General features: G+C 41.0%; 87 protein-coding genes and 5 tRNA genes. 54 read left to right on the top strand and 38 right to left on the bottom strand.

Annotated elements, in window-relative coordinates; genetic code table 11:
* Positions 1–248 precede the first annotated feature (248 nt).
* A complete protein-coding gene (locus tag EDC51_RS09715; protein WP_125134243.1) occupies positions 249–1,043 on the top strand; it encodes a formate/nitrite transporter family protein in 795 nt (264 codons plus the stop codon).
* 51 nt (positions 1,044–1,094) lie between these two features.
* Here EDC51_RS09715 and murJ read toward each other — a convergent pair whose 3' ends face one another.
* Positions 1,095–2,663: a murein biosynthesis integral membrane protein MurJ gene (murJ, locus tag EDC51_RS09710; protein ID WP_131928829.1), complete on the bottom strand. Its 1,569-nt coding sequence runs from the start codon at positions 2,661–2,663 to the stop codon at positions 1,095–1,097.
* Positions 2,664–2,888: 225 nt separating this feature from the next.
* Between murJ and rpsT the strand changes: the two genes are divergently transcribed.
* The 3 genes from rpsT to EDC51_RS09695 all read left to right on the top strand — a co-directional run bounded on the left by rpsT (position 2,889) and on the right by EDC51_RS09695 (position 4,787).
* The gene (gene rpsT / locus EDC51_RS09705) at positions 2,889–3,152 is read left to right on the top strand and encodes a 30S ribosomal protein S20 (RefSeq protein WP_015431702.1); all 264 of its coding nucleotides are present in this window, start codon (positions 2,889–2,891) and stop codon (positions 3,150–3,152) included.
* Between the two features lie 108 nt (positions 3,153–3,260).
* A complete protein-coding gene (locus tag EDC51_RS09700; protein ID WP_025267411.1) occupies positions 3,261–3,572 on the top strand; it encodes an ArsR/SmtB family transcription factor in 312 nt (103 codons plus the stop codon).
* A 75-nt stretch (positions 3,573–3,647) separates the two neighbouring features.
* On the top strand, positions 3,648–4,787 hold the full coding sequence (locus tag EDC51_RS09695) for an NADH-dependent flavin oxidoreductase (protein ID WP_025267410.1): 1,140 nt from the start codon (positions 3,648–3,650) through the stop codon (positions 4,785–4,787).
* Between the two features lie 28 nt (positions 4,788–4,815).
* Here EDC51_RS09695 and tilS read toward each other — a convergent pair whose 3' ends face one another.
* The 8 genes from tilS to EDC51_RS09655 all read right to left on the bottom strand — a co-directional run bounded on the left by tilS (position 4,816) and on the right by EDC51_RS09655 (position 10,643).
* Entirely contained in the window at positions 4,816–6,087 is a 1,272-nt protein-coding gene (tilS, locus tag EDC51_RS09690) for a tRNA lysidine(34) synthetase TilS (RefSeq protein ID WP_131928828.1), read from the bottom strand.
* Positions 6,087–6,521: a D-aminoacyl-tRNA deacylase gene (dtd, locus tag EDC51_RS09685; RefSeq protein ID WP_131928827.1), complete on the bottom strand. Its 435-nt coding sequence runs from the start codon at positions 6,519–6,521 to the stop codon at positions 6,087–6,089. Before dtd ends, tilS begins: the two co-directional genes overlap by 1 nt.
* A 45-nt stretch (positions 6,522–6,566) precedes the next feature.
* The gene (locus EDC51_RS09680) at positions 6,567–7,403 is read right to left on the bottom strand and encodes a virulence factor BrkB family protein (protein ID WP_131928826.1); all 837 of its coding nucleotides are present in this window, start codon (positions 7,401–7,403) and stop codon (positions 6,567–6,569) included.
* An 11-nt stretch (positions 7,404–7,414) separates the two neighbouring features.
* Complete coding sequence (gene proA / locus EDC51_RS09675) at positions 7,415–8,659, bottom strand: glutamate-5-semialdehyde dehydrogenase (protein WP_131928825.1); 1,245 nt, start codon at positions 8,657–8,659, stop codon at positions 7,415–7,417.
* Positions 8,660–8,759: 100 nt separating this feature from the next.
* A tRNA-Ser gene (locus EDC51_RS09670) sits at positions 8,760–8,850 on the bottom strand.
* Between the two features lie 93 nt (positions 8,851–8,943).
* Positions 8,944–9,034 (bottom strand) — tRNA-Ser (locus tag EDC51_RS09665).
* Between the two features lie 123 nt (positions 9,035–9,157).
* Entirely contained in the window at positions 9,158–10,249 is a 1,092-nt protein-coding gene (trmA, locus tag EDC51_RS09660; RefSeq protein WP_131928824.1) for a tRNA (uridine(54)-C5)-methyltransferase TrmA, read from the bottom strand.
* A gap of 64 nt (positions 10,250–10,313) precedes the next feature.
* Entirely contained in the window at positions 10,314–10,643 is a 330-nt protein-coding gene (locus EDC51_RS09655) for a MaoP family protein (protein WP_015431710.1), read from the bottom strand.
* Positions 10,644–10,935: 292 nt separating this feature from the next.
* Here EDC51_RS09655 and EDC51_RS09650 point away from each other — a divergent pair, with 292 nt between their 5' ends.
* From EDC51_RS09650 to EDC51_RS09640, 3 genes are all read left to right on the top strand, one after another.
* The gene (locus EDC51_RS09650; RefSeq protein WP_015431711.1) at positions 10,936–12,792 is read left to right on the top strand and encodes a PTS mannitol transporter subunit IICBA; all 1,857 of its coding nucleotides are present in this window, start codon (positions 10,936–10,938) and stop codon (positions 12,790–12,792) included.
* An 89-nt stretch (positions 12,793–12,881) separates the two neighbouring features.
* Entirely contained in the window at positions 12,882–14,018 is a 1,137-nt protein-coding gene (locus EDC51_RS09645; RefSeq protein ID WP_131928823.1) for a mannitol-1-phosphate 5-dehydrogenase, read from the top strand.
* Between the two features lie 5 nt (positions 14,019–14,023).
* Entirely contained in the window at positions 14,024–14,545 is a 522-nt protein-coding gene (locus tag EDC51_RS09640; RefSeq protein WP_015431713.1) for an MltR family transcriptional regulator, read from the top strand.
* On the opposite strand, the gene mobA is transcribed toward EDC51_RS09640, so the two are convergent.
* Positions 14,522–15,640 (bottom strand): molybdenum cofactor guanylyltransferase MobA, encoded by a 1,119-nt coding sequence (mobA, locus tag EDC51_RS09635; protein WP_131928822.1) that lies wholly within the window; start codon positions 15,638–15,640, stop codon positions 14,522–14,524. The two genes, EDC51_RS09640 and mobA, sit on opposite strands and share 24 nt — an antisense overlap.
* 81 nt (positions 15,641–15,721) lie before the next feature.
* On the opposite strand from mobA, the gene EDC51_RS09630 reads away from it, so the two are divergent.
* The 6 genes from EDC51_RS09630 to EDC51_RS09605 all read left to right on the top strand — a co-directional run bounded on the left by EDC51_RS09630 (position 15,722) and on the right by EDC51_RS09605 (position 20,599).
* On the top strand, positions 15,722–15,991 hold the full coding sequence (locus tag EDC51_RS09630; RefSeq protein WP_015431715.1) for a YihD family protein: 270 nt from the start codon (positions 15,722–15,724) through the stop codon (positions 15,989–15,991).
* 63 nt (positions 15,992–16,054) lie between these two features.
* Positions 16,055–16,693 (top strand): thiol:disulfide interchange protein DsbA, encoded by a 639-nt coding sequence (gene dsbA / locus EDC51_RS09625; protein ID WP_131928821.1) that lies wholly within the window; start codon positions 16,055–16,057, stop codon positions 16,691–16,693.
* Position 16,694: 1 nt separating this feature from the next.
* Complete coding sequence (gene rpoH, locus EDC51_RS09620; RefSeq protein WP_131928820.1) at positions 16,695–17,666, top strand: RNA polymerase sigma factor RpoH; 972 nt, start codon at positions 16,695–16,697, stop codon at positions 17,664–17,666.
* Positions 17,667–17,776: 110 nt separating this feature from the next.
* Positions 17,777–18,409 carry a glucose-6-phosphate 1-dehydrogenase family protein gene (locus EDC51_RS09615; RefSeq protein ID WP_025267407.1) on the top strand — a complete coding sequence of 211 codons (633 nt, stop codon included), beginning with the start codon at positions 17,777–17,779 and terminating at the stop codon, positions 18,407–18,409.
* Positions 18,410–18,469: 60 nt separating this feature from the next.
* Positions 18,470–18,910, top strand: a complete 441-nt coding sequence (mioC, locus tag EDC51_RS09610) for an FMN-binding protein MioC (protein ID WP_015431719.1) — start codon at positions 18,470–18,472, stop codon at positions 18,908–18,910.
* Positions 18,911–18,937: 27 nt separating this feature from the next.
* Complete coding sequence (locus tag EDC51_RS09605) at positions 18,938–20,599, top strand: bifunctional metallophosphatase/5'-nucleotidase (RefSeq protein WP_131928819.1); 1,662 nt, start codon at positions 18,938–18,940, stop codon at positions 20,597–20,599.
* Between the two features lie 95 nt (positions 20,600–20,694).
* On the opposite strand, the gene proS is transcribed toward EDC51_RS09605, so the two are convergent.
* Complete coding sequence (proS, locus tag EDC51_RS09600; protein WP_131928818.1) at positions 20,695–22,410, bottom strand: proline--tRNA ligase; 1,716 nt, start codon at positions 22,408–22,410, stop codon at positions 20,695–20,697.
* A 201-nt stretch (positions 22,411–22,611) separates the two neighbouring features.
* On the opposite strand from proS, the gene EDC51_RS09595 reads away from it, so the two are divergent.
* The 4 genes from EDC51_RS09595 to EDC51_RS09580 all read left to right on the top strand — a co-directional run bounded on the left by EDC51_RS09595 (position 22,612) and on the right by EDC51_RS09580 (position 24,464).
* On the top strand, positions 22,612–23,010 hold the full coding sequence (locus EDC51_RS09595) for a hypothetical protein (protein WP_131928817.1): 399 nt from the start codon (positions 22,612–22,614) through the stop codon (positions 23,008–23,010).
* 190 nt (positions 23,011–23,200) lie between these two features.
* Entirely contained in the window at positions 23,201–23,560 is a 360-nt protein-coding gene (locus EDC51_RS09590; protein WP_131928816.1) for a hypothetical protein, read from the top strand.
* 10 nt (positions 23,561–23,570) lie between these two features.
* Positions 23,571–23,939 (top strand): hypothetical protein, encoded by a 369-nt coding sequence (locus EDC51_RS09585; RefSeq protein WP_131928815.1) that lies wholly within the window; start codon positions 23,571–23,573, stop codon positions 23,937–23,939.
* Between the two features lie 12 nt (positions 23,940–23,951).
* Positions 23,952–24,464 carry a hypothetical protein gene (locus EDC51_RS09580; protein WP_131928814.1) on the top strand — a complete coding sequence of 171 codons (513 nt, stop codon included), beginning with the start codon at positions 23,952–23,954 and terminating at the stop codon, positions 24,462–24,464.
* Positions 24,465–24,527: 63 nt separating this feature from the next.
* Here the strand turns inward: EDC51_RS09580 and EDC51_RS09575 are convergent, their stop codons facing one another.
* The 3 genes from EDC51_RS09575 to EDC51_RS09565 all read right to left on the bottom strand — a co-directional run bounded on the left by EDC51_RS09575 (position 24,528) and on the right by EDC51_RS09565 (position 28,267).
* On the bottom strand, positions 24,528–25,658 hold the full coding sequence (locus tag EDC51_RS09575; protein WP_131928813.1) for a glycerate kinase: 1,131 nt from the start codon (positions 25,656–25,658) through the stop codon (positions 24,528–24,530).
* A gap of 11 nt (positions 25,659–25,669) precedes the next feature.
* Entirely contained in the window at positions 25,670–27,049 is a 1,380-nt protein-coding gene (locus EDC51_RS09570; protein ID WP_131928812.1) for a GntP family permease, read from the bottom strand.
* Positions 27,050–27,160: 111 nt separating this feature from the next.
* Positions 27,161–28,267: a CdaR family transcriptional regulator gene (locus EDC51_RS09565; protein ID WP_131928811.1), complete on the bottom strand. Its 1,107-nt coding sequence runs from the start codon at positions 28,265–28,267 to the stop codon at positions 27,161–27,163.
* A gap of 95 nt (positions 28,268–28,362) precedes the next feature.
* On the opposite strand from EDC51_RS09565, the gene EDC51_RS09560 reads away from it, so the two are divergent.
* From EDC51_RS09560 to acpP, 3 genes are all read left to right on the top strand, one after another.
* Complete coding sequence (locus tag EDC51_RS09560; protein WP_025267405.1) at positions 28,363–28,887, top strand: nuclear transport factor 2 family protein; 525 nt, start codon at positions 28,363–28,365, stop codon at positions 28,885–28,887.
* A 29-nt stretch (positions 28,888–28,916) separates the two neighbouring features.
* Complete coding sequence (locus tag EDC51_RS09555) at positions 28,917–29,987, top strand: MFS transporter (protein ID WP_025288870.1); 1,071 nt, start codon at positions 28,917–28,919, stop codon at positions 29,985–29,987.
* Positions 29,988–30,267: 280 nt separating this feature from the next.
* Positions 30,268–30,498 carry an acyl carrier protein gene (acpP, locus tag EDC51_RS09550; RefSeq protein WP_015431729.1) on the top strand — a complete coding sequence of 77 codons (231 nt, stop codon included), beginning with the start codon at positions 30,268–30,270 and terminating at the stop codon, positions 30,496–30,498.
* Positions 30,499–30,621: 123 nt separating this feature from the next.
* Here acpP and nhaA read toward each other — a convergent pair whose 3' ends face one another.
* A complete protein-coding gene (nhaA, locus tag EDC51_RS09545) occupies positions 30,622–31,848 on the bottom strand; it encodes a Na+/H+ antiporter NhaA (protein ID WP_015431730.1) in 1,227 nt (408 codons plus the stop codon).
* 125 nt (positions 31,849–31,973) lie between these two features.
* On the opposite strand from nhaA, the gene EDC51_RS09540 reads away from it, so the two are divergent.
* The 4 genes from EDC51_RS09540 to yidD all read left to right on the top strand — a co-directional run bounded on the left by EDC51_RS09540 (position 31,974) and on the right by yidD (position 33,284).
* Positions 31,974–32,402 carry an EamA family transporter gene (locus tag EDC51_RS09540; protein ID WP_015431731.1) on the top strand — a complete coding sequence of 143 codons (429 nt, stop codon included), beginning with the start codon at positions 31,974–31,976 and terminating at the stop codon, positions 32,400–32,402.
* A 99-nt stretch (positions 32,403–32,501) separates the two neighbouring features.
* The gene (gene rpmH, locus EDC51_RS09535; RefSeq protein ID WP_005599701.1) at positions 32,502–32,636 is read left to right on the top strand and encodes a 50S ribosomal protein L34; all 135 of its coding nucleotides are present in this window, start codon (positions 32,502–32,504) and stop codon (positions 32,634–32,636) included.
* A gap of 31 nt (positions 32,637–32,667) precedes the next feature.
* Positions 32,668–33,039 carry a ribonuclease P protein component gene (rnpA, locus tag EDC51_RS09530; protein ID WP_081601330.1) on the top strand — a complete coding sequence of 124 codons (372 nt, stop codon included), beginning with the start codon at positions 32,668–32,670 and terminating at the stop codon, positions 33,037–33,039.
* Positions 32,991–33,284, top strand: a complete 294-nt coding sequence (yidD, locus tag EDC51_RS09525; protein WP_025267403.1) for a membrane protein insertion efficiency factor YidD — start codon at positions 32,991–32,993, stop codon at positions 33,282–33,284. Before rnpA ends, yidD begins: the two co-directional genes overlap by 49 nt.
* On the opposite strand, the gene EDC51_RS09520 is transcribed toward yidD, so the two are convergent.
* The 4 genes from EDC51_RS09520 to EDC51_RS09505 all read right to left on the bottom strand — a co-directional run bounded on the left by EDC51_RS09520 (position 33,281) and on the right by EDC51_RS09505 (position 38,173).
* The gene (locus EDC51_RS09520) at positions 33,281–34,036 is read right to left on the bottom strand and encodes a class I SAM-dependent methyltransferase (protein WP_015431733.1); all 756 of its coding nucleotides are present in this window, start codon (positions 34,034–34,036) and stop codon (positions 33,281–33,283) included. The genes yidD and EDC51_RS09520 overlap by 4 nt on opposite strands.
* Positions 34,036–34,722 carry a M15 family metallopeptidase gene (locus tag EDC51_RS09515; RefSeq protein ID WP_131928810.1) on the bottom strand — a complete coding sequence of 229 codons (687 nt, stop codon included), beginning with the start codon at positions 34,720–34,722 and terminating at the stop codon, positions 34,036–34,038. The genes EDC51_RS09520 and EDC51_RS09515 overlap by 1 nt, the downstream gene beginning before the upstream one ends.
* Before the next feature lie 93 nt (positions 34,723–34,815).
* Entirely contained in the window at positions 34,816–36,207 is a 1,392-nt protein-coding gene (locus EDC51_RS09510) for a cytochrome-c peroxidase (RefSeq protein ID WP_015431735.1), read from the bottom strand.
* Between the two features lie 118 nt (positions 36,208–36,325).
* Complete coding sequence (locus EDC51_RS09505; protein WP_131928832.1) at positions 36,326–38,173, bottom strand: SLC13 family permease; 1,848 nt, start codon at positions 38,171–38,173, stop codon at positions 36,326–36,328.
* Positions 38,174–38,343: 170 nt separating this feature from the next.
* Here EDC51_RS09505 and purL point away from each other — a divergent pair, with 170 nt between their 5' ends.
* The 5 genes from purL to EDC51_RS09480 all read left to right on the top strand — a co-directional run bounded on the left by purL (position 38,344) and on the right by EDC51_RS09480 (position 45,858).
* A complete protein-coding gene (gene purL, locus EDC51_RS09500; RefSeq protein WP_131928809.1) occupies positions 38,344–42,306 on the top strand; it encodes a phosphoribosylformylglycinamidine synthase in 3,963 nt (1,320 codons plus the stop codon).
* Between the two features lie 188 nt (positions 42,307–42,494).
* Complete coding sequence (locus tag EDC51_RS09495; RefSeq protein WP_131928808.1) at positions 42,495–43,814, top strand: AAA family ATPase; 1,320 nt, start codon at positions 42,495–42,497, stop codon at positions 43,812–43,814.
* 2 nt (positions 43,815–43,816) lie between these two features.
* On the top strand, positions 43,817–44,716 hold the full coding sequence (locus EDC51_RS09490) for a DUF4435 domain-containing protein (protein WP_131928807.1): 900 nt from the start codon (positions 43,817–43,819) through the stop codon (positions 44,714–44,716).
* Between the two features lie 230 nt (positions 44,717–44,946).
* On the top strand, positions 44,947–45,495 hold the full coding sequence (locus EDC51_RS09485) for a transposase (RefSeq protein WP_131928806.1): 549 nt from the start codon (positions 44,947–44,949) through the stop codon (positions 45,493–45,495).
* A gap of 78 nt (positions 45,496–45,573) precedes the next feature.
* Complete coding sequence (locus EDC51_RS09480) at positions 45,574–45,858, top strand: hypothetical protein (RefSeq protein WP_015431741.1); 285 nt, start codon at positions 45,574–45,576, stop codon at positions 45,856–45,858.
* Between the two features lie 148 nt (positions 45,859–46,006).
* Here EDC51_RS09480 and EDC51_RS09475 read toward each other — a convergent pair whose 3' ends face one another.
* Positions 46,007–46,237 carry a hypothetical protein gene (locus EDC51_RS09475; RefSeq protein WP_131928805.1) on the bottom strand — a complete coding sequence of 77 codons (231 nt, stop codon included), beginning with the start codon at positions 46,235–46,237 and terminating at the stop codon, positions 46,007–46,009.
* 234 nt (positions 46,238–46,471) lie between these two features.
* Entirely contained in the window at positions 46,472–54,871 is an 8,400-nt protein-coding gene (locus tag EDC51_RS09470; protein WP_131928804.1) for an ESPR-type extended signal peptide-containing protein, read from the bottom strand.
* Between the two features lie 265 nt (positions 54,872–55,136).
* Here EDC51_RS09470 and EDC51_RS09465 point away from each other — a divergent pair, with 265 nt between their 5' ends.
* On the top strand, positions 55,137–55,553 hold the full coding sequence (locus tag EDC51_RS09465; RefSeq protein ID WP_131928803.1) for a hypothetical protein: 417 nt from the start codon (positions 55,137–55,139) through the stop codon (positions 55,551–55,553).
* A gap of 54 nt (positions 55,554–55,607) precedes the next feature.
* On the opposite strand, the gene EDC51_RS09460 is transcribed toward EDC51_RS09465, so the two are convergent.
* Entirely contained in the window at positions 55,608–57,095 is a 1,488-nt protein-coding gene (locus EDC51_RS09460) for a TrkH family potassium uptake protein (RefSeq protein WP_131928802.1), read from the bottom strand.
* A 108-nt stretch (positions 57,096–57,203) separates the two neighbouring features.
* On the opposite strand from EDC51_RS09460, the gene epmA reads away from it, so the two are divergent.
* The 3 genes from epmA (at position 57,204) to EDC51_RS09445 (ending at position 59,633) form a co-directional block, all read left to right on the top strand.
* Positions 57,204–58,187, top strand: a complete 984-nt coding sequence (gene epmA, locus EDC51_RS09455) for an elongation factor P--(R)-beta-lysine ligase (RefSeq protein WP_015431746.1) — start codon at positions 57,204–57,206, stop codon at positions 58,185–58,187.
* A 96-nt stretch (positions 58,188–58,283) separates the two neighbouring features.
* Positions 58,284–59,081: a TatD family hydrolase gene (locus EDC51_RS09450; RefSeq protein ID WP_131928801.1), complete on the top strand. Its 798-nt coding sequence runs from the start codon at positions 58,284–58,286 to the stop codon at positions 59,079–59,081.
* An 18-nt stretch (positions 59,082–59,099) separates the two neighbouring features.
* The gene (locus tag EDC51_RS09445; protein ID WP_131928831.1) at positions 59,100–59,633 is read left to right on the top strand and encodes a DUF1523 family protein; all 534 of its coding nucleotides are present in this window, start codon (positions 59,100–59,102) and stop codon (positions 59,631–59,633) included.
* Between the two features lie 39 nt (positions 59,634–59,672).
* Here the strand turns inward: EDC51_RS09445 and EDC51_RS09440 are convergent, their stop codons facing one another.
* Together EDC51_RS09440 and EDC51_RS09435 are read right to left on the bottom strand one after the other, a co-directional pair.
* Positions 59,673–60,887 carry a ribosomal protein uL16 3-hydroxylase gene (locus EDC51_RS09440; protein WP_131928800.1) on the bottom strand — a complete coding sequence of 405 codons (1,215 nt, stop codon included), beginning with the start codon at positions 60,885–60,887 and terminating at the stop codon, positions 59,673–59,675.
* Between the two features lie 30 nt (positions 60,888–60,917).
* A complete protein-coding gene (locus EDC51_RS09435; RefSeq protein WP_131928799.1) occupies positions 60,918–61,664 on the bottom strand; it encodes a BPL-N domain-containing protein in 747 nt (248 codons plus the stop codon).
* An 83-nt stretch (positions 61,665–61,747) separates the two neighbouring features.
* Between EDC51_RS09435 and EDC51_RS09430 the strand changes: the two genes are divergently transcribed.
* The 11 genes from EDC51_RS09430 to EDC51_RS09380 all read left to right on the top strand — a co-directional run bounded on the left by EDC51_RS09430 (position 61,748) and on the right by EDC51_RS09380 (position 70,747).
* Positions 61,748–62,314 (top strand): biotin transporter BioY, encoded by a 567-nt coding sequence (locus EDC51_RS09430; protein ID WP_131928798.1) that lies wholly within the window; start codon positions 61,748–61,750, stop codon positions 62,312–62,314.
* Positions 62,315–62,433: 119 nt separating this feature from the next.
* Entirely contained in the window at positions 62,434–63,339 is a 906-nt protein-coding gene (gene glyQ, locus EDC51_RS09425) for a glycine--tRNA ligase subunit alpha (RefSeq protein ID WP_064318384.1), read from the top strand.
* A 54-nt stretch (positions 63,340–63,393) separates the two neighbouring features.
* The gene (locus EDC51_RS09420) at positions 63,394–63,657 is read left to right on the top strand and encodes a hypothetical protein (protein WP_131928797.1); all 264 of its coding nucleotides are present in this window, start codon (positions 63,394–63,396) and stop codon (positions 63,655–63,657) included.
* A gap of 42 nt (positions 63,658–63,699) precedes the next feature.
* Entirely contained in the window at positions 63,700–64,734 is a 1,035-nt protein-coding gene (locus EDC51_RS09415) for a PDDEXK nuclease domain-containing protein (protein ID WP_131928796.1), read from the top strand.
* Positions 64,735–64,766: 32 nt separating this feature from the next.
* Complete coding sequence (locus EDC51_RS09410; RefSeq protein WP_131928795.1) at positions 64,767–65,126, top strand: endonuclease domain-containing protein; 360 nt, start codon at positions 64,767–64,769, stop codon at positions 65,124–65,126.
* 296 nt (positions 65,127–65,422) lie between these two features.
* Positions 65,423–66,430: an FRG domain-containing protein gene (locus EDC51_RS09405; RefSeq protein WP_131928794.1), complete on the top strand. Its 1,008-nt coding sequence runs from the start codon at positions 65,423–65,425 to the stop codon at positions 66,428–66,430.
* Between the two features lie 8 nt (positions 66,431–66,438).
* Positions 66,439–68,505, top strand: a complete 2,067-nt coding sequence (glyS, locus tag EDC51_RS09400) for a glycine--tRNA ligase subunit beta (RefSeq protein ID WP_131928793.1) — start codon at positions 66,439–66,441, stop codon at positions 68,503–68,505.
* A gap of 141 nt (positions 68,506–68,646) precedes the next feature.
* Positions 68,647–69,174, top strand: coding sequence for an isoprenylcysteine carboxyl methyltransferase family protein (locus EDC51_RS09395; protein WP_015431756.1), 528 nt, complete (start codon positions 68,647–68,649; stop codon positions 69,172–69,174).
* 21 nt (positions 69,175–69,195) lie between these two features.
* The gene (locus tag EDC51_RS09390; protein WP_015431757.1) at positions 69,196–69,486 is read left to right on the top strand and encodes a DUF5377 domain-containing protein; all 291 of its coding nucleotides are present in this window, start codon (positions 69,196–69,198) and stop codon (positions 69,484–69,486) included.
* On the top strand, positions 69,486–70,394 hold the full coding sequence (gene xerC, locus EDC51_RS09385) for a tyrosine recombinase XerC (RefSeq protein WP_015431758.1): 909 nt from the start codon (positions 69,486–69,488) through the stop codon (positions 70,392–70,394). Before EDC51_RS09390 ends, xerC begins: the two co-directional genes overlap by 1 nt.
* A gap of 2 nt (positions 70,395–70,396) precedes the next feature.
* Positions 70,397–70,747, top strand: a complete 351-nt coding sequence (locus EDC51_RS09380; protein WP_131928792.1) for a DUF4870 family protein — start codon at positions 70,397–70,399, stop codon at positions 70,745–70,747.
* Positions 70,748–70,811: 64 nt separating this feature from the next.
* On the opposite strand, the gene asnA is transcribed toward EDC51_RS09380, so the two are convergent.
* A complete protein-coding gene (asnA, locus tag EDC51_RS09375) occupies positions 70,812–71,804 on the bottom strand; it encodes an aspartate--ammonia ligase (RefSeq protein ID WP_131928791.1) in 993 nt (330 codons plus the stop codon).
* A gap of 179 nt (positions 71,805–71,983) precedes the next feature.
* On the opposite strand from asnA, the gene asnC reads away from it, so the two are divergent.
* A complete protein-coding gene (asnC, locus tag EDC51_RS09370; RefSeq protein ID WP_015431761.1) occupies positions 71,984–72,445 on the top strand; it encodes a transcriptional regulator AsnC in 462 nt (153 codons plus the stop codon).
* Positions 72,446–72,562: 117 nt separating this feature from the next.
* Positions 72,563–73,279, top strand: a complete 717-nt coding sequence (gene aphA, locus EDC51_RS09365) for an acid phosphatase AphA (RefSeq protein ID WP_015431762.1) — start codon at positions 72,563–72,565, stop codon at positions 73,277–73,279.
* 92 nt (positions 73,280–73,371) lie between these two features.
* On the opposite strand, the gene EDC51_RS09360 is transcribed toward aphA, so the two are convergent.
* From EDC51_RS09360 to EDC51_RS09300, 13 genes are all read right to left on the bottom strand, one after another.
* Positions 73,372–73,734: an MmcQ/YjbR family DNA-binding protein gene (locus EDC51_RS09360; protein ID WP_131928790.1), complete on the bottom strand. Its 363-nt coding sequence runs from the start codon at positions 73,732–73,734 to the stop codon at positions 73,372–73,374.
* Between the two features lie 9 nt (positions 73,735–73,743).
* Positions 73,744–74,667, bottom strand: a complete 924-nt coding sequence (locus EDC51_RS09355; protein WP_131928789.1) for a DMT family transporter — start codon at positions 74,665–74,667, stop codon at positions 73,744–73,746.
* A gap of 93 nt (positions 74,668–74,760) precedes the next feature.
* Positions 74,761–75,366 carry a ComEA family DNA-binding protein gene (locus EDC51_RS09350; protein WP_131928788.1) on the bottom strand — a complete coding sequence of 202 codons (606 nt, stop codon included), beginning with the start codon at positions 75,364–75,366 and terminating at the stop codon, positions 74,761–74,763.
* A gap of 115 nt (positions 75,367–75,481) precedes the next feature.
* A complete protein-coding gene (gene frdD, locus EDC51_RS09345) occupies positions 75,482–75,826 on the bottom strand; it encodes a fumarate reductase subunit FrdD (RefSeq protein WP_015431766.1) in 345 nt (114 codons plus the stop codon).
* Positions 75,827–75,836: 10 nt separating this feature from the next.
* Positions 75,837–76,226 (bottom strand): fumarate reductase subunit FrdC, encoded by a 390-nt coding sequence (gene frdC / locus EDC51_RS09340; protein ID WP_015431767.1) that lies wholly within the window; start codon positions 76,224–76,226, stop codon positions 75,837–75,839.
* 10 nt (positions 76,227–76,236) lie between these two features.
* On the bottom strand, positions 76,237–77,004 hold the full coding sequence (locus EDC51_RS09335; RefSeq protein ID WP_015431768.1) for a succinate dehydrogenase/fumarate reductase iron-sulfur subunit: 768 nt from the start codon (positions 77,002–77,004) through the stop codon (positions 76,237–76,239).
* 3 nt (positions 77,005–77,007) lie between these two features.
* The gene (gene frdA / locus EDC51_RS09330; protein ID WP_015431769.1) at positions 77,008–78,798 is read right to left on the bottom strand and encodes a fumarate reductase (quinol) flavoprotein subunit; all 1,791 of its coding nucleotides are present in this window, start codon (positions 78,796–78,798) and stop codon (positions 77,008–77,010) included.
* Positions 78,799–79,109: 311 nt separating this feature from the next.
* Positions 79,110–81,311 (bottom strand): TonB-dependent receptor domain-containing protein, encoded by a 2,202-nt coding sequence (locus tag EDC51_RS09325; protein WP_131928787.1) that lies wholly within the window; start codon positions 81,309–81,311, stop codon positions 79,110–79,112.
* On the bottom strand, positions 81,311–82,612 hold the full coding sequence (locus EDC51_RS09320; RefSeq protein ID WP_131928786.1) for a HupA family protein: 1,302 nt from the start codon (positions 82,610–82,612) through the stop codon (positions 81,311–81,313). The genes EDC51_RS09325 and EDC51_RS09320 overlap by 1 nt, the downstream gene beginning before the upstream one ends.
* Before the next feature lie 36 nt (positions 82,613–82,648).
* Positions 82,649–83,347, bottom strand: coding sequence for a ChaN family lipoprotein (locus EDC51_RS09315; protein ID WP_231882700.1), 699 nt, complete (start codon positions 83,345–83,347; stop codon positions 82,649–82,651).
* A 198-nt stretch (positions 83,348–83,545) separates the two neighbouring features.
* Positions 83,546–84,349 carry a heme ABC transporter ATP-binding protein gene (locus EDC51_RS09310; protein WP_131928785.1) on the bottom strand — a complete coding sequence of 268 codons (804 nt, stop codon included), beginning with the start codon at positions 84,347–84,349 and terminating at the stop codon, positions 83,546–83,548.
* Entirely contained in the window at positions 84,346–85,332 is a 987-nt protein-coding gene (locus EDC51_RS09305) for a FecCD family ABC transporter permease (RefSeq protein WP_025267378.1), read from the bottom strand. Before EDC51_RS09305 ends, EDC51_RS09310 begins: the two co-directional genes overlap by 4 nt.
* On the bottom strand, positions 85,332–86,177 hold the full coding sequence (locus EDC51_RS09300; protein WP_131928784.1) for a heme/hemin ABC transporter substrate-binding protein: 846 nt from the start codon (positions 86,175–86,177) through the stop codon (positions 85,332–85,334). Before EDC51_RS09300 ends, EDC51_RS09305 begins: the two co-directional genes overlap by 1 nt.
* Positions 86,178–86,325: 148 nt before the next feature.
* Between EDC51_RS09300 and rffA the strand changes: the two genes are divergently transcribed.
* The 8 genes from rffA (at position 86,326) to EDC51_RS09260 (ending at position 91,380) form a co-directional block, all read left to right on the top strand.
* The gene (rffA, locus tag EDC51_RS09295; RefSeq protein ID WP_131928783.1) at positions 86,326–87,465 is read left to right on the top strand and encodes a dTDP-4-amino-4,6-dideoxygalactose transaminase; all 1,140 of its coding nucleotides are present in this window, start codon (positions 86,326–86,328) and stop codon (positions 87,463–87,465) included.
* A complete protein-coding gene (locus EDC51_RS09290; protein ID WP_131928782.1) occupies positions 87,465–88,520 on the top strand; it encodes a TDP-N-acetylfucosamine:lipid II N-acetylfucosaminyltransferase in 1,056 nt (351 codons plus the stop codon). Before rffA ends, EDC51_RS09290 begins: the two co-directional genes overlap by 1 nt.
* A 36-nt stretch (positions 88,521–88,556) precedes the next feature.
* Positions 88,557–88,988 (top strand): hypothetical protein, encoded by a 432-nt coding sequence (locus EDC51_RS09285; protein ID WP_131928781.1) that lies wholly within the window; start codon positions 88,557–88,559, stop codon positions 88,986–88,988.
* Positions 88,989–89,032: 44 nt separating this feature from the next.
* Positions 89,033–90,289 carry a WzyE family oligosaccharide polymerase gene (locus tag EDC51_RS09280; RefSeq protein WP_131928780.1) on the top strand — a complete coding sequence of 419 codons (1,257 nt, stop codon included), beginning with the start codon at positions 89,033–89,035 and terminating at the stop codon, positions 90,287–90,289.
* The gene (gene wecG, locus EDC51_RS09275; RefSeq protein ID WP_015431780.1) at positions 90,277–90,978 is read left to right on the top strand and encodes a lipopolysaccharide N-acetylmannosaminouronosyltransferase; all 702 of its coding nucleotides are present in this window, start codon (positions 90,277–90,279) and stop codon (positions 90,976–90,978) included. Before EDC51_RS09280 ends, wecG begins: the two co-directional genes overlap by 13 nt.
* A gap of 137 nt (positions 90,979–91,115) precedes the next feature.
* Positions 91,116–91,192: transfer RNA gene (locus EDC51_RS09270), tRNA-Arg, on the top strand.
* Between the two features lie 29 nt (positions 91,193–91,221).
* Positions 91,222–91,297 (top strand) — tRNA-His (locus tag EDC51_RS09265).
* A 6-nt stretch (positions 91,298–91,303) separates the two neighbouring features.
* A tRNA-Pro gene (locus EDC51_RS09260) sits at positions 91,304–91,380 on the top strand.
* Positions 91,381–91,475: the final 95 nt, after the last annotated feature.

The following is a 91,475-nucleotide window of genomic DNA, read 5'->3' as shown; positions in this document are numbered from 1 at the left end:
AGGCTGAAAGGTCTGCCTTTTGTTTTTCTTGCCGTGATTAAGCATTTGCCCGCAAAAGGAATGCAAGCGGTCAAATTCTGATAATCTTTTGCAAGAACCATCAATGATATTACGAATTCTTATCTCAACTCTTTTTTATTTCTTTTTTGTTCTAAAAAAATCTTCTAAATCATAACTAAGCATTATTTTTCTTTTTGAGACTGAGTTGTTAGATTCTTTACATCACTTATTTTTGAAAAGGAATGTTTATGCATAACCGAGATCTTTATCCTTATGAAATTCTGCAAGATATTATTGATAAAAGCCAAGCGAAATCAAACGCCAGCTTAAAAATGTTAGCTATCCTAAGCTTTCTGGGGGGCGGCTATGTAGGCTTTGGGTTTCTCGCTTATTTAAGAGTCGTTAGTGGCATTCCACCAGAATGGGGCGGGCTAGCTAACTTACTGGGGGCTGCGGTATTTCCAATTTGCTTGATTTGTATTCTATTAGGTGGTGGGGAGCTTGCCACTGGTAATATGATGCTGATGGCACTCGGTAAGTTTAGCAAAAAAGTAAGTATGTCTAAATTAGCACGCAACTGGATTATTGTCAGTCTAGGCAACTTGGCTGGTGCAGTGACTGTAGCCTACTTTTTAGGACATTATGTTGGATTAAGTGAAGGTATCGCATTATCAAAAACCGTTGCTATTGCTGAATCTAAAGTGCATATGGATTTTGGGCGAGCTTTTATTTCGGCAATTGCCTGTAACTGGATGGTTTGTATGGGGATTTGGTTCTATTTCGGCTCAAAATACAATTCAGGGCGAATTTTAGGTATGTGGTTTCCTGTGATGATCTTTGTCTTGATTGGTTTACAACATTTTGTTGCGAATATGTTTATCATTCCTGCTGGAATCTGGGCTGGAGCAAATGTCACTTGGAGTGAGTTTTTCTTAAATATGATCCCTGTCTTTTTAGGTAATGTGACGGGCGGAATTATTTTTGTAAGCGCTTCTTATCTCTTTGCATATAAACATCTATTAAAAGACGATTATTCCATTTAAGTATTAAGCGGTCGATTTTGTATAAAATATTGCAAAATCGACCGCTTGAGTTTAGGCTTTCAAATCTTTTGGGCGAATGCCTAAGCCAATTAATGTGCCAAAATAGCCAATCACGGCAAGCCCAATCAGCCAACCTAACCAGTGAATTTTTCCCCAGAAGGAAAGGCTATTCCAACCAGCCAAATCGGGCGAGAAATAGTGAATAGATACTCCCATAACACAGCCTGCAATCAATAATTTCAACGCAAATAGTGCTGTTTTACGGCTAATTTGATAAATGTTACGTTGCCATAAGCCACGATAGAGTAAACTCATATTCACAAAGGCAGAAAGGGCTGATGCCATTGCTAGGCCAAGATAGCCAAACGGAATTGCCAACACACCGAAGCAGATATTACTGATAGTTGCAATAATACCGATTTTGACCGGTGTTTTCGTGTTTTGGTTAGCGTAGAAACCGTTGGCGAGAATGCTGATCATCATATAGCTGATTAAGCCAAAACACATTACAAATAATGCATTAGAAGAGGCAATGACATCTTCCAAACCAAATTTTCCACGCATAAACATGGTCATCATTAATGGTTTTGCCAAAATTGCAATGCCAATCATTGCAGGAATACCGAGTAATAGAACCATTCGCACCCCCCAATCCATCGTTTGTTTAAATTGTTGAATACGCTGTTCATCACTTAGCGTTTTCTGTTTAGCGATGCGAGAGAGTGCTGGCAAAATCACAGTGGAAATCGCAATGCCAAACAAGCCAAGTGGAAATTCAATTAAGCGATCGGCATAATAGAGCCAGCTAATTGAGCCAGTAATAAGAAAACTGGCGATCACTTGGTTAATCAGTAAATTGATTTGTGTTACCGATACCCCAAAAAGTGCAGGGATCATTAAATTGCGAACCTTTTTGACCCCTTCATCATGCCACGCCCATTTAGGTTTAACCAATAAACCTTCTTTTTTCATAAACGGAATCTGGAAGAGAAATTGTAACAAACCGCCTAAGAAAATCCCCCAAGCCAGTGCCGTATCGGGTGAATCAAAATAATCTGCTCCCCAGAGTGCCATTGCAATCATTGCAACATTGAGAAGCACTGGCGAGAATGCCATGACACCAAATTTACCGACCGTATTTAGGACTGCACCTGAAAGGGCAACAAAGGTAATAAACCAGAGATAAGGAAAGGTAATTTTGAGTAGCACGGAGGCTTGCTCATATTTGTGAGCATCTGCCCCACCATTAAGCCAATCCATAAACCAGCCAGTACCGAATAAGGCAGCAACGACAGGTGAACCAATCATTGCAACAAGGGTAACAATCGTGACTAGACCGCCGAGAGTCCCCGATACCTTAGCGATAAATTCACGGGTTTTGTTGGGATCATTTTCGGCATTGTATTCTGCGAGTACAGGCACAAATGCCTTAGAAAATGCCCCTTCCGCAAATAGCCGCCGCAGAAAGTTAGGAATACGGTTAGCAAATAAAAAGACATCGGCAACCACGCCAGCTCCTAATAAATTTGCTACCACCACATCACGAATTAATCCCAGAATACGGGAAAGCAGGGTCATACTGCTGACAATAAGCCCTGATTTAAGCAATTTTTTACTCACAATCATCCAACCTTTAAGAAAAATTGTGCGGAATTTTAGCAGTTTTGAGTAGGAAAATCTGAAAAAAACTGCTAAAATCCGCCCCTATCTTTTTCACAAGATGTTTTCTTGCGAGAATGATGCTATTTTCAAGCCCGTGTCTCGTTGAAAATATAAACTAGCTAGTCCGCATAAACATTGTTTATGCTTTTATTTTTTACACAGATAATTCTTAGGAGTTTGACCTTGGCTAATATCAAGTCAGCAAAAAAACGTGCGATTCAATCTGAAAAACGCCGTCAACATAACGCAAGCCAACGCTCTATGATGCGTACTTACATCAAAAAAGTTTATGCTCAAGTAGTAGCAGGCGATAAAGCAGCAGCTGAAGCTGCATTCGTTGAAATGCAAAAAGTCGTAGACCGTATGGCGTCTAAAGGCTTAATCCACGCTAATAAAGCAGCAAATCACAAATCTAAATTAGCTGCTCAAATCAAAAAATTAGCGTAATTTTAAGCTGAAATTTGCAAATTTTTAGAGAAAACCGACCGCTTGTAGGTCGGTTTTTTTCCATCTAATAAATTGACATATCTATAATCATAGATACAATGCCGTCCTATGGAATTAATTGAAATTTTTAAAACACTGGGTAATGAATACCGCTGGCAAATGCTGTTATGGCTAAAAGAGCCGGAAAAGTATTTTGAGCCAGAACATATTAAAGCTGATGATAGCGAATTTGCTGGTGGTGTTTGCGTTGGGCGTTTGACGGAAAAGGCAGGCTTAGCACAATCGGTAGTCTCCAATTATTTAAATGCATTGCGTGATGCGGGTTTGGTGGAATCCCTCAGAGTCGGGAAATGGACTTATTACCGTTATAATCCGCAAGCCGCTACCCAGTTTTTACAGTTATTAAATCAGCAGTTATAAAATGCCTTCGGGCATTTTTTATGTGCAAGATGAATCTAGATTTTTAGATATTAGGATTTAAATAAGGACGTTTATATGAACCCAAAACATGCCGATCTTTTCCAATCTTTCACGTTAAATAATGGTGTAGAGATTTCAAATCGTTTAGTTGTTGCCCCAATGACCCATTTTGGCTCAAATGCGGATGGCACATTAGGTGAACAAGAAGCGCGTTTTATTTCAAATCGCGCGGGCGATATTGGTTTATTTATCCATGCTGCAACCCTTGTTGCAGATGGAGGCAAAGCGTTTCACGGGCAGCCGGAGGCCATTCATGCCAGTCAGCTAAATAGTCTGCGTGAAACAGCACAGCTAGCTCAACAACAAGGGGCAAAAGCAATTTTGCAAATCCACCACGGCGGCAATAAAGCGGTTGCTGAGTTGCTTAATGGTAAAGATCTCATCACTGCAAGTGATGATCCTGCAACTGGTGCAAGAGCAGTAACGCTAGAAGAAATTTATTCACTGATTGCAGCTTATGCTCATGCGACAGATTTAGCGATTCAAGCTGGTTTTGATGGCGTAGAAATTCATGGTGCAAATGGTTATTTAATCCAACAATTCTATTCAGCGCAAACAAATCAACGCACCGATGAATGGGGCGGAAGTCGTGAAAATCGAATGCGTTTTCCTTTGGCGGTGGTTGATGCGGTAACGGCAGTGCGTGAAAAACATCAGAAAGCCGATTTCATTATCGGCTATCGTTTCTCACCAGAGGAAGCAGGCGAAAATGGCTTAACGATGGAAGATACTTTTGCTTTACTTGATGCATTAGTAGAAAAACCATTGCAATATCTGCATATTTCGCTTCATGAGTTTTACAAAAAAGCACGCCGTGGCGCAGATACCAACTTAACCCGTATGCAATTAGTCCACGAACGCATTAACGGTAAACTGCCATTGATTGGTGTGGGTAGCCTATTCACTGCGGATCAAATTTCAGATGCATTTAACACAGGTTGGGCAGAGTTTATCGCACTAGGTAAAACAGTGATGATAAACCCTGCGATTGCGACCTTAATTAAAGAAGGCAGAGAAAACGAAATCGTAACTGAATTAGATCCAAACCGTGCAGATCAATATGGCATACCTGATATTCTCTGGGGCTTATGCAAACAAGGTGGTGCTTGGTTACCACCGTTGAAAGGACAGGAATGGTCGCCTGTTGATATTTAAAAATATTGCCACCGAAAGGTGGCATTTTTTATGAGTATAAAACGGCGACTAATTTATCTTGAAAAAATAACAGTGGTGTGGTGGAGCGAGCCCAAACAGGCACATTGTGGGCTTTCCAGATTTTTTTCAGCTCTTCTCGATGTGGTTTTCCATACTGCTGTATTTTGCCTGTTTGACCTGTTTTGAGTATAAGGGGCTGATTTTGCAATTCAATGGGTATAGGAAAGCGGTGAGTTTTGCCTGAAATTGTGCAAATTAGTTCTGTTGCTGAGCGAGTAATCGCAATGTTTTGTAGGGGCGAGCCGATGTGTTCGCCCGATGATGGTTCGGGAATTTCAATATAAATCGGCTCTTGCTTCTCAATTTGTTCGGTAACAAAAATCGTTTTCTGATACCGTCTAATCAGCTTATCTCCTAATTTCATTTCGGGGTTACGATCTTGTTTTGCAAAAATTAGCGCTGAAATCACCGCTTGTAGTTGTGTTTGGCTTGGCATGACAACATTGTTTTTCTTGAGCCATAAACGAATAAGTTGTTGCTGTTTTAATGCAGAAAAGTGTTCAAAACCGCGAATATCGAACTGATTTTGTTCACCGATTCGCTGGCTTAATTCCGCATTTAATAACTCTTCAATTAATGCCTGTTGTGCAGCACAATGCTGTGCAGAACGTGCCACCATTTGGTTAAATTGGGTAAAACGTTGGTTTAGTGCGGGCAAAATTTGATTACGCAGAAAATTACGATCAAAGCGGTTATCTGCGTTACTTTCGTCCGTAATCCACGCCAAATTTTGGCTTTCGGCATAGCGTAAAATCTCTGCCTTGCTCACATTTAACAGCGGTCTAAAAATCGCAAAATTTTGCCAATTTCCCACCGCTTGCATTGCGGATAATCCTTGTAATCCACTGCCCCGTTTTAGTGCTAAGAGAAAGGTTTCGGCTTGATCATCTAAATGGTGGGCGGTAACAAATACTTCTGTTGGGCGGATTGTTTCGCTAATTGCTTGATAGCGAGCGGCTCTTGCATTGGCTTCTAGCCCTTGATGCCCCTTTACTACCACTTTACGCAGTTCAAAGGGAATGTTGAGTTGTTGGCAAAGGGTTTCGCAGAAATCAGCCCAATGATCTGCATTTGGGCTTAAGCCGTGATGGATATGTACTGCACGCAGATTGAGATTTGGGTATTGAGCAAAAAGATGGAGCAGTACAACAGAATCAACGCCACCGCTTAGCCCGATTAAAAAATCGTGCTGTTGGGGGAAATGTTGGTGGAGTTGAGTGGTGAGCGTATGTGCTAGCATTAGACTTGTAGCCAAAAAGTAACAGGGCCATCATTTTGCAGGCTCACTTGCATATCGGAGCCAAATCGCCCTGTTTGGGTGTGAATTTTTTGAGCGGCTTGCTGGTGAAAATAGTCGTATAAACGCTCGGCATCAGCAGGTGCTGCCCCACGAGAAAAACTTGGACGCAAGCCTTTTTGCGTATCGGCAGCAAGGGTAAATTGCGACACGACCAGTAAACTCCCGCCAGCCTGTTGGACATTTAAATTCATTTTGTCGTTTTCATCAGGAAAAACTCGGTAATTGAGTACTTTCTCAAGCAGTTTATCGGCTTTCGCTTGGTTATCTTCTTTTTCCACACCAAGCAGCACTAGTAAACCGCGAGCAATCTCGCCCACCGTTTGATTTTCGACTTCGACTTTTGCCCATTTTACTCTTTGGATCAGTGCGATCATTTTTTGTCCTTAATAAAGAGAGAGTTTAAATTTAGAGGCTGATGCTTATCCCTGCCCATTTTCGATTTTATTTTGCTCCACTTCTTTGAGTACAGAGGCAAATTGTCCGCCAAGTAGCACGACTTTCCAGCTCAACTGCACCCAAACAAACATGATCGGAATAGTGGCAAGTGCACCGTAAATAGCTTGGTAAGAAGGGAAGGTAGTGATATACCAAATAAAAAGTTGTTTGCCGAGTGTAAAGAAGGCCCCCGCAAATAAAGCGCCGAGCGCAGCGTGTTTAAATTTTACTGTAGTATTTGGCACCAGCTTATAAATCATTGTAAACATTAGCCAAGTTAGCAGAAAAGGGACAAATTTCAGTAGATAGATTTTCAATGAGATAATCTCTTCTATACCCTGCAAATCAAACATTTGCAATGAGAGCAGGTAAGTGCTCACTGCAATACTTGCTCCTGCCATTAACGGCGCAAAAATCAAAATGCCCAAATAGACAAGAAAAGAACGAACTGGTGGACGTTTAGGGGTATTTTGCCACATTTCGTTAAAGGCTTTATCAATATTGGAGATCAGCATCACCGCCACGACAACTAAACCTAGAATGCTCACTATGCCCATTTTTTTTGAATTGCTGACAAATAATTCAAGGTAAGTTTGTACCATCGCCCCTGCATTGGGGGCGAAATTGTCGTAAACGTACTCTTTAAGTTGGCTTGCCGCATCATCAAAAATAGGAGAAAGCGCAAACACCGAAAATGCCACCATAATTAATGGCACAATCGAAAGTAGCGTACTATAAGTTAAATAACCTGCATAAATGCCGACTCTATTTTCTTGCATGCGGCGAGCAAATAATTTTGCAAAATTTATCCAATTTTTCATCGCTTGTATTACTATTTACGGCTTAAATAATCCCCTTCGCACACCCATTTGTAAGTAGTGAGTGCTTCTAATCCCATTGGGCCTCGTGCGTGTAATTTTTGCGTACTCACGGCGACTTCCGCCCCTAAACCAAATTGAGCACCATCGGTAAAACGAGTGCTGGCATTGATATATACTGCTGCTGCATCGACCTGCTGCACAAATTGACGAGCAAGGGTGTGGTTTTCAGTCAAAATACTTTCGGAATGTTGGCTACCATAAGTGCGGATATGTTCAATCGCTTGCTCAATATCATCCACCACAACCAGATTAAGATCATAAGAGAGCCATTCTTGGTTGAGTTTGGCGGGATCAAGCGGCTGAATTTGCGGCGTTTTTTGCAAATCGGCAGGGAAATCATCACTATGGAAGGTAACATTCGGTAAGCCTGTGAGCAATTTCGGTAAAAATTCCGCCGCAATACTACGTTGTACCAAGAGGGTCTCCAGCGTATTACAGGTGCTTGGTCGCTGGGTTTTTGCATTGCGAATTACCTCAATGGCACGTGCCTGATTGGCAGATTGCTCGACAAATAGATGGCACACCCCAATCCCCCCCACAATGACCGGAATAGTTGAATTTTCTTTGCAGAATTGGTGTAAACCCGCACCGCCACGAGGGATCAGCATATCAATATAGCGATCAAGTTTGAGCAATTCGAGCAGTAAGGAACGATCAGGATCGGTCACTGCCTGTACGGCTAATTTAGGTAAGCCTGCTTGTGCTAGAGCATTTTGCACCACTTCAACCAACACGGCATTGGTAAATTTAGTTTCTTTACCGCCTCGTAAGATCACGGCATTACCCGTTTTCAAACAGAGAGAAGCCACATCAATAGTCACATTTGGGCGTGCTTCGTAGATGGTTAAAATCACCCCGAGTGGCACACGCTGGCGCTGGATTTTAAGCCCACTATCAAGCACTCCGCCATCAATAATTTGCCCCACGGGGTCGGCAAGACTTGCAACATTACGCACATCATCTGCAATAGCTTTAATGCGTTCAGGGGTGAGTAGTAAGCGGTCAATAATCGCCTCAGAAATCCCCTGTGATTGGGCAAATGTAATATCTTTCGCATTAGCTGAAAGAATTTCATTAACACGTTGTTCCAACGCATCGGCAATAGCAATTAACGCACGATTTTTATCTAGATTACCAAATTGAGCAAGTTCAATGCTGGCTTGCTTGGCTTGTTGTGCAATTTTGAGCATAGTCATGGGTTTGTTTCCGATTAAAAATTTTAGCGAAAGTGTAGCATGACAAACAGCAAATTTCAGCCAATAAAAAACCCCATCAGCAAGCTGACGGGGTTAAAGATGGCGGAGGAAGTGAGATTCGAACTCACGGAGGGCTATTAACCCTCGCCGGTTTTCAAGACCGGTGCATTCAACCGCTCTGCCATTCCTCCAAGTTGAATACGCTTTTTTATTTTTAAAGCATAACTTCAAAAATAAAACCTGCTGACTTTTACAATAAATATCAACAGGCTAATCAAATTAAGTGGCGGAGGAAGTGAGATTCGAACTCACGGAGGGCTATTAACCCTCGCCGGTTTTCAAGACCGGTGCATTCAACCGCTCTGCCATTCCTCCGCTGTTGAAAACAGGCGGAATAATAGAGATAAACCGCCATGTGGTCAAGCGATAATTTCATTGAGTGAAATGAACGCTTTATTTTTAAGCGATAACGACACGCCATTTAAACATCAAGCCGCCCTATTTTCGAATAAGCCAAACACCACTTTCAATATGATCGGTATAAGGGAATTGATCAAACAATGCGGCACGTTCAATTTGGTGAGTTTGGCTGAGTTGTTTAAGATTATCTGCCAAGGTATGTGGGTTACACGAAATATATAGAATTCGCTCATAGCTTTGCACCATATCTAAGGTAGCTTGATCAAGCCCTGCACGTGGTGGATCAACAAAAATTGTATTGCAGTCGTAGGATTTTAAATCAATATCGCGTAAGCGATAAAAAGCACGTACCCCATTCATTGCTTGGGTAAATTCTTCGGCAGACATTCGGATAATATTGAGATTATTCACGCCGTTTTTCTCAATGTTATATTGAGCAGAATTGACTGATGAAGTTGAAATTTCGGTAGCAAGTACTTTACGGAAATTATTGGCTAAAGCGATGGAGAAATTGCCATTTCCGCAGTAAAGCTCAAGTAAATCACCTTGACTATTTGCTGTGCAGCTTCTTGCCCATTGCAACATTTGAATATTCATTTTGGCATTGGGTTGCGTGAAACTGTTTTCTACTTGGCGATAGTGATAATCCTGACCATCAACATTCAGTATTTCTTCTACGTAGTCGTGATCGAAAGCAATTTTCTGTTTAGTTGCTCGTCCAATAAGTTGCAGGTTGAAGCCGATGCCTTCCAAACGCTTTTTCAGCATCTCTGCTTGTCTTTCCCATTCGCTATCTAGTTTTTTATGATAGAGCATTGAAACAGCAATTTGTCCGCTTAACGTAGAAAGATAGTCGATCTGAAATAGCTTGCGAGTGAGTATTTCATTGCCTTTAATTTCGGCGAGTATTGCCTTCATCATACGGTTGATCAGCTGTGAAGCAATAGGAAATTCATCGACACGGTAACGCTGCTTAGTCTCTTGGTCGAACATAATATGATACAGATCGCCATTATCGTGCCAAACACGAAATTCCGCACGCATTCTAAAATGGCTTGTTTCAGAAGCAAAAACCTCTAATGCGGGTGAGGAAAATGGGGCAAGTAAAGCGGTCAGTTTTTCGGTTTTTTTTGCAAGTAAATCAGGGTATTGGGAGATAGGTAGGATCATCGCAGTTCTCAGAAATAATGAGGGGCGAATATTTATTCGCCCCTATAGGGGAAGATTGTATAAATTACTCAGAATCGTCGCCAGTACCCACATCGCCACTTACATCACCGGACAGCGTATAGATACGTTTACTTTTGCTGGTTAGAGTACGGTATTTAATCCAAACTTTTTCTAGCGCAGTTTCAGCAACACGTTCGCCTTTTACAACAGCAACAAATTGTTCTTCTTCAGCCGTTGCGGGTTGGCGTTCACCACTCTCTAATGCTAAGCAAGCTTGACCAAATTGTTCTAAATTTTGTGATTCTCGGATAGTGTAGTCACCGTGACGAGCAAAACCACGAGGGTAATTTTTATCATCGAAAAAACGACGAGTAACGCTAAAACTTTCTGCCATAATTGCCTCTTTTTTATACTAAAAATAACGAAATCAAAAATCGGGCAAGCATTAAAGCCAAAAGTGAGCAATAAATCAATGTTTTAATGTAAAAAGCCATAAGATTTCTGCAAATTAGTAGGATTTTTTTGAATAAGTGAATTTTTGAGAGGTAGATCACATTTTTTTAAAAATGCCACCAATGTGAGTGTGATCTACTTCACATTTTTGACCAAATCAAATTGGTGACTTTCCCAAAGGGTGCTATTTTGGCTATGTTTTATTCACTTAATCTCTCTTTTTCGAGGTTTTTATGTCTTCTAATTTAAAAGTTAAAGTCCAAGGTTTTGGGCGTTTTTTATCCAATATGGTGATGCCGAATATCGGCGCATTTATTGCGTGGGGATTCATCACTGCACTCTTTATTCCAACAGGTTGGTTGCCAAATGAGTCGCTAGGCGAATTAGTCGGACCGATGATCAAATACTTGTTGCCCCTCTTAATTGGTTATACAGGTGGTAAATTAGCCGGCGGTGAACGTGGCGCGGTTGTGGGAGCGATTACTACAATGGGTATCATTGTAGGTTCTGAAATCCCGATGTTCCTAGGTGCGATGATTGTTGGCCCTCTTGGTGGCTGGGCAATCAAAACCTTTGATAAAGCCATTGAAGGCAAAGTAAAAAGTGGCTTTGAGATGCTGGTAAATAATTTCTCTGCCGGTATCATTGGTATGCTACTTGCTCTACTTTCTTATGCAGTTATCGGGGGATTAGTTACTCAGCTTTCTGATTTACTTGCAGCAGGGGTAAATGCGCTAGTTGCAGCAAATTTATTGCCTCTCACATCAATTATTGTTGAGCCAGCAAAAATTCTCTTCTTAAATAACGCGATTAACCACGGTATTTTCTCGCCTCTGGGTATTCAACAATCGGCAGAGTTGGGTAAATCCATATTTTTCTTAATTGAAGCAAACCCAGGCCCTGGTTTTGGGATCTTACTTGCCTATATGTTTTTTGGTAAAGGTTCAGCAAAACAGAGTGCAGGTAGTGCATCAATCATCCATTTCTTAGGTGGTATTCACGAAATTTACTTCCCATATGTGTTAATGAATCCTCGTCTAATTCTTGCGGTTATTGCTGGTGGAGCAACTGGGGTATTAACTAATTCATTATTAGGCGGTGGCTTAGTTTCTCCGGCTTCTCCAGGTTCGATTATTGCAGTATTAGCGATGACTCCTGCAGGTGCGCATTTTGCAGTGATCCTTTCGGTGATTTTATCTTGCGCGGTAACTTTTGCGATTGCCTCAGTACTGCTTAAAATGCAAAAAGGTGAGGGTTCGCTGGAAGATGCCCAATCTCAAATGCAATCAATGAAAGCACAAAGCAAGGGGGGTGCTGTGGCAAATGGCAATATCAGCAAAATCTATGTTGCTTGTGATGCAGGTATGGGGTCAAGTGCGATGGGCGCAAGTATGTTGCGTAAGAAAGTGCAAAATGCCGGTTTAAACATTGAAGTACAAAATCTTGCAATCAATGATTTACCGAGTAATGCGGAGTTGGTGATTACTCATCAAGATTTAACCGCTCGAGCAACAAAACAAGTGCCCAATGCACAGCATTTATCACTTTCTAACTTCTTAGATGGGGCATTTTATGACAGCCTAGTTACTGATTTAAGCCAAAAGCAAGGTGGGCAAGCGGTGCAAAATAGCGAAAGTTCTGCAAAAATTGAGGGCGAAAACTTAACCTTGCAAGCAGAACAAATTTTCTTAGGCTTACAAGCCGCAAATAAAGCGGAAGCTATCCGTTTTGCTGGTGAGCAGTTGGTGAAAGCAGGCTTTGTTACGCCGGCATATGTGGACGCAATGTTTGCCCGTGAAGAGCAGGTTTCCACCTATCTTGGTGAAGGCTTAGCGGTTCCACATGGCACATTAGAAGCAAAAGACAGCGTGCTAAAAACAGGGATCGTGGTATGCCAATATCCAAATGGTGTACGTTTTACCGATGAAGAAGATGGCGTAGCTAGATTGGTGATCGGTATTGCGGCAAGAGGCAATGAGCATATCCAAATTTTAAGTAGTTTGACCAATGCGCTTGATGATGAGCAAGCAATGCAAACCCTAACATCAACAAATGATGTTGAGGAAGTGTTAAAATTACTGGGTAAATAAAATCGTAGGGGCGAGCAAGTGTGTTCGCCCATGTTTTTCGGGCAGGCAATAGGTCTGCCACCACTAAATAGACAATAGGAAAAATGACAATGAATGCACTTCATTTCGGCGCAGGTAATATTGGGCGCGGCTTTATCGGTAAATTATTAGCAGATGCAGGTATCCACGTGATTTTTGCCGACATCAATCAAGCGCAAATTGATCAAATCAACCAAAATCAGCAATACGGTGTGAAAATTGTCGGTGATGATAGTCGTGTTGAAATTGTCCGCAATATTGAAGCGATTAACTCCAAAGATGAACAAGCGGTAATGGAGAAAGTAAAAAGTGTTGAGCTGATTACCACCGCGGTTGGCCCAAATGTGCTCGGTTTTATTGCACCACTATTTGCTAAAGCATTAGCGGCTCGTGTTGAAAGCGGTAATACTCAACCATTGAACATTATTGCATGTGAGAATATGGTACGAGGCACTTCGTTTTTTAAGCGTAAAATTTTTGAAAATTTAACTGCAGAACAGCAAACAGAAGTGGAAAAATATGTAGGCTTTGTGGATTCTGCCGTAGACAGAATTGTACCGCCTGCGGAAAGTAATCCAAATGATCCGTTGGAGGTGACGGTTGAGGAATTTAGTGAATGGATTGTGGATCAAACCCAATTTAAAGGCGAAATTCCCATCATTAAAGGAATGGAATTAACCGACAATTTAATGGCATTTGTAGAACGTAAGTTGTTTACATTAAATACAGGACATCTGATCTGTGCTTACTTAGGTAAACAAGCGGGTGTACAGTGGATTAAACAAGCGATAGCCATTGAAGAAATTAAAGCTCAAGTGAAAGCGACAATGGAAGAAAGCGGAGCCGTGCTAATTAAACGTTACGCTTTTGATGCACAAGCCCATGCCGCTTATATTGAGAAAATTCTCAAACGCTTTGCAAATCCATATTTGAATGATGATGTAAACCGCGTTGGGCGTGAACCAATTCGTAAATTAAGTGAAAATGACCGCTTAATCAAGCCGTTAAGAGGTACGTTAGAATATGGCTTACCGCATACAAATTTAGTGAAAGGTGCGGTAATGGCATTGCATTATCGTAATGAAGAAGACCCACAAGCGGTCGAATTAACCGAATTTATTGCAAAAAATGGGGTAGAACAAGCGGTGCGTCATTACACTGGTTTGAGCGATGAAACGGTGATTGCTGAGATTGTGGCAGCTTATTAAGCGGAATGACTGAACATAACGACTTTATTGAACAATTAAGCGAGAAAGACAATATTCACGCCTTTCTCGCTTTGTGTTGCCAGAAAATTGCCGATCAGATTGATTGCTTAATTGAGCGAGTGTTTCGGAAGCAAGACTTCGCATTGAAATCGGTGGTAGATAGCTTATTTGAGCATCAAGGGCCACTTGCTGATCTGAGTGTGCGTTTAAAAGTGCTGCTTGGGCTTGGCGTAATTTCTGTAGAGTGCTATCAAGATCTCTCGCTCTTATTGCGTGCAGAGCAAATAGTTAAAAAGGAACACTCGCTAACTTTTGCCAGCCCTCAAGTATTAAAGTTTGCTGAGCGGTTAAATTTAGCGGATGTGCAGCAGATCAACGGGTTGATACAAAGCTTCCCGACATTAAACGATCCGAATTCACTCCAGTATCAAATGCAGCAAATGCGAATTGAAAAAATGGTGCGTTCGTGCCTTATTCTTACTGTTGTCGAATTGCTCGAAGCTTTAGATGTGGATAGTCCCCTTTAAATAACCTTGAATAAAATCAGCAATCTGCTCAATATTATTAATATCTAGTAAATTCTCACATGCGAGTGGATAATCCGTTGCCGTGGCAAGGGTAAATTGATCTTGCTTTGGCAATGGCTTTTCCATCGCTTTACGGTGTAGTTGAATTTTAGGCAACTGCTCATGTTTAAATCCTTCTAGCAAAATTAAATCAACGTTTTCCTGTGCCATTTTGGCTACAAGCTGTTCAAATGGAACGAGTTGTTCTGTTTCCACCATTAATGCCCAGCGCTGTTCGCAAACAACCATGGTTGGGTTAGCGCCAGCAGCACGTAAGCGGTGGCTATCTTTGCCAGCCTTATCCACATCCACATTATGATGTGAGTGCTTAATTAGCCCTACATGGATTTGCCGTTGCCTGAGTATAGGAATAAGTTTTTCGAGGAGCGTGGTTTTACCAGTGCCACTATAACCGGTAATCGCAAGTAATTTGGGGTTGCTGATTTTTTGTGAGTTTTGACCGCTTGTGATAGGCGAATTGGCAAATTCGGCAGGCGTATTGAAATTCTGAAATGCCGATGGCTTAGTTGAAAAATCAACAGCAATACTTTTCTGGGTTTGGAAAAATGCGAATAATCGACGCTCACCGTTTGCTAAATAGGCTTGTAATGCGGGCAACGTAGAGCGATGAATAAGAGCAAAAGTGGGGTGGGGGCGTTCACCATCATGAGCATAAGCAATCTGGGCTTGATTAATGCGTAAAGCCTGCGTTAATTTCTGAACGAGATTGCTTGGTAGATATGGGCTATCGCAGGGGACAAAGAGCAGATAGTCCGCATCAATATGATGAAAACCCGAAAGCATGCCACTGAGTGCCCCTTGAAAATCGGCTAGTTCATCATGATAGCTTGGGATAGTTGGGAATAGCGCTTGATACTGTGCAAATGAACGGTTGATATTTAACCAAATGTCATCGATTTGTGGTGCAAGACGTTCAAGAATATGACCGACGAGTGGTTTGCCCTGAAAGAGTTGTAAACCCTTATCCACGCCGCCTAAACGGCTTGCTTTTCCACCAGCAAGAATAACTGCGCTTATTTGCAAATTTTTTGCCATTTTTGCCCCCTTGTTTTTGCAAATTGAGTGTGAAACCGCTATGATTTCGCCTATTTCCAGCAAAATTTTAAGGATTGTACGATGAAATGTAAACGTTTAGACGAAGTGCTTGAATTATTGGGCGAACATTGGCGCAAAGAGCCTGATTTGCACCTCATCGAGCTGTTGCATAAATTGGCAGAAGAGGTTGGAAAACCGAATGATTTAGATGCCCTGCGTGATGAAGTGTTGATTTATCAGTTAAAAATGCGTGGTGAAAGCAAAGATGCTGTTATTCCAGGGATTAAAAAAGATTACGAAGAAGATTTTAAAACCGCTTTATTACGCGCACGTGGAATTTTGAGCGAGTAAGCTGGTCAAAGCAACTCCATTAGCCATTGGCTGAACCCAATTGAATTTTTAAGAGGAATCTCAATGAAAAAATTTGCATTAAAAACAGTATTTATTGCATTTTCCGCACTTTTTGCCTTCAACGTAACGGCAAATACCACAAATCTAACGGCAGGGAAAGAATATACTGAAATTCGCCAAGTTCCTTCGGCACAAAAAGAAGTGTTAGAATTTTTCTCATTCTACTGCCCGCATTGCTATGATTTTGAACTTGGCTATAAGATCCCAAGTAGAATTAAAGCAGGCTTGCCGGAAGGTGCTGTATTAAAACAGTATCACGTAGATTTTTTAGGCAGACAGTCAGAAGAACTAACCCGAGCTTGGGCGCTGGCAATGGCGTTAGGTGTGGAGGAACAGGTAAAAACCCCATTGTTTGAAAATGCACAAAAAAATGCGATCAAATCTATGGACGATATTCGTGCGATTTTCCTAGCTAATGGCATTAGTGCCGAGCAATTTGATGGTGGCATCAATAGTTTTGCGGTAAATGGCTTGGTAAATAAACAGCGACAAGCGGCTGAAGCATTTAATATTCGTGGCGTACCAGCATTTTTTGTGAATGAACAATATCAAGTTAATGCAGAAGGTTTTTCTGATGTGAATAGCATGGGCGAATTTATTGAGCGTTATGTTGATGCTGTCTTATATTTAATTAAAAAATAGCATGATTAAAAAAGCCGAATTAAAGCTGTTTGATGATGAGATTGAAGAAGCGGAACTTATTGATATAGAAGAAGTATCTCCAGAAGATATTGAGATTCTGGAGGCCGCTCATGTGCCGGAAGAGCACCCTGCGCTTGCCAACAGTATGGTGGTTTCTCAGGGTAATTTAGATAGTTATATTCGTATGGCAAATCAATACCCGATTCTAACGGCTGAGCAAGAGAAAGCGCTGGCAGAGCGTTTTTATTACGACGAAGATTTAGATGCGGCAAAACAGCTTATTTTGTCGCATTTGCGCTTTGTTGTGCATATTGCGCGCGGTTATATGGGCTATGGTTTACCGCTTGCGGATTTAATCCAAGAAGGCAATATTGGCTTGATGAAGGCGGTAAAACGTTTTAATCCAGAAGTGGGCGTACGTTTGGTTTCGTTTGCGGTGCATTGGGTAAAAGCGGAAATTCATGAATATGTATTACGCAACTGGCGAATTGTAAAAGTGGCAACCACAAAAGCGCAGCGTAAATTGTTTTTTAACTTACGTAAAAATAAGCAACGCTTGGCGTGGTTTAATGAAGAAGAGCTGCAAAAAGTAGCCGATGATTTAGGCGTTAGCCCTGACGATGTACGAGAGATGGAATCTCGAATGACAGGGCAAGATATGGGATTTGATTTACCTGTGGGTAGCGATGATGACGAAGCTTATGTGCCGTCCATGTATATTGAAGATGATCGCTCAAACTTTGCCGATGAGCTAGAAGATGAGCAATACAACGGTAAAGCAACAGCCCAACTTGCCTATGCATTGGCACAACTAGATGAGCGTAGTCAAGATATTATCAAAACGCGCTGGCTAGATGAAGATAAAGCAACTTTGCATGAGCTTGCCGCAAAATACAATATTTCTGCTGAGCGAGTACGTCAATTAGAAAATCAAGCGTTGAAGAAAATTAAAGACTGCATAGTGATGGAATAATTTGCAGATTTTTAGGGAATTTAACCCGCTTGTGTAGAGTGTATGGGATATATACATGCTGTTTAAAGGGCAATTTTGCCCTTTCATTTTATTTTTTATCTTTATTTAAAATGCTAACGATTCAAAGTTGTGAATTATTTAATCTTCCGTTCTTTCAATTTTCACAATTAAAGAAATATTGCCCGCAAGATATTCCTAAAATTAAAACCGATTATAAATATCATTGGCATATTTGGAAAACATTGCATCAAGAAGTTTCTATGCGTTTAGGTATGCCTTTTGCTGAACCTCATGTTGAAAAATGGTGTAATGGTTGGCAAGTAAGAGCACACTTTTTTGCCTATTATAAATATGTTTTTAACCCTCATTCAGCTGCAATCTTTTCTGTTATTCTCAATCGTCGCCGCTTGCAAGTTTGCTTAGATTGGCATGCCTATCGTGCTAATCGTTCGTCGATTCAATTAGCCGAATATAATCAATGGTTGGAACATTTAAACCATAAAAAATATGCGGATTTTGACATTTGGCATGGAGCAGAAAGTGAATATAGTGATTTTAATAAAGTGAGCGAAATAGATATAAACTCGCTTATTCTCAATCATGAAAATGACTTTTTCTGTATTGGTAAAAATATTGAAAAATCTCAGCTTAACCAAATTGACGCAATCGATTTCATTGTGAAAACGATTCAAGATTTAGCACCATTATATGATCAATGTCACAAAAATAAGACTTCCAGTTGATTTTCAATTTTCTATAATCGTAAAATATCCCTCCTTATTACATATTTGAGAAATATCTCAATGCAAACTATCCACCTTATTACAGGCAGCACACTTGGTGGTGCGGAGTATGTTGCCGATCATCTTAATGATGTCCTTTCTGCGCAGGGTTTTGATGTTGCTCTGTTTAATCAAGCTGTTCTTGCCGATATTCAATCTGCTGTAAATTTATTAGTGGTGACCTCCACTCATGGTGCAGGTGAATTACCTGATAATATCCAGCCGCTATTCGATGATATTGCGAGTCAAAAACCAGATTTTTCGGCAATGAAATTTGCTGTTATCGGCTTAGGAAGTTCGGATTACGATACTTTCTGTAATGCAGTTAATATCGTGACAGAACAATTGACGGCGTGTGGCGCTAAAGTAGTCTGTGAGCCATTAAAGATAGATGTGGTGAATAATTTTGATCATGATGGCAGTGCAGAAGCCTGGTTACCTCATTTTTTAACTGCTTTATAAGCAAAATAAATAAAGAAGGAAAATCCTATGAAAAAATTACTAACAGGGCTGTTCGTTCTTTCTGCTGTGAGTGTCGCGGTAGCAAAAGAAGTGAATGTAAAAATCGTTGGAACTTCTGATGTACATGGCCGTATGGTGCCTTGGAGCTATGGAGCGGATGTAGAAGATAAATCCGGTTCATTTGCTCAAATTGCCACCTACGTAAAACAAGCTCGTGAAAAAACACCTGATTTGATCCTTGCCGATATTGGTGATGCGATTCAAGATAACCAAGTGGAAGTCTTTGCTAAAACCTTAGAAAAAGCCAAAGATAACCCTGTACCGAAAGTCTTGAATGCAATGAAATACGATTTCTTCATTCTCGGTAACCACGAATTTAACTTCGGTATGGAAAACCTTGACGAAATCGTTAAAGATATTGAAGCAAAAACGTTGACAGCTAACTTCTACCACAAAGATGGTAAACGTTATGTTGAACCGACTGCGATTGTGGAAAAAGATGGCGTAAAACTCGGCTTTATCGGTTTAACCACCCCAATGTCTGCTATTTTTGAAAAAGACACAGGGCATTTAGATAACTGGAAATTCACTTCACCAATTGAAGAAACCAAAGCACAAATTGCTGATCTTAAAGCCAAAGGCGTGGATAGCATTATTGTGTTGGCACATATGGGGATTGAAAACGAAAACAATATTCCAGACACTGGTGTAGAAGATTTAGTTAATGCGGTGGACGGTATTGACGTGATCATCGCAGGACATATGCACAAAAATGTACCAAGCGAAACCATTAAAGACACCGTGATCACTGAGCCACATCGCTACGGCACAATGGTTTCCGAAGTGGATATGGTTTTTGATGTCTCTGATGATGGTAAAGTGAAACTACTTTCTAAAACCGCAACTACTATTCCAGTAAACAAACTGGAAGCAGACCCTGAAATTGTTAAAATCTATCAACCTTATCACGATGAATTACGTGCATTAAATAATGTGGTTATCGGTGAAACGGCGAACGATATGGTGCCAATGGAAAAAATTCACGGGGTGTCTTCTGCATTTGCCAAAGATAGCGGTTTATCTTCATTTATCCACGATGTGCAGTTGCATTACAGTGGTGCGGATGTGGTGTCATTTGCCTTTGACTACGAAACCGTGCGTCAGCCAAAAGGCGAAATCAAGAAAAAAGATATTATCTATAACTACCGCTATGCAGGTGGTGATGTAACCGTGTATGAATTAACGGGTAAACAGCTTAAACAGTATATGGAATGGTCAGCAGACTATTTTGATACTATTCAAGCTGGCGATAAAGATTATCGTTATAACGATGTACGTGGTAAATCTAAATACGTTACCTTTGATTTATTCGGTGGGGTAAGTTACAAAGTGGATCTTCGCAATCCTAGTGGTAGCAAAATTACCGAATTAAAACTGGCGGATGGCACACCAATTAGCGAAGAGACGAAATACAAAGTTGGTATGAACTCTTATCGCTATGGTCAGCTTTCAAAACAAGGTGGTATTTTTGAAGGCTTAAAAGCACCTGTGCTTTGGGAATCTAAAGTTGCGCGTGGGCCTGAAGCAGGTACAATCCAAAATATGATGATTGATTATCTCACCAATGTAAAAGGTGGCAAAATTGAAGGATTATCGCATAATCGTTGGGAAATTATCGGTTTAGACTAATAATGACAAGCGGTTGGTTTTGCAGATTTTTTTGCAAAATTGACCGCTTGTTGAACATAAAAACGGCATAGATTTTATCTATGCCGTTTGTCTTATTACCCATTAATCTGCGATTTTACAAATTCCACGATATTCTCTTTAGCGATCATCTGTTTTTCGCCACTGCGGCGGTTTTTATATTCAATTTCACCGTTTGCCAGGTTTTTCTCACCGATCACAATCATATGTGGTACGCCAATCAATTCCATATCTGCAAACATTACTCCAGGACGTTCTTTACGATCATCAAAAATTACCTCAACACCTTGTGAACGTAAGGTTTTATAGAGATCTTCAGCAAAGGCTTGTACGCTTTCGGATTTGTGCATATTCATTGGCACAATCGCTACCGTGAATGGAGCGATTTCATCAGTTGGCCAAATAATACCACGCTCATCGTGATGTTGTTCAATCGCCGCCGCCACCACACGCGTTACGCCAATCCCATAACAACCCATAATTAAGGTTTGTGGTTTGCCGTCTTCGCCTTGCACAGTACATTTCATCGCTTCAGAGTATTTGGTACCAAGTTGGAAAATATGCCCTACTTCAATACCACGTTTGATTTGCAATGTCCCTTTACCATCTGGGCTTGGGTCGCCTTCTACCACGTTACGCAAATCGGCAATTTCAGGCATTGCCACATCACGTTCCCAGTTCACATTGAAATAGTGCTTACCATCAATGTTTGCACCACAGCCAAAATCAGACATCAATGCCACTGAGCGGTCAATAATCGCAGGGATCGGTAAGTTAATCACCCCAAGTGAACCTACGCTTGCACCGATTTTCGCTTTAATCTCCGCTTCGTCTGCAAATTCAAATGGGCTTGCCACTAAATCTAATTTTTCCGCTTTGATTTCGTTTAACTCGTGGTCGCCACGAAGTACCAATGCCACCAACGGATTTTCTTCTGTTGCCCCTTTGACAATTAAGGTTTTTACCGTTTTTTCAATCGGCAAATTAAACTGAGCTACTAATTCATCAATGGTTTTCGCATTTGGCGTATCCACTAACTGCATTTCTGCCGTTGGCGCTTGGCGTTCGCCCACCGCAACCGCTTCGGCAAGCTCAATGTTTGCCGCATAATCGGATTCGGTGGAAAACACCACATCATCTTCACCGCTTTGCGCAAGCACTTGGAATTCGTGTGAAGCTGAACCGCCGATAGAGCCAGTGTCAGCGGCTACTGGGCGGAAATCTAAACCAAGACGGGTGAAAATGTTGCTGTAAGTTTGGTGCATCACATCATAGGTTTCTTGTAAGCTCTCACGGGTGGTGTGGAACGAGTAAGCATCTTTCATCAAAAACTCACGTCCACGCATCACGCCAAAACGTGGGCGAACTTCATCACGGAATTTGGTTTGGATTTGGTAAAGATTTAACGGCAGTTGACGATATGAAGTGACTTCACGACGTACTAAGTCGGTGATCACCTCTTCGTGGGTTGGACCTAATACAAATGGGCGGTCGCCACGATCTTGGAAGCGGAGTAATTCTGGGCCGTAGTCTTCCCAACGTTGTGATTCAATCCAGAGATCAGCAGGTTGCACCACAGGCATTTCCACCTCTAATGCCCCGCTTTTATTCATTTCCTCACGAATAATGTTTTCCACTTTTTTCAGTACACGAAGCCCTGTTGGCAACCAGTTATACATACCTGAGGCAAGCGGACGAATCATACCTGCACGCAACATTAACTGATGGCTTACCACCTGAGCATCATTTGGGGTTTCTTTTAAAGTAGAAAAAAGATATTGGCTACTACGCATTGTTATTCCTAATTTTGATACGAAAATGGGGCGTATTTTACGCCAAAAGTGGGGGGAATAATAGGGGGATAAGGCTGCGGACACTTTATGTATTATGCATAAAGTTGGCTATCATCTTGCAATGATAGCCAACCCAATCATTGCTAAAACTTAGATATTATAGCAATTTTTTCTTTTTATTTCAATTGTTTATGAACAATTATGCTTTTTGATACAAATTATTTAGAACCTATAACAGTTCAGCGTTCAATCTCTGAAATACCACTTATTCCTAATCTATATTTGCCAATGCGTAACGAAGATAGTGAGGAAATGATTTCAGGTAATGCAGCATTGCTACACAGAATTAAGTTAATGGGCGGTTTGCCACAGTTCTTGGCTGAATTCTACAAAACTACTTATTTGAAAGGTTACCAAGATGGATTACAACAGTTAAAATTTACAGGCTTGACCTACCTAGCTGAATGCTTTTGGCGTTTAGAATTCTATGATCCCCATTCAATGATCTATTATCAACAAATAGTGATTCATCAATTTGATTATACAACAGCTATATCTCCAATGACGCCTATAATTGATCAATATTCTTCACTTTACTAACAAGCAGAAAAAGCAATTACAGGAACCCCAGAATATGCTACTGAACTACAAGAATAACGCAAAAATGATGCTTATTTTGAGTTTTACTTTGAAGCAGAATGTAAATCAACATTTGATGAACACAGCTCTGAACATCAAGCTTGTTTAGATAAACTTATCCTATTAGCCAATATCATAGAGGAGTAATAAAATGGGATTTTTTAGTGACTTTGTAACTGGATTTGTAAAAGAAATAGTATCTGAAACTGTTGAAAATAAAAGATCAACACAAAATAATCGCTACCCTAGTATCTATTATGAGGCAATACAAGAATTTAGGGAAATGTCTAATGAAGAATTAGTTAGAATATTGTATGGACTCTACCTAAGAGAAATTCATAATGCAGAAAATGCTATTGTCAATCCTGCAGAAATGATTTGGGGCCAAAGAGCAATTCGCGATATTTTAATTTCACGAGAAGGAGTCTCTGATGATGAATTAGACTACATACTGGCTAAACAGTATGAAGAAGACAGAATGGGTGGACGTTTAGATAACTATTCTTACTAAAGGAGTAAATGTGAATTTTATTTTGGGTGTACTTTTTTCACTATTTTTTGTTTATCAAGCGTTCAGTATGCTAGCTGATATTTTAAGTATTACTCGCTTAAAACTACTTATGGGCTTAGCAATAATAGGTTTAAATTTACCTTTCTTTTTCACGGAGCTGTTTGCTAATTACGAATTCTTTTTCCTTACTCAAAAAACTTGGGCTTATGAACTCTCTTTAGTTGATTTTGGTCCTTATCAGAAAAATGGATTATTTTCAGTTCTTCTAGCTATATTGGCTTTTTTATTTTTAACACCTTTGGCTATTATTGCTGATATTCCATTCTTTATTGGAAGTCTAGCATATGAATTCATTTATTCCCCAATAGGTATTCTATAGAGAGAAGAAATAATGAGCAAACTTTACGAATACGAAATTATATCTAGACATCCTAGATTTTCGAAAAATAGTACTAAACGAATTGTTGCTATTAGTGTTTCTGATGCTAAGCATAAATTTACACTGTCTCGCCCTGATGAGAAGATTATCTCTTGTGTAAAAATTGGTGAAATTGATGATAATGGCTCTCCACTTGCGGGGGCATTGCTCGGTGCCGTAGCAGGAATTGGAGTAGGTTTAGCAGTGAAATGGTTAAAAGATAGACAGGGTGGGGATTTTTCATATCAATCCCCAAAGCCAGCTCCTCGCACCCAAATAGAAGAGTCTTCATTAATAGAAAATACATCAACTCATATATATGATGTTAGTTTTCCTGAAAGTACCAATGCAAAAAATGAAGATGACTTTGACACCGAACAGAAAACAATTCCGTGGTGGAAAAAGGTCTACCATGCTTTTCTTGGTATCTGTTTAATTTATTGGGTATGTAGAGGGCTATATTGGCTATTTACTGTTATTTTCTGATATTTCCGATGTCGCCCTAAACCTATCAAAACCCTGCTTTCGCAGGGTTTTACTATTTATAAGCTACATTAACGCTATCAATCTCGCCACATTCTCAGCAGAAGAGGTGAGATTTTCTCGTCCTGATTTTAAGATTTCATCGAGCGATCCAAGTTGGCGGATAATTGGAAAAACCGCATCAATGCCGTGCTGATAGACCACTGGGTAGTCATCTCGCAAACAGCCGACAATGGCTATCACCGGTTTACCAAATTGTTTTGCAAGCTTTGCTACACCTATTGGGGTTTTACCAGCGATAGACTGAGCGTCCATTCGCCCTTCGCCTGTAATCACTAAATCTGCATTTTGGATTTTTTCTGCCAAATTCGTTGCTTCAATAATAATTTGTACGCCAGCTTTGAGCTGTACCTTTGGCAAGAGCAGCAAACCTGCCCCCATCCCTCCCGCAGCACCAGCTCCTGCTTTGTCAGCAATTTCAATATCTAATTTCTGACGTACAATATTGGCAAAATGGGTAAGCGCATTATCCAGCAGAGTAACCATAGAAGCTGTTGCACCTTTTTGAGGAGCAAATACTGCGGCAGCGCCACGCTCACCACAAAGTGGATTATCCACATCGCAAGCGACTTCAAACTCTACTTGAGTAAGGCGAGGATCTCTCTTTTCTAGTGAGATAGTATCTATTTGATTGAGAGCCCCACCACCAAAGCCGATCTCTTCGCCCTTTGCATTTTTAAAGGAAAATCCGACCGCTTGTAGCATGCCAACACCGCCGTCATTAGTGGCGCTACCGCCAATGCCGAGAATGATTTTTTTCACGCCGTAATCAAGAGCCGCTTTAATCAATTCGCCGGTGCCGAATGTTGTGGTAATCAATGGATTGCGTTGCTCAAATGGCACTAAATGCAGCCCAGATGCTGCCGCCATTTCTATAAAAGCGGTCTGTTTGTCGCCACTTAATCCGAAAAAGGCGGTGGTTTTATTGCCTAATGGCGCGGTGACTTCCACTTCAACCAAGCTGCCGTTTGTAGCATCCACCAAAGATTTCACTGAGCCTTCACCGCCATCTGCCATTGGCACTTTGCAAAATTCGGCATAGGGGAAAACATGCTTAAAGCCTTGCTCAATCGCATTGGCAACTTCTAGTGCGGTGAGGCTTTCTTTAAATGAATCTGGGGCGATGATGATTTTCATAATAAGTCCTTTTACAGCAGAATTAAGGAAAGAATATACACAGTAAACATGCCGACAATGCCCATGATGAAGGTCAGCGTAGTTTGCGTACGGTAACCTTGTTGAGGTGTGAGTTTGCTGAAATTGGTGACAACCCAGTAGTAGCTATCATTTGCGTGAGATACACACATTGCTCCTGCTGCAATCGCCATTACGGTTAAAGCAGCGGCAATTTCACTAGTTAAGCCCAGCGCACTCATTAAGGAATCTTCTGCATTAAACATTCCCATAATAGAAGCTGTTGTAATAATTGCAACGGTTGAGCCACCTTGGGCTGTTTTTAAAATAGTTGAAATAATGAATGGGAAGAAAATCCCTGAGGCGCTAATAATATGAGCATTTTGTTTGATGTATTCTACAAAACCAGCTTGCACAATAACATTGCCTAACACACCACCAGCCGCTGTGATAAAGAGAATGGGACCGACAATTTTTAAGGTATCGTTGGTAATAGTGTTAAATTCACCGATTTTGCCACTTGAGATCAGTAAGAAAATGGCAAAGATGACGCCGATAGCAAGTGCAATGATTGGATTTCCGAAGAATTGGAATAGCGTACCAAGATGACCTTCAATCCCCATAATTTTTGCCACAGAACCGAATGCCATTAACAAAATTGGGGCAAAAATTGGAGCAAGGCTTAAAAAGCCGCTCGGCAGTTTACCATATTGTTTGAGTAAGTCTTCATAGCTTTGGCTGATTAACTGATCTGCTTGTTTTTCTTCATCTAGCGTAATTTTCGTGCCGATATATTTGGCAAAGAGATAACTTGCACATAGAACAGGCAGTGAAACCACTACGCCCATGACGATAACTAAGAGTAAGTTACCGCTTAACCCTACAGCGCCTGCCGCGGCAATCGGGCCGGGTGTTGGTGGAATAAAAACATGCGCAGCATAAAGCCCAGCGCTCAGTGCTACAGCCATTCCAACAGGGCTTGCTGCGATTTTTTTGCGGATTGCTTCACGAATTGGGTTGAGTACGACAAAACCGCTATCGCAGAATACTGGGATACCAACTACCCAACCCATGATGAGCATGGCAAGTTCAGGACGTTTTTGTCCCACAATTCTGACAACCATATCTGCCAGTTTTAAGGCTGCGCCTGTTTTTTCGAGTACAGTACCGATAATTGCACCAAAAATGATGACAATACCGATGCTTTTAAATGTACTACTAAATCCATCTCCAATCATATTTGGAATCTGGGTTAATGGTAGCCCTGCAATCAGCGCCAATGCGATAGAAATCGTCATTAATGCTAAAAAAGGATGGACTTTTAGTTTGGCAATCATGTAAATCATTAGCGCTATCGCGATGACGAAGGCGACAATTAATGTTATACCAGTCATAATAAGCTCCTTATCGTAGAATAATTAACCTATTATTGGCTGCTTTGACACAAAATGCTTTGTTGATATCTACAAAAAATATCCTTCAAAATAAGGATAATCTGTATTTTTTTACAAATTAGTGTGGAGAATAGCGCCTAGGTAAAGCATAAATTTATGTTCTATCTTATTGAAAGATAAGCCTGTTATCTGTTCAATTTTATCTAGACGGTACCTCAGTGTATTAGGGTGGATAAAGAGTTTCTGGGCGGCGTGATCTAGATCACAATTTGAGCAAAAATAGTGATGCAGCGTTTTTTGTAATTGTTGGTGCGGATCATGTTGGATAAGTGGTTGTATATTGGCTAACAGCGCCTTGCCTTGCCAAGATTGCCCGAATTCGGTGAGTAGAACAGGTAATTTATGTTCATGAAAAAATAGAACGTGTTTCTGAATAGCATGCCGCTCTGCATAGTGTAAGGTATGTAGTGCAGTTTGATATGATTGATGAATATGACGAAAATTATTAGCAATTTGTCCGATACTCAAGGTGTAATCACGTAAGCTATTTGGGGCAGGGATAAATTGTTGTAAGCGGGATTTATCGAATTTTTCGGCTGGCTGAAGAGGGTAGAGCAGCACAATTTGATCTAAAGCAGATACCATCGTGGCGAGTTGTGGAAAATATTGGGCGAGATGGTTTAACAGTGTTTGCAAATTATGTTGATTAGGGTGACGCAGTTTAATAATTATTGTGAGTGAGGGTTGTTCTAAAGAAAAATGAAAAAATCTTGCTTGTTTTTGTAATTGTAATTCGTCTAAGTGGCCGAGCAAGAGTTGGCGGACAAACTCTTCCTTATAACGATGTTGCCAACGTGCTTGTTCTAGTTGTGCGTTAGATTCAATAATTAATTCTGCCGCCATTTTGACTAACTCGCCATAGGGACGAACATTATTGGGCTCACCAGAAATACCAATAACGCCGATATTTTTCCCAAGGTAGGTAATTGGTAGGTTAATTCCCGCGCGTAAATGCCATTGTTTTGCAAGATTCTCATCAATTTCAACCGCTTGATTACGCCGTAATGCAAGAACGGCACCAGTATGATGTTGGTTCAGGCGTTTAGGATCGCCAGAAGCAATGATCATACCTGTTTCATCCATTACATTGACGGAGTGAGGAATAATTTGCATAGCGCGTTTAACGATTTGTTCCGCAGTTTGTTTGTGCAGTTTCATTTTATTTGAATGATTAACAGAGCCTAGGATTCGGTCAAAATTAGTATTTTGAAAATTTGTTATAATTTTGATGCCGCTTATTATTGGAAAATGCTATGAAAAAAGTCAAATTTAAACATGTTTTATTTTCACTGATATTGGGGGTTGCAGCGAGTGCCTTATTAAGCATCCCAATATTACAAACCCTTCATCGGCAAGCATTATTAACAACGCAAGAAGATGTTGAAAAAATTTATCAAGAATTAAATAGTGCGTTAATTCAGATGGATGTTGTGCGATTACAAAAATTACTTGCGGATGGTTTTGAATTGGAAACCAGCCGAGGTGCAACGCTTTCTAAGCAGGAATGGATTCGCAGTATTCAATATGGCACGATGCGTTATAACCAGTTTAGCCATAACGAGGTTCAAGTGTTAGGACGGAATTCGGCAGCAGTATCATCCATTGTGATGGGCGAGATTTGGAATAATCGGGATACATGGAAAATAGTATTTCATCTAGAAATTATCCGTAAAGGACAAAATGTTCAGATTCAACGAATGGTAGCGAGCAGCGTTTGTGAGATGGGGGTAAATGGCTTGTTTGAGCAAAACTGTCAAGGTAAGAGACGTAGTAAATAATCTATAAGTTGCCAAGGAGATAAATGCAAATGAATATGCAAAATATGATTTTATGGCGGCGATTTTTTTCTGGGCTTGCCTACACTGCAATGCAGAGTGTGTTTTTCGTGTATCTGCAGCATTATAAAGGTTTTGAGTCGGCTCAAATTGCAGCCGCATTTTCGCTCTTAGTTTTTACTAGCCAAGCAATGGCGCTACCAGCGGGTTATTTAGGTGACAGATTTGGACGTACGTTGATCATGACTTTAGGCTGTCTGTTAGATGCGTTGGGCTATGTATTTTTGGTTGGGAGTGAACAATATGCTTCAATGATGCTGGCTACATTTTGTTTTGGTTTTGGTAGTACGCTATTTAGTACGAATGCACGCGCTTACATGATTTCTCATGCAGAGGGTGATAACTATGCATCTAAAACGATGGCACAAGGTAAGTTTTTAAAAATCTCAAGCTTGGCATCAATGGCTGCACCATTATTAGCATTGCCCTTTATTCATTTTAACCATGCTGATTGGCTAATTTGGACAAGTTGTGGGATTGAGCTTGCAATGCTGCTATTTATGCTGCGAACTGTCCCAAAAAGCGATTTGCGCTACGCCAATTCAACACTAAAATGGCAAGATATTAAAGCAGTTCTTGGCAAGCGGTTTATTTTTGCCCATTTTTTGCTTTTTATTCCATTGGGCTTAGGGAGTTCGTTCTACATTATTTTTCCATATGTATTCACAAACATGCTTGATCATAGTGAGTTGATCCCAATCGCCTTTTTTATTAATAATTTGATTGGCGTGCTGCTACAAGCAAGATTTTCACGCAAAATTAATTTTGGGGTAGGCAAGCTACTATTTCTTGCTCCAGCGCTGACTATTTTATTAATTGTGCCGTGGTTTTTAACGTTAAGCACAATTTCCATTTTAACGGCGTTTAGTTATTTAATTTTGTTTGCCCTAATTAGTTTATTTACCTCTACCGCATTGGCAAATTTATTAGTTCGTGTTGATCATGGGCAACACCAAGGCGTGTTATTTGGTATGTCGAAATTGATTCTGTCATTGACTACCGCACTAGTGATGAATATTGTGCCATATATATTCTTGGTTTAAGTAAGCATATACTAGGAAGTAAGCGGTGCTTTTTCGGCTATTTTTTGCAAAATAGGAGCTTGTTTTAGGCAGATCAAAAATAGACTATGGATAAACCTTATTCTAAATGTTAGAATTAACCCGCTTTTTCGCTCGCTTGAGAGCGACTACTTTTTATTTAGTTCAGGTGTGTGGAAAAGCAAAGCTGGTTCGACTTGTTGTTTTAAGCTTGAATTTAGCTGAATTTTCTTTACACTAACTCACTCTCGCAATAAGCGATTTCACTTATAGGAAACATAAAATGAGCATTGAAGAACGCGTAAAAAAAATCATCGTTGATCAATTAGGTGCAGAAGCCGATAAAGTTAAACCTGAAGCTTCTTTCATTGAAGATTTAGGTGCAGACTCTTTAGACACCGTTGAATTAGTGATGGCTTTAGAAGAAGAATTCGATATCGAAATTCCTGATGAAGAAGCAGAGAAAATCACTACTGTACAATCTGCGATTGATTACGTTTCAAACAATCAATAAGATTTTAAGGTAAATGCGGTTTATTACGGCGTTTACAAAAATAAAAACCACCTTCGGATGAAGGTGGTTTTTTGTTATCTCATTATTCTGACCTAACAAGGGGGATCCCCCTTGTTAAAGGCATTAATGAGTTGAATAAGGGTTGCCATTAAAGGCATTTTTAATATTGTAATATTTTTGTTCAACCCCAGAGGTGAAACGTTTTAACAGGATATAACCCAATACTGCAGAAACGCCAGAGCCAAGTAAGATACCTAAGCGAGCTAATGAAATAAAGTCACTATTGGATTCTGCACCACCGAATGAAAGTCCTGCTAAGAACATAGACATGGTAAAGCCGATACCACAGAGCACAGAAATTGCAAAAATTTGCTTAAAGTTAATGCCAGGCGAGAGCTGTGCAATACCAAATTTGACAGCTAAGTAGCTAAAACTAAATACGCCTAATGCTTTTCCGACAATTAAACCAAGTGCAACACCAAGTGTTAGTGGTGATGTCAATGTGCTCAGCCCCATACCTTCAATGGATACCCCCGCATTAGCGAATGCGAAAAGTGGAAGAATCATAAAAGAGCACCATGGTGACAGTATATGCTCGAAGGTTTCTAATGGTGTTTCACCATTTTTACCTTTTAATGGAATACAGAAACCAAGGATAACTCCCGCTAGGGTGGCATGCACCCCTGATTTTAATACCGCAGCCCATAAAACTAAGCCGGTTACCGCATAAATACTGATTTTGGTGACATTTAAACGATTTAGTAATACTAATGCCAGAATACCAACAGCAGAAACAATTAAGGCGGTGAGACTGAGATCATGTGAAAAGAATAATGCGATGACGATAATCGCGCCTAGGTCGTCAATAATGGCGAGCGCAAGGAGAAATATTTTCAAGGCAAAGGGAACACGTTTACCCAGTAACGCTAATACACCTAGAGCAAAAGCAATATCGGTTGCCATTGGAATTGCCCAGCCGCTTTGAAACTCCGGTGTATTCGCATTGAGTAACATAAAAACAGCAACTGGCACGATCATGCCGCCAAGTGCTCCTATGGCAGGGAAAATTGCTCTTTGGTAACTAGAGATTGCACCAACCATCAATTCTCGTTTGACTTCCATACCTACTAAAGTAAAGAATATTGCCATAAAGCCGTCATTGATCCACATTAATAGCGGTTTATGAATGCTAAATGAACCAATCAAGATTTGCACCGGCATATCCAATAAATCGAAGTATAATTCTTTAAATGGTGTGTTTGCCCATAAAATTGCAAGCGTAGCGAAAATTAAGAGCAAAATTCCGCTTGCAGATTCAAGTGCAAGAAACTTTTTTATCTGTTTAATCATTAGTTTCTCCTATCAGTTTTGTATAAAAAACCGTATCCTTTTAACATAAATTTAAAAAAGAGATCAAGGAAAACTGAAATTTAGTGCTACTATTCGCTAACAAATTACGCTGAAAAGGAGGCTGTATGATACCTGAATGGGCTTATTGGGCGTTGGGCTCAGCATTTTTTGCTGCACTCACTGCAATATTTGCCAAAATTGGCTTAGATGGCATAGATTCTGACTTTGCCACCTTTATTCGAACGCTTGTCATTATTTGTGCTTTAGCACTATTTTTGACGTATGCCGCAAAGTGGCAGCCATTGAGCAGTTTGAGTGGTAAAAATTGGCTATTTTTAGTGTTATCAGGATTAGCAACAGGTATTTCATGGCTTGCCTATTTTAAAGCGCTACAAATAGGTAATGTGTCACAAGTTGCGCCACTTGATAAATTTAGCATCGTTTTAGTAAGTGTATTTGCGGTGATTTTTTTAGGTGAGCGCCCAAGTGGGCAAGATTGGTTGGGAATCGGTTTAATTAGCTTAGGGGTGCTAACACTGGCAATAAAACGCTAAATTCGCCTTGATCTTTGGTTAATTTACCGCTAAAATCCGCACTCTTTTTTATGATTCTCTATTTTGGCATCAGCCAAATTTTATAATTAGGTAGTAGCAATGAAACGTACATTTCAACCATCTGTATTAAAACGTGCTCGTACTCACGGTTTCCGTGCTCGTATGGCAACTAAAAACGGTCGTCAAGTTTTAGCACGTCGTCGTGCAAAAGGTCGTAAATCTTTATCTGCATAATTGTAGATAAAGCCAGCCGAAACACTATCCAGTGACTAAGCTAACTTTTCCTCGGGAGCTACGTATGTTAGCTCCCGTTCAATTTCAAGCGGTCTTTACAGATCCGCTCCGCGCTAGCACTCCCCAACTCACTCTTCTTGCTAAAGCTAATAATACAGGGTTACCTCGCCTTGGTTTAACGGTAGCGAAAAAACATTTAAAACGCGCACATGAGCGAAATCGGATAAAACGCATTGTGCGAGAAAGTTTTCGTTTAAAGCAACATGAATTACCCCACTACGATTTTGTCTTTGTTGCGAAGGGTGGAATTGGTAAACTGAGTAATCAAGAACTTTTTGAAACGTTGGAGAAATTATGGCAACGCCACATTCGTCTAGCGAGAAAAGCACAACACCAAGACTAAGTCCCATTGCTTATCTTTTAGTCGGGCTTGTACAGTTTTACCGTTATTTTATTAGCCCATTGATTGGCAGCCGTTGTCGTTTTTATCCGACTTGTTCCACCTATGCTTTAGAAGCGATTAAACTTCATGGAGGCTTAAAAGGAGGATGGCTAACCTTAAAACGAATCAGTCGCTGTCACCCATTGAATGAAGGCGGAGAAGATCCTGTTCCGCCAAAGAAATGTGATTGTGAAAAACACCGTTAATCATTTTTGCGGTGGGAAAGATAAATATCAAAACGGTGGTTTTTTGTTGTGTGGGAAAAATCAGGTTTCTGAGCAGCGAGAAATGGCGCATAGTCTGGCCGTTTGACAACCACACGTTTACGAGCTAACTGTTTTGCAGGCAACCAAAAGTCATCTGAATCTAAATCAGCGCCAACCAAATGTTGAAATACCCGCATCTCTTTTTTGACTAATGCGCTTTTCTGTTTATGCGGATACATTGGATCAAGATAAACGACATCAGCAAAATCCTGTTCTATATTCAATTCATTAATGGCAGAAACGCCAGCCAGTACCATTCTTTCTTGCATAAATGCCCCAATTTCGGTGTCTTGATAAGCGCGTTTAAGCCCATCTTCGAGCAATGCTGAAACAATAGGGTTGCGTTCAATCAGCGTCACTTTGCAGCCGATACAAGCGAGTACAAAGGCATCTCGCCCAAGTCCTGCTGTAGCATCAATCACCGTTGGCAAATAGTCGCCTTTGATCCCCACCGCTTTTGCTACCGCTTCACCCCGTCCACCACCAAATTTACGCCGATGTGCCATCGTGCCATCGACAAAATTGACTGCAATCGCACCGAGTTTGGGCTCGTCAAGTTTGCGTAATTCTAAACGTTCATTTGTTTGCACCAAAGCCAGTGGCGAATTGGCATTATGTGAAAGTTGCCATTTATCGCAGATATCCTGAAATGCTTGAGCAAAATCACTTTGGTTAATTAGTTGAATATTCATTACAAAATATAGTCCGCAAAAATCTCATCAATATGCTTAATTAAGCAGTCTTTGCCTGCAAGCTCGGCATCGCGCCATGCATTTTGCAAAATTTCAGCAGAAAATGACCGCTCGTAGTGTTCCGCAATCGGGAAATAACTAATATGCCAAGGCTCTACACCGATTTTTTTATCCTCTCTTTCCATAAATGGGGAGAAAAAACCGTAGCTTTCCGCATTGGCGAGTAACCAGTTGGTCAATTTCTGAAAATAGCCGCCAGTTTGGTATTCCCAAGGCTCTAGTTGCAGAGATTGCCCTATTGGCAATAAATCAGGATCAAAAATATCTATTTCTGTGCCCCAATGGTGGCGACTCGCCCCCGGAATGGCCGACCAGCGCAAAATGGCTTGGCATTTTTGCCAATCGGTTAAAGCGCTTAAATCAATGGCACTGCCATGATCATCGTGAACTTTACGTTCGCCTTTGAATTTCGCATTCCAAATGCCCATCTGTCGCTCAAAATCACGATAGGTGCTCGCTGGTTGTAGATTAAAGCCTGCATTTTTTGCAGCGTGCTGTAATTCTAAAAAAGCTCTAACAACATCACTTTGCAGAAAGTGCTTATCTGATAATGCGTTAGGAAGCGAAACAAGATGTTCTCGATTTTTTCCTGTCAGCATTGCTGAGAAATTTGCAGAATTTTGCATAGTTTTGACCGCTTGTAAAAAGGATTATTATAAAGCAAAAACACCGTTTGCAAGGGATTGCAAGCGGTGTTTTTTTAATGAAAATTTACCAAGCTATTCTTCACGTGTTAATAATGAGCCTTTATATTCACCTGTCAAACTTTCTAAGAATGCGGTGATTTCGTCTAGCTCTTGTTCTGTAAAGTTTTTATTGCTTTGGTATTTGCCCATAATTCGTACGGCTTCGCGCAAATCAGTTACTGTGCCATCGTGCATATAAGGCGCAGTTAATGCAACGTTACGTAAAGTAGGCACTTTGAAGCGGTGCATATCTGCGGGATCTTGAGTTTGATTGAAGCGGCCTCTGTCATCATCGGTGATTGGGGTTGCACGATCGCGGAAGTAATCTGCATATAAACCGAAGACTTCGTAAGATTGTCCCCCCATATTGATGCCGGTATGGCAGGTATCACATTTGGCATTTTTGAAATGCTCATAGCCACGTTTTTGTACTTCAGTAAGCGCATTTTGCTCGCCTTTCAGGAATTTATCAAAGGCACTATTTGGGGTGATGAGGGTTTTCTCAAACTCTGCAATTGCATCAGTTAAGCTAAATTCATCAAATTTTGGAAAAACGGCCAAAAATTCTTGCATAAATGCAGGATCTTTACGGAAATTGGAAAGAAGTTGCTCCCAGTTTTTGCCACCCATTTCTACCGGATTGAGTGGCGGGCCTTTTGCTTGATCGGCAAGATCAGCTGCTCGTCCATCCCAGAATTGCACAAAATTAAAGGCGGCGTTATACACGGTTGGAGCGTTGATGCCACCTTTCAAGCCATCTATGCCTGTTGAGAACTGTAAGCCATCAACCCCGCCTTTATCTAATTGATGGCAGGTGTGGCACTGGATAGTGCCGTCCGCGGATAAGCGGCCGTCATGATAAATTTTATCACCTAATGCCACTTTTTTCGGATCGGTTGGAATGCTGTCAGGAATAGGCTGTACTAATGCAGTTTTATCAATATTGCTGAATGTTGAGAGTTTCGCTTCACGTTGGGCATAAACCCAATCTAAGAGGGTTTTTGATTCCTCTGCGTCAGGACGAGATCCCCAGTGAATATGAATAAATTTCGCGGCGGGCATTTCACGATTTTCGATGACACGCTGAAGTTTGGCGAGATCTGCTTCAGAGAGTTTGCTCGGATCTTGCATTCCCTCAATAAGACGATCTAAACGGAACACGCGATTACCTTCGGCAATATCCTGTCGCATAATGTTGTTGGCGATAGGTAAATTGAAATAAAACGGCATTTCTGCTGATGGGGTGTGGCAATATTGGCAACCGTTTTTAAACATGACACCAAGTGCATTTTTATGCTGTTCAGCAACTTCCGTGTTGTTTAGCCATTGCTCGGCCTGCTGTTTGTCGAATTGATAAATGTAACCCACTGTGCCGAAGAATCCGGCAGCCCCCAATGCAAGGGCTGAAATAAGCAATTTTTTCATAGGAACTCCCACTGATTAAGAAACGCAGAAACATTATCCCTATAAAAAATGGTTGTTTTATTGATTTAAAACAATAGATTTAATTTGTAAAATAGATTAAATCAATAGATTTCTTCTATTAAAGCGGGAATAGCATTGGTACTGCAAATACGGCTAACAACATCACCAATAAGGTAAATGGCACACCTACCTTCACAAAATCAAAGAATTTATAACCACCTGGGGCGAGCACCATCGTATTGACTGGTGATGAAACTGGGGTCATAAATGCTGCAGATGCCGAAATAGCTACGATCATTACAAACGGCAATGGTGAGTAATTTAGTTGCTGGGCTATCGCAATCGCTATTGGCATCACTAAAATGGCTGTGGCTGTATTAGAAATGAAGGCACTGATAATCGCAGTAAATGCAAAGAGTAGCATTAGCACGAAGTGTACATCTAAGCCTTGCATCATTTCGAGCAACATCTGCACGATTAAATCGACCCCACCTGTTTTTTGCAGTGCGATAGAAAACGGCATCATACCAACAATCAATACGATGCTTGGCAAGTGAATAGATTGATAAGCGCTTTTCATATCGATACAGCGGAATTTACCGAGCATCAAGCAAGCAATCAGGGCCGCAATCACATTTGGTACAATTCCACTAATCATTAATATCACCATTGTTAGCACCGAAAAGAGTGCATGGGGGGCTTGGCTTAACGCTGGAGCGATATTTTTGCTCTCTTCTGGGGCATTGAGCAAATAAAAATCGCGTCTGCCATCGAATTTCAATAATTGTGTCCATACTCCCATGACGAGCAATACATCACCAAATTCTAGCGGTGTATTGATAATATCATCGTGGAGAATGCTATTATTGCGTTTAAGCCCAACAACACTCACGCCAAAATTGGAGCGAAATTTTAATTCACTGATAGTTTTACCGATAATTTCTGATTCAGGCAGCATGGAAATTTCCACCATACCGATAGATTTAGCTTGAGCAGAGAAGTAGTCGCCTTTGAGTGCCGTTTCTTTTAAGCCAAGGGTTTCGCAATATTGTGTAAAAAGCTCGCTTTCGACACTGATATCTAACAGCAAAATATCTTTTTCTCGTAGCGTAGCATTAGCGTAGGCACTTAATGAAACACGACGAAAATGCTTCACCCGCTGAATAGCAATCACATTCAGACCAAACTCATTACGCAAATTCAATTCATTGATCGTCTTGCCCACCAAAGAAGAATCTGGCGTTATCACGACCATTTTTGCTTTACCTTCTAATTGATATTGTTCAATCAGCTGATGAAAGGAAGATGAACGTTGTTCATTTTGCGCAATATGTTCACCATTATCTAGCCAATGGCGAGCAATTAGCATGTAGCCGATACCAAGAAAGAGTACTGCAATACCAATCGGAGTGAAGCTAAAGAAATTAAAACCAGCAAAGCCTGCTTTCACTAATTCTGAATGTGCCACCAGATTTGGAGGAGTAGCGATAAGGGTCATCATGCCGCTAATTAAGCCCGCAATACTGAGCGGCATCATCATTCTGCGGGGGGAAATATTCATGCCAGAACAAATGGCAAGTACCACAGGAATAAAAATTGCCACGATCCCCGTAGAGCTCATAAAAGATCCCAATCCCGCAATGCTTAGCATTAATAGCACCAGCACTCGAATTTCGCTTTCACCTGCTACTTTCATAAGCCATTCGCTTACCTGATACGCGATTCCTGTTCTAACCAGCCCCTCCCCAACAATAAAGAGCAGAGCAATGAGCACCACATTTGGATCACTTAATCCAGCAAAGACTTCTTGTACGCTTAAAATGCCACTAAGACTAAAAAAAGTGATGACAATTAGTGCGACAATATCCATTCGTAGTTTATTGCGCATAAATTGCCAGATGGCAAAGACAAGTAATACAACAACCCAAAAAAGTTGGTTCTGAACAAGAGAAAGCACGGTTTGCATAGCAAATTTTGACATGAGAAATGAATGGATCGGATTATACTAATTTTTATTACAAGCGGTGCAAATTTGACAAAAATTTGCAAAATGCTGGAAAAATTTATTATGCAAACGTTTGCGTAATCATTTATAATCTTGTCAGTTTTTCATCTTAAACAGGAAACTTCTTGTCAATGACTATGCAAACCTTTCGTGGCTCACCTGCCTTATCCACCTTTCGCATTCAACAACTTTTGCAAAAATGCCAACAACATCAACTCCCTGTACGCTCTGTGTATGCGGAGTTTTTGCATTTTATCGCCCTAAATCAACCGCTTGCAGCCGATGAAACACAGAAATTAGCGGAGTTATTACATTATGGTGAAAGCTTAGAACAGCGTGAGCCGACAGGGTTTTGCCTGATTGTGACCCCTCGCATCGGCACGATTTCCTCGTGGTCGTCTAAGGCAACCGACATCGCTCATAACTGCGGTTTGGCAGCAGTAGAGCGAATTGAGCGTGGCACGGCGTATTATCTGGAATTTTCTGAAACGCCGAGCGAAAGCCAGCTTGCGACTTTGAAAGGCTTGTTGCACGACCGTATGATGGAAACGGTATTAGATAACACCGACCAAGCCGAGCAACTCTTCGCCCAACAAGAACCGAAGCCGTTCACCAGCGTAGATATTTTAGGCGATGGTCGTCAGGCGTTAATCGATGCGAACGTGAATTTAGGTTTGGCGTTGGCGGACGATGAAATTGATTATTTGGTGGAAAATTTCACCGCACTTGGGCGTAACCCGAACGATATTGAGCTGTATATGTTCGCTCAAGCCAACTCGGAGCATTGTCGCCACAAAATTTTTAATGCGGATTGGACGATTGACGGCGTAAAACAGGAAAAATCCCTGTTTAAGATGATTAAAAACACCTTTGAGAAAACTCCGGACTATGTGCTTTCCGCCTATAAAGACAATGCGGCGGTGATGGAGGGTTCAACGGTTGGGCGTTTCTTCCCAGACCAAGACGGGATCTATCGCTATCATCAAGAAGATGCCCATATTTTAATGAAAGTGGAAACCCACAACCACCCGACCGCGATCTCGCCATTCCCGGGGGCGGCGACCGGTTCTGGCGGTGAAATTCGAGACGAGGGGGCGACAGGGCGTGGGGCGAAACCGAAAGCCGGTTTAACGGGTTTTTCGGTGTCAAATTTGGTGATCCCGAACTTTGAACAGCCGTGGGAAAATCCGCTTTCCAAGCCGAACCGCATTGCTTCGGCGTTAGACATTATGATCGAAGGTCCGCTAGGCGGAGCTGCCTTTAACAACGAATTTGGCCGCCCTGCATTGTTGGGGTATTTTCGTACCTATGAAGAAAAAGTGAACAGTTTTGCCGGCGAAGAGGTGCGAGGCTACCACAAGCCGATTATGCTTGCCGGCGGTATCGGCAACATTCGTGCCGAACACGTTCAGAAAGGTGAAATCCCGGTGGGGGCGAAACTCATCGTGCTGGGTGGCCCGGCAATGAACATCGGCTTAGGCGGTGGGGCGGCATCGTCAATGGCATCGGGCAAATCGAAAGAAGATTTGGATTTTGCCTCGGTTCAGCGGGAAAACCCTGAAATGGAACGCCGTTGCCAAGAGGTGATCGACCGTTGCTGGCAAATGGGTGAGGAGAACCCGATTTTATTTATTCACGATGTGGGGGCTGGCGGTTTGTCTAACGCAATGCCTGAATTGGTGCACGATGGCGAACGAGGTGGTAAGTTTGACCTGCGCAAAATCCTGTGCGATGAAAAGGGAATGTCGCCGCTTGAAATTTGGTGTAACGAATCGCAAGAGCGTTATGTGCTGGCGGTCGCCCCTGAAAAGCTCGAAATTTTCACCGCACTTTGCGAGCGTGAGCGTGCACCGTTTGCGGTAATTGGCGAGGCAACCGAAGAGAAACATTTAGAGCTTGCCGATCCGCATTTTGGCAACAAACCGATTGATTTGCCGATGAACGTATTGCTCGGCAAAACCCCAAAAATGCAGCGTGATGTTTCGTCAAAAAATGTGAAAAATCCACCGCTTGCAACCGACAATATCGACCTCAAAGAGGCATTCCACCGTGTGCTACGCTTGCCGGTGGTAGCGGAAAAAACCTTCTTAATTACCATTGGCGACCGCTCGGTCACAGGAATGGTGGCACAAGATCAGATGGTCGGCCCGTGGCAAATTCCGGTGGCGGATTGTGCGGTAACGACTGCAAGTCTGGACAGCTACTTTGGAGAAGCAATGGCAATGGGCGAACGAGCGCCGGTGGCGTTGCTGGATTTCGCCGCCTCGGCTCGCTTAGCGGTAGCGGAAAGCATTACCAACATTGCAGCAACCAACATTGGCGACATTAAACGCATTAAACTTTCCGCCAACTGGATGTCGGCAGCCGGTCACGAGGGCGAAGACGCAGGGCTTTACGAGGCAGTAAAAGCGGTGGGCGAGGAGCTTTGCCCTGCACTCGGCATTACCATTCCGGTAGGCAAAGACTCGATGTCGATGAAAACCACTTGGGAGGAAAACGGCGAACAAAAATCCGTGACTGCGCCGCTTTCGCTCGTGATTTCGGCATTTGCCCGTGTGGAAGATGTGCGTAAAACCGTCACTCCACAACTTCGCACCGACAAAGGCGACACTCGCTTGTTACTGATCGATTTGGGCGAAGGCAGCAACCGCTTAGGAGCAACCGCGTTGGCTCAGGTGTATAAACAGCTTGGCGACAAACCAGCGGATGTAGTGAATGTAGAACGCTTAAAAGGTTTCTTTAACGCAATGCAAACTCTTGTCGCACAAGGCAAACTGCTTGCCTACCACGACCGCTCGGACGGTGGTTTAATCACCACGCTGGCGGAAATGGCATTTGCAGGGAATTGCGGTGTGGAAGCAGATATTTGTCCATTATTAACTGATTCACAGCACGCCGAAATGGAATATGTTTTAGGCGATCCAGCCTTTATGCTTGAAAGAGATCGTAACCATTTCAATATCTTGTTTAATGAAGAGTTAGGTGCAGTAATTCAAGTAAAAGAAGAAGATTTAGACGCTGTACAAGCGGTGCTAAAAGCGGAAAATCTTGCAGAAATCACTCACAATATCGGTAAAGTAACAAATAACGATCAATTTACTATCCGTTGTGAAATTGCAACCCTGCTTGATGAAAAACGCTCAGAACTGCGTGGCATTTGGGCGGAACTCACCCATCAAATGCAACGTTTGCGAGACAACCCTGAATGTGCCGACCAAGAATTTGCATCGAAAAAAGATCCGAATAACAAGGGCTTATCCGCATTTTTAACTTACGATGTGAACGAAGACATCACCGCCCCATACATTAACAAAGGCGTAAAACCGAGTGTGGCGATTTTGCGTGAGCAAGGTGTAAACAGCCACTACGAAATGGCGGCAGCCTTTGACCGTGCCGGCTTCAACGCCATTGACGTGCATATGTCCGACTTGATTTCAGGCAGACGCAACCTCAACGACTTCAACGCAATGGTGGCGTGCGGTGGCTTCTCTTACGGCGATGTGTTAGGGGCAGGCGGCGGCTGGGCGAAATCGATTCTGTTCAACCCAATGTTGCGTGACCAATTCAGCCAATTCTTTGCCAACCCGAACACGCTAACCCTTGGTGTGTGCAACGGCTGCCAAATGGTGTCGAATTTAGCGGAAATCATTCCAGGCACGGAAAACTGGCCTCGCTTTGTACGGAATAAATCCGAACGCTTTGAGGCACGGGTAGCAATGGTGAAAATTAACGAAACAAACTCTGTGTGGTTCGCAGGTATGGCAGGTAGCCATATGCCGATTGCGGTTTCGCATGGTGAGGGAAGAGTGGAGTTTAAAAATAGTGATCAGCTTCACAATCTGCAAAAACAGCATTTGATTGCCGCTCAATATGTGGACTACAATCTGAATCCAACCGAACAATACCCAGCCAACCCCAACGGCTCGGCATTAGGAATCACCGCCCTTACCAATACGGACGGACGAGTAGCCATTATGATGCCACACCCTGAACGAGTGTTCCGTGCGGTCAGCAACTCTTGGTGTCCGGAAGCCTGGACAGAAGATGGGGCTTGGATGAGGTTGTTCCGTAGTGCACATGTTGCGTTGAAATAATGAATGAAGCACCCGCCTTTGGCGGGTGTCTACTGTATACTTATAAAAATTTTACCCAAGGTTTTATATTGTATTAAAGATTGAGTTTAAAAGAGGAGTTTAGACTAGGTTGTATGGCTCCTACTTAAACGAAGTCATATTTAGTTACAAAATTTAATCTAAAATAGATTTTATAGAGGAAAATTATCATGAGCCAAATTAATAGAGTTGAAATAAAAGGACTTTTCGGACATTTTAATTATGATCTCAATTTTTCAACAAATGGAAATTATACAAAAATCATAACGGCCCCTAATGGCTATGGAAAATCAACAATCCTAACTATAATAGATAAGTTTAGTAAAAATGACCTAATATATTTCATTCACTTAAAGTTCTCTGAGATTAAGTTTCATATATCTCACCTAAGCGAACCAATTTTATTTATAAAACATGCTGGTCAAAATACTATTAAGGACACTCACATTTCTCATATGGGAAATCATCTTTCATTGGATTCTACATTTTTTGATTTTATTGCGAATTTAGAAAATCACTTACCAATATATAAAAAAGGTGAAAATTTATGGGGGACATTTGACGATGATTCTAATATTTCATTTACTGAAATTTTGCAAAAATATAAAAATTATATTTCAATATCCGAGATTTCAAAAAAGTTAAACTGGCTATTTGATATTACAAGCAAATTAAATGTTAATACAATAAAAACAAATAGGTTAGTAAAGCTGAGTGAAAAAAACAATCCTTTTTCATCTGATGGATCAAATATTAAATTAACAGTTTTTGACATACAAAAAGAAATAAAATTAGAAATACAAAAGTCTATAAAAAAACAATTTCAAGAAGGTAGGTATAGAGAAGCTTCCTTTGCTAAAAGACTTCTTGATAAACTTAACCAAGATAGTGATAATATATCTACATCTATAAAAGAACAAATCAATAAGATTAATAATCTTGAAGAAAGGTTTATATCTCTTGGAATCCTAAAAGAACATAAGGAATCTAATCTTAATAATATACAAGAGTTATTAAACAATATTCATGATCATGCGGGGCTGAAAGTTCTATCAATATATCTTAGTGATATTGTTAGTAAATTATCTAGACTAGACTCTATAGCCAGAAAGCTTGAGTTATTAAAATCCACCCTAGATAATATGTTATCATTTAAGAATGTGAAATTTTCTCTTGAAAATGGTTTAGAGGTTATTTCTACTCTAAATAAATCAGAGAGAAATATTAGTCTATCAGATTTATCCTCTGGTGAACAACATTTAATTCTTCTTCTTGGTAGATTGATTCTTGAAACAGGTAAAAATAGTTTAGTTTTAATTGATGAGCCAGAAATATCATTTCACCCTGAATGGCAAGAAGCATTTATAGAACTAATTAATAATATAAAATCACTTAATAACTTCTCAATAATCATTGCAACTCACTCACCTCTATTAATTAATGGTCAGTGGGATGATGTTATAGAATTAGCAGAATTGGTTTCTTTATAATTATGTCAAGAACTATTAAACAAATTGCATTTTCACCATCTAATATTGTCAATAGTGCAATAATGTTATTTAAATCTAAAGGGTATATATCTATCCTTGTAGAAGGAGAAAAGGATAAAACCCTGTTAAAATCTATTTTTTTTGATAAAAAGGTCAAATTTCCTATTTGTAATGGCAAGCCAAGAGTTATTGAATCACTTGAATATCTAAATAGAACCCATAAAAATATGCAAGGTGTATATTTTCTTGTTGATGTTGATTTTGACTTTATCCTAAATAACATTATCAATGATAATAAATTAATATACTCTTTTTTTTGCAAAATAGAGGATAAACTATACTTTAACGATATTGAGAGTTTTATTGTTTTTAATAATGAGTTTAATGCAATTAATAAATTGATATTAAACTTAGGAGAAAAATATGATTTTGATTCTGAGGAAATAAAAAACAAACTTGAATTATTTTCTAGAAAACTAGGAGCTTATAGGGCTGCTGATGAAAAGTTAAAGAATGATAAAAGTATACTTGATGGTGTAGACTTATTTGAGTTCGCTTCATTTTCTAAGACAGAAGGTTGGGATTGGGAAATGATATTTAATGAGAATGAATTAAAAACTAGATTAGAAAATTCATCACCAAGAAAATTGGATATTGATGAACTTTTTAATGAGGCTCAACTTCTATATGAAAGCTGTAAATATGGTGAGCTGAGCCAAGGACATGATTTATGTAGGATATTAAAAGAATTTTTAATAGAAAATACCAAAGGACATTTGCTTAAAAAACACTGGGAAACTGCTGATGATGTCGAGGCTATGCTGAGAATGTGTATAGATGCAAATAGCTTCTTGAAAACTAATGTAGGAAAGAACATTATATCTATATTACCATCCTCCTAATAGCTTTATTCCTCAATGGCGCAAGCTCCCCGATGGCGCTCGTCTCTGACGAGTGCCTATTCTTCCAAATCTATTTTCTATATTAAATTACAGCACTCGTCAGAGACGAGCGCTATCTGTATGGTTTGTGAAAGTATTTTTGTGATCTTCATCGAAAAGTGCGAATCCCTGGCTTGTTTATTTGGTAATTTGATTTACATTTTGCTGATGTTTTTTGTTGGGAGAAGGCAATGAGCAGAAAATATAAAATGAATAATCCAAATGGTGCCTATTTTGTGAGTTTTGCAACAGTTTATTGGGTTGATGTTTTTATTCGAGAAATTTATTTCCAAGCGGTTATTGAATCTTTAGATTTTTGCCGAAAAAATAAGGGTATGTTGATTTATGGTTACTGCATTATGCCTAGCCATATTCATTTATTATTTCAAGCAAAGGAGAATAATCCAACCGAATTATTGAGGGATTTTAAGAAATTTACTGCGAATTTGTTGTTAAAACTAATTCGTGAAAACCAACAAGAAAACCGGAGAGAATGGCTATTGAGGATATTTAAACGGTCTGGGCAAAAGCGAGAAAATATAGAAACTTATCAATTTTGGCAACATCATAATCAACCTATCGAAATCTATTCTCAGAAATTCTTTGATGAAAAGTTACATTATATTCACCAAAATCCCGTAGCCAGTGGTTTTGTTTGTGAGTCTTGGGAGTGGAAATATAGTAGTGCGAGAAATTATAACAGGCTCTTTTCAATTCTAGAGATTGATATGGCTATGTAGTTTTATTGCCTCTAATTAAACTTCTATCCCTAAAAATTGTCCTCCTTGTAGTGATTTTATTTTTATAAAGGAGACAATATGCGTGCTTTATTATTTGGTTTTTGTTTATTATTAACAGGTTGTATTGTGCCTGTTGGTACTACAGGGCAAGTTGGTGTACCTATTCCTATTTTTGTGGATACCTCAGCGCAGAGCCATGTTGGTTCTGTTCATGTTTGTACCCTAAAACCATTCACTAGGGAATATCGTAGTGAGCATACAAATAGAGGGATTGCGAAACTCAGTGTACAGAAAAAATGCCAAGAAAATCACCATTCAATGTTTTGTGAAGAAAAAGATATTGTTTGCAAAACTTATGATTAGCTTGTAAGGCTTTTCATTTAAGGTGTTATTATAAAGCTCATCAACATGCCCATCGCAGGCGTTAGTTTTCTTAGGCGTGTTTTCCAATTTGATATAAGCGTGTACTTGTGCTACCTGAGTATAGGTCGCTTATGTTATTGAAAAATACCTATTTTGTGAACCACTTCCAAACTAGTGCACAGGAGAAGCCAACGAGTGGAGGGAGTGCTGCAAGGATTAAGATGCCGTACGTTGCACCACCACCAAAAAATGCACCGATATATGCCAATTGTTCTACAAATTCGTTACTTGGTGTGGAGAAGATGAAGTAAGCAATTATGGCAAGAGTGATACCACAAAAAATACCAGCGATTTGCATTGGGGAAACGTTGTTTTTCATAAAATTCCTTATTATGCCTTGTTGAGAGAAGTTTACTCGGTTAATGGCTATTCTGCAATTAGGCCTTTTTACTTATCTGATCTTTACTCAATGAGAGTTTGCCAAGATAAATCTATTTGAACCTGATATTTTTTATGCGCTGTAAATGAAAAAAGGTTGCTAGGTATAAAGATACTTAGCAACCTTTTATTTATCTTAAGTAGAGAATTCAGGATTTCTACTTAAAGGGAGGTATTACCAGAAGTAACCCACAGAAGCACCAGCGCTCAGTTCTTTCTGAGTATTTGCTCCGAGGTGTAATTTCACACCAACTTTGCCGTTATCAGAAATACGAGAATAGCCTACTGCAAGACCGCTCTGACCTTGGTATTGACCAACACCAGCAGTAACTACAGATTGTCCTTCACGATATGCTTGCATCAAGCTTGCAGATGCAGCAGATGAAGCATGCCCTGCTTTACGGCGTTTATCTTGTTTACGTAAATCACCTTTTACTTGATTCAATTGCGATACATTTACAGCATCGGTTGGATCAACGCCAGGTGCTACGTTAGTGATACGTGCCGCGGAACCATCTGCTTTAGCTACTTTAACTGTGTCGCCGGCAGCACTAATTTGTGGACCTGTATCTCCTAATTTCACGCTGTTCGCTGTTACGCTATCAAACACTGGATTTTCAGTGGTTGCAACGGTGATCTCATTGCCTGAACGGCTGATTTCAATGTTACGACCTGCATTGATTGCAACTTTCGCACCAGGGTTTACGCGAGCCGCTTTTTCATCGTTCGCTACAACTTTACCGTTAGTGTTTGGTGCTGCATCGATATCTAGGTCAAAGCCTGAGCCATTGATAGCTTTCGCAACATCCGCCGCACTCACTAGTGCGTTTTGGTTTGCTGGAACAACAACAGTACCGTTACTGTTCATATCTAGTGGTGCTGTAACCGCGGTTGCAGCAATATTGCCAGTGGCAGGATTAACAGCTAAGTTGATAGTGTCACTGTTTTCAGTGTTCACATTCACTTTCACGGTGCTTACTTTACCGTCTGAATCAATTTTCACGGTAGTGCCTGAACCATTTGCGAAGTTTACTGTGTCGTAAGGGCGAACAAAGTCTTTCGCATTGCCATTTTCTTGTAAATTCCAACCTGCATTGAGTACATCCTGTACTGTCGCTGCGTTATTTTGATTCACAACTGGCGAGATATCGCCTGCGGTGACGCCTTCAGTTGGTAAATTGTGGCTTAAATTGGTTAATTGCGCGCCGTTCATATCAATAGCAGGCGTTGCAGGCGTAGTGCCGTTTGTTGTAACTGTTGTGGTTGGTGTCATATTTACTGCATTGTCACCTTCACCAATAGTGATACCTTCTTTCGCAGTTACTGTACCATTAAAGACAGGGTTATGGCTGACAGAATAGGTAAAGTTATTACCATCTTGAGTCAATACCATATTGTCACCTGCAATAAATTTTACGGTTTCAGCAGGGTTGATAAGTTCTTCGGTCGTGCCATTAGCCTTACCAGAACCAGTTTTGCCAGAGGTCACTTTCCAACCTGATGCGTTAATTGCATCTGCGACATTTTGTGCTGTTGCAATTAAGTTACCTGCGTTATCCACATTTGCTTGAGCCGCATCCACAGCAGCTTGTGCAGCCGCTTTTTCTGCTTCTGTTGCAGTATCTGGTAAGCTATTTAACGCTTCTTGTGCAGCAGTTAATGCGCTTTGTGCTGCAGCAACCGGGCCAGATACAGAGCCATTTTGATTTGCTGTCACATCACCAGTATTAACGTTAACAGAAATGTTGCTGCCATCTACTTGCATTGTGGTGGTTGGGCTATCAACAAAGTTAACATCGCCGCCAACGCGAGTACCATTGACCAAGGTTTCTGGTAATACGGCAACCAGCTCACCGTTATCATTTAATTTAATGGTGCTGTTGTCATATTTCACACCTACAGTCACGTTATATACGCCATCTGCACTCACTGAACCTTCTACTGAAGCACCTTCTGTGCCGACAAAATTCACTTGGTTTGCATTTCTTACAGCCTGAGTGAAGTTGTTATCAGGTGTAGAAACTAACCAACCGTAGTTTTGTAAGTCGGCAACTGTTACCGCTGAATTTGGCTCAGTTGCATTCGCGAGATCGATAAGATTCGCGGTTGCTGGGTTTGTACCATTTGCATCTGTCGTTGTAACCGGTGTTAATGTTAAGGTAGATTCTACCCCTTTAATTTGCACTGGTTTACCGTTAGCATCGGTTAAATTCAATGCAGTAGGTGTTAAGGTTTCAGCCCCACCATTGCTCACATTGGTTTCTGTGCCTGCTTCAGTGTTGAAGTTCACACTTGGATTTGCTGCAGTATTATTGCCCACAGTTAAAGTGCTATTTACTTGAGTTGAGTTAAATACCACATCATCTTGGGTTGCGTAAGTGATTGTGCCGTTCGCATCTTGTTTTACAGATAAGTTTTTACCTGCAATCATTTCAATTACATCACCTGGGTTGATTAACTCTTCCTCGCCGCCTTCATCTTTACCCTCTGATGTTGCAGAGTGTTTCAGAGTAAAGCCTGATGCATTAATCATTTCAGCCACATTCTGTGCTGTTGCAACCACATTACCTGCATTGTCCACATTTGCTTGTGCTGCCTCAACGGCTGCCTGCGCTGCGGTTTTTTCTTCTTCCGTTGCGGTATCCGGTAAGTTGTTTAATGCTTCTTGTGCTGCAGTTAATGCTTCTTGTGCTGCAGTACGAGGCCCTGCAACTGAACCATTGTTATTAGCAACGATATCACCGGTTTTCACATCTACACTGATAGTGCCATTGTCGTTAGTAATAGAAGTGGTATTGCTGTCTGTGACATTCGCCACTTGTGCCGCAATGGTCACATTGTAAACACCTTCACTTGCAACTGCACCTTCAACCACTACGCCGTTACCTGCGACAAAGTTAACACGATTTGCATTACGTACAGCTTGGGTAAACTGGTTATCAGGGGTTGATACGACCCAACCAAAGTTTTGTAAATCACCCACTGTTGCTACTGCATTTGGATTTGCACCAGTAAGGTTAATCAGATTCGCTGAGCTTGGGTTTGTACCATCTTTATCAGCAGTTGGAATTTGTTGTAAGGTCAATGAAGACTCTACACCATTAATTTGTACTGGTTTACCTGTTGCATCTGATAAATTCAATGCAGTTGGTTTAAATACATCACCGCCGCTATTGCTCACGTTAGTATCTGAGCCAGCTTCGGTATTGAAGTTCACCGTTGGGTTGCTTGCAGTATTATTACCCACAGTTAAAGTGCTGTTTACTTGGGCTGTGTTAAATACCACGTCATCTGTAGTATGAATTTCAATCGTATTGCCTTGACCGGTAATTTTGATATTTTTACCTGCATCAATATTTACAGTATCCCCTGCATGAATGCTTGAGTTAGCATCCACAGAGTATTCATTTTCACCATTTGTTCCATCTACCGCTTTAGAGGCAACATTCCAAGCTGCTTTGTTTACGGCATCCACTAATGTGGTTGCATTGACAAAGTTTTTACCTTCTTCTGCATCTGGCGTTTTCAGTTTGCCTGAATCATCTGCAGTAGTTAGGTTCGCGTTATTAACATCAAAGCTGACGTTAAATACGTTTGGATTGCTTGGATCTTGTTTTACCACCGCAGTCGTACCGTTACCATCAACATAGTTTAAGGTATCACCTGGGTTGATTTGCGCTGAAGAGCCATCGCTTAATGTGGTGTTCCAGCCGCTATTGTTAATTGCGTTTGCCACATCACCCACAGTTGCTACATTGCCTGTGCTGTTATTCGCGGTGACAGTACCGTTGTTGTTTGGTGTAACGCTGCCGGTAATATCAGATACGTTAGTCGCAATGGTGACGTTATATACGCCATCGCTGCTTACCGCACCTTCAACGCTTACGCCTGTGCCTGCCACGAAATTAACGTGGTTTGCATTGCGTACCGCTTGTTGGAATTGGTTATCTGGTGTTGCTACTACCCAGCCATAGTTTTGTAAATCTGCAACAGTGACAGCCGCATTCGGGTTAGCATTCGTCAGGTTGATTAAATTGACGTTGCTTGGGTTGCTGCCATCTTTATCTGCTGTTGGGATTTGTTGTAAGGTTAATGAAGACTCAATACCTTTCAACTGCACAGGTTCACCATTAACATCGGTTAAATTCAATGCTGCTGGTGTTAAGTTTTCTGTACCGTTGCTAGTTACATTCGTTGCTGTTCCTTCTTCGGTATTAAAGTTTACACTTGGATTACCATTTGCATTGTTGCCCACGGTTAATGTGCTGTTTACAACGGTATTCTCAAATACCACATCATCTTTGGTTGCGTAAGTGATTGTGCCATTCGCACCTTGTTTCACAGATAAGTTTTTACCTGCGATCATTTCAATCACATCACCTGGGTTGATTAACTCTTCCGCACCGCCTTCATCTTTACCCTCTGATGTTGCAGAGTGTTTCAACGTAAAGCCGGCTTTGTTGATTGCATCAACTAACGTGGTTGCATTGACAAAGTTTTTACCTTCTTCTGCATCAGGCGTGTTGAGTTTACCTGAGTTATCTACAGTTGTTGGGTTGGCATTATTAACATCAAAGCTAACGTTAAACACGTTTGGATTGCTTGGATCTTGTTTTACTACCGCAGTTGTACCGTTACCATCAACATAGTTTAAGGTGTCACCTGGGTTGATTTGTGCTGAAGAGCCATCGCTTAATGTGGTGTTCCAGCCGCTGTTGTTAATTGCGTTTGCCACATCACCCACGGTTGCTACAGTGCCGTTATTTGTTTGCGCTGAAACAGTGCCGTTTGGATTAGAAGTAAACTCACCAGCTTTAACTCCAAATGTAACGTTATATACGCCTTCTTCAGAAACAGAGCCTTCAACATTTACACCTTCAGAACCAACAAAGTTCACTTGATTTGCATTTTTAACGGCTTGCTTAAATGCATTATCCGGTGTTGAAACTACCCAACCGTAGTTTTGTAAATCACCTACTGTGACTGCAGAATTTGGATCAGTTGCATTAGCAAGATCAATTAAGTTTACATTGCTTGCATTCGAACCATCTTTATCCGCTGTTGGCACTTGTTGTAAAGTTAATGAAGATTCTACCCCCTTGATTTGTACCGGTTTGCCTTCGCTATCCGTTAAGTTTAAGGCAGTAGGATTTGTTGTATCACCACCATTATTAGTGACATTGGTAGGGTTACCTGCTTCAGTATTGAAGGTAACACTTGGGTTATCCGCAGTATTGTTACCTACGGTTAATGTGCTGTTTACTTGCACATTGTCAAAGCTCACATTCTCTTTGGTTGCGTAAGTGATTGTGCCGTTCGCACCTTGTTTCACAGATAAGTTTTTACCTGCGATCATTTCAATCACATCACCAGGGTTGATCAGTTCTGCATCACCTTCTAAATCTTCGCCACCATCTACCGCTGAGTGTTTCAACGTAAAGCCGGCTTTGTTGATTGCATCAACTAACGTGGTTGCATTGACAAAGTTCGCACCCTCATTGCCAGCAGGTGTTGCAAGGCTACCATTGTTATTTACGGTAGTTGGGTTGGCATTATTAACATCAAAGCTGACGTTAAACACATTAGGATTGTTTGGATCTTGTTTTACAGTTGCAGTCGTACCGTTACCATCAACATAGTTTAAGGTATCACCTGGGTTGATTTGAGCCTGATCGCCATTGCTTAATGTGGTGTTCCAACCGCTGTTGTTAATTGCGTTTGCCACATCGCCCACTGTTGCTACAGTGCCGTTATTTGTTTGTGCTGAAACAGTGCCGTTTGGATTGGTAGTAAATTCACCGGCTTTAACACCAAATGTAACGTTATATACGCCTTCTTCAGAAACAGAGCCTTCAACATTTACACCTTCAGAACCAACAAAGTTCACCTGATTTGCATTTTTAACGGCTTGCTTAAATGCATTATCCGGTGTTGAAACCACCCAACCATAGTTTTGTAAATCACCTACAGTTACCGCAGAATTTGGATCTGCATTGGTGAGGTTTAGTAAGTTTGTTGAGCCTGCCGTACCGTTACCATCATTAGTTGGTAATTGGTTTACCGTTAATGAAGATTCTACACCCTTGATTTGTACTGGTTTGCCTTCGCTATCCGTTAAGTTTAAGGCAGTAGGGCTTGTGCTCTCGCCACCATTGTTGGTCACATTGGTTGGGCTACCGGCAGTCGTATTAAAGTTTACTGTTGGGTTATCAGTGGTATTGTTCCCAATGCTGAATGTGCTGTTTACTTGTGCGTTGCTAAAGCTCACATTCTCTTTGGTTGCGTAAGTGATTGTACCGTTCGCACCTTGTTTCACAGATAAGTTTTTACCTGCGATCATTTCAACCGTATCACCTGCATTGATTAACTCAGAATTACCACCTAAATTTTCACCACCATCAACAACAGAGTGTTTTAAGGTAAAGCCTGCATTTTTAATTGCATTAGCAACTGTGGTGGCATTAACGAGCTTATCACCATCGGTAGTTGGAGTAGTAACTGCGCCGGTAGTTGGATCGGTAGTAATAGTTGTGGTTTCGATTGTAGAAGCTTCAGGAATAACTGCTTCTAATTTACCATCGTTATTAATTTTGATAGTTGAGCCATCTACATTTACGTTATAAGCAATACTAACGTTTGCACCGTCATTTTTTGAAGTGACATCTACAGTGGTACCGTTACCATCTTTAAATTGAACATGGTGATCGCTCTTAATACGCGCAACAGAGCTATCAGCATTGTTGTGCACATTAAAGCCCATATTGGTTGTAATTAGGTATAATTGTGAGCCGTTGATTGCATCTGTAGAAGTACTAGATACGTTACCCGGTGCAACGTTAATGATTTGGCGAGTTTGCTCACCATTACCTACAGAAACTACACCGACTAATTTATCTTCGCCAGCAAACCCTGCGTAGGTATATCCATTTACCGTTGCGTTATCAATTTTGTTACCATTTTGTGAACCAGCCGCGCCTGTATTGGTTACAGAGGTCTCATTTGCATATGAACCCAATACTACGTTATTGGCAGAATCAGCGTGTGTATTTGAACCAATGATAACAGAGTTCACCCCAGTTGCTGAAACTTGTGAACTATTACCAATGGCAATAGATGCGTTAGCATAGGTACGGGTATTAGTAGCGCCATCATAAGGCCCGAAAGATTGTGAGCCACCTAATGCAATAGAATGGTTACCCACTGCTGTTGCAGATTGACCAATTGCAATCGCTTGTTCCCCCACTGCTGCAGAAGAAGAGGCAATCGCAATAGAAGAATCACCACTTGCTACAGCTTGACGTGCTAAGGCAACAGAGTTTGCTCCTTGTGCAACTGTCGAGCCACCAACACTTACCCCACCGGTGGAGGCATAAGCGTTTTGACCAAGTGCTACGCCTAAACCATAGGTTCTGCCATCTTCAGCGGTGCCTGATTGTGCGTAAGCATTATGACCAATTGCGATATTACCTGAGCCAGCACTTGCATTTGGACCAACTACAATTGAAGTACCAACTACGGGTGTTGTAGAGTCACTATAAGTCAAGATCGTATTGCCAGCATTAGAGACAGTTGTACCATAACGAGAAGAAAGATTATTTGGCAAACTGCTATTGTACATTGGGTGATATGGGTTTTGATAGCCGATATGGCTAGCACCTGTGGCACCAGATGCTGAACCTATCGCAGTTGCATTTTCACCAATTACAATTGTTTGAGCATTGGATGTTGCCGGGGAGGATGCATTATGGCCGATAACAATCTGTCCACGGCGTGTTGCTGTTGAATTATGACCTACAGCGATAGTGTTTTTTGCGTCAGTACCGTTTGCGGTAGCGTTGTGACCCATTGCGATACTGTCAGTAGCAGATGCACCTGAGCTTGCATTATGACCAAATACTAAAGAAGAAGTACCATTAGCAACAGATTTATCCCCCATTGCACCAGAGAAGTCAGCATTGGCTTTTGCACCTGAACCTAGCGCAAATGAACGTGTGCCGTTGGCTACAGAAGACCAACCAACAACGGTTGAACGGTTACCGGTTGCTTTTGCACCAGCACCAAATGCAGTAGCACGGTTACCGGTTGCTTTAGTTTGTGTCCCTAATGCAATAGAGTTTGCAGAAGTTGCACAAGCATCCATACCAATCGCAATAGATGGTACTAGAGCCATGTCTGCACCAGTTCCATTCAAGCTTTCTTCACCAATACTGTTGGTGCGATATTGTGTTGCTTCTGGGTCAATTAAATTATCAATATGGGTCGCATTAGCGAATTGACCAATAGCGATGGTTGAACGCCCAGTTGAGCTAGATGCGGAGCCAATAGCAATCGCTGATAATGCACCATTACCAATAACGGCATTTGTTGATTCGGCATCTGGTACATTACTACCAATTGAGACAGCTGCTAATGCATTGCCTGAGCCTAAAACAGCCCCCGCAACCGCCGCACTTACTGCAACAGTCGATAAATTAACAGATCTAGTTTTGGATTTGCCTTTGGCTTTTTGCAATTCAGAAACTGCCACCCACGTTTGAGTTGCCGTATTCCAAACGACTTTAAAAACTTTATTCATAATTTAACCCTTACGGTTTGTAAAAGACCCGGTAACAAAAAAGAGCGTTACCAATAAATAGGAAATACACACCATTTCCCCACAATAAATATTTTAATCTAATCAATATAAATCATAGATTTACTTTTCTCTTATTTACATTGCTTACATTCTTTACAAATAAGTTAATTTAATAGCCTATTTTTAACATATAAAGAAATAAATAGATGATTATCGTTTAGGGTAAAATAGGCTTCTTTATTTACTTAAACTCACTGGAGGATATATGCTGCATAATAGAATAATTCTTATTTGTTTTTTGTCGTTTATACCTGCTGTTATTTGGGGGGTAAATATCATTATTAATATAATGGGTATTGCGCTGAATTGGGGCTTGGAGCTAATATTGACAGGGGCTGGCTGGTTTATTACCGGCAGTATTCTAACTTGGAGTTATAGTCGGCAGAAATTGTCATCGCATAAAGAGAGACAGGCAATTGCGATAGGTAGTTTTATTAATTTTTTGACATATTATGTGTCTAAAGAATTTAGAGCTGAACCAGATGTTTATTTAAGTATTCAATACGGTATAACAGAGGCTTTTATGGTGTTAAATGCAATTTATTTTAGCCCTATTTTGTTATTGGTATTTAAGCAAAATAGAGTGCTGAACCAAAATAAGTCTGCAAATAGGTGGAAGTAATTCTCTTTGAAAGATAACGCCAGCACTAATGCTGGCGTTATTTTGACCCGTTTTTTAATCTCGCCAAAAAGTTGGGCTTAATATTACAAGGAGTGTAAAGACTTCTAAACGCCCACATACCATTGCAAAAGTTAGTACCCATTTGGCGCTATCTGGGACTTTTGTAAAGTTGCTACTTACTGTGCCGAGCGCAGGGCCGAGATTATTAAGGCTTGCGATCACGGCATTGAGTGCATCAAAAGTTTCCATTCCGCAAGCAATGCTCGCAATCCAACACACCACGAAAACAAAGAAATAGGCAGAGAAAAATGCCCAAACGCCCTCAACAATGCGCTCGGATAAAACATGTTTGCCTAATTTTACCGGTTGAATCACATTAGGGTGAATAAAGCGGTGGATTTCTCGTCTACCTTGTAAATAAAGTAATAGTACGCGGAACATTTTTAAGCCACCACCAGTTGAGCCGGCACAACCGCCAATAAAGGAGGCTAATACCAGTAACAGCGGTAGGAATGAGGGAAAACTGCTGAAATCATTGGTAGTAAAGCCGGCAGTGGTTGAGATTGACACCGATTGGAACATCGCCTGTGAGAGCGTTGTTGCGGTATCTCCTTCAAAATAGTTATGCGCTAATAACACTACAAAGCAGATAGCAAATAACGCAAGTTGGATAGTGATAAAAAAGCGAAATTCATAATCTTTCCAATAGAGACCGAGAATTTTTGTTTTACTATTCCGGCTCTGTTTTTCGCGCATTTGGTCGAAAATCGCAAAATGCAGAGCAAAGTTGCAGGAAGAAACCAGTAGGAAAAAGACGGTAATATAGTTAATTAAATTGCTATTAAAGTAGCCAATACTTGCATCGTGAGTAGAGAATCCGCCAATTGCCACTGTGGCAAAGCTGTGTGAAATCGCATCAAACACATCCATACCCGCCAGCCAAAATGCTCCTGCACATAAAATTGTTAGAGAGAGATAAATTAGCCAGAGTGCTTTTGCTGTTTCGGCAATACGAGGACGCATTTTTTGCTCTTTGAGTGGCCCTGGCATTTCAGCACGATATAGCTGCATTCCGCCAATGCCGAGCAGGGGGATAATTGCCACAGCTAGCACGATGATCCCCATGCCGCCCAGCCATTGTAGAAATTGGCGATAAAATAAAATGGCTTTTGGTAGGCTATCTAGCTGGGTAATAACTGTGGCGCCAGTGGTTGTTAGCCCAGAAAAGGATTCAAAAATAGACTCAGAAACATTGAGATTTGGCTGTTCCAAAATAATAAATGGTACTGCGCCGAGTGAGCCTAGCACCACCCAAAATAAAACAACAATTAAAAAACCTTCGCGGGAACGTAGTTCTTGCCGATTTTTACGACAAAACCACCACAATACCGAGCCAATAAAGAGTGTCAGGACAAAAGATTCGACAAATGCGCGCCCTCCGCCATCGCCATAAATTAGTGCGACAAAGGCAGGGACAAGCATAGTAAACGAAAAGCACATTACCAAAATACCGACAATGCGCAGGATTGAGAGAAATTGCACAGCTGATCCTTATAAAAAATAATGCGGCAATGGTACTCAGCTTTTTTCCGCAGTCAAATTGTTTTGACTTAAGGTATAATAACCATTTTTTACAAGCGGTATGTTTTTATGGAAAATTTGCAAACAGCAGAGCAAGCATGGCAGCCTTCAGCAACGATTGAAAATTTAATTAAACGTGCAGCGATCATTGCAGATATTCGGCGATTTTTTACCGAACGTGGTGTTTTAGAAGTAGAAACGCCAACAATGAGCGAATTCTCAGTAACCGATATTCACCTTTCTACATTTAGTACGGCGTTTCTCGCCCCTTTTGCAAATCAAGCGAAGCAACTGCATTTGATTACCAGCCCGGAGTACCATATGAAGCGCTTGCTTGCGGCAGGAAGTGGCGCAATTTTTCAGCTGTGTCGTGTCTTTCGTAATGAGGAGGCGGGTAGCCGTCATAACCCTGAATTTACGATGCTGGAATGGTATCGCCCGCATTTTGATATGTACCGCTTAATTAACGAAGTGGATGACTTGCTTCAGCAAATTTTAGAATGCGAGCCGGCAGAATCTTATAGCTACCAATTTGTATTTCAAACCTATGTTGGCTTAGATCCTCTTTCAGCAACTCGCCAACAGCTTGTGGCGAAAGCCAGAGAAAATGGGCTGCAGTGTGAGGATGAAGAAGAGCGAGATACGCTGTTGCAATTTCTTTTTAGTGAAGTTGTTGAGCCAAATATTGGCAAAGAACGTCCAACGGCGGTATATCATTTTCCTGCTACTCAGGCTGCTTTGGCGCAGATTAGCCCTGAAGATCATCGAGTGGCTGAGCGTTTTGAGTTTTACTATCAAGGCTTAGAGCTGGCGAATGGGTTCCATGAACTGGACGATGCTAAGGAACAGCTTCATCGGTTTGAAAGTGATAATCTTAACCGTGAAAAAATGGGGCTGCCGCCGCAAGAACTGGATCGCCGTTTTTTACAGGCACTCAAAGCGGGTATTCCGAATTGCTCTGGGGTCGCTTTAGGGGTTGATCGTTTAATTATGATTGCGTTAAATGCCAAACGCATTGAAGAAGTGATGGCGTTTGGGGTAGAGCGAGCTTAGGGCGTGTCGATATTTAAGCGACAACACTACTCCATTTGAAACATCGACACGCTCTAACAAGCGCTTGATTTAGATAAATTTTTTACAAAGGAAAATATGGACAATTTACATATTATTGACAGCCATTGTCATTTAGATTCTTTAGATTATGAAACACGTCATAAAAATGTGGATGAGGTCATAGAAAATGCCAAAGCTCGAGGTGTGCAACAGATGATTTCAATTTGTACCACAATTGGGCGATTTGAAGCGATGAAGCAGCTCACTGCTCATCGTTCGGAAGTCTATCTCTCTTGTGGCGTTCACCCACTCAATGTGACAGATGAACCCTTTGAGTACGATAAACTACTGCAATTTACACAAGATCCACGCGTAGTCGCCGTGGGGGAAACGGGGTTAGATTATCATTACACGCCGGAAACCAAAGCGCTACAGCAAGATCTCTTTGCTCAGCAAGTGGAAATAGCCAACAAAGTGAATAAGCCATTGATTATTCATACGCGTTCAGCAAGAGAAGATACGATGACGATTTTAGAACATGGCAATGCAGAAAAATGTGGCGGGGTGTTGCACTGCTTTACCGAAGACTGGGCAATGGCGAAACGTGCGATGGATATTGGTTTTTATATTTCCATTTCAGGCATTATTACATTCCGCAATGCTGAAGAGTTGCGTGAAGTCGTGCGGCAAGTGCCACTTGATCGTCTGTTAGTTGAGACTGATTCACCATATCTTGCGCCTATTCCATATCGTGGCAAGCCAAATCAGCCTGCTTATGTGCGTGAAGTCTGTGAATATGTGGCTACCCTTAAAGGCGTTTCTGTGGCAGAATTTGCACGAATTACTACACAAAATGTGCAGAATTTATTTAAAATTCGACCGCTTGTGGGATAACTTTATAAGGAGAAAATGATGAGAGCAATGGTTAAATACTTTTTGATCTTAGTGACCCTTTCTTTACATATTGTGCTGATTGGTGCAGTGAATTACGCAATGCCCAGTTATGAAACAACGATGGTGACAGGGATGGAAGTGCGCCGTATGGATAAAGACGGTGTAATTAGTAAAGCCAACCCAGCCGATGGTGAAGTACGAGATGTCTATTTCTTATTCACAAAGCGCCCAGATGAAAGTAAAGAAAAAGTGATGGTTTATCGCAATGAAGATACAGGCTGGGGCTTACCGCCATATTTCAAATTTGGCTCTGCAGATATCCAAGCAAAAGCGCAAGCTTATGCAAATGAACAGAAATTAGTTGAAATCAAATATTATGGTTGGCGGATCAACTGGTTAAATGAATTCCGAAATATTGTTTCTATTCAGCCAGTAGAAGACGCAACCAGCCCATCACGGCCTTGGGTTAGCTATATTTTATATGCGCTGTTAGCTTTAACCTTCTTCTTATCAGTACAACTTATTCGTGGTTGGTTTGATAGCAGCAAATAATATTAAAGAGCAGTTCGTGTATGAACTGCTCTTTGTCTTTTATTCACCTTCTTCTAGGATCAGCCAGCCACTGTCTAACCAGTCACATAAGCTATCGAGTAACAATTCTAGGCTGTCTTGCCCGCCAATTTTGGTGGCAAATGAAGCGATTTTGTTCCATGAAATCATATCACCATTAGCAATGCGGATTAACAATTCTGCTTCTGTGTCGCTTAATTCATCAATCCATTCGCCATTTACATATACGCGTAATGGATTTTCTGTATAAAGGATTTTTACATTCGCATCTTGTTGTATCCAACCGCCCGCTTCAAGCACTTCTTGCACCTCATCTGGATAGTATTCGCTTTCTTCGGTTAATTGCTCGTAGCGACGAGAACTTACTGCGGTTGCAACGCTATGGGTGAGAATTTCATCAAATTGCTCCGATGTTTGTAATAAGTTAATCAACTGCAATTTGAAATTCGCTACCATTTTTGGATCAAGCCACGCATTTGGTTGCACATGTGGCGAGAGGCGAAACGGAATATTAAATTGTGAATTATTAATTGCCTCGCCTTGGTGTTCAATTGTTTTACAAATATTTTCCAACAAGTCTGCCGCATTTGGGAAGCGTAAACCAAAGGAGAAAGTTAAGCAATCATCTTCGGCAATGCCGTAATGAGCCATTCGTGATGGCACATAAAGCACGTCTCCGGGGGCCATCACTTCATCAAGCACTAATTCGCCCATATCATCAAAAATGCGGATTGGCTGATTAGGTTTAAATTCAGTGCTTGGATCACACCATTTACCAAGCTGCCAACGGCGATGCCCGTAGCCTTGCACTAAAAAGACATCATACTCATCATAATGCTTGCCAACCGAACCACCTTTTGGGGCAAAAGAGACCATAATATCATCGCGTTGCCATTGTGGAATAAAGCTGAAAGCTTGCCATAATGCACCAAGTTCAGATGACCACTGTTCTAAGTTTTGCACCAGTACCGACCAGTGCTCAGGCAAATTTTCAAAATCTGTGGCTTCCAATGGACTGCGTTTTAATGTCCATTTCTCGCCGTCATCTGTCTGAAGTGTTTTAATCAATCGGGCAGAAACCTCTTCTTCCTGTGCAAGTTCAATAATATCTTGGGGCTCAAATAACCCGACGATTTGTGGTAAACCGCCTTTGATAACAAGCGGTCGTTTTTGCCAATAATCTCGCAAAAAGATTTCTGGCGTAATGTGTTCAGGTAAGCAGAATGGCATGTTCATGAGATTTCTCCCTGTCTAATCATCATGGTGTTACTTTAATCCTTTTTGGATAGCTTGCCAAATCGGAACACCATATTTTTGATCAAAATAGTGGCAAATTTGCTGTTCTTGCTGTTTTTGCTGCTCATCTCGGCAAATATTGACGATTTGCGTTTGATACGTTTGCGCTTGGAGTTCAAAATGTATCCCTGAAAGTAGATAATTTCCTTGGCCAAACGTCCCTGTAAGCACGGCAAGGCTATTATCTGCATAGTATGCAATGGGCTCAAATGATGCAGTGTTATTGGGTAAAAAAGTGCAGCCCCCATGATAATAAGCAGGGATTTTTTTGCCGCCAACTAGAGATAATGAGGTAATCGCCTTGCTTTTTAGGCTTTCATCATAATATTTCCCTTGCGTGAGCTGTGGCAAACTACCGATAGCCGTGCCATCAAAAAATGCCAATTCGCGCATACCTTGAATGCGGTAGCCATCTCCTCGAAAATCTAAAGCGGAGCAAGCATAATAAGCACCAGCACAAATACCGACATAATAGCCTCCATGGGCAACAAAGTTTCGAATTAGCTGGTTACCTCTGCCGTTTAATTTGGCACAATAGGGCAAATCACGCCCTCCGGGGATAATAAAAAGCTCTGCATTGGTCAGACCACTACGTAAGATTTGCTCCGCATTAATGGTTTCAGCATAAAGCCCAAGATGCTGTTGAACCCCGATAATTAAAGATTCTATACCGACAGAGCTACAACCTTCATCGGCATAAATAAGTGCAAGTGTCATTTTGCCCTAAAATTTCTAATTTAACCTATAAATACATACTATTATAATACGCACTCTTTTTTATTCACAAAGGAGAAAATACAATGTTTACTACACAACTTACTCAAACAAAACGCTGGTTAGAGGCTAACCGCATTGTGGCTTTTTGGCTGAAAACCTTAATTGGCGCAAATTTAATTGCTATCTTCGCACAAATTGCTGTGCCGATGTATCCTGTGCCGATTACAGGGCAAACTCTAGCTCTCACTGTGGTTGGCTTTGCATTAGGACGTAAAGCAGGCACGGCTGCTGTATTAATGTATTTATTTGAAGGAGCTATCGGCTTACCTGTCTTTGCTAACGGTGGTGCGGGTGTTCAAACTCTATTTGGCCCAAGTGGGGGCTACTTGTGGGGCTATATTCCAACGGCATATGTGTTGGGTTATTTTAGCGATAAAGGCGTGTTAAGCTCATTCTGGAAAAGCGTAGCAGTTGCGTTACTTGCCAGCATTATTACTTTCGCTTTTGGCTTAGCACAGCTTTCATTCTTTGTACCGGAAGGTAAAGTATTAGAATTGGGGCTTTATCCATTTATTTTAGGTGGTGTGATTAAAGCCGCTTTAGCAAGCCTGCTTGTGTCACCAAGCTATAAATTTTTCTCAAAACTCTAATCTTTTTAAAGGCTCTGTTTAGCAGAGCCTTTTTCATCTTTTTGCAAAAAATTCCCCCATTACAACCGCTTGCACGCTATAATAACGTCATTTTTGACTACAAATTTAGAGAAAGAACAATGTCAGCAAAATTCAATGTAAAAACCTTTCAGGGAATGATCTTAGCCCTTCAAGATTACTGGGCACAACAAGGGGCAACAGTCGTTCAACCATTTGATATGGAAGTGGGTGCAGGTACCTCTCACCCGATGACTTGCTTACGCGCATTAGGCCCAGAACCGATGGCGTTTGCTTATGTGCAACCATCTCGCCGCCCAACAGACGGCCGCTATGGTGAAAACCCAAACCGTTTACAACACTACTACCAATTCCAAGTGGTGATCAAACCGTCCCCAGACAACATTCAAGAACTTTATTTAGATAGCCTCAAAATGCTTGGCTTTGACCCAACCCAAAACGACATTCGCTTTGTGGAAGACAACTGGGAAAACCCAACATTAGGTGCGTGGGGCTTAGGCTGGGAAGTATGGCTAAACGGCATGGAAGTGACCCAATTTACCTACTTCCAACAAGTCGGTGGCTTAGAATGTAAACCAGTAACAGGCGAAATCACCTACGGCTTAGAACGTTTAGCGATGTATATTCAAGGCGTGGACAGCGTATATGATTTGGTTTGGTCAGACGGTCCACTAGGCAAAACCACCTATGGCGACGTGTTCCATCAAAACGAAGTGGAACAATCTACTTACAACTTTGAATACGCCGATGTGGACTTCTTATTCCAATGCTTTGAACAATACGAAAAAGAAGCCAAAGCGTTATTAGAACTAGAAAAACCGCTTCCATTGCCTGCGTACGAACGCATTTTAAAAGCGGCTCACAGCTTTAACTTATTAGATGCTCGTAAAGCAATCTCAGTAACTGAACGCCAACGCTACATTTTACGTATTCGTGCCTTAACCAAAGGCGTTGCCGAAGCGTACTATGCCAGCCGTGAAGCGTTGGGATTCCCAGGTTGTAAGTAAAATCTCCCCCTAGCCCCCTCTTTTTCAAAGAGGGGGAATTTGAATGAGGCAATAATGAGAAAACCCATTTTATACTTCGCCCATTGGTGTCCTGATACCGCTCCATTTGTGGCAGAACTAGACCGCTTAGGCATTGAATATGAAGCGTGCGACATCACCAAAGGCGGCTCAACACTTAAACCATTTTTGAAACTGCGAGACACGCATTCCGCCTTCGATAACGCCAAAACCAACGGCTATATCGGCATTCCGGCATTGCTGATCGAAGGCGAAAAAGTCGTGCTGGATTTGGCTGAATTAGAGGGTATTTTCGGCTAACAAGCGGTTGGATTTAGCGGAAATTTTGCAAAGGAGCCAATAATGAAGACAGTAATAGCAGAGAATTCGGCTGAATTTGTGAATGAAATTTCACAACTCATTCAATCGAGTAAGCAACGAATGACTGTTGCGGTCAATGCAGAATTAACCTTGCTTTATTGGCATATCGGCAAACGGATCAATGACTATATTTTACAGGGTGAACGTGCGGAATATGGGCAAGAAGTGGTGAAAAATCTTGCTCAAAGTCTGACGGAGCAATTTGGTAAAGGTTGGAGTAAACGCCATTTAAATTATACGATGCAATTTGCTGCAACTTTCCCTAATTTGGAAATTGTGCATACACTGTGTGCACAATTGAGTTGGTCGCATTTTAAACTAATTATTGCGATTGATGAACCAATCAAGCGAGAGTTCTATGCCACAATGGCAGCACAGGAACGCTGGTCTGTACGAACCCTTGATGATCGCATTGGCTCATTATTGTTTGAACGCACGGCAATTTCCAAAAAGCCCGATGAAACCATTATCGCTGAATTGAGTTTGCTACGTGAAAAAGGCGAATATAATCAGTCAATGGTGTTGAAAGATCCCTATATTTTGGATTTTCTCGATCTTAACGACCGTTATATGGAGCGTAATCTCGAAGATGCGATTTTACGAGAGATCGAACAGTTTTTACTGGAACTTGGGGCTGGTTTTACCTTTATCGCCCGCCAAAAACGGATTCAGATTGATAACGATGATTTCTATATCGATCTGCTGTTTTACAATCGTAAACTCAAACGCCTGATTGCGATTGAGCTGAAAACCGAAAGCTTCAAACATTCCCACAAAAGTCAAATGGAACTCTATTTGGCGTGGCTGGCGAAACACGAGCAAGAAGCAGACGAAAACCCACCGCTTGGGATTATTCTCTGCACCGGCAAAAAGCAGGAACAAGTGGAACTACTAGATTTGAAAAATTCTGATATTCATATTGCAGAATATATGACCGTGTTGCCGAGTAAAGCGATATTGGAACAACGGTTGCATTTGGCGGTGGAAAGGGCGAAAGAGCGGTTTTTGGTAAAATAGCAAGCGGTTAAAATCAGCGGAAATGTTGCAAAATGAAACCTTATGTCAAATCGCTAAAACCGAACTCGCAGAAATTGCGAACGGCACAAACTGAGGCGGAGAGACGGCTTTGGTATCGTATTCGGAGTGATCAACTGGGTGTTCGTTTTTATCGGCAGAAACCGTTGTTAAGCTATATTGTCGATTTCTACTGTCCGAAAGCGAAATTAGTGGTTGAGTTAGACGGTGGGCAACATTATGAGCCTGAACATCGGGCAAATGATAAAATCCGAGATGCGGAATTGGCATCACTTGGTTTAACCGTTCTTCGATTTGATAATTACCAATTGATGACAGAGATTGACAGTGTGATTGAAGCGATTTGGTTGCATATTCAGTCGGTGAGGGAATAGGGTGTTTTCTCCGTGAATATAGTCTGCCAAATCTCCCCCTCCCCTCTTTGCTAAAGAGGGGTGATCCATCGAAGAAAATTTAGCATTCGTCTGGCTATTTGCGATCTTTATGAAGAAAGGTGAAAAAAGATGATTAAAACCGATGAACTACAAATTTACGGCGATCTAGTCCCCCTCTTTAGCAAAGAGGGGTTAGGGGAGATTTGGCAGAAGTGAAAGCGAAGTGAGAGTGTGTTAAAGCCTCCTGTATTTGGCGGTGGAAAGGGCGAAAGAGCGGTTTATTTATAGAGGAAATAATGGAAATTAAAAGCATAGCAGATTTAGACCAAATTTTAGAAACATTACAAGGGGAAGAGAGTACAACCCGTTTCTTTCGGGGACATTCAGACAGTAATTTTCAATTAACACCCAGTATATATAGAGAAGCATATTTGATTGAAAATGAAGATAAAATTATTAAAGATGCTATTTTAAATTGTCCAAGTTCATTCCCAAATAACACCACTTTATTTGATAAGCTAGTTACTTTACAACACTATGGATACAAAACTAGATTATTAGACATTACAATGAATGCTTTAGTAGCATTATTTTTTGCTGTTAATGATAATGATGGTGCAGATGGTGAATTAATAGTTTTTGACATACCCACATCAGAAATAAAATATGACTCTAGCGATCGAGTTGCCATATTATCAGCTCTTAGTCTTAGGGATAAGACATTTTCCATAAGTAAATATATCGAGACAGCTTCTGCTATGGGAGATGTTGCTATAATGCAATATATAGTAAAAGAGCATCAGAATTTAGATGTTGATAGAGCTTATGAAGCAATCAATTCTCTTGTGGAAGATCCCGTTAGTAAAGTTAGTAAAGAAGTTATAAAACAAGGGATTATGAATAATATTAAGGATGCTAGAGAGAAAGGGTTTAAAAAATCATTTAATGAACAGATTGATATTGTAAAAATTATTCATGATATTCGTAATGATAAAGGTAACTTTGATCCGATCATTAATTATAAAGATTTCAACCAAGTTTTATGTGTAAGGGCTAAACTGGATAATCAGAGAATAGTTAGGCAACAGGGTTCTTTTCTTATATTTGGCATGCAAGAAACAAGCAAACTAGAACAAGCAAATATTAACCCTAAATGGATTAGGCAAAAAATAATAGTGCCAAAAGAATATAAATCAAAAATATTAAACAGTTTGAAAAGTTTTGGAATTAGCAAACAAACACTATTTCCCGAATTAGAATCTCAATCAAAAGATATCATTGAACAATATAAACCTAAAATTTAGAGTAAAAAATGACAACACAAAACTTCCTCGCCGAGATCGGCACAGAAGAGCTGCCACCGAAGGCGCTCAAAAAATTAGCGACCGCATTTGCGGAGAATGTAGAAAACGAATTAAACCAAGCAGGTCTTTCGTTTGATAAAGTCGAATGGTTTGCTGCCCCTCGCCGTTTGGCGGTGAAGGTGCTGAGCCTTGCGGAAAGCCAGCCGAGTAAAGAGGTTGAGAAACGAGGGCCGGCGGTGTCGGCGGCGTTTGATGCCGAAGGCAAGCCAACCAAAGCGGCAGAGGGCTGGGCGAGAGGCTGTGGTATCACGGTGGAGCAAGCCGAGCGTATTGCCACCGACAAAGGCGAATGGCTGGTGCATCGTGCCGTGATTGAAGGTCAGCCGACTAAAAACCTGCTGGTGGATATTATTGCGAAATCGCTGGCGAACTTACCAATTCCAAAAACAATGCGTTGGGGCGATAAGAGCGAGCAGTTTGTTCGCCCTGTGCATACCGTTACGCTTTTATTTGGGGCGGAGCTGATCGAAGGTGAGATCTTAGGCGTGAAAAGCGGTCGTACCATTCGTGGGCATCGTTTCTTAGGTGAGCGTGAATTTACGATTGAGAACGCTGATCAATATCCGCAACTGTTGAAAGATCGTGGATCGGTAGTAGCCGATTTCAATGAGCGTAAAGCCTTGATTCTTGCAAAATCCCAAGAAAAAGCGACCGCTTTGGGAGGCGTTGCCGATATTGAAGAAGATTTGCTGGACGAAGTGACCTCGCTGGTGGAATACCCGAACGTACTCACCGCCAAGTTTGAAGAGCGTTTCCTTGCCGTGCCGGCGGAGGCCTTGGTTTACACCATGAAAGGCGACCAAAAATACTTCCCGATTTATTCAAAAGACGGCAAATTGTTACCGCACTTTATTTTTGTGTCGAACATCAATCCTGAAGATTCGAGCAAAATCATCGAGGGTAACGAAAAAGTGGTTCGCCCACGTTTGACCGATGCGGAGTTCTTCTTCAAAACCGACTTAAAACAGAAACTGGAAGACCAACTGCCACGCCTTGAAACCGTGTTGTTCCAACAACAGCTTGGCACATTGCGTGATAAAACCGCTCGCATTGAAGCCTTGGCAGGTGAAATTGCGAAACAAATTGGGGCAGATGAAACCAAAGCGAAACGTGCTGGTCTCCTCTCAAAATGCGACTTGATGACCAATATGGTGTTTGAATTTACCGACACCCAAGGCGTAATGGGTATGCACTATGCCCGCCACGACGGCGAAGATGAAGAAGTAGCAGTGGCATTGAACGAGCAGTATATGCCACGTTTTGCCGGCGACAACTTGCCAAATTCATTGGTGGCTTGCTCGGTGGCGTTGGCGGACAAATTTGACACGCTAACAGGGATTTTCGGCATCGGTCAAGCGCCAAAAGGCAGTGCTGACCCGTTCGCCCTACGCCGTGCGGCACTTGGCTCACTGCGGATTATTGTGGAGAAAAATTTACCGCTTGATCTGGCGGAAATCGTGGCAAAATCGACCGCACTTTTCGGCGACAAACTGACCAACAAAAACGTGGTTGAGGACGTGGTGGACTTTATGCTCGGTCGTTTCCGTGCGTGGTATGAGAGCGAAGGCATTGCGGTGGACGTTATCCAAGCTGTTCTCGCCCGCCGTCCGACCAAACCTGCGGACTTCGATGCTCGTGTGCGTGCGGTGTCTCACTTCCGTGAATTGGACAGTGCAGAAGCCTTAGCCGCAGCGAATAAACGTGTAAGTAACATTTTAGCGAAAGCAGATATTGCAATTGGTGAGATCGATCTAACCGCTTGTGTCGAACCGGCAGAAAAAGCCTTAGCCGAAACGGTTATTGCGTTGAAAGCCGAAGTGCAACCGCTGATTGCACAGGGCGACTACACCGCCGTGCTGGATAAATTAGCGAACCTCCGCCAACCGGTTGATGCCTTCTTTGATGGGGTAATGGTAAATGCAGAAGACCAAAAACTGCGTCAAAACCGCCTCGCCATTTTAAGCACGCTACAAGGCTTGTTCCTGCAAGTGGCGGATATTTCGCTGTTGCAGTAATTTGCAAAATTTGGAGTAAAATAGACCGCTTGCAAGCGGTCTATTTTATATCAAAATTTGCTATAAGAATGTTAATCAGATTGCTTATAAGCAGCTATTATAAACATCGAACCCATATTTTTATTTTTAAAAGGAGAAATTATGTTAGTGGTAAACATTTTGTTTATACTATTTTTTGCTGTGCGTTTATTCAGCTTGAAAATCTCAATTCAAAATGAAAAACGTCTAATTGAAAAGCAAGCGGTGCAATATGGTAAGAGAAATTCTATTCTGCTCTCAATGGCGCATATTGCTTTTTATTTCTCAGCAATTTATGAGGCGAATAGCAGCGCGTATTCTTTTGACGGGATTGCAATAGTTGGCTTTGTCATTTTGTCTTTAGCTTATTTGGCGTTATTTTGGGTCATTAAAGCATTGGGCGAAATTTGGACAGTCAAACTCTATATTCTTCCTGAGCATAAAATTAATACCGCGTTTTTATTCCAAACGATTAGACACCCAAACTATTTTTTAAATATTATTCCTGAATTGATTGGGCTAGGGATGATGTGCCATGCTTGGCATACGCTCACTTTTATATTCCCCGCTTATTTAGTCATATTAGGTGTACGGATTTATCAGGAAGAAACCGTGATGAAAACTTTATTTGCTCAGGCTAGGGGTAAATAATTTAGTAATGAGGAAAACACAATGTCAGTAAAAACCGAAATTTTATTTACTAATCACTGGGATGTACGTATTAGTGATCCAGGTTTAGAAGGGGCAATGAGTCACTATTTTGAAACTGTGTATCTCGATTTAGTTGCACACGTTGAGAATGAGGCTGTGCGTTATGAATTTACCCGTAAAGTTGAAAAAGAGGTAAAAGAACATGCCGTATTCAGCGATGTGGAAGAGATGTTTAAATTTGTGGCGAATTACTTAGGGCCTGCGGCATTAGGTAAGATTGGTATTCAAATCGGTAAATTAGGCTTGGCATAATGTCTGCTGAACAACTTTTTGCACTAAGCCAAGCGTATTGGGATTTTCTGCGAATTGAAAAGCAAGCCAGTCCACATACATTGAGCAATTATCAACGCCAGTTAAAAGCTATCTGCCAAATGTTGGCGGAAAAAGGGCTAGAACAGTGGCAAGATGTGGATAGTTCTGTGGTGCGATGGCTGCTTTCTCAAAGCCATAAGCAAGGATTGAGTGCAAAAAGTATCGGTTTACGCCTAGTGGCATTGCGTCAATTCTTGGCGTTTTTAGTTCGTCAAGGTGTGCTAGTTGCCAATCCTGCCATAGGCATTAAATCCCCTAAAGTTGGTAAGCATTTACCGAAAAATATCGATGCAGAGCAGATTTCTCAACTGCTCAATATTAATAGTGACGAACCAATGGATATTCGAGATTTGGCTATGATGGAGCTGATGTATAGTTCTGGATTACGCCTTTCGGAATTGCAAGGTTTGGATTTGAGTGATATGGATCTCACAACGGGCGAAGTACGTTTGTTGGGCAAAGGGAATAAAGAGCGCATTGTGCCAATTGGTTCAAAAGCGATTTCTGCTTTAAAACGTTGGCTATCTGCTCGTTTGCAATTTAGTCCGCGGGATAATGCGGTTTTTCTCAATAAACGTGGTGGGCGGCTCTCTCATCGTTCTATTCAACTTGCGATGCGAAAATGGGGCGAAAAACAGGGGTTGAGCAGTCATTTACATCCACACAAACTCCGACACTCTTTTGCAACTCATATGCTGGAAGCAAGTGCAGATTTGCGTGCAGTGCAGGAGTTTTTAGGGCATAGTAGCCTTTCTACCACGCAAATTTATACCCATTTGGACTTTCAACATTTAGCGAACATTTATGATTCGGCACACCCTCGCGCAAGACGTAAAAATAAGGAGTAGTGATGCAAAATTCCCCAATTCAATTTAGCGATTCTCAGAAAAAAACACTGTATATCGTCTATGGATTGTTTCTGGCAAGTTTACTATTTGGTGGGCTAACAGCGATTGTTGGCGTGGTTTTACTTTATGTAAAACGTCATGAGCTTGTCGATTATCAGGATCACTACGCTTATCTTTTCCGTACCTTTTGGGGAGCAATCGTCTTGTATATTGTCGGTATTATGCTTGCTTTTATTGGGATTGGTGCGTTAGTGATTTTAGCTTCTAGTATCTGGTTTTTATTCCGTACTATCTACGGAGGTTTGAAGTTGCACGATAATAAAGGCGTGACAGCAACAGGTTGGTTTATCTAACAAGCGGTTAAATTTACTGAATAAAATGCAAAAACCTTGCCAATAGGCAAGGTTTTTTTATTTGTTATAGAATGTTGGCATATTGCTCTAGCATATCTTTTGGCCAAACGCTTGATTGTACTTCGCCGATATGTTTTTTATGTAATAGGAACATTGCCATACGAGATTGTCCGATACCTCCACCAATAGAGAGTGGTAACTTCCCTGCCAACAAATCTTTGTGCCAATCCATTTCTAAACGCTCTTCATCGCCGGTTAAGGAAACTTGTAAGCGTAATGCGGTTTCATCAACACGGATACCCATTGATGAAAGCTCGAATGCTGAACCTAATTCTTCGTTCCAGACAAGGATATCGCCATTTAAGCCTTTATAGCCATTTTCAGATTCTGTAGTCCAGTCATCGTAGTCTGGGGCACGGCCGTCATGTGGCTTACCATCAGATAATTTACCACCAATGCCCACTAAGAATACAGCCCCATACTCTTTACAAATAGCGTTCTCACGCTGTTTACCTGTCATATCGGGATAGCGTTTAACTAAATCTTCGCTATGCACAAAAGTAATTTCTTTCGGTAAGCTGCTAGGAATATCGAAACGTGCTTCGACAGCCACTTCTGTTAGACGGATAGCACGATAGATTTTGCGCACTGTTTCTTGTAAATAGGCATAGTTGCGGCGACCCGCTGGAATCACTTTTTCCCAATCCCATTGATCAACATAAACAGAGTGAGTTGGATCGAGTGAATCTTCATCTGGACGAAGTGCTTTCATATGCACAAATAGCCCTTCGCCTTCTTTAAATTGGAAACGTGAAAGAGTATGACGTTGCCATTTTGCTAGTGAATGTACCACTTCATAAACGGCATTTGGAATACATTTTACATTGACTTGTACGGCTTTTTCGATACCAGAAAGGTTATCCTGCATACCGTTGCCGACTTCGCTTAAAATCGGGCCTTGCACTTCGATAATTTCTAGTTGTTCAATCAGGTTTTGGGTAAAGGTGTTTTTTACAAAGCTAATTTCTTGTTGTTGTAAGATAAATGATTTTTTCATAATTGACTCTCAATAATTAAAAACTCAGCTACATGACATAGCAAAACTTTGGTTAATTTAAATAATTGTGCGAAAAATGCAATATTCATCAATTAAAAAAACAAAATGAGTAGATTTTATTTAAAATAAGCGGGTAAAATCCGAATAAAATTTGCAAAAACCAGAAATAGGGATAAAAAATGAACGCTAAACAGAGTCTCGATCGGCTTGATCAACAAATTTTGCGTGCTTTAATTGTGGATGCGCGCACACCTTATGCAGAAATGGCAAAACAGTTTGGCGTGAGTGCTGCGACCATTCATGTGCGAGTAGAAAAAATGCGACAAGCCGGGATTATTGAAGGTACCAAAATTCGGGTAAATCAACGTAAACTTGGCTATGATGTATGCTGCTTTATCGGCATTATTTTGAAATCAGCCAAAGACTATGATCAAGTCATTGCGAAGTTGAGTGAATTTGATGAGGTAGTAGAAGCTTATTATACAACAGGAAACTATTCGATTTTTATTAAAGTGATGACTCATACCATTGAAGAGCTGCATTCAGTATTAGCAGGCAAAATTCAATCGATCGATGAAATTCAGTCAACGGAAACCTTGATTTCAATGCAAAATCCGATTTTGCGGGAAATTATGCCCTAACTGTACCTGAGGTAATCGTTTACCTGTGAAGCGGCTCACAAAAATTACTTTTGCTATTAGCACTAAATGTATGACTCGGCTAAAATAGCCCGCGGATTAACTAATGGAGAATTTACTATGAAATGTGTGTTGAAAACGACTGTAGCTGCATTACTTGCTTCTTGCGTGGCTTTTTCTGCTCAAGCAGCGGGGCCAAAAGTGCCTTATTCTCAACCGGGTATTGATATGAGAACCAATGAGGCTCAGCAAGCTCCAATCCACTGGGTGTCTATTGAACAGATTAAAGAGAGCATTAAAGATTTACCTCCAATGGCGGTAAGCTTTGATATTGATGATACTGTGGCAGCAAGTAGTGGTTGTTTCCATTATGGTAAACAAAAATATTCCCCAAATGATTATAGCTACTTAAAAAATCAAGATTTCTGGGATGAAATTAATGCTGGTTGCGATAAATATTCACTTCCAAAACAAGTGGCGATTGATTTAATTAAAATGCACCAAGAACGAGGTGACCAAGTTTATTTGATCACAGGCCGTACTGCGGGTAAAGATGATCAAGTTACTCCAATTATGGAGAAAAATCTTGGTATCAAAAATATGCAGCCAGTGAATTTTATGGGCGGAAAAGAGCATAGCACCAAATATGATAAAACCCCCGCGATCTTAGAACACAAAGTACAAATTCATTATGGTGATAGCGATGATGATATTTTAGCTGCACGTGAAGCGGGCATTCGTGGTATTCGTATTTTACGCGCGGCAAACTCTAACTATACTCCATTCCCTCAAGCTGGTGGTTATGGCGAGGAAGTTATTGTTAATTCAAGCTATTAATCAGGATCAATTTATTAGCTTAACGTAAGAATTGGGCTCTTAATAGATCATAATCTACAAGAGAGAGTATGTATTCATACTCTCTTTATTTTTTATTGCGCTGTTAGTCGATAGCTCCAATCAAGTAAAGGTAGAATATCTTCAAATGGAAAATCTTGATCTAAGCGTATGCTAAACCAATGCTTTTTATTCATATGGTAAGCGGGGAAAATATTTTTATCTTGTTGCAAGAGGTTAATCATGTCTGGGTTGCCCTTTAAGTTGATCATTTCACTATTGCCTTTCTCATTTAGCCCAAGCTTGCTATTGGGCACATTGGCAATGAGGGCAAACCATTTTGCTTTTTTATTTCCGTGGCGAAGCACAGCATAGCTGGGAAATTTCTCCCATAAATATTCAGGAGATACACCATATTGATGAGCAACATAAGTGAAAATTTGTTGGCGATAAGACATATTGCGCTCCTAAAGTAAATGAATGCAAGCGACACCACTCAATAGCATAAACAAACCGAGCAGCTGTATTTTTTGCACGACTTTTTTGGTTACACCTAACCAGCCAAATTTATCAATCAATAAACTCATGCTAATTAATCCGCAGAGCATTAACACTACCGTACCGCCCGTTCCGACAATTTGTACTAACCAAGCTCCAACAGAAATATAAATTGCACCAAGTATGCCCCCAAACCAAATCCAGTAGGGTTTTCCCTTGCCAACCGCCAGAGTAAGACGAGAAAAATTACCTTCATAAAACAGCACAATCAGTGAAATAGAGAGCATGCCCCCGAGCATAGATATTGTTGCCGCATAGGTGGCCGAGTGTAGTTGTCGCCCAAGTTCGCCATTTATGGCGGTTTGGGCAGCCATCACCATTCCTGCAATAATACCAGCTAATTGCCACTTCCATAGCCCTTGTACATGTTTGTTGCGTAGAGAATGAATATGGGGCAATACTACAGTGGTAAATACGCCAAATAACACTAATAATAAACCGATTAAGCGATGAAAACTGAAATCTGCTTGTGGGGAATGAAACCAGCCGAAAGTATCAATTAAACTACCCATTAATACCTGTCCTAAAATTGGCATTACGGCTGTTTGTACACCCCCTAATTTAGGAAAGAGTAATACATTGCTAGTTAAGCCGATCATACCGAGTAGTCCTCCGAACCAAGCCCACCAAGGAATATTTACGATTGTGCTGTGTTCGAGTAAAAGGGGGTGATCACTGATAATGAGCACAGTAAGCAATGCTATTGCTCCCACACTAAAGGACACGAGTGAAGCCAAAAAGGGAGAACCAAGGAAATGACGTAAACGAGAATTAATAGCGGTTTGTAAGCCGATGCCCATTCCTGCCAAAATGCCGATAAAGATTGCTAACATACTGCATCGTGATTTATAGATATAAGGAAGTCAGTTTAGAGCGAATATCTTGCATTTTCAAGCAGAGAAAGGGCAGGGATACTGCCCAAGAGCTTATTGAAAGCTAATTGCTGATTTGATTTTGGTTACGGTAGAATCGCCGATACCAGACACTTTGGTTAAATCAGCTGCTTTTTTGAAATGACCATGCTTTTTACGGTATTCGACAATAGCTTTTGCTTTCACTTCACCGATACCTTCTAGCGCTTGTAATGTCTCTACATCAGCAGTATTAATGTTAATTTTCGATTTTTTAGTCGTATTTTTAAGCGTACTTTGAGTAGAAGTTGCTTTTTCTATCGCATTGGCTTTCGCTGAATTTAATGTTTCGCGTGCAGTCGCGGTTGTTTGTACTGTACTATTTTTTGCGTGAGATACTGCATTTGCCGATTTGTCTTTTGCACTATTTACGCTGTTTTTAGCACTGGTGGTTACTTTATCTTTAGTATTATTTACCGTGTTAGAAACTTTTTCTGTCAGAGCAGATTTTGCAGAATTTTGTGAAGAATTGAGCGCTTGTTTGCCATATGAAACTTGGTTGTTTATGGTTTCTTTGGTAGGAGTTTTGAAAGTATTTAGGGAATTGTTATTCTCGGCTAATACATGGGTAGAGAAGGCAATTGCGAAGCCTAGAGTTAATAGAGATTTAAAGGATTTCATTTATTTGTCCTAGTGAAGTAAAAACTTTTGTTTAGATGAGAATAAATAGACTAAGTTCCGGAAAAAAGAAAAAAGCTATTTTCTTACGAGAAAATAGCTTTTGGAGCAACATTAATTACAGTGAAAATACAGCAAAAAAGACAAGTACACTGTAAAGTGCTGATAATCCATAGAAGATCCAGCCGCCGGCAGGTACATGGACTTTAAAGTCGTGTAGACCTAAGTGGATACGATGCATGCCGCACCACATTGGGAAAATTAGTAGAGCAAGAATGGCCAATTTTCCAATAAAGGTTTGTGAAAAAGCGATGATATTATCCGCGCTTACTAACCCAAATGGTAGTAGTAAACCAAGAATGAGTACTAATACAGGAAAGAATACCGCGCTAATTGCGCCGCCAGCACCGAAGAGTAGCCAAACGGCTGGTTCGTTTGAACGTGGTGGATTTGTTTTGTCCATTTTCTTTCCCCTATACTAAAATTAACGCTAATAAACTAACGAATGCGGTAATTCCCCAGAATACGCGGGATACCAATTTCACATTAATACGCTCATTTTTCACAATGACATTCATCATTTGTGGTGCCATATTAAAGAAGGTAAAGCTATTTAATAACACGGCGGCTAACGTAATAATATTTAAAATTACCACTAATGGATTTTGTAGAAATGACACAAAATTCGTATCAAACGTACCCTGAACTAAACTGGTTAAGCCGTAAAGTAGTACAAGACAGAACCAAACGGTGGGTACGGAGGTACTTTCACGCAGCACATAGAATTTGTAAAAATCTAGCTTTTTCCACCAAGTGGGTTTGATCTCACGCACATATTTTTTGCGTTTACTTGCTGTAGTCATTTTACTCTCCTTATTTCTGCGGTTTTAGCATTGCGAACACATAGTCTTTCGCACTTTCAATTTTGCCTTGGTTAACAGCGGAGGCTGGTCCCACATGTTTTGGACAAACTTCAGAACAGTAACCCACGAAAGTACAGCTCCATACCCCATTTTTACCGTTGAGAATTTTCATCCGTTCAGCTTTACCATTATCGCGGTTATCAAGGTTATAGCGGTGAGCAAGTGTGAGCGCCGCAGGGCCAACAAACTCTGGATTTAAACCGAATTGTGGACAAGCTGCATAACATAAGCCACAGTTGATACACATTGAGAAAGTACGATATTTCTCTAATTGTGCAGGAGTTTGTTTAGTACGACTTTTCGCTAATTCCGCAGATGGTGCTGGTGTGCCCGCTAATTCTGGTGCTTGGTTGTCAATAATATATGGCTTAATCGCTTCCAAGCTTTCGATAAAATGGCTTAAATCCACAACCAAATCCCGTTCAATTGGGAAATTTGCAAGCGGTTCAATTTTCATATAGCCGCTATAGTCGCGTAAAAATGTTTTACAGGCTAATTTGGGTTTGCCATTGACCATCATACCGCAAGAGCCACAAATCGCCATACGGCAAGACCAACGGTAAGAAAGCTCAGGTTCTAATTCATCTTTAATATAGCCTAATGCGTCCAATACGCAGGTTTGGCTGTCGTATGGAACTTCATATTTGGTGAAGTATGGTTCGTTATCTTGTTCCGGATTGTAACGAAGCACTTCGATAGTCATCATTTGATTTGCCATTGGTTACTCCTTCGCTTCTTTTGCCGCTTTTTCTTGTGCTTCTGCTTCTGCACCATAAACACGTTTTGCAGGTTGTGATTTGGTAATCTTCACGTCAGTGTATTTAATCGTTGGTGCACCATTTGGGTTATAGTACGCTACAGTGTGTTTTAAGTAGTTCACATCATCACGTTCTACATAGTCTAAACGTTGGTGTGCACCACGAGACTCTTTACGCTCTACCGCAGAAGATGAGATAGATTCTGCAACGTCTAAAATAAAGCCAAGCTCAATTTTGTAGAGTAAGTCGGTGTTAAATACACTTGAGGTATCTTTTACTTTAATGCGTTTATAGCGTTCTTTTAATTCTGCGATTTTCGCTACAGTTTTTTCCATACTCTCTTGAGTACGATAGATACCACAGCCTTCTTCCATTGAATCGCCCATTTCGTTACGAATTTGTGACCAAGATTCTTCACCTTCCTGACGAGCTAACGCATAAACACGCTCTAATACATCTTGTGCTTGAGCATCAATTACCGCTTGGTTACGGTTGTGGCTTTCAACTGCACGTTGAGCCGCCATTTCACCCGCAACTTTACCGAATACCACTAATTCGGCTAATGAGTTGGAGCCTAAACGGTTCGCACCGTGTAAGCCAGAAGATGCACATTCACCCACCGCAAATAAACCTTTGATTGAGGTTTCGGCTTGTTGATCAACTTCAATACCACCCATAGTGTAGTGAACGACCGGACGCACTGGAATTGGTGCTTTCGCAGGATCAACCCCTTCATACGCTTTGGCTAATTCACAGATAAATGGTAAACGTTCGTGTAAGTATTTTTCACCTAAGTGGCGTAGGTCTAAGTGAACGACATCAACACCTTTTGCGGTTTTTAATGTGTTTCCTTTACGCCATTCTTGCCAGAATGCTTGTGAAACTTTATCACGAGGGCCTAATTCCATGTATTTATTTTCTGGTTTGCCAATTGGTGTTTCTGGGCCTAGACCATAATCCTGCAGGTAACGGTAGCCATCTTTATTTACCAAGATACCACCTTCACCACGGCAACCTTCTGTCATTAAGATACCAGTATTTGGTAAGCCTGTTGGGTGATATTGCACAAATTCCATATCACGCAAAGCAACGCCATGACGATACGCCATTGATAGCCCATCACCGGTCACGATACCACCGTTGGTATTAAAACGATAAGCACGGCAGCCACCACCAGTTGCAATCACAACGGCATTCGCATTGATTTGCACAAAAGTGCCTTCCATCATATTCATTGCTACGCAACCACGAGCGTGACCATCATCGGTTAAAATATCTAATACGAAATGCTCATCAAAGCGGATAATTTGTGGATATTTGATTGAAGTTTGGAAAAGGGTATGAAGAATATGGAAACCTGTTTTATCGGCAGCGAACCAAGTCCGTTCAATTTTCATTCCACCGAAACGGCGCACGTTCACATCGCCATCTTCTTTACGAGACCACGGGCAACCCCAACGCTCTAATTGGGTCATTTGAACCGGAGAATTTTCAACAAAATGCTCAACGACATCTTGTTCACATAGCCAGTCACCACCGGCAACAGTATCATGGAAATGTTTATCGTAAGAATCTGTTTCTTTAATCACTGCCGCCGCGCCACCTTCGGCTGCTACGGTATGGCTACGCATTGGATAAACTTTTGAAATCAGTGCAATTTTCAAATTTGGATTAGCTTCAGCTGCGGCAATCGCTGCACGTAAGCCACCGCCACCAGCACCCACAATCGCAATATCAACGTTTACAGTTTTCACACTTTCCTCCTAAGGAAATCGATATTAATACATAAAAACATTGTTATTGTGCCATTTTTTAAGCGCTGTTTTAATTGTGTTTTACATTTTTTTAACAAAAAGTTTTTCGTTTTGTGATCTATCTCAAAAAATGAATTTGGAAAAAGAGAGTTATTGATAATCGCTATTATCTTCGTTGTCCGATAAGGCTATTTTGCAGATTTTTGCTAAAAATTGAGCGCTTGTTTTATGATAAGAAATATGAAAACTTTGCTAAATAAAAGGGTTGTTAAGTATTTTGTTTGTAACAAAATATTAACAACCTTCTCTATTTAGAAACGAATTTCGCCGCCAACAACATAAGTACGTCCACGTGCATAATTGGTGAACTTCGTACTATCGTCATTAGAATGCTGTGAGCGAGTAGTATTTTGGCTGTTTAATGGATCAATATATAATGCATTCAGTAAGTTCTGTATGCTTGCTTTTAGCATAAAGTGCTTATTAAATTCATAGATCGCATAAAGATCTACTATCGCAGGGTTGGTTGGCAATACTTCTACTTCATGGCGTTTACCCGCAGTGGCATCAATGCCTTTTGGTGATAGACGTTTCGCTTTGCCAGTATATTTAATGATACTACCTAGAGTTAGACGGTTATCAAACCAACGTGTACCAATATCTAATGTACCGTAATGTTTTGGTAGCTCATAAATATCACCAAAACCAAAGCCATCCATTGAGCTCTGTACGCCTAGGGGCTGAGAGGTTTTTTGGTAGCTATAAGTTAGCCGAGCAAAATAACGAGGACTATTATAGTGTAATTCTAATTCTGCACCACTGGTTCGCACAGGCTCTAAACTGTTAATCGACATTTGAGCGTGGAAACTGCCGGAGCCAATATCATCTTTATCCGTAGTCAGGTTGCCTTTCGTTGAAATATAGAATGATTCAGAAGTAATATAGTTACGAATCATAGAGCGATAATAGAGCAGCTTAATGCCTAAATAGTCTCCATTAGTAAAAAGATCATTTTTGAACGTATTGAAGCCTACCTGATAAGTTTTCGCTTTTTCTGGTTTTAAAAACGGATTCATTGAGCCGCCATTCTCATTGTTAAAAAACACTTCTTGAATATTTGGCATTCGTGTTGAGCGTGTAGCACTCACAAATGGACTAAACCAATCACTCAGTTCAACTAATAATTGTACAGACGGATCTAACGCATAGTGCATCATTTTGATGTTGTAAGCACCTTGAGGGAAGCAAGGAATCGTATATTCACCAACAGAACCACATTCTGGCTTAAATCCAGTAAAAGTTGAGCGAGTGTAATTCACTCCACCTTCTAAATTGTAAATAGATTTTTTCCAGTCGAAACTTAAAAAGCTACTTAAAATCTGTTGGCGACCACTCGGCGCAAATGGGGTGTATTCCAAATTATCTTGATTTTTGCCCGTCGCTTTACGTGCATAACGATTGGTGAAATAACCTGCTCCATAATTTAATGTAAGATCACTTTCAGCTACTTTAAAATAGCTACTATTTTTTAAATTGATATAGCGCGATTGGTTGGTGGTAGAGGCATCGGTGAGTTCCCAAAGCGCAGAGTCATTATCATAATTTTGCTTATTGTCTGTTTTTGCCAGTAATAGTTCTAAATTGATCAGATCAGAATTTGGCATATAGCGATAAGTGAGCCCCTGATGATTATTGGTTAATGTTCGTCCACCAATATTAGTCTCATATTTGCGGGCATCTAAGACTAGTTCGTGTGAAGCGCTTGGTTTTAGCTCAAATTTTGCTAACCATGAATTCGGGTGTTGATTCATTCGCTTAACATAATTATTGTCTGAGGCGTAAGTACCATCACCACGTTTATAGTTTGAACCACTCGCTCGCTTGTTGTAGGCAAATAAACCACCAACACTGCCTTGAGTAAAGGCTTCGGTTTTACCAGCCAGCGCAAGCATGGCGTTATAGCCAAGCGCATTGCTACCATAACTAAATTTAGAACGTACGCCCGCTTTATTTTCATTGAAAACAATATCATCAACCCCTAAGGTTTTAAATTCTGCTACGCCAGATAGTGCATTAATGCTTTTCTCTCCTTTAGCAAAGCCTTTATGGACACTGATAGAACTTAAAAAATTGGGCTCAATCATCGCACCGAACTGGCTGCTTGGAGGGAGACCTCCATGTTCATCATGAAAGCGGCGATCTCCATTGGCGGATGTGCCAAAAAAAGTTTGCGGTACACCATCAATGGTGGTATTGACACGTCCTAATCCTGACATACCGCGAATATTGACATTGATGGTGCCCTGTGCAGGATCAATATTCGTGAAAGTACCTGGTAAAGCACGTACAATACTATCAAGTGACTGCAATTTTTTATCTTCACCCCGAGAGGTGACACTCCCTGTTTTAAAGACATTCGAGCCGATTACTTTTACCTCATCTAAGGTTGCAACATCTGCAAATGCATAAGAAATACAACTCGCTACCCAAACTGCCAGTACGGTTTTTTTCATTATTTTGTTACCTCTGTTGCACCAAAGCTCATAAAGTTGCTGCTACCCTGAATTTCACCTACGACTTCTTGTGCTTTGTCACCGGCAAAAATGCCACCAACTACGCCAGTATTACGTGTTTTGCCATCATCAGTATAAGAGAGTGCGCCAAGTGGGTTGGTAAATGAGATGACGCTATTATCTGTTTTGATATCTGTTTGGTTAATCGAAACATCAATTTTGCGGAATTGTTGCATTTTCGCCTCTAAATCCTTTTCCCACTGCGCCTCTAATTTAGCGTACTCTTCTTTTGAGATCAGTTTTAGATTCTCTTTATCATCTTCCCATTCATCTTTATCTGTTGTGTAGATTTCTCTAAACTCTTCTGGGAAGAAACGTTTAACCGAGCTATCCAATAAGCGGTCATTACGGTTAGTTAATTTGCCACTGATTTTCATGGCATCAAAATCAGCATTTAGCTCAATATTGCCAAGATGAATATCATTACTATTCGGTGCCGTTTGTGCCAAGGTATGACCTCGGTAGGTGGCTTGCCCCTTGCTTTTCAGATCAATATCAGGTTTAGTTGGTAGTGCTACATAACCACTCATTATTGAATCAATAGGGTCTCCGCCAACAGTGGGGGTTTTAGCAGATTTCCATGTGTTGTAACTAGAATATTGCTGGTTCACAAAATGAATATTCGCAATAGGCTGCCCAGAGCTATTTAAAATCTCCAGCATTTGGATCTTGCTTGGATCGATGTCTGCACTAGACATAAAGCTTGGTGTGTAGTTGGTTGAGGCTCGGGTTGCTTGATCGCGGAAATCTTTAACCGTGTTACCATCTACATAACGAGAGTCGCCATTGGTATAAGCTGCTGCCCCAAGTTGTGGTGAAATTTTACCGTTTTGGCTAGCTTGCAATGGGTTATTGGCGGAGGTATCGCTGCTTGGGATAAAGTTAGCGATTTGTCGCCACTTAGTTTTTCCCTGTGGATCAAGCTGAGTTTCGAGCTGTTCCCGTTTTTGTTTTTCGGCATACTGCTTTTCGGCTTGCTCTTTTGCTTTTTGTTCCTTTTCTGCTTTTTCCTTCTCTTGGCGTTCCTTTTCTGCTTTTTCCTTCTCTTGGCGTTCCTTTTCAAGACGAGCCTTTTCTGCTGCTTTGTCTTTTTCAGCTTGCTCTTGTTTAGCTTTATCCACGCCTTGTTCAGTTTGGTTTGTTACAGGGCTAGATTTATTACTACTACCAGAGCAGGCGGTTAAGCTACCAAGCATTGCGAGGCTAACACAGATTGCAAGAGAGTGTTTTTTCAATGTCATAATTGTCTCCTAGAGTGAGTGAAGTGATGAGTGAGATTATTTTAAAATCCAATAGTAGTCGGCATCTTTAGCGCTTATATTTTCAGAGGTTGCGCCAAGCAAGATACTTGTGATCTTGATATTTGGTGCAAGATCAGCTAGATGCAGTGGTACGCCAATTTGCCGATTAACATGGTGATTTCCGGCAATCAACAAGCTCGGCGTTTTAGCCTGAGCGAGTTTTTCTGCCATGCGCCGATCTCTAAATTGTTGAACTTGCACCATTTTGCGAATTATTTCGCTATTTTTACCGCTTGTGGTCTCAAAGCCATGTTGCGCAGTAATGAGATCTGCAATTTTCTGCTGAACATTAGTGGTAGTAGAGCGATAGCCGTTGAGAGGCTCTGCGCCACGCATTAAAGTTTGCACTTCTTCTTGCGTTAAATTAGTCGCAAGCACTTCGGTTTGATTGGCAAAAGCACTTTGGATTAAGTCTGCGTAATACGCCCAATTCCAGCTTTGTTTCCAGCGTAATATTGAAGGTAAGTTATGCATGTAAGCGCTCGGATTTTGCGAAATTTTTGCAATATCAGCTTGTTGATCGATACTCAACATTTCTAAGGCAATACTGCCTTGCGCACGAGTTTGTTGTAGCTGTTTAAGTAGCCAAAATTGAGCTTGGTGATGTTTAAGCTCATCGTGTTGTTCACCAATTAGGAGGTAGTCATGTGTTGCAATTTGTTTGGCAAATTGCATAGGGCTAAGGCGTTGACCTGTATGTAAATCAACAACTTCTCCTAATTCATGTAATTGGATTTGCGTAACCGATGAGCTGCAAGCAGTGATGAAAAATAGGCTAATCAGAGTAATTAGCCTATGATTTAAGAAAAGCATACACAAAAAATAATAATGATAATTGTTATCGATCTTAATGCTTGTGATGAGTATTGTCAATCACTCTAATAGCTGAATTTGCGGCATCGCACTCTTTTTGTGCGGGACGATCTCTACCTCTGCGTGATACCACTGCTCAATACTTTTTTTGTTAATGAGTTGAACGGGGGAGCCTTGAGCTTGTAAGCGATTTTCAGCCAGTAATAGCAATTGATCAGCGTAGAGTGCGGCAAGGTTGAGGTCATGTAAGATACAGCAGACCGTTAGCCCTTTTTCTTGACACAATTTTTTAAGTAGCCGTAGGCATTGCTGCTGATGATAGAGATCAAAAGCGGAGGTAGGCTCATCCAAGAAAAGTAATTTAGTACGCATATCTTGATCCCATAGCTGCAACAGCGCTCGTGCTAACTGAACTCGTTGTTGTTCCCCGCCGGAAAGTTGGCGGTATGCTTTATGTTTCAACTCGGTACATTCGCTAGCAGCAATTACGGTGGGTAAAAATTGCTCTACTTCGCTTTGGCGGCGGTGGTAGCCGCCCATGCGAATCACGTCCTCAACAGTAAATGGAAAATTAAGCTGGCTGTGTTGGCGCATTACTGCACGTTTTTTGGCTAATTCTGTCGCCGAAAAAGTAGAAATGCGTTTTTCTTGTAAATAAATATCACCTTGTGTTGGTTGTAAATAGCCAGACAGCAAGCGCATCAAGGTGGATTTTCCTGCTCCGTTTGGGCCAATTAACACAGTCATTTTTCCTTGCGGAAGATTGAGAGAAATATCTTGCAACAATATTCTGCCATTGAGTTCAAAGGTTAGATTGGCAGTGCTTAGCAAGCGGTTATTTTGGGTTGAAATTTTACCAATCATCGCTCCTCCTTATATTTGATAACAAGCCAGAGGAAATAAGGTGCACCAAGGAAACTGGTTAGCATACCTACCGGTAATTCAGCGGGCGCAAAAGCGGTACGTGCAAGGGTATCTGCAACCAGTAATAAAATAGCTCCAGCGATTGCAGAGGCGGGCAAGACCCAACGATGGTCTGCACCAAATTTAAAGCGTATTAGGTGGGGGATAAGTAAGCCGATAAAGCCGATTGCACCACTAACAGCTACGGCAGCCCCTACTAATAGAGCGCCTAAGAAAATCAGACGTTTTTTTAAGTTAATGACATCTAGCCCTAGATAGTGTGCTTCCTCATCGCCGAGTTGTAATAGGTTGAGTTGCTTGGCAAGTGTAAAAGAGTAGGCAGCTAACGGCAAAATTACCAGACTGGCAGCGATGAGTGGCTGCCATTGCGCTTGCCCTAAGCTACCCATTGTCCACAATGTAAATTGGCGGAGCTGTTGATCATTACTAATGTAGGTAAGCATGCCAACAAGCGCAAAACAAAGCGCATTTACGGCAATACCGGCAAGCAGCAGTTTTTGCATTGATGCATGGGCACGGTAGCTGAGTGCGTAAATTAATGTTGAGACAGTTAAGCTTCCGAGGAATGCGATCAGCATCGTGCCATAAATTAACCATGCTTGTGGCAATAAATTTGGAAGTAAGATTGAGAGTGCCACAGCAAGGCTGGCGCCACTATTTACACCAATTAACGCGGGATCGGCCATTGGGTTATGAAATAGTCCCTGAAAGAGAGCGCCGGAAACAGCGAGAGCAAGCCCCACCACTACGGCAAGTAAAATACGCGGCAGGCGGATATTTAACCAAATTTGCCATGTGCTATCTTTAAAATCGGCTTGTGCGAGATCGTGCCAAGTTAAAGAAAATGCACCGATATTTGAACTAATTAATAGCGCGGCAATAAGTAAGCAAAACAGTATGGATAAGTAAAATGAACGATTCATCACTTACCCTTCATCGTTAATGCTTGCTCTGCTGCAAGGCGCATTTTGTGTAATTCTTGTGGCATAGTTAAACCAAAAGCTAGAAAGGCAATATCATCTACGACCACAAGCTGTTTATGCTTGCCGGCATTGGTATGTGCAAGCCCAGGGAGATTCCAGATTTCATCTGGTGAGTTAAAGCTTTGTAAACTTAGGCTGGTCAGCACGACAAGATCAGGATTTGCGGCAATAATACCTTCCTGTGAAATCGGCGCAAAACGCATTGCATTTCCCATTGCATTTTTCGCGCCAATCAGACGAATTGCGGTATCTGCAACGGTATCTTTACCCGCCGCCATTTGATTGCCCCCTGCGCGATTGATTACAAACAGAATATTCACATCGAGTGGTGAGTTTTTTACTGCTGCAAGGTCTTTGGCAAATTTTTCAGCTAAAGCGACCGCTTGCGGTTGCTTATTCGTGATTTTGCCAAGTTGATGAATCTTTTCTACTACGCTTTCTACGCTATATTGCAAGGGAACTTGCTCAATTTTTACTCCCGCATCAGCCAATTGTTCAAGTACTATAGAAGGCTGTGCAGCTTGTGTCGCGATAATGTGAGTTGGTTTTAGTGCTAAGATACCTTCTGCATTGAGTTGGCGCATGTAGCCTACATCAGGTAAGGCTTGTACTGCTTTTGGTACAGTACTGGTTGTATCTCTGCCAACTAAATTTTGTTCGGCATTTAGTGCATATAAGATTTCTGTTACATCTCCGCCAATGCTAATAACACGATCTTGTGCATATGTTGCATTCACGAATGCAAAACAAGCGCTCAGAAAAAGAGGAAGTTTGACAAAATTCATATTTAAACCCCTAAAAATCGAAAGGGCTTAATTCTATACTATTGAGAATTATTATCAATATTTTTGTGAGACGCTTTGTGTGCAAAGGCTTGATTTGAATTATCAACAAGCCCTAGAATAACTTCAGTTTATTTATGAAAAACAGTTTATGATTCCTTTTAATCAACCTTGCGTTGTTGGCAATGAACAAAGCTATTTACAACAAGCTATAATGAGTGGGCAGATTTCTGGTAATGGGCATTTTACTCATCTGTGTGAGCAGTGGATCCAGCAGTATTGCCATACGCCCAAAGCGTTACTTACGCCTTCGTGTACCGCTGCACTCGAAATGGCGGCACTTTTGCTTGATATTCAGGCGGGTGATGAAGTGATTATGCCGAGTTATACTTTTGTTTCCAGCGCGAATGCATTTGCCTTGCGTGGGGCGAAGATTGTGTTTGTGGATATTCGTCCAGATACCATGAATATTGATGAACGCTTGATTAAAGCGGCAATTACTCCGCGAACTCGTGCGATTGTTGCCGTGCACTATGCGGGAGTCGCATGTGAAATGGATACGATTATGGCAATTGCTGAACAATATGGGCTTTTTGTTGTAGAGGATGCCGCGCAAGCTGTGATGGCATACTATAAAGGCAGACCATTAGGCTCAATAGGGCATATTGGCTGTTATAGTTTTCACGAAACTAAAAATTATACGGCGGGTGGAGAAGGGGGCGCAATTTTGCTTAATGAGCCAACTTTTATTGAACGTGCGGAGATTATTCGTGAAAAAGGCACAAATCGTAGCCAATTTTTCCGTGGGCAAGTAGATAAATACACTTGGAAAGATCTTGGTTCAAGTTATTTGATGTCGGAATTACAGGCAGCTTATCTTTATGCTCAGCTAGTACAAGCGTCATTCATTAATCAAACCCGCTTACAGCTGTGGCAAAATTATTGGCAGGCTTTTCAACCCTTAGCTCAAAAAGGAGTTGTTGTTTTAGCCCAAATACCTGAATGCTGCATTCATAATGCACATCTTTTTTATCTTAAAGTTGCTGATCTTAATACACGAACAGCATTGATTACACATTTAAAAGTAAACAATATTTTGGCGGTTTTCCATTATGTTCCCCTGCATTCCAGCCCCGCAGGGCAGCGATTTGGACGATTTGTTGGTGACGATCGTTTTACGACTAAAGAAAGTGAACAATTAGTGCGTTTACCACTATTTTATAACCTTACCTTGGCAGAGCAGCAAAAAGTGATTCAAGCAGTCTGGGATTTTTTTAACAAGGAAGAGTAATGCTATATCATGTTCTTGGCTCTGATATTTCTCAGCATAATCAAACGCTACTTCAATTCTTTCAAGAAGATATTCTGCCGAATAGTACACAGAAACATCACTTTTATGTTGTGTCGAAACAAGAGTTAAATTATCCACAGTTGTTGCTTACACGCTTTGAGAGTAAAAAAGCAATTGCCTTGGCGTTGATCACTTTAGCAAAGCGAGAACCACAGGCACGCTTTATTTTGCACGGGCAGTACAATATTTGGATTTGGTTTGCACTTTTTTGTGGAAAATTACCCGCTTGTCGCGTGGCATGGCATGTTTGGGGGGCGGATTTATACGAGGTTTCAAGCCGCTGGAAATTTAAATTGTTTTATCCTTTGCGCCGAATGATACAGCGGAGATTGCCGGCAATCTGGGCAACAAAAGGCGATCTTGAATATGTATGGAAGCATATTCGCGCAAAGCGTGAACGAGATCGGTTGATCTATTTTCCAAGCAAAATGCCTAATCTGCAGTGGGGCTATGACAGAAAAAGTCTCGAAGATGGTGAACTGACTATTCTATTGGGGAATTCTGGCGATCGCTCTAATAACCATCTAGCTGCCTTATCACAGTTAAACCAATACTTAGGGCATGCGATTAAGCTTGTTATCCCAATGGGTTATCCAGCGAATAATGAGAGTTATATCCGTGAAGTTGAGCAGGCTGCCAAGCGGTTATTTTTGAGCGAAAATGTGCAAATTTTGCGGAGTAAGATCGATTTTGCAGAATATTTACATATTTTAACCGCTTGCGATCTGGGTTATTTTAATTTTGAACGACAACAGGGGATCGGCACAATTTGCTTGCTGATCCAGCAAAATATCCCTGTAGTACTACATCCTAATAATCCATTTTGTTGCGATCTCCAAGCGGAGCAAGTGCCATTTTTAATGGTAGATAATTTATCTCAGGCGAGCCTGTGCCAAACGCGAGAAGCATTACTGCAATGTGATAAAACTAAGATCGGATTTTTTTACCCGAATTATGTAAAAGGGTGGTTGGCTTGCTTAGAAACAATGCTATAGTGATAGTCATCATTTTGTTTAATAAGGAATTTAGCAATGATATTTAAAACACTTTTAACTCTCTGTTGCGTGGTTTTTCTTTCTGGTTGTGTTGCTTCAAGCACTGATCCTAGTGTGGGAAAAAGCGATTTTGCTAAGTTACAACAGTGGTCAGAAAATGTTGAGCAGCTTGAACAGCAACTGCTGCAAATAAAACCTAAAAGTGAAGAGGAAGCAGTAAAGTTACTGGATAACTTATTTGACCAAGCGGTGTTACAAGCAAAAGCGCTAGATTTACGCCATGTTGAAGTAAAAAATTTGCGTGATAAAGTGGTTGAGGGATTGGGATATCAGCGTGTAGTAATGCGCTCAATGATTTCACCAAAATATACTTCGGATAATGCTCAAGCATTTTACCAAAAAGCAGAGGGCTTAGCGGCTGAAGTGGAAACACTTTATGAAAAGTTAGAAAAAGAATTTGCGAAGTAATATGAAAACGGTGCGTTTTGCACCGTTTTGTCTTTAGGATAAAAATGGCACAGATTGTAGTTTTTCTGATTTATTGCTTGAGCCTTGTTTGGCTAGGCTATTCGATTTGGCGCAGTTATCGGCAACGGCATTTTTCTTTCTATTTGTTATTTAGCGTGCTATATGCGATCACTTTTTTCGCAGGTTTTCCGCTTTCGCTAATTATGGCAAATATGTTTGAATACACTCTGCCAGATTATGCTAGCCAACAGCGTGTATTTGGCTGGGCTATTTTGGCTTATTTAGTTTATCAGATGGGGTATCACATATTTTCAAGTATAAACACGCTTACCCCAAAAGCAGATGTCGCAAGTTTTCATGCAAAAACGACCGCTTGCTTACTGGCGTTAGTGGGCGTTGGGAGCCTATTCACCTTTATTTATTTAAACGAAGGCTTGTTACTCTTTAAACTAGAAAAATACAGCCAGATTTTTTCGCCCTTGATCCAAGCTGTGCCTTTGAAGCGCTTCTTCTATTTCTTTTTACCAGCATTGCTCCTATTTTTTCTGCTCAAACCAAGTGTTAAGCGTTGGTGGTGGTTTTTAATCTTGTCGGTTATTTTCGGTATATTGAGCTATTTAGCGGTTGGTGGTACTCGAGCAAATTTAGCTATGGCAGGACTATTTTTCTTAATTTTAGGGCTTGAGAAACAGTATCTTTCCGTAAGATGGCTAGGGTTGTTGGTAGCACTAGGCATTGTTGGTATGTTTTTGCTAGCGCTTGCACGTTATGGACTGGATATCCATGGGAAAGAAATTTACTTTACTTTCCTTTATCTTACTCGTGATACCTTCTCTCCTTGGGAAAATCTTGCACGTATCTTTAGTAGTGAAATGGAATACCAAGGGTTGATGCCAATTATTCGTGATTTTTATGTTTATATTCCAAAAAGTTTATGGCAAGAGCGCCCTGATATTGTTTGGAACAGCGCGAACTATTTCACTAAAACGGTATTAGGCAATCAATCAGGACTTGCAATATCACCAAGTTTATTAGGATCGTTCTATATTATGGGAGGTTATCCGCTCATTCCTATAGGAATGTTTTTAGTTGGTGGAATCATTGCAACGTTTGACCGTTTGTTTCAATATGGCTCGCGATATTCGGTTGTGCTACAAACCTTCTGTTTAGGGCAAGTGTTTAACTTGATTGTGCTTGTGCGAGAAGGTTTTGATGCGTTCTTTTCTCGTTTTTTCTTTTTTAGTCTGGTTTTTGCGCTTTGTTGGCTGATTGCAAAAGGAGTTATACGATGGAAAAGATAGTGATTCGTGGCATTGAAGTGCTGGCTGCAGAAAATCAAGATGCATTAATTGCCTATTTACAACATAGAACAGGAGCATTAGTCGCTATTAATGCAGAAAAGGTGATTTTATGTGATGAAGATCCTGTATTAAAAAGATTAATCACACAAGCAGAATTTAAATATGCAGATGGTATTAGTATTGTTAAAGCCATGCAGCAAAAAAAAACACAGCACAGATTGGCAAGAATCGCGGGGGTTGATTTATGGCTCGCGCTGCTTCATGCAAGAAAAGGGGAGCCTGTTTTCTTAGTTGGCGCAGAGCGTGATACTCTTGCAAAAACGTATGAGAAATTAACCGCTTGTGGAATAAATATTGTTGGTATCCAAGATGGTTATTTCTCAGCAGAGGAAGAAGCTGTAATTATTGAGCGTATTAAACAGAGTGGTGCAAGCTTTGTGAGTGTTGCAATGGGAAGCCCAAAGCAGGAGATTTTTATTCAACGTGCTAAACAGCAACATCCTAATTGCCTTTATATGGGGGTAGGCGGAAGTTACGATGTATTTATTGGTAAAGTAAAGCGGGCCCCACAAAGCTGGCAAGAATTTGGTTTCGAATGGCTATATCGTTTATTAAAACAACCTACCCGTTGGCGTAGACAATTAAGATTAATTAAATATGCTTATTATTACGTCACAAAACAGCTCTAAATGTACTCTTTTTGACAATTAATATACATTTTGAATAAATTAAGAGCACACGAAAAACTTTTTTTTAAAAAGTGCTAGACAAGTGAAAGTGAAATCACTAATATACGCCTCCGTTGCGACGCACTACTGAAAACAACGCGTTCGTAGCTCAGTTGGATAGAGCGTTGGCCTCCGGAGCCAAAGGTCGTAGGTTCAAATCCTATCGGACGCGCCAGGGTCAATCGCAATAATCCAATAGAGATGGTGGCTATAGCTCAGTTGGTAGAGCCCTGGATTGTGATTCCAGTTGTCGTGGGTTCGAGTCCCATTAGCCACCCCATTAAATCGGCGAGTAGCGCAGCTTGGTAGCGCAACTGGTTTGGGACCAGTGGGTCGTAGGTTCAAATCCTATCTCGCCGACCATTTTTGTTCTTTAACAATATATCAGACAATCTGTGTGGGCACTTGTTGATTGATTAGTTAAAAATATTTTTTAATTTTGAAGTCTTAATAGGTGC

The organism is Bibersteinia trehalosi, assembly GCF_004346205.1.
Taxonomy (GTDB): Bacteria; Pseudomonadota; Gammaproteobacteria; order Enterobacterales; family Pasteurellaceae; genus Bibersteinia; species Bibersteinia trehalosi.
The sequence above is the reverse complement of the archived record's forward strand: the minus strand, read 5'-3'. Positions and strand labels throughout refer to the sequence as shown.

Bases quoted from the DNA above. Each gene is read 5' to 3' on its own strand.
- EDC51_RS09715 (WP_125134243.1), top strand. From the start codon at position 249: ATGCATAACCGAGATCTTTATCCTTATGAAATTCTGCAAGATATTATT.
- EDC51_RS09700 (WP_025267411.1), top strand. From the start codon at position 3,261: ATGGAATTAATTGAAATTTTTAAAACACTGGGTAATGAATACCGCTGG.
- EDC51_RS09695 (WP_025267410.1), top strand. From the start codon at position 3,648: ATGAACCCAAAACATGCCGATCTTTTCCAATCTTTCACGTTAAATAAT.
- tilS (WP_131928828.1), bottom strand. From the start codon at position 6,087: ATGCTAGCACATACGCTCACCACTCAACTCCACCAACATTTCCCCCAA.
- dtd (WP_131928827.1), bottom strand. From the start codon at position 6,521: ATGATCGCACTGATCCAAAGAGTAAAATGGGCAAAAGTCGAAGTCGAA.
- EDC51_RS09680 (WP_131928826.1), bottom strand. From the start codon at position 7,403: ATGAAAAATTGGATAAATTTTGCAAAATTATTTGCTCGCCGCATGCAA.
- proA (WP_131928825.1), bottom strand. From the start codon at position 8,659: ATGACTATGCTCAAAATTGCACAACAAGCCAAGCAAGCCAGCATTGAA.
- trmA (WP_131928824.1), bottom strand. From the start codon at position 10,249: ATGATCCTACCTATCTCCCAATACCCTGATTTACTTGCAAAAAAAACC.
- EDC51_RS09655 (WP_015431710.1), bottom strand. From the start codon at position 10,643: ATGGCAGAAAGTTTTAGCGTTACTCGTCGTTTTTTCGATGATAAAAAT.
- EDC51_RS09650 (WP_015431711.1), top strand. From the start codon at position 10,936: ATGTCTTCTAATTTAAAAGTTAAAGTCCAAGGTTTTGGGCGTTTTTTA.
- EDC51_RS09645 (WP_131928823.1), top strand. From the start codon at position 12,882: ATGAATGCACTTCATTTCGGCGCAGGTAATATTGGGCGCGGCTTTATC.
- EDC51_RS09640 (WP_015431713.1), top strand. From the start codon at position 14,024: ATGACTGAACATAACGACTTTATTGAACAATTAAGCGAGAAAGACAAT.
- mobA (WP_131928822.1), bottom strand. From the start codon at position 15,640: ATGGCAAAAAATTTGCAAATAAGCGCAGTTATTCTTGCTGGTGGAAAA.
- EDC51_RS09630 (WP_015431715.1), top strand. From the start codon at position 15,722: ATGAAATGTAAACGTTTAGACGAAGTGCTTGAATTATTGGGCGAACAT.
- dsbA (WP_131928821.1), top strand. From the start codon at position 16,055: ATGAAAAAATTTGCATTAAAAACAGTATTTATTGCATTTTCCGCACTT.
- rpoH (WP_131928820.1), top strand. From the start codon at position 16,695: ATGATTAAAAAAGCCGAATTAAAGCTGTTTGATGATGAGATTGAAGAA.
- EDC51_RS09615 (WP_025267407.1), top strand. From the start codon at position 17,777: ATGCTAACGATTCAAAGTTGTGAATTATTTAATCTTCCGTTCTTTCAA.
- mioC (WP_015431719.1), top strand. From the start codon at position 18,470: ATGCAAACTATCCACCTTATTACAGGCAGCACACTTGGTGGTGCGGAG.
- EDC51_RS09605 (WP_131928819.1), top strand. From the start codon at position 18,938: ATGAAAAAATTACTAACAGGGCTGTTCGTTCTTTCTGCTGTGAGTGTC.
- proS (WP_131928818.1), bottom strand. From the start codon at position 22,410: ATGCGTAGTAGCCAATATCTTTTTTCTACTTTAAAAGAAACCCCAAAT.
- EDC51_RS09595 (WP_131928817.1), top strand. From the start codon at position 22,612: ATGCTTTTTGATACAAATTATTTAGAACCTATAACAGTTCAGCGTTCA.
- EDC51_RS09590 (WP_131928816.1), top strand. From the start codon at position 23,201: ATGGGATTTTTTAGTGACTTTGTAACTGGATTTGTAAAAGAAATAGTA.
- EDC51_RS09580 (WP_131928814.1), top strand. From the start codon at position 23,952: ATGAGCAAACTTTACGAATACGAAATTATATCTAGACATCCTAGATTT.
- EDC51_RS09575 (WP_131928813.1), bottom strand. From the start codon at position 25,658: ATGAAAATCATCATCGCCCCAGATTCATTTAAAGAAAGCCTCACCGCA.
- EDC51_RS09570 (WP_131928812.1), bottom strand. From the start codon at position 27,049: ATGACTGGTATAACATTAATTGTCGCCTTCGTCATCGCGATAGCGCTA.
- EDC51_RS09565 (WP_131928811.1), bottom strand. From the start codon at position 28,267: ATGAAACTGCACAAACAAACTGCGGAACAAATCGTTAAACGCGCTATG.
- EDC51_RS09560 (WP_025267405.1), top strand. From the start codon at position 28,363: ATGAAAAAAGTCAAATTTAAACATGTTTTATTTTCACTGATATTGGGG.
- EDC51_RS09555 (WP_025288870.1), top strand. From the start codon at position 28,917: ATGAATATGCAAAATATGATTTTATGGCGGCGATTTTTTTCTGGGCTT.
- acpP (WP_015431729.1), top strand. From the start codon at position 30,268: ATGAGCATTGAAGAACGCGTAAAAAAAATCATCGTTGATCAATTAGGT.
- nhaA (WP_015431730.1), bottom strand. From the start codon at position 31,848: ATGATTAAACAGATAAAAAAGTTTCTTGCACTTGAATCTGCAAGCGGA.
- EDC51_RS09540 (WP_015431731.1), top strand. From the start codon at position 31,974: ATGATACCTGAATGGGCTTATTGGGCGTTGGGCTCAGCATTTTTTGCT.
- rpmH (WP_005599701.1), top strand. From the start codon at position 32,502: ATGAAACGTACATTTCAACCATCTGTATTAAAACGTGCTCGTACTCAC.
- yidD (WP_025267403.1), top strand. From the start codon at position 32,991: ATGGCAACGCCACATTCGTCTAGCGAGAAAAGCACAACACCAAGACTA.
- EDC51_RS09520 (WP_015431733.1), bottom strand. From the start codon at position 34,036: ATGAATATTCAACTAATTAACCAAAGTGATTTTGCTCAAGCATTTCAG.
- EDC51_RS09515 (WP_131928810.1), bottom strand. From the start codon at position 34,722: ATGCAAAATTCTGCAAATTTCTCAGCAATGCTGACAGGAAAAAATCGA.
- EDC51_RS09510 (WP_015431735.1), bottom strand. From the start codon at position 36,207: ATGAAAAAATTGCTTATTTCAGCCCTTGCATTGGGGGCTGCCGGATTC.
- EDC51_RS09505 (WP_131928832.1), bottom strand. From the start codon at position 38,173: ATGCAAACCGTGCTTTCTCTTGTTCAGAACCAACTTTTTTGGGTTGTT.
- purL (WP_131928809.1), top strand. From the start codon at position 38,344: ATGACTATGCAAACCTTTCGTGGCTCACCTGCCTTATCCACCTTTCGC.
- EDC51_RS09495 (WP_131928808.1), top strand. From the start codon at position 42,495: ATGAGCCAAATTAATAGAGTTGAAATAAAAGGACTTTTCGGACATTTT.
- EDC51_RS09490 (WP_131928807.1), top strand. From the start codon at position 43,817: ATGTCAAGAACTATTAAACAAATTGCATTTTCACCATCTAATATTGTC.
- EDC51_RS09485 (WP_131928806.1), top strand. From the start codon at position 44,947: ATGAGCAGAAAATATAAAATGAATAATCCAAATGGTGCCTATTTTGTG.
- EDC51_RS09480 (WP_015431741.1), top strand. From the start codon at position 45,574: ATGCGTGCTTTATTATTTGGTTTTTGTTTATTATTAACAGGTTGTATT.
- EDC51_RS09475 (WP_131928805.1), bottom strand. From the start codon at position 46,237: ATGAAAAACAACGTTTCCCCAATGCAAATCGCTGGTATTTTTTGTGGT.
- EDC51_RS09470 (WP_131928804.1), bottom strand. From the start codon at position 54,871: ATGAATAAAGTTTTTAAAGTCGTTTGGAATACGGCAACTCAAACGTGG.
- EDC51_RS09465 (WP_131928803.1), top strand. From the start codon at position 55,137: ATGCTGCATAATAGAATAATTCTTATTTGTTTTTTGTCGTTTATACCT.
- epmA (WP_015431746.1), top strand. From the start codon at position 57,204: ATGGAAAATTTGCAAACAGCAGAGCAAGCATGGCAGCCTTCAGCAACG.
- EDC51_RS09450 (WP_131928801.1), top strand. From the start codon at position 58,284: ATGGACAATTTACATATTATTGACAGCCATTGTCATTTAGATTCTTTA.
- EDC51_RS09445 (WP_131928831.1), top strand. From the start codon at position 59,100: ATGAGAGCAATGGTTAAATACTTTTTGATCTTAGTGACCCTTTCTTTA.
- EDC51_RS09440 (WP_131928800.1), bottom strand. From the start codon at position 60,887: ATGAACATGCCATTCTGCTTACCTGAACACATTACGCCAGAAATCTTT.
- EDC51_RS09435 (WP_131928799.1), bottom strand. From the start codon at position 61,664: ATGACACTTGCACTTATTTATGCCGATGAAGGTTGTAGCTCTGTCGGT.
- EDC51_RS09430 (WP_131928798.1), top strand. From the start codon at position 61,748: ATGTTTACTACACAACTTACTCAAACAAAACGCTGGTTAGAGGCTAAC.
- glyQ (WP_064318384.1), top strand. From the start codon at position 62,434: ATGTCAGCAAAATTCAATGTAAAAACCTTTCAGGGAATGATCTTAGCC.
- EDC51_RS09420 (WP_131928797.1), top strand. From the start codon at position 63,394: ATGAGAAAACCCATTTTATACTTCGCCCATTGGTGTCCTGATACCGCT.
- EDC51_RS09415 (WP_131928796.1), top strand. From the start codon at position 63,700: ATGAAGACAGTAATAGCAGAGAATTCGGCTGAATTTGTGAATGAAATT.
- EDC51_RS09410 (WP_131928795.1), top strand. From the start codon at position 64,767: ATGAAACCTTATGTCAAATCGCTAAAACCGAACTCGCAGAAATTGCGA.
- EDC51_RS09405 (WP_131928794.1), top strand. From the start codon at position 65,423: ATGGAAATTAAAAGCATAGCAGATTTAGACCAAATTTTAGAAACATTA.
- glyS (WP_131928793.1), top strand. From the start codon at position 66,439: ATGACAACACAAAACTTCCTCGCCGAGATCGGCACAGAAGAGCTGCCA.
- EDC51_RS09395 (WP_015431756.1), top strand. From the start codon at position 68,647: ATGTTAGTGGTAAACATTTTGTTTATACTATTTTTTGCTGTGCGTTTA.
- EDC51_RS09390 (WP_015431757.1), top strand. From the start codon at position 69,196: ATGTCAGTAAAAACCGAAATTTTATTTACTAATCACTGGGATGTACGT.
- xerC (WP_015431758.1), top strand. From the start codon at position 69,486: ATGTCTGCTGAACAACTTTTTGCACTAAGCCAAGCGTATTGGGATTTT.
- EDC51_RS09380 (WP_131928792.1), top strand. From the start codon at position 70,397: ATGCAAAATTCCCCAATTCAATTTAGCGATTCTCAGAAAAAAACACTG.
- asnA (WP_131928791.1), bottom strand. From the start codon at position 71,804: ATGAAAAAATCATTTATCTTACAACAACAAGAAATTAGCTTTGTAAAA.
- asnC (WP_015431761.1), top strand. From the start codon at position 71,984: ATGAACGCTAAACAGAGTCTCGATCGGCTTGATCAACAAATTTTGCGT.
- aphA (WP_015431762.1), top strand. From the start codon at position 72,563: ATGAAATGTGTGTTGAAAACGACTGTAGCTGCATTACTTGCTTCTTGC.
- EDC51_RS09360 (WP_131928790.1), bottom strand. From the start codon at position 73,734: ATGTCTTATCGCCAACAAATTTTCACTTATGTTGCTCATCAATATGGT.
- EDC51_RS09355 (WP_131928789.1), bottom strand. From the start codon at position 74,667: ATGTTAGCAATCTTTATCGGCATTTTGGCAGGAATGGGCATCGGCTTA.
- EDC51_RS09350 (WP_131928788.1), bottom strand. From the start codon at position 75,366: ATGAAATCCTTTAAATCTCTATTAACTCTAGGCTTCGCAATTGCCTTC.
- frdD (WP_015431766.1), bottom strand. From the start codon at position 75,826: ATGGACAAAACAAATCCACCACGTTCAAACGAACCAGCCGTTTGGCTA.
- frdC (WP_015431767.1), bottom strand. From the start codon at position 76,226: ATGACTACAGCAAGTAAACGCAAAAAATATGTGCGTGAGATCAAACCC.
- EDC51_RS09335 (WP_015431768.1), bottom strand. From the start codon at position 77,004: ATGGCAAATCAAATGATGACTATCGAAGTGCTTCGTTACAATCCGGAA.
- EDC51_RS09325 (WP_131928787.1), bottom strand. From the start codon at position 81,311: ATGAAAAAAACCGTACTGGCAGTTTGGGTAGCGAGTTGTATTTCTTAT.
- EDC51_RS09320 (WP_131928786.1), bottom strand. From the start codon at position 82,612: ATGACATTGAAAAAACACTCTCTTGCAATCTGTGTTAGCCTCGCAATG.
- EDC51_RS09315 (WP_231882700.1), bottom strand. From the start codon at position 83,347: ATGCAATTTGCCAAACAAATTGCAACACATGACTACCTCCTAATTGGT.
- EDC51_RS09310 (WP_131928785.1), bottom strand. From the start codon at position 84,349: ATGATTGGTAAAATTTCAACCCAAAATAACCGCTTGCTAAGCACTGCC.
- EDC51_RS09305 (WP_025267378.1), bottom strand. From the start codon at position 85,332: ATGAATCGTTCATTTTACTTATCCATACTGTTTTGCTTACTTATTGCC.
- EDC51_RS09300 (WP_131928784.1), bottom strand. From the start codon at position 86,177: ATGAATTTTGTCAAACTTCCTCTTTTTCTGAGCGCTTGTTTTGCATTC.
- rffA (WP_131928783.1), top strand. From the start codon at position 86,326: ATGATTCCTTTTAATCAACCTTGCGTTGTTGGCAATGAACAAAGCTAT.
- EDC51_RS09290 (WP_131928782.1), top strand. From the start codon at position 87,465: ATGCTATATCATGTTCTTGGCTCTGATATTTCTCAGCATAATCAAACG.
- EDC51_RS09285 (WP_131928781.1), top strand. From the start codon at position 88,557: ATGATATTTAAAACACTTTTAACTCTCTGTTGCGTGGTTTTTCTTTCT.
- EDC51_RS09280 (WP_131928780.1), top strand. From the start codon at position 89,033: ATGGCACAGATTGTAGTTTTTCTGATTTATTGCTTGAGCCTTGTTTGG.
- wecG (WP_015431780.1), top strand. From the start codon at position 90,277: ATGGAAAAGATAGTGATTCGTGGCATTGAAGTGCTGGCTGCAGAAAAT.